This window comes from Ruegeria sp. CJ6 (assembly GCF_056536665.1).
Window position 1 is genome coordinate 57,672 of sequence record NZ_JBQFQB010000005.1, and the last position, 113,117, is coordinate 170,788.

Consider the following 113,117-nt stretch of genomic DNA (forward strand, 5'->3'; position numbering starts at 1 on the left):
TCAGCGCTTGTCGCAATGCAGGGTCATAACGCAGCTGTAGCCCGGTATCGGTTTGAATGTATTGATGTTCTACCTGCAGTTTCCAGACGTCCTGAGCGATGCTCGGGAACTGTGGCGCCATCATCGTTTGCAGGACCTGCGCAGCCTCATCATAGGATTGTGAACTTGGGGGATTGCCGACATAGTCCATAATCTTGGCAATGCCACCGGGTTCGATCACCGGGCCAACGTCGTTCAGGATAACACCTGCCAGCCGGTCAGGATGGCTGGCGGCCAGCGCCATGGCGACCAGCCCCCCGCGTGATGTGCCCAACAGGGTCACTTTCTTCAAGCCCAGTTGATCCAGCAGTTCAACCGCATCCAGCCCCTCGCGCAGGATGTTGTAATTCATGTAGTTCGCATCAAAATCGGACTTGCCGCGCCCGCGATAATCCATCGCAATCATACGAAGATCACGCATATGTGGCGCAAGAAATGAAAAGTCGCGGCAGTTGCGCGTCAAGCCAGCCAAGCAAAGCAGAGGATGGCCCGTGCCAGTATCTTCATAGTACAGGCGTTTGCCGTCCGAGGTGGTGAAATATGCCATCAAAGCCCTGCCAATTGAGGGATCGTCGTCAGGTCTGGCAGCACATGTGCAGGTTTCCACGGCAGACGGTCCATTGGTTCGCCAGCGCGGTTGACCCAAGCTGTGACAAATCCGTAGCCACTGGCCCCGGCAGCGTCCCACCCGTTTGAGCTGACGAACAGCACTTCATCGCGCGCGCAGCCGAAGCGGTTCTGCACCAGATCGTATACGCTGGCATGGGGTTTGAAGACCCCCACGCTTTCGACCGACAGAACATCATCCAGCACATCACCGATCGCGGCAGACTGCACCGCCCCGTTCAGCATCGGGGGTGAACCGTTGGACAGGATGGCGGTCTGCAACCCACCGGCCTTCAGCGCCTTCAGCATATCGGGGACCTCGGGATAGGCCTGCAACTCCCAATACAAATCGAGCAGACGCTGCCGAAGGGTGTTATCCCCCTGAAGGCCTACCGCTTCCAAGGCCCAATCCAGCCCATCTTGCGTGACATCCCAAAAGTCACAATGCGCATCAGCGACAGCACGCAACCAAGTATATTGCAGTTGCTTTAAACGCCAGTGATTGGCCAACTCGGGCCATTTATCAGCCAACGTTTCGAACTCCGGTTCCGCTGCGGCCTGCCTGGCGGCGGCGGCCACGTCAAACAGAGTGCCATAAGCGTCGAATATACACGTGGTGATAGCCATCCGATCCTCCCCTGATCGGGCGCAGGTAATCACAACCGGTTCCGGGGTTAAAGAGGGCAGGGTTTACAATGCTGTGTCAGCCTCTAGGCTGCGCCGTTCATTTCTTTTCAGGCCGGAGGCCATCATGACCGCAATCAAACAAGGCGACACGGTTCGCATCCACTACACCGGAACTCTGCTGGACGGCAAAGTCTTCGACAGTTCCGAGGGGCGCGATCCGTTGGAGTTTGCGGTTGGTTCCGGGCAGATCATACCCGGTCTGGACGCTGCCCTGCCGGGCATGGAGATTGGCGAGAAGAAGCGTGTCGAGATCGATTGCGTTGACGCCTATGGCCCGATCAATCCGGGCATGCGGCAGCAGATCCCGCGTGAAGGCATCCCGGATGACATTCCGCTTGAACCCGGCACGCAGTTACAGATGCAAACTCCTGACGGTCAGGCATTGCCAGTGACTGTCGTCGAGGTAGATGAGGCGACGGTGACCTTGGATGCAAATCATCCATTAGCGGGGCAAGATCTGGTCTTCGATATCGAAATCGTTTCGATCAACTGACGCTGATTGGATCAAAGGCCCGGGATATGTGACAACAACGGCTCAATCGCATCGCGCACGGGCGGTTGGGTCAGAAACACAAAGGCAATCAGCAGCGATGTGAGAATCAGCAGCAAAAGACGCGCACGTCCGCTTCCTGATTTGCGTTTCAAAGCTGGCGAGCGCGTGTTGCTCGCAAGGATCTGTTCAAGTTTGCTCATATCGTAATCCCTGCGGGGCAAAGATGTTCAAATCTTGGCAGCCGCAGGGAAAGATATGGTCACATGGCCTCTGGCTGAGGCATGCCCAGAATATGATACCCGCCATCGACACGGATGATCTCACCCGAAGTATAGCTGCCGGCGTCGGACGCAAGATACACGGCGGTGCCTCCAACGGCCTCCAGCGTGGCATTCGAACGCATCGGTGCGTTCTGGTCGCAGAACTTGTAGGTCTTGCGTGCACCACCAATAGCCGCACCCGCCAATGTTTTCATCGGGCCGGGCGAGATGGCGTTCACGCGAATACCCTCGGGGCCCAGATCGTTCGCCAGATAGCGCGTCGCCGATTCCAGCGCAGCCTTGGCGACGCCCATGACATTGTAGTTTGGCACAACCTTGTTCGACCCCTGATAGGTCAGGGTCAACAACGTGCCGCCATTGTCCTTCATCAGCGGATAGGCGCGACGGGCAACTTCGATGAATGAATAGGCTGACACATCCAGCGAGTGTTTGAAGTTTGCCCGCGTGGTGTTCAAGAATCGACCGGTCAGTTCGGACTTGTCCGAATAAGCGATAGCGTGGACAACAAAATCTATTGTTGGCCAGCGGGCGGACAACTCGCCAAACGCGCGATCCAGTGAATCATCATCGGTCACATCCGCATCGACCATGAAGTCGCTGCCCAAGCTTTGGGCCAGCGGTTCAAGCCGTTTGCCAAACGCCTCGCCCTGATAGGTGAAAGCCAGCTCAGCGCCCGCTTCGTGCATGGCTTTGGCGATGCCCCACGCGATAGAGCGGTCATTAGCCACGCCCATGATCAGGCCGCGTTTACCCTTGAGAATATCCGACATCTTGTTCACCCGTTATACTTCGACAGAACCATGGATCCGTTGGTGCCGCCAAAGCCGAAGCTATTGGTCATCACGCTGTCCAAGCCTGCGTTTTCAACCACTTGAGTTGCAATTTCACCGGGCAGGATGCCGTCGGCAAGTGTGTCGACATTGATCGACGGAGTAATGAAATCATGTTCCAGCATGAGCAGGCAGAAGATCGCCTCAAGCGCCCCCGCTGCGCCTTGCGCGTGACCGGTCATCGATTTTGTCGATGAAATCGGAGGCACACTGCCTTCACCAAAGATACGGCGTACGGCTTCGACTTCTCCGACGTCGCCCACTGGGGTCGAGGTGCCGTGGGCATTGATATAGCCGACCTTGCGGCCTTCGGGCACGGTCGACAGCGCCAGACGCATCGCGCGCTCGCCGCCTTCGCCGGATGGTGCCACCATGTCGTGCCCATCAGATGTCGCGGCATAGCCGGTTACTTCGGCATAGATTTTCGCACCGCGCGCCAGCGCATGCTCGAGGTCTTCCAGAACCACGATGCCGCCACCGCCGGAAATCACAAATCCGTCGCGGTTCTGATCGAATGCGCGCGAGGCTTTATCAGGTGTGTCGTTGTACTTGGACGACATCGCACCCATCGCGTCGAACAGGCAGGACAGGGTCCAGTCCAGCTCTTCTCCGCCGCCCGCGAACATCACATCCTGCTTGCCCAGCATGATCTGTTCAGCCGCATTGCCGATGCAGTGCAGCGAGGTCGAGCAGGCAGAGGTGATCGAGTAGTTGATACCTTTGATTTTGAACGCGGTCGCCAAGTTCGCAGAAATCGTCGAACACATGCACTTTGGCACTGCAAACGGGCCGATCCGTTTGGTTGCGCCGGTTTTCAGCACGGTTTGGTGCGCGGTCAACATCGCGCTGGTCGATGGTCCACCCGAACCTGCCACCAGACCTGTGCGCGGATTGACCACCTGATCTTCGGTCAGCCCGGCGTCCGCGATGGCCTGATTCATCGCGATATGGGCATAGGCAGCACCCGGACCCATGAACCGCAGGGTCCGCTTGTCCACGTAATCGGCCACATCGATTTTCAGCGAACCGGCGATCTGGCTGCGAAAGCCGTGCTCGACCATCTGTTCGCTTGCTACGATGCCGGATTTGCCTGCTTTGAGCGAGGCGAGCACCTCTTCGGCATTGTTCCCGATCGAGGACACAACCCCCAGACCGGTGACGACTACTCGACGCATGTGCGTACTCCTTATTGCGGCCGGTCAGGCTCAGGCGTCTGACAGAACGACCTTCATATCCTTGACGTCGTATATCAATTCGCCATCGGCTTCGACGATGCCATCTGCCACACCCATGGTCAGGCGGCGCGTCTGGATCGCCTTTTTGAAATCAATCTTATAGGTCAGCATCTTCCGGTCCGGGCGCACCATGCCGGTCAACTTGACCTCTCCGACGCCAACGGCCATGCCACGTCCTTGCCAGCCGCGCCAGCCGAGGTTGAAGCCGGTCAGTTGCCACAAACCGTCCAGGCCCAGACAGCCGGGCATGATCGGATTGCCAGGGAAATGGCAGTCAAAGAACCAAAGCTCAGGTGTGATATCGAATTCGGCCAGCACATGACCCTTGCCATGCGCTCCACCGTCGCCGGAAATCTCGGTAATGCGGTCCATCATCAACATCGGCGGAGCCGGCAACTGCGCGTTGCCAGGGCCAAATAGTTCGCCGCGGGCGCATTTCAGCAGATCGTCCTTGTCAAAACTGCTCGGGAATTGGGCCATTCTGCCGCCTCTCCTGCCTGGGTCCGTTTATTACATCTGGCCTCGTCTATCACCCGTATGCAAGGTCCTGCAAGACCAGCACTCCATATCTTGTTGTGACTACAATATTCTTTGCGAATGAATTTCATTTGAAATTGCAGGCAGGGCGCACTTATATTAAGGGCAGCAAAACACAGGTATCGGATTCATGACACCTCAGAGCCGTGAGATCGCTGCAAATTGGTTGGTTGACGCAGGTTTGCGCCCCACGCGCCAAAGGGTTGCTTTGGCCGAATTGCTTGTGGGCGACGGTCTGCATCGTCATGTGACAGCGGAAAGCCTGTTTGAATCCGCAAAAGCCAAAGGTGACGCGGTTTCGCTGGCGACCGTATACAACACATTGCGGGCGTTTTGCGATGCCGGGGTGCTGCAAGAGATCACTGTTGACGGGTCCAAAAGCTATTTCGACACCAACACGCATGACCATCCGCATTTCTATTGGGAAGACGAAAGCCGTCTGAGCGATGCACCATCCGACCAATTGGTGATCCAACAATTGCCGGAAGCTCCTGAAGGCGTCGAAATCGCTTCGGTCGATGTGGTGATCCGCCTGCGGAAGAAGTAACCTCTAATCCTTACATAACAACGTAACCAACGCATGCTCAGCCTGCGTGATCATCGGATCTGTCGGCCCCGTGCCATGCCGTGCCAATACAACAGATTCGGTTGCGTCTGGATCGGTGATCGGCAGGCTTATCACGCGGACCTGATCATAACTGAAGCCGTTTTTAGGGCTGGTATAGCTTATCCCGATGCCTTCCCCATGAGCGGCCAGACTGCGCGAAAGCTCCAATGATTCCGCTCGGTGCGAGATTGTGGGGTTCAAACCTTTGCGTCTGAAAAGCGCGAGTACATGCTGTGCAGACAAACCCTCTTTAGACAGAATCAGTGGATATGACGCAAGCTCGGTCAGGGTGAGCTGATTGGCCGCCGCCAGTGTATGATCAGGTGAAAGCAGTGCGTGTGGGGTGCTGTCGAACAACTTCTTGCAGGAAAAACCGGCATCCATGCCGAGGTCATAGGTGAGTGCAAAATCGTATCTGCCATCGATCAAGCCGGAAATCAGGCCTTCGAACGTCTCAACCCCGTGTGTCAGGGCGACGTCGGGCAAAGCTTCTTGCAGGCGGTGCAGAGATTGGGCCAGAAGAAAGGGTGCCAGATCGACAAAGCATCCCAGGCGCAATCGGCGTTCGCCGGTTATCGGCTGCTTTGACTGTTCCAAAAGCGCAGCTCGCTTCAACAAGGCCTCGGCCTCTTCGATGAATTTGCGGCCCTGCGGGGTCAGCGCCATCGCGGCACCCCGTCTTCGCGCAAACAGTGGATATCCCAAACGTGATTCGACCCGGGTCAGCGCATTGGACAAGGCAGGTTGCGAGACATTTAGGCGTTGTGCCGCAGCAGACAGGCTGCCATGCCGACCGATGGCGCAAACATATTCGTATTGGCGCAGAGTGAGGTATAACATAGAGTTAATACCTAAATTGAAAGATATGATTTGAACAGATGTCTTATTCATGCGCAGATCGGGCGACAAATCTAAGGAGACCGCAATGACTCACCCTCTTGTTTCTCAGGCCATGATCGACAACTTCCAGACGGACGGCGTTGTGTTGGTTAAAGGCCTGTTCGCCGATCATATTGAAACCCTACGGGCCGGGGTTGCCGCGAATATGGCCGAGCCGGGTCCTTATGCTTCGGAGAACAGGAAAGATGGCGAAACCGGCCGTTTTTTTGACGACTATTGCAACTGGTCCCGTATCCCGCAGTTTCGTGAAGTGATCGAAAAATCTCCTGCTGCTGAAGTAGCGGCCGACCTCATGCAGTCGCAATCTGTGCAGATGTTCCATGACCATGTTCTGGTAAAGGAACCCGGAACCTCGATGGCAACGCCGTGGCATCAGGATGGGCCATACTATTTTGTGGATGGTCAACAGAATATCAGCTTCTGGTCACCGTTGGATCCGGTGAAACAAGCGACCTTGCGCTGCGTTGCCGGTTCGCACCGCTGGGAAAAAGAAGTGCTACCTACCCGCTGGGTCACGGAAGAAGGTTTCTTCCCCGACGAGGGGCAGTACATGCCGATTCCGGACCCAGATGCCGAAGGGATGAAGATTGTAGAATTTGAAATGGAGCCCGGTGACGCAGTGGCCTTCAATTATCGCACACTACACGGGGCTCGAGGCAATACTTCCGATAGCCGACGCAGGGCATTTTCGCTGCGATTGGTTGGTGATGATGCACGTTATGTCGAGCGTCCAGGCCGGACTTCGCCGCCATTTCCGGGACATGAAATGGTGCCGGGGCAGCGGCTGCGCGAGGACTGGTTCCCAGTTCTGCTACAGCGTTAGAACCTAGAACCACTGGCCCGATTCGATCAGGCCCAGATCCAGCAATTGGCGCGAGTCCCACTCGAACGGAGTTGAATGGTTCCAGCAGAAGTTGGAGATATCAAACGTCGATCCGGCGTTCGTCTTCAATGCTTTGGCCGCCCGGAACGAACAGATCGCGGCGGTCAAGTTGTTGTGCCACGGGCAGGCGTAGGTGTTGTATTCCGGCTCATTGAAAGTGTGATCAGGCAGAAGTTTCAGATCGGCTTTTGCTTTGAATAGCGAAATCCGATCGATACGGCGTCGTTCATACGGGATATGATCTTCGAACCGCCAACGCAGACCACCGGACATATCCAGTTGCCGCTCTAGCGGCTTGCCAGATGCGTCATGCCGCGTGTGGGCGTAGTATCCGGTCTTGTCCAGCATTGCGTGGTCGGGGGCCACTCCGTTTGGATAGGCCGTCAGATCATTCGCATAAAGATCGATCACATGGGTCAGCATGGCCTGGCGCCGTTCTTCAGAATGGAAGGCCAGCAACTCTCCGACCGAGCGGGTCTCGCAGAAAGGGTAGAACAGATATTCAGAGTTGTAGCAGTAGTATACCCACGTGCCTTGAGCCGCCTGAATGATCCGATTGACGGCCTCAAATATGACGGTTCTGGGCGCGCAGGTCATCGTCACTCGATGAACCCTTTCCCCCAGCGCTTCATCCAGCGTGAATTCCTGGGGCAGGAATGTGATCACGGATTTGAACCCCAGCTTCAAATGATGGTGCAGCGTCCCTTCTAGCTCGACATTATCTTCGGCAAATATCAGTGCCACGGGTCCCTTGCTCAGGATCGACCGATCGGATTTCAGAAGGTGATCAAGGGATTCGTACTGCATCGTTGGTTTCGTTGCCGCCTTGCTGGAAATTCCCGCCAAATTCGGGTAATTGCGCCAGCATTGCAAGCGGCGTTCGATACGTATAGACGACGCCGACCCAGCGACTGCAAAGGCCAACCCATGTCTGAACCGAAAAAGCTGTTTATCAAGACCTATGGCTGTCAGATGAACGTCTATGACAGCGAACGCATGGCCGAAGCGCTGGGCGGACAGGGCTATGTCGAGACCAAATCGCCCGATGATGCGGATATGATCCTGCTCAATACGTGCCACATTCGAGAAAAGGCAGCTGAGAAAGTCTATTCCGAACTGGGCCGTTTCAAGGGCCTCAAGGCGGAAAAGCCGGACCTTAAAATCGGTGTCGCGGGTTGCGTCGCTCAGGCCGAAGGCGAGGAAATCATCCGCCGCCAGCCGCTTGTCGATCTGGTGGTGGGGCCGCAAAGCTATCATCGCCTGCCCGAGATGGAGGCGAAGACGCGCGCGGGTGAAAAGGCGCTTGATACCGAGTTCCCCGAAGAAGACAAATTCGAAAAGCTCAAGAACCGCCCCAAGGCCAAGCGCGGACCGACGGCATTCCTGACCGTGCAGGAGGGGTGTGACAAGTTCTGTGCCTTCTGCGTTGTGCCCTATACACGCGGGGCCGAGGTCAGCCGCCCGGCAGATCGCATCCTGCGTGAGGCCCGCGATCTGGTTGAGCGCGGTGTGCGTGAGATCACGCTGCTGGGGCAGAACGTCAATGCCTATCACGGGGCTGGACCGGACGGAGACATGACCCTTGCCGGTCTGATCTGGGAATTGAACAAGGTCGACGGGCTAGAGCGCATACGCTTTACCACCTCGCACCCGAACGACATGGATGATGCGCTGATCGAAGCGCATGGCACCTGTGAGAAGTTGATGCCATATCTGCATTTGCCGGTGCAGTCGGGGTCGGACAAAATTCTGAAGCGGATGAACCGCAGCCATACGGCTGAAAGCTATCTGCGATTGATCGAGCGTATCCGAGAAGCGCGCCCCGATATTCTGATGTCCGGCGATTTCATCGTGGGCTTCCCGGAAGAGACGGAAGAGGATTTTCAGGCCACTCTGGATTTGGTCGAAGAGGTCAAATACGGCTACGCCTATTCCTTCAAATACTCGACGCGACCCGGCACACCTGCAGCAGAACGGCCACAGGTCGAGGCCGAAGTGGCGGATGCACGCCTGCAGCGCTTGCAAGGGTTGATCACGCGCCACCAGCGCGAGATTCAGGACTCGATGGTCGGAAAGACAGTTAATGTCCTGTTTGAAAAGCCTGGGCGGCAACCGGGCCAGATGGTTGGAAAATCCGAGTATCTGCATGCGGTTCACGTCGCTGACGCTGATATCGCGAGCGGCGACTTACGTAAGGTAAGGATAAAATCGTCTGGCGCGAACTCGCTGGGTGGTGCGTTGGTCTGATCCCTTGTGGCTGGCCCGCAAAGGGTTTTCGCCTTGAAATTTAACCCTTGATTTATGGCTTGGAACTATGTTCCGAGGAAGGCTAGATTTTTCTGGGCCGAATTTTGGGTGTCGACAAACGCACCGACCCCGCCTGACGGCCCGCCTTTGCGGAGGGTACGAGTAGTGAGCTGGATACGTTTTCCGAGTGTAAACCTTTCCCGTGTTTTGTCGGCGACTGTCGTGTTGCTATCTTGCGCTGCCCCGACTTTGGCCGGCGATGTCGTCGGGGAAGTCACTGAGCCCGACGTAATCTCGTCTCAGCGTTTCGCGCGCGACGTCAATGCGTTCTATCTGGGGGTCAGCGCCGGACATGCCTCGGGCGGTTCGGACGAGTTTGGCCTGCGCGTGAACGACGGAGACACGTTTGCTGCGGGCGACCTTAAGCCAAGCGGAAATTTCGCAGGTTTTCGCGGTGGCTGGCGCGGCATTCTGCCAGCCAGAGGTGGGCGCGACTATGTGTATGGGCTGGAAGTCGGTTATGACTTTGGCACGCTCGATGACAGCACGTCCTCCCGGTCCGGTGGGGCAGAGGTCAGCGGCAGATCCGCGATATCGGATGTATTGTCCATCCGCCTGCGGAACGGGCTTACCAACCGCAGTGGCAGTGTCCTATATTTCGTGACTGTGGGTTATGTCCGCGGCGATATCACCACGTCAGGCTCACTAACTGATGCAAGCGGGACAAGCCGATTTGAGAGCGAGGACCGCCGACAAGGTTTCTCGGCCAGCTTGGGCGCTGAACACAAACTGAACGAAAATTGGTCGATCACCGGCGAGATCGAGTATCTGCAGTTCGAATCAAAAACGGTCGAACTGGGTCCGTCATTCTCGACCAAATCGACGCCAAGCTATCGCGGACTGCGGATCGGGTTGAACTATACATTCTGATATCCGCGCGATTGGCGTTTAAAGTTGGCTGTTTCAGCGTTCATCGGCGCATTTGTCATGAGGTGTGCAAATTTTGAAACTGCCGCTTGCGTCTACCTCTTCAGTTTGTCTACGCTCAAGGTGAACCGCCAAGACAGGAGAACGGATTGGCCATCGGTGCCCTGACCCCACCGCAAGATGACATGCCCCAGCGTGAGGCGCTTGTTGAATTTCCAGACAACAGATTATTGATCGATTTGTGCGGAGAGTATGACCGCAACTTGACCGATATCGAACAGAAGCTCTCGGTGCAGATTGTGCGACGCGGCAATCAGCTTGTCGTGCTGGGCGACGAGGATTCGCAAAAGCAGGCGATTGAGGTTCTACAGGCCCTCTATACACGGCTCGAAGGTGGGCGTGATGTGGAAGCCGCAGATGTCGACCGCGAGTTGCGCATGGGCAATTCCGAGGTCGGAACTGGCACGCGCGATGGTGACCAGCTTGAGATGTTCAAGGGTGGCACGGTCGAGATCAAGACACGCAAAAAACTGGTCGAGCCGCGCACCGACGCCCAGAAGGCCTATGTGCAGTCGCTGTTCAACAACGAACTGGCCTTTGGCATTGGTCCCGCTGGCACCGGCAAAACCTATCTGGCCGTTGCGGTCGGGGTGTCCATGTTCATTGGCGGGCACGTTGACCGCATCATTCTCAGCCGTCCGGCGGTCGAGGCCGGTGAAAAGCTCGGTTACCTGCCCGGTGACATGAAGGATAAGGTCGATCCCTACATGCAGCCGCTTTATGACGCGCTGAATGATTTCCTGCCCGGAAAACAACTTGCCAAGCTGATCGAAGAAAAGCGGATCGAGATTGCTCCGCTTGCCTTCATGCGCGGTCGTACGCTGGCAAATGCATTTGTGGTGCTGGACGAGGCGCAGAATGCCACAACGATGCAGATGAAGATGTTCCTGACTCGGCTTGGTGAAGGTAGCCGGATGGTTATCACCGGCGACCGGTCTCAGGTTGATCTGCCGCGCGGTGTGCAGTCGGGTCTCAAGGATGCCGAACGGTTGCTGAAAACGATCCCGAATATCAGCTTCAACTATTTCACCTCGAAAGATGTCGTCCGCCATCCGCTTGTCGCCGCCATTATCGAGGCGTATGAGGCCGATGCGGGGCGCGAAACCGGTTAACTTTCAAGGCGCCGATTGAAGCTGGGCTCGGAGCCAAAGGTATGAATCTGGAAATCACGCTTGAGGATGATCGCTGGCGCGGGCTGGAGCCTTTGGCCACGCGCGCAATTGCTGCTGTTCTGGAGTATTGCGATCTTGAGGCGGATCAATGCGAAATTAGCTTGCTGGGCTGCGATGATGCACGGATCGCTGAATTGAATGCTGAATTTCGTGAAAAATCCACGCCGACCAACGTCCTCAGCTGGCCTGCCGAAGAGCTGGCCCCGGATCGGGCGGGAGACACTCCGCCGGCTCCGCAACCTGACTTTACTGGCGAAATCGTGCTGGGCGACATTGCGATCTCGTATGACACCTGCGCGCGCGAAGCAGCTGAAGCCGGCAAAAGCACCGACGATCACGTGACGCATCTGATCGTTCACGGTACACTACATTTGCTGGGGTATGATCACATTCGTGACCTCGACGCCACTTTGATGGAAAGGGTCGAGGTCGAGATACTTGGCAAACTGGGTATAGATGACCCATATAATGTATGACATGGGCACCTTTGCCCGATCATTTGGAACAGGATAATGGGCGAAACAGACGGCAGTTCTAGGGCGGCGCATGGCGCGCATTCTCAGAACAGCAGCAATGACAGCGACGAGAGAGGCGGGCTTTTTTCTCGACTCATCGACGTATTTTCTTCTCAGGGCGAAGAGACCAGCCAGCTAAACGGGGCAGAGGTCGTCAGCGCTCAGCCAAGGGGCATGATCAACCTGCGCAGAATGCGGGTCGAAGATGTTGCGATCCCAACAGCCGAAATCGTATCGGTCCCCTCGACAACCCCGAAAGACGAACTTGTCCAGATTTTCCGCGACAGCGGCTTGTCACGCATTCCGGTTTACGATGGCACTTTGGATACGCCCTTGGGGTTTGTGCATCTCAGGGACTTTGCGCTGACTCATGGCTTTAACGGCAACTCCTCCGAGTTCGATCTGAGGTCGATGCTGCGGACATTGCTGTTCGTGCCACCATCGATGCCAATTGGCGTTTTGCTGACTAAGATGCAGACAGAACGTCGCCATATGGCTCTGGTGATCGATGAATACGGTGGAGTCGATGGTTTGCTGACTATCGAAGATCTGATTGAACAGGTTGTCGGAGAAATCGCCGACGAACATGATGCCGACGAAGATCAGCTATGGATACAAGAGAAACCCGGCTGCTACGTGGTTCAGGCGCGTGTACCACTTGAAGAGTTCGAGGCCGAGATTGGCCGCTCTCTGACCAGCCACGAAGATGTAGACGAAGAAGAGATCGACACATTGGGCGGTTTGGTCTTCATGCTCTCGGGGCGGGTTCCGGCGCGTGGTGAGGTTGTATGCCACCCCGAAGGTCCCGAGTTCGAGGTCATTGACGCAGACCCGCGCCGCATAAAACGGTTGCGTGTCATGCTGCCGGATATTGTTGCATGAACCCTGCCGAGGGGTGGCCCTTTTGGCTGCGGTTGGTGCTGGCGGCGCTGTTGGGTGTCGCAGCGGCCAGTGGTCAGGCACCATTGGGATATTGGCCAATAAGCTTGCTGTCGCTGGTGCTGATAGCTCCGTTGTATCTGAGCACTGAGACAAATCGCCGAGCGGTTTTGCTGGGTTGGGTCTTCGCAACGGGCTATTTTGCGCACGCATTAAGCTGGATTATCGAGCCGTTTCTGGTTGATGTCCAACGCCATGCGTGGATGGCCCCTTTTGCTCTGATCTTCTTGTCGGGCGGGTTGGCCTTGTTCTGGGCGTTGGCCTTCGGAGTTTCGAAACGCATCGGTGGAGCGCCCGTCTTGCAGGGGGCTTTGCTGTCTGTAACGCTGGCGCTGGTCGAGTTTGCGCGTGGCTACATTCTGACCGGATTTCCTTGGGCAGGCATCGCGCAGATTTGGGTGGATACGTCGTTTGCCCAGACTCTGTCACTTGTCGGCCCTTATGGATTGGGAGCGCTGACACTGCTTGCCACAGTGCCATTGGGCGCAGCCTTGTTCAGTAATCGTACCCGAAGCGGCATCGTTGTACCGATCGCGTTGACCGCAGGCTGTGTGGTATTGGCTTTGATCTATGCAGCGAACCGACCTCCAGTCATGCCCTCTGGTCATATCGTGCGGCTGATTCAACCCAATGCACCCCAGGACCAGAAATGGGATCCTGCATATGCGTCAGTGTTTTTTGCACGCCAACTTGAATTCACAGCGGCCGAGCCCCGCCCGGACCTAATCGTCTGGCCGGAAACCTCGGTCCCGGCATGGTTGGGCAGCGCGCAGCCCTATCTTTCAGCAATTGGCGAAGCGGCACAGGGCGCCCCGGTAGTCCTGGGCATTCAGCGTGCCGATGGGCAGCAGATCTATAACTCGATGATCTATCTAAATGAGGAGGGTCAGCAAGACGGGCTATACGATAAACACCACTTGGTGCCCTTTGGGGAATATGTGCCATTTGGTGAAGTGATGGCACAGTTCGGCATCTACGGGATGGCCGCAACCACAGGGAATGGCTTTAGCGCGGGACCGGGTGCCGCATTGATGGATGCAGGCACGCTTGGCAAGGCGCTGCCGCTGATCTGCTACGAGGCGGTATTCACGCAGGATATTTTATCCGCGCCGGATCGTGCGGATTTTCTTTTGCAGATTACAAACGACGCTTGGTTCGGAACGCGTTCCGGCCCGTATCAGCACCTCGCCCAGGCGCAGATGCGTGCAATCGAACAAGGCCTACCGATGTTGCGCTCGGCCAATACCGGAGTTTCGGCAATGATTGACCCATTGGGGCGGATCACCGAGGCGCTGGCGCTTGGGCAGGCGGGGTTTATCGACGCCGAATTGCCGCGCCCTCAAACCCCGACCGTTTATTCCCGAATTGGTGATAGTCCGGTTTTAGTAGCTCTATTGGTGCTATTCGCGCTGCTATGGCGACACACCCTGCGCGTAAACGACCAAATTCCGATTGACCCTGTCAAACGCTAAGCGTATTCGGTCGCACGCCTGTCACAACGGCTTCCTGACGTGGTGGGGTAAACTTAATGGAGCACATTCATGTCCCGACAGAATTATACATTTACTTCGGAGTCCGTTTCCGAAGGGCACCCGGATAAGGTCTGCGATCGTATTTCTGATGCAGTATTAGACGCATTCCTGCGCGAAGAACCCGAGGCCCGCGTGGCCTGTGAAACATTTGCCACTACCGATCGTGTGGTTATTGGCGGAGAAGTGGGTCTGTCGGATCAGGACAAGTTGCATGATTATATGGCGCATATCGACGATATCGCGCGCGCATGTATCAAAGATATCGGCTACGAGCAGGACAAGTTTCACCACGAAACCGTCGAAGTGACGAACCTGTTGCACGAGCAGTCGGCCCATATCGCGCAAGGCGTGGATGCTGCCGATAACAAAGACGAAGGTGCAGGCGATCAGGGCATCATGTTCGGCTATGCCACGACCGAGACGCCAGCGCTTATGCCTGCGCCGATCCAATACTCGCACGCTATCCTTCGCCGTCTCGCTGAAGTTCGCAAAAATGGCAGTGAACCCGCCCTTGGCCCGGATGCAAAATCACAGTTGTCTGTTATCTATCGCGACGGCACGCCAGTCGGTGTCAGCTCAATCGTGCTATCGACGCAGCACATGGATGAGGCGCTGACCTCTGGTGATATTCGCGCCATTGTCGAGCCCTACATCCGTGAAACCCTCCCCGACGGCTGGCTGACCGCCGAAACCGAATGGCACGTGAATCCCACCGGCAAGTTCGTCATCGGCGGTCCGGATGGTGATGCGGGTCTGACCGGTCGCAAGATCATCGTCGATACGTATGGCGGTGCAGCACCTCACGGTGGTGGCGCATTCTCGGGCAAAGATCCAACCAAGGTGGACCGCTCGGCGGCTTATGCGGCGCGGTATCTGGCTAAAAATGTTGTGGCCGCAGGCATGGCTGAGCGCTGCACCATCCAGCTGAGCTATGCGATTGGTGTGTCCAAACCGTTGTCGATCTACGCCGACACGCACGGAACCGGCCAGATTGCAGATGCAGTGATCGAAAGGGCGGTTGGGCAGGTGATGGACCTGACTCCGCGCGGAATTCGCCAACATCTGCAACTCAACAAGCCGATTTATCAGAGGACCGCTGCTTATGGCCACTTTGGTCGTGAACCCGATGCGGACGGCGGATTTAGCTGGGAGCGCACCGATCTGGTGGACGCGCTGAAACAGGCGGTCTGATCAACAATTAGAAAAACGCGCCGGTTTCGGCGCGTTTTTTGCAAGTCGGCGACCACTTGCAACAATTTCAGCCCCGCAGTAAGGGCTGCGCCATGAGTACAAAGACCCCACAACGCCCGCGCAGAAATTTTTATGGCCGCTTTAAGGGCAAAACCCTGAAGCCCAGTCAAAAGACTTATCTGTCGGAAGACCTTGCTGCCTTGTCCCCCGGTGCGGTGGATTGGGACGGTAATCCTGAACGCGATCCGCTTGATCTCGACGGTCTATTCAGAGGCAAGCCTGTCTGGCTTGAGGTCGGCTTTGGCGGCGGTGAGCATTTGGTGCATCAGGCTCAGCAAAACCCGGATATCGGCATCATCGGAGCCGAACCCTATATCAATGGTGTCGCGATGCTGTTGGGTAAAATCCGTCAGGCCGGTGTTGAAAACCTTGCCGTACATCCCGGGGACGCGCGAGACTTGTTCGACGTTTTGCCAGAAGCCAGCATATCGCGCGCTTTTCTGCTCTATCCCGATCCATGGCCCAAAACACGGCATCACCGCCGTCGGTTTGTCACACCTGAACACCTGGAGCCCTTGGCGCGCGCGTTAAAGCCAGGGTCGATCTTTCGCGTTGCCACAGACATCCCTGACTATGTGCGCCAAACGCTGGAAGAGGTGCCGCGGGCGGGCTTCGAATGGCTGGCCGAGCGCCCCGCCGACTGGCGTGAGCCGTGGGATGACTGGATTTCCACGCGCTACGAACAGAAGGCGCTGCGCGAAGGCCGTACACCCCATTACCTGACCTTCCGCCGCAAAGACTGATTGTCGCTGGACCAACCGGCCCCAATTCGCTAATCGGCCTGAGGACTGATAGCGAAAACAGGAGCCCCCATGTCCGGACACGGCACGCCCATCCCGATGACGTCGCAGCCTTGCGGCCCGCTGACAGGCACCGCAGAGGTGCCCGGGGACAAGTCGATCTCGCACCGGTCCCTGATCCTGGGGGCAATGGCTGTGGGAGAAACCAAGATATCGGGCCTGCTGGAAGGCGAGGACGTATTGGACACCGCTAAGGCCATGCGTACCTTTGGGGCCGAAGTAACGGATCATGGCGGTGGCGAATGGTCGGTGCATGGCGTAGGCGTTGGTGGTTTTTCCGAACCAGATCAGGTAATCGATTGTGGCAATTCGGGCACTGGCGTGCGCCTGATCATGGGGGCGATGGCGACTTCTCCGATCACAGCGACCTTCACCGGAGATGCGAGCCTGAACAAACGTCCGATGGCGCGGGTCACCGATCCGCTGGCGCTGTTCGGAACGCAATCTGTCGGCCGAGACGGTGGACGTCTGCCGATGACCATTGTCGGAGCTGCGGACCCCACCACGGTCCGCTATGAGGTGCCTGTGCCTTCGGCGCAGGTGAAATCCGCCGTTCTGCTGGCAGGGCTTAACGCCCCCGGCAAGACCATCGTGATTGAGAAAGAAGCGACTCGCGATCATTCCGAACGGATGCTTGCGGGCTTCGGCGCAGAAATCACGGTCGAGGACACGGATGAAGGGCGCGTCATTACGCTGACCGGTCGGCCCGAGCTGAAGCCACAAGTCATCGCCGTGCCGCGCGACCCGTCCAGTGCGGCCTTCCCCGTCTGTGCCGCACTGATCACACCGGGCTCGGACGTGTTGGTCCCCGGTATCGGCCTGAACCCGACCCGCGCAGGCCTGTTCACCACGCTGCGCGAAATGGGTGCCGATCTGACCTACGAAAACGAGCGCGAAGAGGGGGGTGAACCGGTTGCCGATCTGCGTGCAAAATACTCGCCCAACATGAAGGGGATCAACGTCCCGCCCGAACGCGCGGCGTCGATGATCGATGAATACCCGGTGCTGTCTGTTGTGGCCGCAAATGCGACCGGCACAACAATGATGGGCGGCGTGAAAGAGCTGCGCGTCAAGGAAAGTGACCGGATCGACGCAATGGCCCGTGGCCTGCGCGCCAACGGTGTGACCGTGAACGAGGGTGACGAATGGTGGTCAGTCGACGGTCTCGGCATCGGCGGTGTGCCCGGTGGTGGGACCTGCGAAAGCTTCTTGGACCACCGCATTGCCATGTCGTTCATGGTCATGGGGATGGGAGCTAAAAAGGCGGTTTCGGTGGATGACGGCGGACCGATCGCAACGTCGTTCCCGATTTTTGAGCCTTTGATGGCCGCGCTCGGTGCCAAGGTCGAGCGTACATGAGATTCACCGTAGCTATCGACGGCCCTGCGGCGGCGGGCAAGGGGACGATTTCCAAGGGCGTTGCCGCGCATTTCGGGTTTGCGCATCTGGATACCGGTCTTCTCTATCGCGCGGTGGGGCGTCGTATGCTGCAAGGTGACGAACCGGTTGCAGCGGCAGGGTCCCTGACAGCAGAAGAATTGCAGCAGGGTGATCTGCGTACGGCTGAGATCGCACAGGCGGCCTCGAAAGTTGCGGTCATTCCTGAAGTCCGAAGCGCACTCGTCGATTTTCAGCGGGGGTTTGCCCGTCGCGCCGGAGGCGCCGTGCTGGACGGGCGCGATATTGGAACCGTGATTTGCCCAGACGCTGAGGTCAAACTGTTTGTCACCGCCAGCCCCGAAGTCCGGGCGGAACGGCGATATCTTGAGCTTTCGGCCAAAGGTTTGGACGTGTCACGCGAACAGGTGCTCGCGGATGTCAAAGAGCGTGACGAACGTGACGCGGATCGCAGCACCGCACCGATGAAACCTGCAGATGACGCCGTGCAGCTTGATACGTCAAACCTGAGCATTGAGGCCGCGCTGGCACGGGCGCTCGAAACAATTGAACAGAACCTGCCCGCAGCCTGAAGTGGATGCGGACAGGTGTCCGTTAACTACAATTCACCAACTGCGATGCTCTTGATATTGGTCCACTGGTCATCTGCGGTTTTAGCGGTGCCGGTGACGTCTTTCAGGAAAGCAGCGCGGGTATCAGCATTCAGGAACAGATACAGCTTGCCGTCTGCGATCAGGTACTGATCCGGGTCGCCGTCGAACTTTTTGCCAACCGACACCCCGAACGAACAATAGCCACCGTGCTGGGGCAAGTAAGCCGCCGGATTGGCCTCGAACGCTTCAAGGTTTTCCGCGCTGGTGAAGTAATAGGATGCGCCGTCATAAGTCGCCGAATGATTGGCGAAGCCTTCGACCGGATTGCCATTGTTGACAAGCGCGACCAGATCGACGCCATGGGCTGCCAGGGGTGCACCAGCCGCCGACAGGCCTTTGGAGACGTTGATTTCGTCTGCGGCAAAAGCCGGAGCTGCCAGGGCCAGAGTTGCGGCTAATGCAGTAAGTGTGAGCGATTTCATAGTAGGGGTCCTTTCCCTTTTTGGTTCAAGGCTCGGGTCCGCCCCAAGCCGATGTAACTAAGTTAGAAAAGGTTATTCGGACGGGTAATCGCAGATAGGTCATGAGATTTTGCAGATCGTCCAAAGATCAGTGCGTTTTGCAAAAACTGTTCACATAGCTTTGTTTGGCCACCTCTCCGATGGCCGCCTAAGCTTGTTGGACAACCGTAGGAGTGGCCCATGATCAGACTAGCCCTGTTTTTGTTCTTTCTTGCAGGTAGCGTAGCTGCGCAGCAATCAGACGCGCCGGTGCCCGAGGCCGAACCTCCGATGACTTACGAGCGTCTGGGAAAAATCATCTTTGCGCTAGATCCCGAGGCGCAACCGATCGGGCCGGGGTTTGAGTTGACGATATCTGATGTGACGGTGCTGGTTGTCACCGATACCAATGCTGACCGCATGCGGGCGATGGTCGCGATCGGCAGTGCTGCGGATTTGTCGCCAGCCGATTTGCAACGGATGATGCAGGCAAATTTCGACAGCACGCTGGATGCGCGCTATGCGATCGCAAATGGCACCTTATGGGCTGCGTTCATTCACCCGCTTTCGCTGTTGCAAAGGGATCAGTTGATCTCGGGGCTGGCCCAGACCGTGAATATCGCCAACACCTATGGCACATTGTACACCGGTGGTGCGGCGGAATTCGGAGGGGGCGACAGCCATGATCTGCAGCGTGAGCTGATCGAAGAACTTCTGAAGAAGGGTGAGGAAATCTGACACTTGTCCAAAGTAGGCGCACAGCCTGAATTCTGATGACGAATGTGCCTGCGACCATGGGTGTCATAGGCTCTAGCTGGATGCTTGAAAGCTGTTATAGTCTTCCCACAGCTAAATAAGGGAAAGCTGCTACGAAATCCCCAACACTCAAAAAAGGGGGAAGCAGCTAATAATTCCCAAGCCAACAGGGACAAAAAATATGAATAATCGTTTGCGTAAGATCACCATCGTGGGTGGTGGTACGGCGGGTTGGATGACTGCGCTGATCCTGGACATGGTGTTCTCCCGCACGTCAGCACCCAAGGATCGCCCACGCATTTGCTTGATCGAAAGCCCCAACATCTCGACTGTGGGTGTCGGTGAAGCGACGGTGCCGCGTATGCCGGTCACGCTCCGTCAGGCGGGCATATCAGAGCGGGATTTCTTCCGCGAAACCAACGCATCGTTCAAGTTGGGAGTTAAGTTCTGCAATTGGAACAACGATGCCAAGGGCAATCGGATCGACTACGTAAACCCGTTTGCCCATGGTCAATTGCTGGAGGGGTTGGAGGCTGCCGAGTATTTTCTGCGTTTTGGTAACGGGGATCGGGATTTCACGCAGTCAATCTCACCGCATGATGATCTGGCCCGGTTGTGCAAGGGTGCGCGTCCTTTGGGTGCACCTGAATTCGAGCAGCGGTTTGGCTATGCTTATCATCTGGATGCCGTGAAGTTTGCGGGCATGCTAACAAAGGTCTGCGCCAAGCGCGGCGTAGAGCATATTCAAGACGAAGTGCAATCGGTCGAATTGGACGAGCAGGGCAATGTCAGTCACCTGATGTTAGAGCGCAAGGGCCGTCACGATATCGAGATGGTCATCGATTGTACCGGCTTCCGGGGGTTGATCATCAATCAAGCGCTGGGCGAGCCGTTCATGGATTACTCGGACTACTTGCCCAACGACCGTGCCATGGCCTTGCAGATCGAGCACCCTAACCCCGAAAAGATCGAAAGCGTTACACGCTCGACCGCGCTTGGTGCGGGTTGGACGTGGCGTGTGCCGCTCTACAATCGCGTAGGTACGGGATATGTGTATTCATCCGCGCATCGGACCGATGATCAGGCGGCGGACGAATATCTTGAGTGGTTGGGCGACAGCGGCAAGGGGCTGACACCGCGCGTGATCCCCATGCGTGTTGGTCGTGTCCGCAATGCCTGGGTTAAGAACTGCTTGGCGATCGGTTTGTCTGGTGGATTTATCGAACCGCTTGAAAGTACCGCGATCCACATGATCGATCACGCGATCCGCTGGTTTGCCGAGCATCTGCCGACCCGCGATATCGAGCCCGCGCTGCGCAACCGATATAACCGGCAGATGAACAAGCTTTATGACGAGGTACTGGATTTTATCTGCCTGCACTACCGGTTGGGTAACCGCACCGATGATCAATATTGGATCGACGCCCGCACCGAGATGAAGATTCCGGATCGGTTGGCCGAGAACCTTGAGCTGTGGCAGCATCGTCTGCCGATGGAACACGATATCGAGTTTGCGACGCTGTTCAATTTCCGCGTCTATCAGACGGTTCTTCTGGGCAAACAGGTGTATGATACGGGGTATGGCGAAGGTATCCGTGATCGTCTGCGACCGCTGAAGAAACCGATTTGGTTCCAGTGGTGGAAGGGGGCAAAAATGGACCTTGCGCAGATCCTCAAGACCATGCCGGATCACAAAACCCTGCTGCGAGATATCCGGGGCGAGTTGGAGAAGCCTGCCTTTGGCAAGGCCGCAATGGGGCAGCCGACTGTCGCAATGCCGGGCGCGAAACCGGCACCCGTGGTGATCGAGAACATGCCAAACCTCGCTGAGATTCAAAGCGGCAAGAAGGATCTGCAACTGTTCTAGCGCCGCATGGTATCATTCGGCAGGACTGACAAAGAAGGCCGGGGATCGGATCGCGTTTGCTTCGATGCCCGGACCTGATGTTCGGATTTTGTGGGATTGGCCAGTGTTTAAGGGCTTTGCTCTTGCACATGACACGGAATCCGCCTATACGCGCGCTGTCTGAACAAGGGCGGTTAACGTCCGGATGACGTATCTGAGCAGGGCCGGGTTACCTCGGCCCTTTGTGTTTGTTAGCTCGGGCGCGTTCTGGATCACGCATTCAGGCATCATGAAACAAGACCGGCGGAGACAACCGCTCGGCCAGCAAAAACGTTATGTAAAGGAAAACAACGCCACATGGCTAACGCATCCATGGAGGAATTCGAAGCCCTCCTGAATGAAAGCTTCGAAATGGACACGCCCGAAGAGGGTTCTGTTGTCAAAGGCAAGGTTCTGGCGATCGAAGCCGGCCAAGCCATCATCGACGTAGGCTACAAAATGGAAGGCCGCGTTGATCTGAAAGAATTTGCAAATCCCGGCGAAGCCCCTGAAATCGCTGTAGGCGACGAGGTCGAAGTGTACCTGCGCGCCGCAGAAAACGCTCGTGGCGAAGCCGTCATCTCGCGCGAGATGGCCCGCCGTGAAGAGGCATGGGACCGTCTGGAAAAAGCATATGCCGACGACCAGCGCGTCGAAGGTGCAATCTTTGGTCGCGTCAAAGGTGGCTTCACCGTCGATCTGGGTGGCGCAGTTGCGTTCCTGCCCGGCTCGCAGGTTGACGTTCGCCCCGTGCGCGACGCTGGCCCGCTGATGGGTCTGAAGCAGCCGTTCCAGATTCTGAAAATGGACCGCCGCCGTGGCAACATCGTTGTTTCGCGTCGCGCTATTCTGGAAGAATCGCGTGCCGAACAGCGTGCCGAAGTCATCGGCAACCTGTCCGAAGGTCAGACCGTCGAGGGTGTTGTCAAAAACATCACCGAATACGGTGCATTTGTTGACCTGGGCGGCGTTGACGGCCTGCTGCACGTCACCGACATGGCATGGCGCCGTGTGAACCACCCGTCTGAGATCCTGACGATCGGCGAAACCATCAAGGTTCAGGTCATCAAGATCAACAAAGAGACCCACCGCATCAGCCTGGGCATGAAGCAGCTGCAGGAAGATCCGTGGGATCTGGTTGCTGCGAAATACCCGCTGGGCTCGGTCCATCAGGGTCGCGTCACCAACATCACCGACTACGGCGCGTTCGTCGAGCTGGAAGCCGGTGTCGAAGGTCTGGTGCACGTGTCCGAGATGTCCTGGACCAAGAAAAACGTCCACCCCGGCAAGATCGTTTCGACCAGCCAGGAAGTCGACGTCATGGTTCTGGAAATCGACGGCGCCAAGCGTCGCGTGTCTCTCGGCCTGAAGCAGACCCAGCGCAACCCATGGGAAGTGTTTGCAGAAACGCACCCCGAGGGCACCGAGGTCGAAGGCGAAGTCAAGAACATCACCGAATTCGGTCTGTTCATTGGCCTCGAAGGCGACATCGACGGCATGGTTCACCTGTCCGACCTGTCCTGGGACGAGCGTGGCGAAGATGCGATCCAGAACTACCGCAAAGGCGACATGGTTTCGGCCGTCGTCTCGGAAGTTGACGTTGAGAAAGAGCGTATCTCGCTGTCGATCAAAGCCCTGGGCGGTGACAAGTTCGCCGAAGCCGTGGGCGGCGTGAAGCGTGGTTCGGTCATCACCGTCGAAGTGACCGCGATCGAAGATGGCGGCATCGAGGTCGAGTACGAAGGCATGAAGTCGTTCATCCGTCGTTCGGACCTGTCGCGTGATCGTGCTGAGCAGCGCCCCGAGCGTTTCTCGGTCGGCGACAAGGTCGACGTCCGCGTCACCAACGTCGACAGCAAGACCCGCCGTCTGGGCCTGTCGATCAAGGCACGTGAGATCGCCGAAGAGAAAGAGGCCGTGGAACAGTACGGTTCTTCCGACTCGGGCGCGTCGCTGGGTGATATCCTGGGTGCAGCACTGAAGTCGGGCGACTAAGTCCGGGGCGTATCCCAAACATGAAATTCGGCCTCGCACCATGGTGCGGGGCCGTTTTTGTTGCGAATCAATATCTTCCAAATAGTCGGCTTAATTTGCCTATCGTTCGCGCATGAAGTGTGGAAATCAGGCCAACGGGCAAAAATTCGCGTGAGATTGTCGCAAAATGCCGCCTTTGCTGGCAGAGTATCCGTTCCCCCGATCCGGGTTTTTTCCTATACTGTCAGAACTATAGGCTTGTCACATCGTCCGCCTGGGAGGGTATTGCGTATGATCCGTTCAGAATTGATTCAGAAAATTGCCGACGAAAACCCGCATCTCTATCAACGCGACGTCGAGCGGATCGTGAATACCGTTTTTGAAGAAGTGACCGACGCCATGGCACGCGGCGACCGTGTAGAGCTGCGCGGTTTCGGCGCGTTTTCGGTGAAAAAGCGTGACGCACGTGTAGGCCGCAATCCTCGCACTGGTGAGACTGTGCAGGTTGAAGAAAAATGTGTTCCATTTTTCAAAACTGGCAAGTTGCTAAGGGACCGTTTGAACGGTAAAGCCTAGCCTCATGATGCGCTACATTCGTTATGCTTTTCTGGCTGCATTGGGGATCGTTCTGGTCTCGGTTTCGCTGGCCAATCGCCAAATTGTTGAACTTAAGCTTATGCCGGATGCTTTGTCCGAGTTGCTGGGGTTCAACCTGTCAACCTCCTTGCCGCTGTTTCTGGTCGTGCTGGGTGGGGTTGTTGCCGGCCTGGTCATCGGCTTCCTGTGGGAATGGCTGCGCGAGCATAAACACCGCAAGGATGTGACCGTGAAGCAAGGCGAAGTGCGCAAGCTTGAGCGTGAAGTTAAGAAGCTCAAGAAAAAGCAGAATGAAGGTCAGGATGATGTGCTGGCCATTCTGGATGAGGCAAGCTGAGGCCCTACGATGCCCGCTGATATCCGAGTTAAAATCTGCGGCCTGACCGCCCCTGACCACGTGCGCGCTGCTGTGGATGCGGGCGCGGGTTATGTTGGTTTTGTGTTTTTCCCCAAATCCCCGCGGCATGTTGAGCCCCAGACAGCTGCGACATTGGCACAGGAGGTGCCTGCGGGCGTCGCCAAGGTGGCGCTGACAGTGAATGCGACGGACGAGGATTTGGATCACATTCTTTCGATCGTGCCTCTGGATATGTTGCAACTGCATGGCAAAGAAAGTCCTGAGCGTGTGCAGCAAGTGCGAGACCACTTCGGCCTGCCAGTAATGAAGGCCATTGGTGTGGCCGAGGCCGAAGACCTCGCGGCCATCGATCTCTATTCAGATGTGGCGGATCAGCTGTTGATCGACGCAAAGCCACCGCGAAACGCGGAGCTGCCTGGTGGTAACGGTTTGTCTTTTGATTGGCGCCTGCTGGCAGGTCGTAAATACTGGCGTAGGCCATGGATGCTGGCCGGAGGTCTGACCCCTGACAATGTCGCAGAAGCGGTGCGAATGACCGGCGCACAGCAGGTGGATGTCTCATCCGGCGTCGAAAGCTCTCCGGGTGTCAAGGATGCCGGGCTGATCCGCGCCTTTATCGACGCGGCAAGTTGATCTGATAAGCACGAAACTGCGTATCTCCTCAAAATGGGGGAGAGCATGCTGGCAGTGATCGGCGGAGTTTCACTTAAACGATGGTATCACGGGCCCGAGTTCTTCTGGCGCGCTCATCAATCCTTGCGGCAGGCACGCGGTGACGCGCTGTGCCTGCATGCCGAGGTATTTGTGCGTCAAGGCTGTTATTTTTCATACACAGTCTGGCATGATGTCGAAGCTATGCTGACATTCGCACATTCCGGCCCTCATCGCCGTGTAGTACGCGCGTCGACCCGTCTGGCAGATATCAATGTGTTCTGTCAATTTCCCTGCATTGCTGTTCCAAGTCGAGTTCAGGCACTTCAGGTATGGGAACAGCGCGCTCAGGCGGCGGAATGATACGTTTTGCGATGGCAAATCACTCCATCACCTCCTATGAACATCGGGTACGACGAGGGAGACTTCCATGGCCAACGATCTTTTTAATTCCTTCATGTCCGGCCCCGATGAACAAGGCCGCTTTGGCATCTTCGGCGGGCGCTTTGTCAGCGAAACGCTGATGCCGCTGATCCTGTCACTGGAAGAGGAATATGACAAAGCCAAGGATGACCCCACATTTTGGGCCGAGATGGACGATCTATGGGCAAACTACGTGGGCCGCCCTTCGCCGCTCTACTACGCGGAACGCCTGACCGAACATCTGGGCGGCGCAAAGATATACTTGAAACGTGACGAACTGAACCACACCGGCGCACACAAGATCAACAATGTGCTGGGCCAGATCATTCTGGCGCGGCGCATGGGAAAGACCCGGATCATCGCCGAGACCGGGGCAGGGCAGCACGGCGTGGCCACAGCCACCGTCTGCGCCAAGTTCGGCCTGAAGTGCATTGTCTACATGGGTGCCCATGACGTTCAGCGCCAGGCCCCGAACGTGTTCCGCATGCGCCTGCTGGGAGCCGAAGTGATCCCGGTGACATCCGGCAGGGGTACGCTGAAAGATGCGATGAACGACGCTCTGCGCGACTGGGTGACCAATGTGCGCGATACCTTTTACTGCATCGGCACCGTTGCTGGCCCGCATCCTTACCCGGCGATGGTACGCGACTTCCAGTCGATCATCGGCAAGGAAGCCAAGGAACAGATGCAAAAGGCCGAGGGCCGTTTGCCCGACACCATCATCGCCGCCATCGGAGGTGGTTCGAATGCGATGGGCCTATTCTACCCGTTCCTCGACGACAAGGATGTGAATATCATCGGTGTTGAAGCGGGCGGCAAGGGCGTGAACGAGAAGATGGAGCATTGCGCCTCATTGACCGGAGGTCGTCCGGGCGTGCTGCACGGCAACCGCACTTATCTGCTGCAGGATGATGATGGGCAGATTCTCGAAGGCTATTCGATCTCGGCCGGTCTGGACTATCCGGGCATTGGCCCCGAGCATTCCTGGCTGCACGACATCGGTCGCGCTAACTATGTCTCGATCACGGATAAAGAAGCGCTTGAAGCGTTCCAGTTGTGCTGCGCCACCGAAGGTATCATCCCTGCGCTGGAGCCCTGCCATGCGCTGGCGCATGTTATGAAAATCGCGCCGGAATTGCCCAAGGACCACCTGATCTGCATGAATATGTGTGGCCGGGGGGATAAAGATGTGCAGACCGTCGCACGGTACCTGAACTTTGATATGTCGGATACCGAAGGTCGCGCAGCGGACTGATTAGGCCTAACAGGCTTTGCGCCTTTGAGGAACTGTGCCAGTTTGCATTGCATGTGCAGTGTTTCCTCAAAGGCCGGACCCGACCGACTTGACCAGAAATACGATCAGGCCGCCCCGAGCTGGGCAGACAAGATGCGTCTGCTGGGGTATTTCGATGCCTATCTGGGTTTTCTGTCCTCGGACCCGCAGGTCGAATTGGGCCGTAACGCACTGGATATCGGGTGCGGTACGGGAGCCTTTGCCGAAGCACGCGCCGTGATCCGGCGCGAAGGGCATGTGACGCTTTTGGAACCTTCGGCCCGAATGCTGCAACTGGCAGGGTCAGCGTTGCAACGGCGCGGTGGAAACGCCGAGACTGTCCAATCGCGCTTGGAAGAGTTCCATCCGGCATCCCGTTTTGACTGCCTGTTGGCTGCGCATGTTCTGGAGCATTGCGTTGATCCGACAGATGCTTTGCGCCGCATGCGCGATCTGGCTGAACCGGGTGCAACGCTTTGGTTGGTTGTCAGCAAGCCACATTGGTGTAATGCGATCATCTGGTTCCAATGGCGGCACCGAACCTATCGACCGGATATTGTGGCGGAGATGCTCGCGCGTTCGGGCTGGGACCTGCAGGCCGAGCATGGCTTTCCAACCGGGCCGCCGTCGCGCACGTCTCGCGGATATCGGGCGATCGCCATCTAGTGCTCGTCTTCAGCGCGCTGCATTTTTAGAATATGGAGAGGTACGATATCCAGCGCCCTCTGGTGCGTGGCTTCAAGGTGCACCTTGGGCGCGCATCCCTCGTCATGGGCTTGCAAAAAGCGCCCCGCACACAAGCACCAGCGATCACCAGGCTTGAGCCCAGGAAAATCGAATTCAGGCCGGGGTGTGCTCAGGTCATTTCCGACATATTTCGAATATGCCAGAAACTCTGCCGTCATCACGGCGCAGACCGTATGGCTTCCCTGATCCTCGGGGCAGGTGTTGCAGGCACCGTCGCGAAAGAAACCGGTTAATGGTTTGCGCGAACAGGGCGCGAGCACGCCGCCCAGAACATTGATGCTGTCTTGCTTCTGCATGATGGTATCTTACAGGCTTCGCGCAATTTTGCGGAACATTTCTATGTTCTGCTCACCGACACCTGGATCGCGGAACTTTCGGTCTGCGCCCGTCGTGACAATCAGAACACCACGTGGCTGGTCGAAGTAAATGTACTGCCCATACACGCCCCGCGCCATGAATTCACCTTCATGGGCACCGATCGGAATCCACCATTGATAGCCATACCCTATCTTGCCCGGTTCGGTCGGTGCGCTTGGCCAAGTAGCGGCGTCGATCCAATCCGCGGGTACAATCTGCCGTCCATCGCGTTCGCCATCCTGCAAAATCAACTGCCCGAACCGGGCAAAATCGCGCGTTGTGAAGTTGAGACCACCCAGAACAAATGCAACGCCTGCTCCATCGGTGATATAGTAACCTTCTCGCTCCAATCCCAGCGGTGCGATCACCTTCTCGGTCAGTAACTCTGCAACGCTGCGTCCTGTTGCCCCCCGTATGACCATTCCGATCACATGAGTATCGATCGACACATATTGCCATGTTTCACCCGGCGCGACGAAACTGTCCTTCAACGAAGCCGCGAAGTCGTCCAGTTCACCTCCCAGCGCCACGACGCGGCCCATGCGATTGATGTCGGAATTATAGTCCAGATAATCCTCGTCAAAGGTCACGCCGCTGGCCATGTTCAACACGTTGCGGATCGTGGCGGTCTCATAGGCGCTGCCCTTGAGGTCAGGTGCGTATTGCACAACCGGATCGTCGAGCGAGTTGATCGCGCCTTCATCCAGCAAAATACCGAACAAGGCAGACAGGTAGCTTTTAGCAATTGACCAGGAGATCCTGCGATCATCCGGCCCGGTGTCCAGATAGTATTCTTCGAAGCGAATTTCTCCGTCCTGCATCACCAACAGGGATGTTACCGAGCGATCTTCTATCCACTGGTCTGTTCCAACGGGAAGATCGAAGCCAGGCCCATACGGCAGCTCCCAGGTCGGGCCATTGCCACGCGGCAGAGTGACCGTCAGAAAGGCTTCGTCCATATGCGAAAAGTTGTGGACGATCTTTTCTTCTGAAAACAGCGAATTCACCGCCATCAGGCGCTGGATTTCCTCGCGTTTCCAAAATCCGACAACCGCCGCTGCCAATGTTAAGGTCAACAGGATACGCAGCAGCCATCTGAGCGCTGTTTTCATTCGACAACTCCCTTTTCCTCTGACATTGGACTTTGGCCTGAGGCTTTGCGCAAGCGCAACGTTGCGGAATGATTATCTGAATTTATCCAGCAGCTTTTGCATGGCCGAACGCTCATCGGGCGCTGAAACGGCTTCGGCGGCAGCTTTGGGGGGCGTATCAGGTTTAGTGGGCTGCTTCGATGATCTAGGCGGAGCAGTGCGCAGGGCAACGGCATTCATGAATTTCCCGCTTTCGTCATCGGCAAGATAGGTGGCACCGTCCGAGACGCCGCGCAGCACGTCATCCAGCCAGTCCGCATCCGCCTTTGCAAAGTCGCTTAGAACATAAGGCGAGACCATTTCTTTGCGGCCCGGATGACCGATACCCAGCCGCACGCGATCATAGGCCGGGCTGATATGGTCGTGGATCGACCGCAACCCGTTATGGCCTGCGTGGCCACCGCCTGCCTTAACGCGCACTTTACCGGGTGCCAAGTCCAGCTCATCATGAAAGACGGTCACGTCCGTCGAGTCGAGCTTGTAGAAGCGCATTGCCTCTCCCACTGACTGGCCAGAGCGGTTCATGAAGGTTTGCGGCTTGACCAGCAGCACTTTCTGGCCGCCTAGACGTCCTTCGGCAATTTCCGCCTGGAACTTGGACTTCCATGGACCAAAGTTGTGATCTTCGGCAATTCGCTCTAACGCCATGAAGCCGATATTGTGCCGGTTGCGAGCGTATTTTGATCCCGGATTTCCCAAACCGACAAACAGTTTCATCGCTTTGTCCCTTACAGTCTCGCGTCGTTATCTCATTGCATGGATCAGGGGATGTTTTCCAGCCCCGTACACGCAAAAGAAAACGGGGCCCCAGATGGCGCCCCGTTTCAAATCTGGATTTGATCCGGATTTATTCTTCTTCCTGGCCGATGACTTCAACTTCATCTGCAGCCACTTCTTCCTCATCACCCTCTTCGTCGTCGCTGGTCGACAGACCGGTGGGTGCCGAGACGTTGGCGATCACGAAGTCACGATCGATGGTGGGCTTGGTGCCTTCGGGCAGCACAACCGAAGAGATGGTGACAACGTCGTTGATTTCCATGCCAGTAAGATCAACAGTGATCTTCTCAGGAATGTCACCGGCGGTGCAGAGCAGTTCAACCTCGGGGCGGACAACGGTCAGAACGCCACCCTTTTTGATACCGGGGGCTTCTTCTTCGTTGATGAATTCAACGGGGATGAACAGCGCGATCTTGGTGGTCCGACGCAGGCGCATCAGGTCCAGGTGGGTCGGCAGGTCTTTGACAACGTCACGCTGGACATCGCGGCAGATGACGCGCACGTCTTCGTGACCTTCGACTTTCAGGTTCCACAGGGTCGACTTGAACCGGCCTGCTTTCAGGCGCTTGAACAGTACGTTGAACGGGATCTGGATCGGCAGCGGCTCTTTATCGCCACCAAAAACAATGCCCGGAACCATGCCATCGCGGCGTGCTTGACGAGCGGCGCCCTTGCCTGTCCCCGTCCGTTCCAGAGCTACGAGATCAGGAATCTCTCCAGCCATGATAATTCTCCAATGTTAGGGCGGGCATCCTCCAAGGCTGTATGCCCGCGTGAAGCCGCGTCCTTAGCTTGATTCAGTTGGTTTGGAAAGGGCTTTTTGTAGCCCGAGGATTTTTGCGAGGCTCTGCCTCGCGCTCAGAGGTATTTACGGCCAGATGAAGGACGGATCCTCTGCTTCATCTGGCTGCAAGTACCTTGAACGAGACGCTCAATGGGCGGCCATGCGGCGTCTCCATCTACGTGGGAGGCGTTGGATCAAGCCTGCCAGCGACCGCCAAAGTCTTCGGGGACTAGAAGATTGTGGCGCCCAAGATCGGCTACGTTACGTTCACCGCAAAGTGCCATCGTTGTATCGAGCTCTTTCTGGATCACTTCCAATGCAGTTGTCACGCCTTTCTGACCCATTGCACCCAGCCCATAGACAAAGGCGCGACCAATAAAGGTGCCCTTGGCCCCAATCGCCAAAGCTTTCAGCACGTCTTGCCCTGAACGGATGCCGCTATCCAGATGCACTTCGACATCACTGCCGACGGCATCCATGATCTCGGGCAGAACCCGGATCGAGCTGAGCGCACCATCCAGCTGCCGTCCACCATGGTTTGAGACAACAATTGCATCTGCGCCAAGCTTGGCAGCCATTTTGGCATCCTCGGCATCGAGTATGCCCTTAAGGATCACCTTGCCGCCCCATTGTTCCATCAGTTTCTCAACTTTGCCCCAGTCGAGGCTGGGATCGAATTGCTCGGCGGTCCATGTGCCCAGCGAGCGCGTATCTGTGATGCTATCGACATGACCGACGATATTCCCGAATTCTCGGCGCTTGGCACCTAGCATCTCGATGCCCCAGGCCCATTTCGTCATCAGGTTGGCGATGGTCTTTGGGGTCAGCTTTGGCGGCGCAGATAGGCCATTCTTCAGGTCCTTGTGTCGTTGGCCAAGGATTTGCAGATCAAGCGTAATGACAAGGGCCGAGCATTTCGCATCCTTCGCGCGCTGGATAAGTCGCCCGACATAGTCCTGATCTTTCATAGTGTAGAGCTGAAACCAGAAAGGGGCCGAAGTGTTTTCAGCGACATCTTCGATCGAATTGATCGACATGGTCGACAGTGTGAAGGGTACACCAAAGGCTTCGGCGGCTTTGGCCGCTTTGATCTCGCCATCCGCGTGTTGCATTCCTGTCAGACCTACCGGAGCCAATGCAACGGGCATGGATACATCCTGCCCGATCATCTGCGATGCGGTCGAGCGCCCTGTCATGTCTACGGCGACCCGTTGGCGCAGGCGGATATCTTCGAAATCCGACGTATTCTCGCGGAAGGTTTGTTCGGTCCAGCTGCCGCTTTCTGCATAGTCAAAAAACATGCGGGGTACGCGACGCTCATAGATCCGTTTGAGGTCTTCGATATTGGTAATGACTGGCATTGATCAGGCTCTCGCAGGATTGGTTAAGTTTCTTTACCAATTATTTTGAAACACTGCAATGCCCGCTTGCTGCGGTTGGTTGCCGCGTGGTCAAAACAAAAAACACCGCAGTAGGCGGCGCGCCTGCTGCGGTGAAGAACCATCTGAAAATGGAAAGAAATTGTTAGGCGGAGTGTGCGCCATCTGACAGTGTTTTGACAAAATCCAGAACCTCGGTCACCGGTTTTCCGGAACCGATCTGGCTGACAATGGCAGATCCAACAACCGCGCCATCGGATACACTCGCGATGTTGCGAGACTTTTCTGGTGTATTGATCCCGAAACCGACGATCACGGGCAAATCAGTTGCAGCTTTGATCCGAGCGACCTCGGGCCCAACATCGGTTGCCTGCGCTTCGGCAGCACCGGTTATGCCGGTAATCGATACATAATACACAAAGCCGGATGTGTTTTGCAGTACGCGAGGCAAGCGTTGGTCATCGGTCGTCGGCGTCGCCAAGCGGATGAAGTTCAGCCCGGCAGCTTGCGCGGGCAGACAAAGCTCTTCGTCCTCTTCGGGGGGCAGGTCGACGACGATCAGCCCGTCGATCCCCGCTGATTTTGCATCTGCCAGGAATTTCTCGACACCTCGGCTGTAGATCGGATTGTAATACCCCATCAGCACGATCGGTGTGGTGTCATCGGATTCACGAAAGGCGCGGGCCAGATCCAGAGTGCGTTGCAATGTCATTCCACCATCCAACGCCCGTTGGCCAGCAGCCTGAATGGTCGGGCCATCGGCCATCGGATCGGTAAAGGGCAGGCCCAACTCGATGACGTCGACACCTGCGCCGGGCAAACCCTTCACGACCTCCAGCGATGTGTCGTAGTCGGGATCCCCGGCCATGACATAAGCTACAAATGCCTTTTTGTCCTGTTCCTTCAGGGCGGCGAATTTGGCGTCGATACGGGTCATCGGAAGTCCTTGCACTCGGGTTTGGACCTGATGTGCAGAAACTTTCGCTGAAAATCAATCCCGCTTGGGGGGCTTCCGATCAGAAGGCGTAATGGTATCTCAGCAAAAGTGCATTTACGCCTGGGTTGTCTTCCTGCGTGCTGGCGTTGGATATATGAGTGATAGCGGCAGACAGTTTGTTGCCGCTTTCCAGCGTATAGCCAAGGCCCAGTAAGCTGCGTATCTGAAAGCTGCCGCCCAGATCATTCCGTTCATTGGATTCACTATAGTATCCCGGCATGACACTGCCCTCGATGAACCAACGGTCCGCAAAAGTGTAAAGCCCGATCAGGCCCGCGCCGACATGCGTGTCACCGTCGGTATCAACAGACAGGGACGCACCCCAGGTGGCGCTGAAACGGGTCGCTTCGTAGAAAGAGCGATGCTGGTATTCCAGCGAAACAATCGCCTGATCTTCGCTCTCAGCGCTGGAATAATCTGCGTAGCCTGCTCCGAAAATGATGGATTGGGCCTGTGCTGCAGTAGCGGCTGTCAGCGCAAAAGCCAGAATAACAAGGGATTTCATTTTTACCTACTATGTCCGTCGTTCGTTGGTATTGGTTTTATTGAGGAATGTAGGTGCATGTTTTCAATGGACGCAAGAACACAAATCGATGTCGATTTTGTGATGTGGCAGAATAGACTCGCGGCAGTGTTCAGGCACTTTGCCTTGCGCATTGCACCGGACCTGCCTAGAAGCGGCGCTCGAATGGTATCAGGAGGCCGTCATGGGCTTTAAAATGGGAATCGTGGGTTTGCCGAATGTTGGCAAGTCGACTCTCTTCAACGCACTGACCAAAACTGCGGCAGCTCAGGCGGCGAATTTCCCGTTCTGCACCATCGAACCCAATGTGGGGGATGTCGCCGTTCCTGATGACCGGCTGGATAAACTGGCGGCGATTGCGTCCTCGAAACAGATTATTCCAACCCGCATGACCTTTGTGGATATCGCGGGGTTGGTGAAAGGGGCCTCGAAAGGCGAGGGGCTGGGCAACCAGTTCCTGGCAAACATCCGCGAGACCGACGCGATTGCCCATGTGCTGCGTTGTTTCGAAGATGGTGACGTGACCCATGTGGATGGCCGCGTTGATCCGGTGGCCGATGCCGATACGATCGAAACCGAGCTGATGCTGGCCGATCTGGAAAGCATCGAAAAGCGTCGCGCCAATCTGGTGCGCAAGCTGAAGGGCAATGACAAAGAGGCACAGCAGCAGGACCGCCTGCTGGCCGAGGCGCAGGAGATGTTGGAAAACGGCAAGCCAGCGCGTCTGGTTGAAGTGTCTGATGAAGACGCCAAAGCATGGAAAATGCTGCAACTTCTGACCACCAAGCCGGTGCTTTATGTCTGCAACGTGTCCGAAGAAGAGGCCGCCGAAGGCAACGAGTACTCTGCCAAAGTCGCTGAGATGGCTGCAGCGCAAGGTAATGCTCATGTCATTATCAGTGCCAAGATCGAGGAAGAGATCAGCCTTCTGGAAGACGACGAGGCACAGATGTTCTTAGAGGAAATGGGCCTGGAAGAGCCCGGCCTCGACCGTCTGATCCGTGCCGGTTACGACCTGCTCAAGCTGGAAACCTATTTCACCGTCGGCCCGAAAGAGGCCCGGGCCTGGACCATCCGCACCGGCACCGCCGCACCACAGGCCGCAGGTGTCATCCACGGAGACTTTGAGAAGGGTTTCATCCGTGCCGAGACTATCGCCTATGACGACTACATCGCTGCCAATGGCGAACAAGGTGCCAAAGAGGCGGGTAAGATGCGGGCCGAAGGGAAAGGCTACATCGTCAAGGATGGCGATGTGATGCACTTTTTGTTCAACACCTGAGAAGCCACCAAAGCAGTCACTGCTCAGCTTATAACCTCGGATTTTCTGCGAAGAACGGGCCGATATCGGGTTGCTCGTGTGTGAATGCCATTGTCCACTTCATGTTGTGGTGGGCTACGTAGATATCCGCGCCAAAAGATGTGAAATCTGGATATGTTTCTGAGACGCAGCGATACGACCATTTGATATCTTCATCAAAGATAACATACGCGGCAGGCCACTGGTTCTTATAGGCATTTAAAGCGTCATCGCCCGCCCGCGCGATTTGAAACCCGTAACTGAAACCATGCCAGCGAAAGCGATTGTGAATCCAGGAACCGGTTGATTTCTTTACGTTCCCGGCGAATGTCTGATGCCAGCATTGAACAACCTCACCACCTTCTTTGGAATTGAGAGGATCAAAATCGACGCATTCACGCACCAAGAAGTCCTCAATTTGGTTTCTCGTAAGGTTCATGGAATAATTCGGTTCTATGTTGTTGTTAAACCGGCATATCGCGCGTTATGGCGAAGTGTCAAAACCGCTCAGGTGGCAAGATGCGATCCTGTTAGTTTCATTTGAGCTGGAACAGCAGTTCGGCAGGCTCAACCACCCGGGTATTGCATGTATCTGAAGCGCCGATCCTGTGGCAGCCAACAAATTGACGATGCTCGCATCTCACACATTTCTCTCGTGCAGAAATGTGGTTAGTTTGGATTTTGACCTGATACTTGAGACAGCTCTAGATGATCGAAATCCGCGACCTGCAATTGCTCAGCGCATTGGCGCGGCATCGTCATTTCGCCAAGGCAGCTGAGGAATGCGGGATTTCACAGCCTGCGTTCTCGATGCGAATCCGAAACCTGGAGGATCGGCTGGGTGTCTCCATCGTTCGCCGCGCAAACCGATTTCAGGGGCTAACCGAAGAGGGCGAGATGATTGTCCAGCGCGCGCGGCGCATTCTCGACGACACCAAGGCTTTGGAACAACAGGTGCTCGCTGCAAAGGGTGAGATCACCGGCACGCTTATTTTGGGTGTGATCCCAACAGCGATTGCCTTCACCGGGCGTCTCACGAAGCGGTTGCGCGATGCGCATCCACGTATCGTGACCCGGATTGAAACAATGTCTGCAACGGCCATTCAGCACCGGTTGGACGAAGGAAGTCTGGATGCAGGCATCACTTATGGCGACAGTATCGGTACCGATCTACGGCAAGTGCAGCGCTTGTACGAAGAAACTTATGTCCTATTGGTCCCCTCGCATATGACCGATGAGACAGGCCCGATCCCATGGGCCCGCGTGGCCGAGTTTCCCCTGAGCCTGCTGGAACCACAGATGCAGAACCGGCGCATTCTGGATCGGATATTCGCCGAACAGGGCTTGCACCCGGATATTGTGGCTGAGACCAGCGGATTCACTGCCTCGATGGTCATGGCACGCGAGGGGCTAGCGGCTACCGTGATTCCACGCGTGCTGGTGCGGGCGCTGGGCGACCTGAAGGACACAAGGGTTCTGTCCCTGATCGAACCCGTGGTGAGCAAGCCAATTTGTCTGGCCACGCTCACTCGTGACCCGGAATTGCCCACGGTCGCGGCCTTACGCACAGTGATGGCGTCTTTGCGGTGATAAACTGTCGTTATCGTGCGATTGAAATATGCGATTTGACGATATGCTAGTCTGATGAGACACGGGGCCTCAATCGGAGGGCATCATGGCACCATTAGACACCAAGCCATCAGGCGCGCCAAAGGGCGTCTGGAAGTCAGGTAAAGGCAAGGGGCGGCACACGCCCAAAGGCCGTCAATTCTCGGACGAGGCACAAGCAGAAATTGCACGTCTGCTGGGCGACCGCCCGCGACGTCGCGATCTGCTGATTGAATTTCTGCATTTGATTCAGGACGCACACGGCCATATCAGCGCCGACCACATCGCCGCTCTGGCGGTTGAGATGCGGATCGGGCAGGCTGAGATTTACGAAACCGCAACCTTCTATGCCCATTTCGATGTAGTGAAAGAGGGTGAAACGCCTCCTCCGGCGTTGACGATCCGTGTGTGCGATTCGCTGTCCTGCGAAATGGCAGGTGCCCAGCAGCTGCAAAAAGCGCTGGAAGACGGTTTGGATGCCTCGCAGGTCCGCGTTGTCCGTGCGCCCTGCATGGGACGCTGCGACACCGCTCCAGTGCTGGAGATCGGTCACAACCACATCGACCACGCGACCCCCGAAAAAGTGCGGGCCGCTATTGTTGCCGATGACACCCATGCGCACCTGCCCGACTACGAAACCTTCGCGGCCTATGAGGCCGAAGGTGGCTACGCCAAATTGAAAGAGCTGCGCGAGGGCGGCGATTGGGAGAAGGTGCAGGAAGACGTACTGTCCTCGGGCCTGCGTGGTCTGGGCGGCGCTGGCTTCCCGTCGGGCAAGAAATGGGGCTTTGTTCGCATGAATGAAGGCCCGCGTTATCTGGCTGTCAACGGCGATGAGGGCGAGCCCGGCACATTCAAGGACCGCTACTATCTTGAGCGCACGCCGCATGTCTTCCTCGAAGGGATGCTGATCGCCGCTTGGGCCGTCGAGGCAGAGACCTGCTTTATCTATATGCGCGACGAATACCCGGCAGTTCTGGAAATCCTGCGTCGTGAGATTACCGCGCTCGAACAAGCCGGGATCGTCGAAGAAGGCTATATCGACCTGCGCCGTGGTGCTGGCGCTTACATCTGCGGTGAAGAATCCGCGATGATCGAGTCGATCGAAGGCAAAAAAGGACTGCCGCGTCACCGTCCTCCATTCGTGGCGCAAGTTGGGGTCTTTAACCGTCCGACCTTGGTGCACAATGTCGAGACGCTCTATTGGGTGACCAAAGTTTGCCGTGAAGGGCCTGAATGCCTTAACAGCACCGAAAAGAACGGTCGCAAGGGTTTGCGTAGCTATTCGGTCTCGGGTCGTGTCGCAAAGCCGGGCGTTTACCTTCTGCCCGCTGGCTCGACCATTCTGGACGTGATCGAGGCTGCCGGCGGCATGGCCGGGGGCCAGACCTTCAAGGCTTATCAGCCGGGTGGTCCATCCTCGGGTCTGTTGCCTGCATCGATGGATGACATCCCGCTGGATTTCGACACGTTGCAACCGCATGGCACCTTCATCGGGTCCGCTGCGGTTGTGGTTCTGTCCGATCAGGACACCGCCCGCGATGCGGCACTGAACATGCTGCGCTTCTTCGAGGATGAAAGCTGCGGCCAGTGTACGCCCTGCCGGGCGGGTTGCGAAAAGGCCGTGAAGCTGATGCAAGCTGATAAGTGGGATCAGGACCTGCTGGAAGACTTGTGTCAGGTCATGGGCGATGCCTCGATCTGCGGTCTGGGGCAGGCGGCCCCGAACCCGATCCGCCTGGTCATGAAACATTTCGCTGACGAAATCTGAGGGAGACAGCCATGCTAGATGCAAGCCCAAACAAGACCGTCACCTTCAACCTGAATGGCGAAGATGTCACCGTGCCCGAGGGCTGGACCATCTGGGAAGCCGCAAAGGGGCAGGGGTTCACTATCCCTCACCTGTGTCACAAGCCGCAACCCGGTTACCAACCCGACGGCAATTGCCGTGCCTGCATGGTCGAGGTAGAAGGCGAGCGCACGCTGGTCGCCTCGTGCATCCGTCCGGCAGCCGACGGCATGGTGGTTAAGACCGACAGCGACCGGGCCGAGAAATCGCGCGCGATGGTCATGGAGCTGTTGGTCGCGGATCAGCCTGAGGAAGCGCACGACGCCTCCAGCCACTTCTGGGATATGGCCAAGCTGAACCATGTCAGCGACAGCCGTTTCCCGGCGAAAGAGGCCGAGAAAATCCCGCTGTTGGATGACAGCCACGTTGCGATGCGCGTCAATCTGGACGCCTGCATCAACTGCAACCTCTGCGTCCGGGCCTGCCGCGACGTGCAGGTCAACGATGTGATTGGTATGGCCGGTCGTGGCCACACAGCGCAGGTGGTGTTCGACCAGAACGACCCGATGGGTGCTTCGACCTGTGTGGCTTGTGGTGAATGCGTGCAGGCCTGCCCGACCGGTGCTTTGATGCCAGCAACCGTACTGGATGACCAGCAGCGAGGCGACAGCAAGGACTACGACTCGGAAACGGAAAGCGTCTGCCCGTTCTGCGGCGTGGGCTGTAAGGTTTCGCTCAAGGTCAAAGACGGTAAGGTGAAGTATGTCGAGGGCATCAACGGCCCCGCAAACGAAGGTCGTCTGTGCGTCAAAGGCCGCTTTGGCTTTGACTACATTCACCATCCGCATCGCCTGACCAAGCCGCTGATCCGTCGCGAGGATGCTCCAGCCAAGGGATTGAACGTCGATCCCGGCAACCTGGATACCCATTTCCGTGAAGCAACGTGGGAAGAGGCGATGGATTTGGCCGCGACCAAGCTGATGGACTTGCGCGACAAAGACCCGCGCAGCGTTGCAGGCTTCGGCTCGGCCAAGTGCACCAACGAAGAAGCCTATCTGTTCCAGAAGTTCATCCGTCAGGGCTTCCGCCACAACAACGTCGACCACTGCACCCGTCTGTGCCACGCGTCATCTGTTGCGGCCCTGATTGAGAATGTGGGCTCGGGCGCTGTGACCGCGACCTTCAACGAGATCGAAAACGCGGATGTGGCGATCATCATCGGGGCCAACCCGATTGAAAACCACCCTGTCGCCGCCACCTATTTCAAGCAGTTCACCAAACGCGGCGGCAAGCTGATTGTGATGGACCCGCGCGGCGTTGGGATGCGCAAGTTCGCTGATGAGATGCTGCAATTCCGTCCCGGCGCGGATGTCTCAATGCTCAACGCGATCATGAATGTGATCGTCGAAGAGGAATTGTATGACAGCCAGTACATCCACCGCTGGACCGAGAACTGGGAAGCCGAGAAAGAACACCTGCGCCAGTTCACGCCTGAGGCTATGTCGCCGATCTGTGGCATCGAACCGGATCAACTGCGCCGAGTGGCGCGCACCTTTGCGCAAGCCAAGGCCGGTCTGATTTTCTGGGGTATGGGTGTCAGCCAGCACATCCATGGCACTGACAACTCGCGCTGCCTGATCTCGTTGGCTCTGATGACCGGCAATGTTGGTAAACCCGGTGCGGGTCTTCACCCGTTGCGCGGTCAGAACAACGTGCAAGGTGCCTCAGACGCGGGCCTGATCCCGATGTTCCTGCCGGACTATCAGTCCGTTACCGACGACGGCATTCGGGCCAAGTTCACCAACGTCTGGAATGACGACCGCGACTTCTCGAACGAGAAGGGGCTGACCGTCACCGAGATCATCGATCAGGCTTATGCGGGCAACATCAAGGGTATGTACATCCAGGGGGAAAACCCCGCCATGTCCGACCCCGATGTGAATCACGCGCGCGACGCACTGGCCAAGCTGGAACTGATGATCGTGCAGGATATCTTCCTGACCGAAACGGCGAACTATGCCGACATCATTCTGCCCGCCTCAGCGCTCTATGAGAAGAACGGCACCGTGTCGAACACCAACCGTCAGGTGCAGCGTGTGCGACCTGCCGTTAACCCTCCGGGCGAAGCGCGCGAGGATTGGAAGATCACCGTTGAGCTGGCGCAGCGGATCGGTTTGAACTGGGATTATTCCGATGTTTCTCAGGTCTTTGCTGAGATGAAGCTGACGATGAATTCGCTCGACAACATCACGTGGGAACGGCTTGAGACTGAGACGATCACTTACCCGTCACTGTCCGAGACAGACCCAGGTCAGGCGATTGTGTTCGGCGATGGTTTCCCACGTGCGGATGGTCGCGCCCGGTTCACGCCAGCCAGCGTCATCCCACCGGATGAGGCCCCGGATGATGAATACCCGATGATCGCCACTACAGGCCGCCAGCTAGAGCATTGGCATACGGGGTCAATGACCCGCCGGTCCAACGTTCTGGATGCCGTGGAACCTGAAGCGAACTGCTCGATGAACCCGCGTACATTGAAACTGATGGGGATTGAGCCGGGCGATATGATTCGTCTGACTACTCGCCGCGGTTCGATTGAAATCATGGTGCGGGCCGACCGGGCGATTGCCGAGGATATGGTGTTCATCCCGTTCGCCTATGTCGAGGCGGCGGCGAATATCCTGACCAACTCGGCCATCGATCCTTATGGCAAGATCCCCGAGTTCAAGTTCTCGGCAATTCGCGTCGAAAAGATCGCAGACGCCGTCGCGGCGGAATAGTCTTCAATCAACTGAAAAAAAGGCGGCCCTTTGGGGTCGCCTTTTTTTTCAGTAGTCGCGTTCGAAAAAGATACCCAAGCCCGTCTCACCCCGGCCATCCACCGTGCCGCGCACCGTGAAGCTGTCGGTGACGTCGAGGTTCAAGTTCACCTCGGTGTCACCTTCGGTATTGACGGTGAAATCGGTGTAGAGATTGTCGCTTAGATATGCGCCCGCACCAAGGCTGCCCCCACCGCCCTCAGTCGCGCCAAGGTCGATAGTGTCCAGGCCCGTGGCCTCGCGCACCCCTTTGGTAGTATCCCCGCCGGCGCCGCTGAGTTGGGCCAATGAGGCCGCCATCTGCGCAATGACAAACGGTGACAGTTCTGAGAACCGGTTGCCGAACAAGAGCATTGCTAGCGCTTCCTCGGTCGGGCGTTCAGGATCTGAGAATACGTCGACCTCGGGTGAGTCCAGCGGCCCGGCGATCTCGATCGTTGCGGTGCCGTCCGAGGTGCTGGAGGACGATTCAAACTCGATATATGGCGTCAGGTCACCCTGCAGGGTGACCACACCCTTAGTCAGCGCAAGGCGGCGACCAAGGATATCGATATTACCGCGGATAAGCTCAATCTGGCCTGACGGCACAACAGAAGTTGTAGTTCCACCAATCTGTATGCGACCGCCCAGTTCCGCGTTCACGCCGCGTCCTCGGACAAAGACTGCCTTGGGTGCAAGCAATCCGATGTCGAGCGACATGCGCGAGTTGCTTTTAGTCTCATCCTCGGTTTCCACCAGATTGGCGCGTTCCCGCGTTACGAAACCGGCACGGCTTTCGTTCAGGTGTTGGATCGTCGGAATTGGTGCTGCGCCGACTGCTCCTGCGGCGGCTGCAAGATTGATGTTGGTTTCGCCAAAGTTGATCTGCCCGGCCAGCGAACTGTTCCCGGCCAATGCCCCGGTCAGGGCGATCTGACCGTTCAATGTGGTTTCATAGAGCAGCTTGTCTGTCAGCACGAGATTGTTGAGCGCTGTGGTTATCTGGGCGTTGAAGGGTGGCGTCAGATCAATCGGGCCGTTGACGGTAAACCCTCCGCCCGCTCGTAACCCACCCTGCAGTGCAATCGTGGCGCGGCTTTGCGCGATGTTTACGGAACCCCCGATGCCAGTGATTGTCTGTCCCACATCGGGCAAGGCCATCGACGCGCCGGATGTTGAAATCGTTCCGCTAAGCGCATCCAGCGCAGGTGCCCCTTTCAGGGCCAGATCGAACCGGGCAGTACCGGCCAGATTGTTGGGAGAGATAAATGCATTGGCGATACCGATGTTGACACCGCCCTGCATCTTCAGGTCCGCTTCGCCGCTGGTTTCGTTAAAGGTCCCGGCAACAGTTGTACTGATATCGGCGGGGCCATTAGCCTTTGCGTCGATGGTCCACATCCCGGCGTCGCGGCGGGCGGCACCACTGGCGGCGACGGTTCCGGGGAAATCGGGCACAAAACGTTCGACCCGATTCAGGCGGGCGTCAAAGTTTAGATCCGCGGTGCCACCGGTTTCTACAGTTCCGGTTAAATTGGCGTACGAGCTATCTGGTCCCTGCAGGCGCGCATTGCCTTCCAAACCGGACCCTGTAGGGGCGACGTTGCCATCCAGCGTGAGCGGCCCGGACAATGTCGAAGATAGACGGCCGATGTCGTCCAGCATGGCCGAGAAATCGAGGCCACCGGCCTCCCGATCCAATCGGCCCGATGCATCTGCGGTCAGCGCGGTTCCGTTCAGACTGAAAGTGCGGATGTTCAGCCCCTGATCATCGTTGGCGGCATCCACGTTCAGCGTGGTTCGTCCCTGTACCAACGCATCTACGGCTTGGATACCCGTGGCAAGGTCGTCTGCGCTCAGGTTGCCTTTGATATCAAAGGCCTTGCTGCTTTGCGCGGCCCGACCGGTGACGTCGGCATCAATCGACCCGGCCAGATCAAGCCCGGCGAGGCCGGAGAACAAAGACAGGTCGGGGGCGTTCAGCTTGGCGCTTCCATCCACCGCGATGTTCCCGGTGGGGTCATCGATGGTTGCGCCCACCTCGGCAGTAAGAGCAGCACTTTTGACCGTGGCGTTTCGAATAACGATTTGGTTGCCCGAATGCGCACCGTCCAGATTGATTGATGTCCGGCCTTTCAACAGCGGGTCGAACTCGCTCATCCCGGTTTCGATATTTGTTCCGATCACGCTGGCTTGGCCGTCGAATTCCAACGTCTGTACGGTGCCTTTGCCATCCAGCCGGGCCTGTAATGCGCCCGCCAGATCACGCTGTGCGATGCCTGAGAACACCGCCAGATTTGGGGCGTTCACGCTGGCCTGACCGTCAATCGTCAGATTGCCATTTGGCGTCGTGACCGTGCCGCTGGCCTGCGCTGTCAGAGCGTCGCCATTCACGGTGAAATAGCGAATTGTTACCCCATCGGTGTCGCGTTTGGCATCCAGAACGATTTCGGTTTCACCCGTGATCATTGGATCAATATCGTCACGCCCGGTCACCAGATCACGCCCATTCACCGTGACCTTGCCGTCAAAGCTGCGTTCCAGTGGCGAGCCCTTTCCAGCCACCTGGACCGAAGCCTCGCCACCAAGCTGAAGCTGTGCCAGGTCCGAGAACCGCGACAGGTCGGTCGCCTGCAGCAGTGCCGTGCCATCAACCTGCAACCCGGTCGCAAGCCCGCTGATCAACGCATCAGCGTCTAGAGTATAGTCGCTGCCGACCAGTTCGACCCCGGACAATTGCAATGTCTGGTCGCTGCCGTACTCGAACTGCCCATCCAGTGTGATCTGATTTCCGACGGCGGCATTCAGTGCGGCATCTGTCAGATCAATGCCAGCCAGCACAGCCTGCAGATCGCCATCGACCGACAGCCCGCTGGATTGATCTAGCGTGCCTTGCCCGCTGATCCGTGCATGATCGAGGTTCAGGTTGGGGGTTTCAATCTTGTTGGTCGTCAGGCTCAGGTCCCAGAGATTGCCATTCTCGGTATTGTACAAGGCCGAAATCTGAGCCGCGCCGATTGACGTATCGCCGCCGCTGACGGGCAGAACGACCTTGTCACCTTCCGGCGGCGTGATACGACCTTGCAGGGCGACCAGTTTCAGAACACCACCCGAAGCAAGGCTGAGTTCGCTTTTGAGGTCCAGCGCTTCCGAGGTAATCTCGATATCCGATATATCCAGCGCCCCGTCAGAATGGGTGCGCCCATCTACAAACAGCCGTGTGTCGGTACCGAAGAACGTGTCCATCTCTTCGGCCAGAAACGGCGTCAGGTCGCCTCCGACATCGGCAGTAAACGCGATTCCATCGGAAGCGTTGCCACTCTCTTCGGCGGTGCGCAGTCGTACCTGACCGGAGACGCGAAGCTGCTGATCGCTGCTTAGACCGATATCAGCATTAAAATCCGTTATCGGCCCCGAGCCTTTTGCAGTCAACTCAAGTGGCGGGGCATCGGGGATGGACAGGGCCGTTGCGATCAGACCGCCTGATGCTTCGGCTACGGTCAAGTCCAGATCGATCTGGCGGCTGTCGTTCTGAAAGCCTGCTTTCAGATCAATCGTGTCCCCGGCGCGGTCCAGTCGGTCGATATCCAGCGTAGTATCCAGTGTTCCATCAGCCAGCGATAGGTTGCCGTTCACGGCAAGCTTGGCAGCGACGCCGATCAGCGGCTCACCTAAAGAAAGGTCATCGACACGCAGCTCTCCGATTTCGATCGAAACCGGAAGCTCAGGTAGTTGGAAGGGTTGGGTTTCGGCTGAAGGGGGCGGTGCGTCCTTTGTTGTTGTACCGGGTGCGCGGGCGATATCGATTTCCTGCGCCGATAGTGTGTTGACCGAGAACCGACCGCGCAGCAGTGCCAATCGGTTCCAGTCCAATTCAGCGTTTTTAATGGTGAGCCAGACGCCGTCGTCATCGGCGACCGTGATTTCCTGAATCGTCGCACGCGAACTTAAGGCACCTTCAAGGCCGACCACCCGCACATTCTGATCATCACCGGACAGGGTATCTTGCAGAAACTGCTCGATCATGCTGCCGCCCTCGTCCTGAGCGGTCGCCGCGATGGGAACGGTGATCGCTGCTGAACTTAGCAACAGGGGATATACAACGCGACGCATCAAAAGGCCTGCCCGATCCCGAGGTAGAATTGCAGCCCGTCACCCGTATCGCCCTGAACCGGCACCGCAAGGTCAAAGCGCAAGGGCCCGAAGCCGCCCAGATCATAACGGATTCCAAGGCCCGCGCCAGAATGCTCTTCCGCGCCGCTGCCGATGAATGAGGACGTGTCGACCACACCGTAGTCATAAAACCCAACCAACGAGATTGCGTCAGTGACTTTGCCTCGGACCTCGGCTGAGAGCCCCAGAAAGGATTTGCCACCGGCGACACCATCTCCGACGGGGATACCTAGGCTTTCAAATGGCTGACCCCGTACTGTACCGGCACCACCCGAGAAGAACAGGAAATCTGGAGTCACACCATCTGCCGGAGGTCCGAGGACCGATCCCAACTGCACCCGGCCTGCCAACACCAGCCGACCGGCGGTGCCCAGATCGTTATAGGCGCGACCGTCAAAGAACATTCTCAGGCCGGTATCCGACCCGGAGAACCCGACAAAGGGCATGACTTGCGAGTCTAGATAATAACCGCGCGTCGCGCTGACCTTGCTGTCGCGTTCATCCCATTCTGACCGGAACGGAAGAATGAAGTATCGAAACTTGCGCCCATCGCCATAGGCGTCATCTGCGTCCGACCATTGGAAACCTGCCGAGGCTTCGGCGTAGAGGCGGTCAGAGAATGTGCGGCGTGCACCATAGGCAAGCGAGGCGACGGTGACGTTGTAGTTTTCGGTATTGCGCCGCTCCAACAGCGCGCTCCAGAATGTATTGTCGTCAGGGCCCAGACGATCAGGTTGATCCAGCCGCAGACCAATGCGTCCATCGATATCCTCGGCACCGCCGATATTGCGGATTGCCGCCTCGAACCGCAGCCTTTCGGCTCGCCGGAAAACGTTTCGATGGGTCCACGTAGCTGTAAGATCAACCCCGTCGCGCGAGGCAATCTCGGCCCCAAAGGTCAGGCGGCGCGGTGGCAGGTCTTCAAACGTCGCGTCGAAATCAAGCGTGCCATCCGGGTTGGGTTCTTCATGTTCCTTGAGCGAAACCGTAGCGAATGTGCCGGTGCGCCGCAGGCGGGTGCCAACCTTTTGGACCTGTTCAGGCGAATAAACCTCACCCGAGGGGAAGCCCGCGATTTTCTCGATCGATCGATGGCGGACATTTGTATCGCCCTGAATGATCATTTTACCGAACCGCAGCCTTGGCCCCAGAGCCAGATCAATTGTCGCGTCCAGCCGTGCCTGCGCATGGCGCGCTATTACTTTCTGATCTTCCACTTCCGCCTTGGCATGGCCTGTATCGCGCCAGCCCTGCACCCCGGCCGAAGCCGCCTGTTGGATCGCTCCGGTGGTCGCGGTCTTACCCGTGGCGAACTCTTCGGGCAGTTCCGTGCCCGGTGCCAGCGGTTGCACGACAGCCGTTCCGAACTTGAACTTCCGTCCCGGTGTGACAAGGATAGTCGCCCGTTTGAATTGGGCTGGAACGTTCAGCGAATTGATTTTGGCGGCTTCCTGCCCGTCAAGCTTGATGCTGACGACGGGGCTGAAATAGCCTTCGTCGTACATGATCTGAACGATGGTGCGGTAGTCGGACAAAGCTGCCGACAGTATTTCCAACGACGTATCAAGACCACGCGACTCCGAGGTGAAGATGGATGAAGTCTCTTCCAAGCGGTCGACCAGATCTTCAGATGCACCAGGGGCGGATAGGGTCGTTTCTAGCGCGGTAGCAAGATTGGGGGACAAGGCCACAAACGCACCAAAAAGCCAGCCTCTCAGATCGCTGCGCGGTCTGCTCCCTGTCATTGTATGGCTCCAACTGCCCCAAGTCGAAATCGCTATGGCCGCGAAACAAAACGAATGCGGCGTGTTGAATTCATTTAGAGCATCTGACGGCGCTTAGGGGAAGAACTAAACAAAGTTCAGGTGTTTTTATTGGCAAACTCGTGTGCCAATCCGCTACAGACCGGCATTTCGGAACCAGCGAACAATCGCATCCCGGTCTTCAGGTTCCATATAGGTCACGTTCGCGGGAGGCATGGCATGTGTGACGCCGGATTGCAGATAAATCTGCTGCGCGTTCTGAGCAATGTCAGCTTTTGTTTCCAGCAGGACACCTTTGGGTGCCCACAGGATGCCTTCCCAGACAGGCTCGCGCGCGTGGCACATAGAACAGCGACCCAGAACTATGTCCTGTGCTTCTTCAAAGCCATCCGCTGATGCGAATTTCTGTTCGTAGGGCGTTAGTTGCCGTGCTTCGGCCTCTTCCAACGGGTCGTTCATCGAAGCAGTCGACAACCACATGATGGTCATGAACAGCAAAGCCGTTACCAACCAGGTCCAGGTTGGGTTTCCAGCGCGCGCATGGCGGGTGTTGAAATAGTGCCGGATCGTGACACCCATCAGGAAGACCAGCGCGGCGATGATCCAATTGTACTCGGTCGCAAAAGCCAGCGGATAGTGGTTCGACAACATCAGAAACACGACCGGCAATGTCAGATAGTTGTTGTGGGTCGAACGCAGCTTGGCGATCTTGCCGAATTTCGGATCAGGTGTGCGCCCGTTCTTTAGATCGTCCACCACAATGCGCTGGTTTGGCATGATGATGAAAAACACATTTGCGGTCATGATTGTGGCCGTGAAGGCCCCCAGATGCAGCATCATCGCGCGACCGGTGAATATCTGGTTATAACCCCAGCCCATAATCACCAGCAGCACGAACAGAAGAACCATCAGCAATGTCGGACGCTCGCCCAATCCCGACTTGCAAAGAAAATCGTAGACCAGCCAACCGACAGTCAGCGAGGCAGCCGAGATCAATATGCCTTGCCATAGCGCCAGATCCGCCTTTTGGGCATCGATCAGATAGAGCTCTCCGCCTACCCAGTAGACGATCATCAGTAGCGCGGCACCGCTGAGCCATGTGGCGTAGCTTTCCCATTTAAACCAGGTCAGGTGGTCGGGCATACGCTCCGGAGCGACGAGATATTTCTGGATGTGATAGAATCCTCCGCCATGGACTTGCCATTCCTCGCCGTCCGCCGGTCCGGGGATATCGCGGTTCAAACCAAGATCCAGCGCGATGAAGTAGAAGGATGATCCGATCCAGGCAATCGCGGTGATAACGTGCAACCAGCGCACGCCAAAACCAATCCAATCCCAGAAAACGGCGAAGTCGTACATGCTTATGTCTCCGATTGCGTTGCGCCACACTAGGCAAACGGGCTTTTCTTCGGTATTCCCGTATATTGTCAAACTGTATCAAAAAAAACGATAAGATGTCCTATCTCGACAACATTCGAACCTTTGTCCGGGTCTATGACTTGGGCAGCATGTCAGCCGCCGGGCGGGATATGAGAATTTCACCTGCGGTGACGTCGGCGCGAATTTCGCAGTTGGAGGATCATCTGGGAGTGCGTCTGTTTCAGCGCACAACTCGGAACCTGACACCAACGGAGCAGGGGCGGGCGTTCTACCCCGGCGCGGTTGCGGTTCTGGATGCAGTTGATGAGGCAGAGGCCCAGGTCACGCATCTGACCGAAGCCCCCCGCGGGTCTCTGTTTGTTGCTGCGCCCTTGGGTGTCGGGCGCCGGTTATTGGCGCCTCATGTGCCTGATTTTCTGTCAGAATACCCTGAGATTGATGTGCGTCTAAGACTGACAGACCGCTCGGTTGATCTGACCACCGAAGGCTTGGATCTGGCTTTTTTCATCGGTCAACCCGAAGACAGCACATTGCGCATTCGCAAGATTGCGGATTGTCAGCGTGTGCTATGCGCGGCCCCTGATTACGTGAGCCGATGTGGGATGCCCGAAGCTGGATCCGATCTGATTTCAGGCAAGCATGAATGCTTGAACCTGCGCTTCCCCGGCGCGGCAGAGTTTCAGTGGATGCTGGAAACACCCGATGGCCCGAAACGATTTGCTGTCTCGGGCAGGTATGAATGTGACGATGGTGATGTTTTGACCGATTGGGCGCTGTCTGGGCAAGGTATTGCCATGAAACCCGTTTTTGAGGTGTCAGAGCATTTGAAGGCGGGGAGGCTGATCCCGGTGGCGATGAAGACGCCTCCGGTTCCCGTGCAAATGGCCTGCCTTTATACGCATCGTCGCCATCAGGACCCGAAGGCGCGGCTGTTTATGGATTTCATGATTGACCGGATCGGCAAAGTGGTTCGAAGCGCCGAAGTCTAGGGCTAGCTGCCCCGGTAAGTCGAATAGCCGTAGGGGGACAACAGCAGCGGAACGTGGTAGTGCGCGTCCGCATCGGACATGCCAAAGCGGATCGGCACCTGATCCAGAAACAGAGGATCATCGCCATCCTGACCCGTCGCGCGCAGGTAATCTCCGGCGAAGAATATCAGCTCATAAGTGCCGGTATTAAAGTCGTCCTGCGGTAAGATCGGGCTATTGGTTCGGCCATCCGCGTTGGTTTCCATCTCGACCAGTTTACGGTGCGAGTTCCCTGACACTTTGTAGAGCGCGATTTTCAACCCCTCAGCGGGGCAGCCGCGCGCCGTGTCGAGAACGTGGGTTGTCAGATAGCCAGCCAAGGGTCTCTCCTATGTGTTTCTTTTGGTGTGCCACAGTCTGGGCCAAACCGCAAAATGGTTGAAATGCCGAAAGAACTGGAAACAGTGTTCGGATTGATTTGATAATCAATGGACCGTTTCTGCGGTAAAGCTGTCAAAACACCTAATCGGACTGGAAGACCCTATGCAGCCGCCTCGTTACCCCCGCGATATGATCGGATACGGAGCCAACCCACCTGACGCCGCATGGCCCGGCGGTGCAAAACTGGCTGTGCAGATTGTGTTGAACTACGAAGAAGGTGGCGAAAACTGTGTTCTGCACGGGGACGCTGCGTCCGAGGCGTTCTTGTCCGAGATCGTTGGGGCGGCGCAGTGGCCGGGCCAGCGTCATTGGAACATGGAATCGATCTATGAATACGGCTCGCGGTCGGGGTTCTGGCGCCTGCATCGCTTGATGAAAGACCTACCGATCACCGTTTATGGTGTGGCTACCGCGTTAGCGCGTTCGCCGGATCAGGTTGCGGCGATGAAATCGGCAGGGTGGGAGATTGCCAGCCATGGCCTGAAATGGGTCGAGCACAAGGATATGCCCGAGGCGGAAGAACGGGCCCAGATCGCCGAAGCGATCCGTCTGCATGCCGAAGTTGTAGGGGATCGCCCGCGCGGCTGGTACACTGGGCGCTGTTCGGACAACACCGTGCGTCTGGTCGCCGAGGAAGGTGGCTTTGCTTATGTTGCCGATACCTATGCAGACGATCTACCCTACTGGATGCAAACCGGTGGTCGGGATCAGTTGATTGTTCCCTACACGCTGGATTGCAACGACATGCGCTTTGCGACGCCACAGGGGTTCAACGCCGGGGATCAGTTCTATTCATATCTGAAAGACAGTTTCGACGTGCTTTATGCGGAAGGCGAAGCTGGCGCTCCCAAGATGCTGTCGATCGGCTTGCACTGTCGCCTGATCGGGAGACCGGGTCGTGTTATGGCACTGAAACGATTTCTGGATTACGCGCGCGGGTTCTCGGACGTGTGGTTCGCGACGCGATTGCAGATTGCCGAGCATTGGGCCGAAAAGCACCCGGCGGCTGAGCGTCCACAACCCTCGCAAATGGGCCGCGAAGAATTCGTCTCTGCGTATGGAGGTATCTTCGAGCATTCCGCTTGGATCGCCGAGCGCGCCTATGATCTGGAATTGGGCGCGGCGCATGACACGGCAGGCGGATTACACAATGCTTTGACCCGCATGTTCCGGTCCGCCTCAACCGAGGAACGGTTGGGCGTTTTGACGGCCCACCCTGATCTGGCAGGCAAACTGGCGCAGGCTAAGCGGCTGACACAGGAAAGCACGTCCGAGCAAGCCTCGGCAGGGCTTGATGCGCTGACGGATGAGGAACGCGCCACCTTCACCGAACTGAACCAGCGCTATACGGAAAAATTCGGCTTTCCGTTCATCGTTGCCGTACGGGACCACAACAAGGCTTCGATCCTAAACGCATTCGAACGGCGCATCGAACAGGATCGCGAAACCGAGTTCGCCGAGGCCTGCCGACAGGTCGAGCGGATTGCCGAGTTCCGTCTTCGCGATGTGCTGCCCTCATGACACGGATTGTCGCTGAACCGATCTCGGCCGAAGCTTTCGCACCGTTTGGTGATCTGATTGATGTGTCAGGTGAGGCCGACAAGATCATCAACCAGGGCCAGTGCGGGCGGTATCATGATCGGGCAAGGCTGGATTTCGGTGATGCCCAAGCGGGCATCAGCCTGTTCAATGCAAACCCACGCGAACTGCCTTATCAGCTAGCGATGGTTGAGCGTCATCCCGACGGCAGCCAGGCGTTCATTCCGATGACTCACCAGCCCTTTCTCGTGATCGTCGCCCCGGATGAGGAGGGGCAACCGGGTCGTCCTCGCTCGTTCATTACACAGCCAGGACAGGCGGTGAACTATCACCGGGGAACATGGCACGGAGTCCTGACACCCTTGCATGGACCCGGTCTGTTCGCAGTCGTTGATCGGATCGGGGAAGGCCCGAACTTGGAGGAATACTGGTTCAGCACACCATACGAGGTGGTCAACCGCTGAAACCAGAACCGAAGCCGCCAGAGAAGCGGTAAGAACCCCATTGGATCTTAGGGAGGACAATGAGATCATGGCTGAAACTTCGATAGGGACGCCCGAACAGCTTCGGGACCCGAACTTCACACCCGCCTTGCACAAGGCGATACCGCTGGGCATTCAGCACGTTTTGGCGATGTTCGTCTCGAACGTGACACCGGCCATCATCGTGGCGGGTGCTGCCGGGTTTGGATTTGGGTCGAACTCCCCGGATTTTCCCGAACTGCTGTACCTGATCCAGATGTCGATGCTGTTTGCAGGGCTGGCGACACTGCTGCAGACTATCACGATTGGCCCGGTTGGAGCGGCTCTGCCGATTGTACAGGGAACGAGCTTTGCGTTTTTGCCCATCATGATCCCTCTGGTCGCCGGAAAAGGCGTGGATGCCTTAGGGGCGCTGTTTTGCGGTGTCCTGGTTGGCGGCTTGTTTCATGCCTTTCTTGGCCTCTTCATAGGCAAGATACGGTTTGCGCTTCCGCCGCTGGTCACCGGACTTGTCGTAACAATGATCGGTTTGGCGCTGGTCAAGGTCGGCATACAATACGCCGCTGGTGGTGTGCCTGCGATTGGAACTCCTGAGTATGGATCGCTGCTCAACTGGTCGGCTGCACTGGTTGTGGTTGTTGTGACGCTTGGCCTCAAGTTCTTTGCGCGCGGCATGCTGTCGGTGTCTGCCGTACTGGTCGGATTGGCGGTTGGTTACGTCTATGCTCTGATGGTCGGGATGGTGACGTTCGAGGCCATTGGCACAAGTTGGTCACGCGCCTCAGCTTTTGCTCTGCCCGTACCATTCAAATATGGGTTTGAGTTCTCTCTAGCCGCCGTGATCGGCTTTTGTCTCATGTCTTTCGTCTCGGCCATCGAGACCGTCGGTGACGTATCGGGAATCACCAAAGGTGGTGCAGGTCGCGAAGCAACCGACAAGGAAATCGCGGGCGCGACTTATGCAGATGGTTTCGGAACAGCGATTGCCGGTATGTTTGGCGGGTTTCCCAATACGTCCTTCAGCCAGAATGTCGGTTTGATTGCGATGACGGGCGTCATGAGCCGCCATGTCGTGACCTGTGGAGCTATCTTCCTGATCCTGTGTGGCCTTGTGCCAAAAGTCGGGGCAATTATCCGCACCGTGCCTATCGAAGTGCTGGGCGGTGGTGTGATCGTCATGTTCGGCATGGTGGTCGCGGCAGGTATCTCGATGCTGTCAGACGTGGATTGGAACCGTCGCAACATGGTGATCTTTGCGATTTCGCTGTCGATCGGTCTTGGGTTGCAGCTGGAACCCGGCGCGGTTCAGCACCTACCTGATACACTTCGTATCCTGATGACCAGCGGCCTGCTGCCCGCAGCGCTGATCGCCATTGTACTGAATTTGGTCCTGCCAGAAGAATTGGCCGAAGAATCGACTGAAGAGGTTTCAGGGGGTATGGCCGGTCACGGGGCGGGTAGCCTACCTCACGATTGAAGTCTTGAAGTAATCCGCAGCGTGCTTCAGCGCTGCGGATTACCCGGCGTTTGCCATCAGGCGCGCGACATCCAGCATGCGGGCTGAAAACCCCCATTCATTGTCGTACCAGCCAAAGACCCTGATCTGCCTCTCTCCAATCATGCGCGTCTCGGGCCCCGCCACTACCAGTGACTCAGGGCGGGACCGCAAATCAGATGACACCAAGGGCAAATCAGTCCAGCCCAGCACGTCAGAAGCTGCGACCGCGTCGCGAAACGCTTGTTCGAATTGATCTGCGCTCATGCCACGTTCTAGCGTGGCGACAAGATCAACGGCAGATACGCTGGCCGTCGGAACACGCACCGCGGCCCCCGACATACGACCGGCCAGGTCTGGCAAGACGATATCAATCAAATGCGTCGCGCTCGAGGTCGTGGGCACCATCGACAATGCCCCGGCGCGCGATCGGGCCAAATCCCCGCGTGGCGCATCGACCATCGGCTGGCTGTTTGTATAGCAGTGGATGGTGGTCATGTGCCCGGACACAAGCCCGCCGATTTCATCAATCAGCTTGACGAGCGGTGCCAGACCATTGGTGGTGCAGGATGCATTTGAAACGATCCGTGCGCTGCCCAATTGATCTTCGTTTGCCCCCAGTACCAGTGTGACTTCGGCAGCGGGTGAAGGGCCGGAAATCAACACTTTATCCGCCCCAGCAGTCAAGCCCCGGCTGGCCACGTCGGATGTTCGCGCGATGCCGGTGCAATCGAGCATGACATCGACGCCGGACAGATCGACCTGTGCCAAATCGGCGCTGTGAGACATCAGAATAACGCGGCCATCGATATTCAGTGCTTCACCTTCGGTCGTGACCGAACCCTGATAGGGGCCAAACGTGCTGTCATATTTGAACAGGTATGCGTATGTTTCCAGCGGTGCGATATCGTTGATCAGCACCAGTTCTACATCCGAATGCTGCGGCAGGCTTAAGACCTGACGCAGAATGGTGCGGCCGATACGACCGAATCCGTTGATCGCGAGTTTCATGCGCAAGCTATGGCAGGCAGATCAGGCGATCTCAATCAAAGTATTGTACCAATTTCAGTTGCAGCTGACCTGCGAAAAGAACTGGCCCGAAATGTTCTGGTACATGCTGGAATAGATCGCCTTGCAGCCGGTCGCCTTCTGTATCGCGGCCATTGCCTGGATGGTGCGAAGACGTGGCGGCGGGCCAAAGGGGTTCAGATTGTTATTATCCCGCGTCGCCCGATAAACCACAGGCGCGTCCGAGACCTGCGTCACCGCCCATGTGCGGCTCATGACGAAAACGGATTTGGTTTCTTCCTTGGCTGCGACCGGGGCGGCGTTGAACGCCGAAAGGCCAAGGGTGGCAACCAGTGCAATCATCGTACCGCGCAGTAACATCGAACAATCTCCAGTGCTGAAAACTCATTTGATTTCATCAGATTCCAGCGATTCTGTGAACCCCTTTACCAGAACTTGATCCGGTAAAGCCCTGATCGTCAGCTACCTAGACGGTACAGACAACGGCATGTGCCTATTCACATCCTTGTACAACAGATAGCGAAACCGTCCCGGTCCGCCTGCGTAACAGGCCTGTGGGCAGAAAGCGCGCAGCCACATGTAGTCACCGGCCTCGACCTCGACCCAATCCTGATTGAGCCGGTAAACAGCCTTGCCTTCAAGCACATAAAGGCCGTGTTCCATCACATGGGTTTCGGCAAAGGGAATCACGCCACCGGGTTCGAAATTGACGATGTTGACATGCATATCGTGACGCAGGTCCTGCGGATCGGTGAAGCGGGTGGTAGACCAGCGGCCTTCGGTGCCAGGCATTTCGTTGGGTACCACGTCGCGTTCATTGGTGATGATCGGGTCAGGGGCGGGCAGGCCGGGCACTGCATCATAAGCCTTGCGCACCCAATGGAACCGGGCAACTGAATCGCCATGGTTGTGCAGCGTCCAGTCGCTGCCCGGGGGGATATAGGCATATCCACCGATCTCAAGAACATGATCCGCTTCGTTCAGGGTCAGCGTGACGCTGCCCTCGACCACGAAGATCACCCCTTGCGCATTTGGATCGGTTTCGGGCGTATCGCTGCCACCGCCGGGCTGCACCTCCATTATGTATTGCGAGAATGTCTCGGCAAAACCACTCAGAGGCCGGGATAAGACCCAAAGACGTGTATTCTCCCAGAAAGGCAGAAAGCTGGTAACGATGTCGCGCATCGTGCCTTTGGGGATTACCGCATAGGCATCGGTGAACATGGCACGGTCGGTCAACAGTTGCTCTTGCCCCGGATGTCCGCCTGTCGGTGCATAATAGTTAGGATGTGTCATCAAATGCCTCTGCTTCGTCTGGGGACAATATGAGGCGATCTCACGGGCGGACCTAGCGCCCGCCTTGCGAAAGGTTTGTTCGGGATAATTTGAAGGTGGCCAAGTGGGGCTTGGCCGCACACGCATAGAGGTATATCTATGGACGTGAAAGTCATTCAAATCGGCGAGGCCCTTTGATGAAAGCCTTTGTTTACACAGCGCTGGTTGCTGCACTTTTTCTGGGGGTGGGTGGAATAGCACAGGCTAAACCACTTTCCCGAATCATCGCGGAAATGGGGTTGAGCCCCGCTGACTTTGAGGTGTTGAACGACACCTCAAACGCGTTGCTGTCGACGGGCACTCCATCCGTGGGGCAGGAGAGGGCTTGGCTCAATCAGGACACCGGCTCGAAGGGGACAATCCGCGTGCAAAGCGTTCAGGGCAATTGTGTGATACTTCAGCACTTTGTGCAGCCTGAAGGTGCTGCACAGGCCCGCGATATCAGAACGCGCCGCTGCAAGACCGCTGATGGGAACTGGATCCTGACACCTTAAAGGTCGGTGCCCTGGCCAGCACCCGAACTAGCACAGCTGCACCCTTGTGATTTGCTCCAGCTAATTTGACCGCAGGCCCCCTGCTGGGCATCGCATTGATGCTGGACCGGGCTCAATTTGCGTGAATGACGTTCCGTCACTTAGCTGGACACGCTCATGGCCACTAAGCCATCCTCGGACCAAAGCCAAAGACCCGCATTGCGCCACAGGGAAGGAATAGACATGACCATGACTTTCGGATTGCGTGAGGAAAACCGCGCCCTGTTACAGCGGGTGAGAGATATGATTCACGACGAGGTCATGCCGCTTGAAGATGAGTATCAGGCAGAAATCAATAAAGGCGATCGTTGGAAATATACCGAGCGACAGGCCGAGATTCTCGAGGGGCTGAAAGCCAAGGCCAAGGCGGCGGGGCTTTGGAACTTCTGGCTGACAGACAGCGACAAAGGTTTTGGCCTCAGTACAGTTGAATACGCCTATTTCGCCGAGGAGATGGGCAAGACGCCCTTGGGGGCCGAAGTTTTCAACTGCTCCGCGCCCGATACAGGGAATATGGAGGTGTTTGAACGCTACGGGTCAGACGCGATGAAAGAGCAGTGGCTGAAGCCTTTGCTCGACGGGCAGATTCGCTCGGCCTATCTGATGACCGAGCCCGATGTGGCCTCATCAGATGCCACCAACATTTCGATGTCCTGCGTGCGGGACGGGGCCGACTATGTTCTGAACGGCGAAAAATGGTGGTCGTCTGGGGCGGGCGATCCGCGTTGCAAGGTCTATATCGTGATGGTCAAAACCGGCGGGGACGATCTGCCAAAGCACCAGCGCCAGTCGATGATCGTGGTCCCAGCAGACGCGCCGGGTATTGAGGTATTGCGCCCGATGGAGGTCTATGGCCACGACGATGCGCCCCATGGTCACATGCACATCCGTTTCACAGAAGTTCGGGTCCCGGCCGAAAACATTCTACTGGGTGAAGGGCGCGGGTTCGAGATCGCGCAGGGGCGCTTGGGGCCGGGCCGTATTCACCATTGCATGCGCGCGATTGGTCAGGCCGAGTCTGCGCTGGAGCAGATGTGCAAGCGTTCACTACAGCGCCAGGCGTTTGGGAAGAAACTGGCGCAGCTGGGGGCAAACTACGACATCATCGCCGAATGTCGGATGGAGATCGAAATGGCCCGTTTGCTGTGCCTCAAGGCCGCCTGGTACATGGATCAGGGCGATGCACGGGCGGCGGCCCCATGGATCAGCCAGATCAAGGTCGTTGCCCCCAAGGTCGCGCTGAAGGTAATCGATGAGGCCGTGCAAATGTTCGGCGCACAGGGGATCAGTCAGGATACGCCCTTGGCAAATGCATGGACCCATGTGCGCACCCTGCGTCTGGCGGATGGGCCGGACGCAGTGCATCGCCGTCAGGTCGCTCGCGTCGAGTTGAAGAAATACACGCAGGAAAAAGTCTGAGGCGACAGAACCACAATGACATCGGATGTGTTGGGGCAGGCGTATTTCCACCAAAATGCGCAGGGTGTGTTTGTCGGAAATGACCCCGCGCGCGGACCTTGGTCGGCCGATCATTGCCATGCTGGGCCAGTCAGCGGATTGATCGTGCGGGCGGCAGAAACCGAAGTCGGCCCTGAGAAGATGTTGACCCGGTTGACCGTCGATCTGCTGCGTCCATTGCCTCTGGCTGGTTTGCGAGTCGCGGCAGAGACGACACGCCATACCAAGACGCTGGCGACCACACGGGTCACCGTACATGATCTGGACGACACGCTTTGCGCCACCGCCACAACCATGCATATGGTGCGCAAAGACCTTGGGGCCGTGCCTAATGTCAAACTGCCCGCGCCCAGGGTCGAAGATATGGTCGATGGCCCGTTCCCGATCGGTGAGATGCGCCATCAGTTGCCCGGTTTTGCCCATCACTCCCAGATCGGCTATCCCGCTGATGGCAACCAAGGGGCAGGTCCGAAAACCGTCTGGATGCGCACACCTGCCTTGCTGGAAGGAGAGGACCCATCGCCGATCCAAGCGCTCTGCCCGCTTGCAGATTGCGGCAATGGCATATCGTGGAACGCGCCCACATCTGAGATGGGTTTCATGAATACCGACCTGACTGTGCAAGTCCACCGCGAGCCTGTCTCGGACTGGCTGGCCTCTGACTCGATCTCGCACTGGCAACCCTCGGGGATCGGTATGTCGCAGTCAGTTCTTTTTGATACACAGGGGCCAGTTGGGACGGCTTTGCAGACATTGGTCTTGTTCCCGCCGGAGTAAATGGCGGGATTCTGCAGCCTGGAGTTTAGTCGGATTGCCGATACCCGCTGCGCATTCTATCTTTGCAACATGCGCTGGCTTGCCTTCTCCTTGACCTGCCTTCTGCCGATACCGGCACTGGCCCATCCCCATGTTTTTATCGACACGGGGCTAGAATTCATGGTCGATGACGCAGGCAACCTGACCCATGTGCGTGTGACCTGGGCCTATGATGAGTTCTATTCATTGCTGGTTCTCGAAGACATGCGACTGGATCAGGATGCTGATGGCGTGCTGACCGAGGCCGAAGAGCAGTTTTTAAGCGGCTTCGACGCGCAGTGGGTCGAAGGTTACAATGGCGATCTGGTCATCCGCATGGGCGAAAATGTGATCCCGCTCTCTGGCCCGCTTGAGCCGCAGGCCACGACCGAGGATGCCCGCATCGTGACCACACATCTGCGCGCGATCGAAGGAGACCCCGTTCCCGCGGATGCGCTGTCGATCAAAGCGTTTGATGAGAGCTTTTATACCGCATACGAAGTGACCCGCCCGGTTCTGGTTTCAGGCCCCACGACTTGTAATATCGAACGCAACGATCCGGATATCGACAACGAACTGGCCCAGATGCAGACTTTTTTGCTGACGCTGGATGCCGAGTATGACCTTGAAGAAAATGATATCCCTCTGGTCGGTGAGAAATTCGCAACCGAGATTCGGCTTTCATGTCCAAATACCTGATCGTTCCCGTTGCCATCGCCTGCGGGGTGCTGCTGTGGTTCTGGGGCAGCGGTGGTTTTGACCATCTGGCCGCTTGGGCTGCCGGAGAGCAGCGCGAATTCCAGAACCAGATCGCCCGCGCCCTGCGCGCAGCACGCGCCGAGCAGCCCGAAGCTGTGGCAACGCTACTGACGGTCTGTTTTGCATATGGGTTTTTTCATGCCATCGGACCGGGCCATGGCAAGGTTCTGATCGGAGGATACGGGCTTGGCCGTCGTGTCGCGTTTTGGCGGTTGTCTGCAATCAGTGTCCTGTCGAGCCTAGGGCAAGCAGTGACGGCGGTTGTGCTGGTTTATGCCGGGGTATTGGTATTCCAGATGTCACGCGAGTCGCTTGTAGGCACGACCGAACAGGTCATGGCACCGATCAGCTACGGCGCAATTGCCGCTATAGGCCTGTGGCTGGTTTTTCGCGCCATCCGCAGTTTTGCGCGGCGTCACAAAAACCAGGCCTCTCAAACGCACGACCACCATCACCATGCGCATGATCACGACCACCATCATCACGACCACGAGGTTTGCGCTGACTGCGGCCACCGCCACGGCCCGACGGCCGAAGAAGTCGCTCAGGTCGGCAGCTTGCGCGAGGCGTTGATCCTGATCGCTGGTATAGCCGCACGCCCCTGTACCGGCGCGTTATTCGTGCTGATCCTGACATGGCAGATGGGTATCGCAATGGTCGGCATCGCGGGCGCATTCGCCATGGCTTTAGGCACCGCAACCGTCACCACTTTGGTCGGTTGGACATCCTTTGGGTTGCGCGGCGGGTTGCTGGCCTCAGCCTCGGCTACGCGCTTTGCATCGGTACTGGCCCCGACCATCGAACTGGTTGCGGGTCTTATCATCGCCGTGATTGCAAGCGGGCTGCTACTGCGGGCCTTGTAGACTTAGCCAAACACCGGTTCGGGATATCCTACCCGTGCCAGATACAATCCTTGCGGCGGGCATACCGGCCCACAGGCCGCTCGGTCAACCGCCTCAAGCGCATCGCGAACGTCCTCAGGCGTCCATGCCCCAGCCCCCACACGCTCCAACGTGCCAACAAAGCTACGTACCTGATTGTGCAGGAACGATCGGGCGCGAACATGGAAGTGGATTTCGGCCCCCGAGAAGCCCTGAACCTGTTCCAGCCGCAACTCATCCAGTGTTTTGACCGGGCTGGCGGCCTGACAGATGGATGAACGGAAGGTGGTGAAGTCATGTCGCCCGATCAGCATATCCGCCCCGGCCTGCATCGCTGCAACGTCCAGAGAATGATTGATCTGCCAGACCTGCCCCTTGTCGTGGGTTGCAGGTGCGCGACGCATCAGGATACGGAACAGATATTGCCGCTCAAGCGCCGAAAACCGCGCGTGCCAATCATCATCCACTCGTGCAGCTTGCACGATCGCGACAGGCTGCGGTTTGAGGTGATAATTCAACGCCTCGGACAGGCGGAATGGGTCCCATTCTTTGACCAGATCGCAATGCGCCACTTGTCCTAGCGCGTGAACCCCCGCGTCGGTACGACCGGCGGCGGCGATTGTGTGGTCTCCGGGTTCGATCCGCGAAAGCGCTAGTTCGATCGCGCCCTGAACCGAAGGCAGCTCCTTTTGCCGCTGCCATCCGGCAAACGGTTCCCCTTGGTATTCGACTTGCAGCGCGTATCTGGGCATGGGGCGCTGGTATCGCGCCTTGGTCGGACGGGCAAGGGGGCGAAAGCTCTGGCAAGTGCCGCAACCGCTACCTATCTTGGGCAAAACGATAATTGCGGGGCGACAGCTTGGTCATCTCATCTTTGGCAGACAGTCTGGTGCGCGGCGTCGAATCCGTGGGTGACCGTGTGTCTGAGACATTCTTCGAACCGGTCATCCGGCTGGGCGTCACGGGATTGGCGCGGTCGGGTAAGACGGTGTTCATCACATCTCTGGTCGCCAACCTGCTGGATCGGGGCCGCATGACCGGTCTTGTGGCGCAGCAAGAGGGGCGTGTCACCGCCAGTTATCTGCAGCCGCAACCCGACGACACCGTGCCCCGGTTCGATTTCGAATCCCATCTGTCCGCGTTGACCGGACCAGCGCCGCACTGGCCGGACAGCACGCGTGCTGTTTCCGAGTTACGCCTGTCCTTCAAAGTCCAGCCCGCAGGTCTGCTTTCGGGATTGCAGGGCCCTCGAACATTGCATCTGGATATTGTGGACTATCCGGGTGAGTGGCTGCTGGATCTGGCCCTACTGGACAAACCCTATGAAGATTGGTCGCGGGACACGCTGGAGCATATTTCGAAACGTCGACAAGCCGAGGCATTTCTGGCAAAGGTTCAGGCGACCGACCCAACCGCGCCACATGATGAGCCGCAGGCGCAGGACCTCGCCCGCAGCTTCACCGATTACCTTAAAGCCGCGCGTGATGCTGGTTTCTATGACTGCACTCCCGGTCGGTTCCTTCTGCCGGGCGATCTGGCTGGGTCTCCTGTGCTGACATTCGCGCCGCTCCCGGTGTCGGGGTCGTCAATTCGGCGTTCACTACACCGCGAGATGGAGCGGCGGTACGAGGCGTACAAATCGCGTGTGGTCAAACCTTTCTTTCGCGACCACTTTGCCCGGATCGACCGGCAGATCGTTCTGGTAGATGCGTTGGGGGCAATCCATAAAGGCCCGCAAGCGGTCGAGGATATGCGCCGCGCGATGGCCGATATCCTGTCGGCCTTCCGCCCCGGTCGCAACGCATGGCTCAACAGGCTGCTGCTTGGCAAGCGGGTCGAGCGTATCCTATTTGCGGCCACCAAAGCGGACCATCTGCACCATCTGCAGCACCCGCGCCTGACCGCGATCATTGAGGCCCTGACCCGTGAGGCCCGCGACCGCGCCAGCTTTGCCGGGGCTGAAACTGCGGCCTTATCGTTGGCTTCACTTCGGACAACGACGGAAGAGATGCGCAGCCATAACGGCGTAGAACTGCCATGTGTGCGCGGCACTCTGCTAGATAGCGGTAAGCAGGCGGCCTTTTACCCCGGTGATTTGCCAGAGGACCCTGCCCATCTGCTGGGCCCCGCGCGCAATGGGGCCGAGCGATGGCTGGGCGAGGACTATGGCAATATGGCCTTTGCACCCGCACATTTGACCCTGAATCCCGGTGACGGTCCGCCACATATTCGGCTGGACCGGGCTGCGCAGTTTCTGATCGGAGACCGGCTGTGAACGTGATCCTTCGCCCCGCTCGCAGTACCGATGCCGGAACCACAGGCGCTATTCTGCACGGGTTCGCCCGCGAAAACGACTGGATGCCTGAGCTGCATTCTGAGGCCGAGACCATTGCGTTTTGCGGCAGGATGATTGATCTCGGCTGGGTCACGGTGGCCGAAAAGCAAGGGCAGGTGGCCGGATTTCTGGCGTTGAATGGGGACGAAGTGCAGTCGCTCTATCTGGCGGCCTCGGCGCGCGGGCAGGGGATCGGGCAGCAATTGCTGGATCGCGCCAAAGCGCAGCGTCCCACGCTCAACTTGTATGCGTTTCAGGCCAATCCTTCCGCATGCCGGTTCTATGAGCGTAACGGCTTTGTTGAGGTTGCACGCGGCGATGGCTCCAAGAACGACGAAAACCTGCCCGACATCAAGTATGTCTGGACACGCGAGGAGAGGGGCGATGGCTAAGGGACCGGTTCTGATTGATCTGGAAGACGACGCCGAGGCAGTTGATGTCTCGACCGCGCCTCCTGTTCCGGACATCGCGCCCCCGCAGGGGCAGGCGATGCAGGCAGCGGTACGATTTGCAGCGCGGAAACCTTCGGTTTTAGCGCGTTGGTTCTGGGGGCTGACATTAGCCGTTGTGGGGGCGGTGGTCTCGGTCGCCGCATGGGATTTCGCCATCTCTCTGCTGGAACGCGCACCAATTCTGGGTTGGATCGTCACCGGTCTGATCGCTGCGCTTTTGCTGGTCGTCCTGATCATTGCACTGCGCGAGTTGGCCGCAATCAGCCGTCTGTCTCGCGTCGATGGGCTGCGGCGCGCGGCGGACACAGCTTTATCAGACGAGGACTTGCCGCAAGCCCGCGCTGTAACCACACGGCTGATTGCGTTCTATAAGGGACGCGATGAAACACGCTGGGGTCGCGACCGTTTGACCGAACGCATGGGAGAGCAATTCGATGCGGCAACCCTGCTGAGCTTGGCCGAAGACGAATTGCTGGCCCCGCTGGACGCTGCTGCCAGCCGCGAGGTCGAGGCCGCAGCCCGGCAGGTTGCCACCGTTACCGCTTTGGTTCCGCTCGCGCTGGCCGATGTCGCGACCGCGCTGGCAAGCTCATTGCGAATGATCCGACGTATTGCCGAAATCTATGGCGGTCGCGCAGGTTTCTTGGGCAGTTGGCGACTGACCCGCGCCGTATTCGTGCATTTGGTGGCAACGGGTGCAGTAGCGGTTGGGGATGATCTGCTGGAACCGATATTGGGCGGCTCAGTCCTCAGCAAACTGTCCCGCCGGTTCGGCGAGGGGCTGGTCAACGGCGCGCTCACCGCCCGTGTTGGTGTTGCCGCGATGGAGGTCTGCCGCCCGCTGCCTTTCTCGAAACGCCACCAGCCCTCGACCCGTGGCATGATCAAACGCGCGCTCAGCGGGTTGTTCTCCAGGACTTGATCTGGCGCAAGGCCGTGCCTGAACCTGTCCTGCATAAACAGGACGGAGCCAGCCATGACCGAACACGGCCACAGCCAGCAAGAGATTTTCGAACGGATCAATGCGCCTCCGGGTCGTGGGGTTCTGCGCGATGTGGTTTATGGCGGCATCGATGGCTCAGTCACGACATTCGCGATCGTTGCCGGGGTGGCCGGGGCAGGGTTGTCGCCTTTTGTCATCGTGGCACTTGGGCTGGCCAACGTGCTGGCGGATGGTTTCTCGATGGCGGCGGGCAACTACTCGGGAACCAAGGCCGAGCTCGATAACATCCACCGTATTCGAGCCATCGAGGAACGGCATATCAAGTTGTATCCGGATGGCGAGCGAAAGGAGGTGCGCGAAATCCTCGCACAAAAAGGCCTTTCAGGCAGCGTTCTGGATGACGCGACGGCTGAAATCACTTCGAACCACGACAATTGGGTCGACCTGATGATCGAGGGCGAATACGGGCTGGGCAGCGTCGACCCGCATCCCCTCAAAGCCGCGATGGCGACGTTCTTTGCCTTTCTGATCGCGGGGATGATTCCGTTGTTGCCGTTCCTCTTATCCGTTGCAGATGCGTTCACGGTATCAGCCTGGATGACTGCGGGCGTATTCTTTGCCATTGGCGCGATGAAAAGCCGGTGGTCGCTTGCCCCCTGGTGGCGATCAGGCGGAGAAACCCTGCTGATCGGGGGTGCGGCGGCAGCTATCGCCTTCTGGGTTGGCTCGTTGTTTCACCCCTGAATGGTGCTGTTGTCGCGGACGGGGTGATCAGGCTGGTCCTCAGAATCTGACCCGCTAGGGTGTTGTAAACCATTGCGAGGCACCTCGTGGCAACGGATCATCCTGAAAAAACTGTTTTGGTGCTAGGCGCTTATGGCTTCATCGGTGCTGCGGTCGTTCGGTCGCTGCATGCGGATGGCGCCTGTGTGAAGGGGCTTGTGCGCAGCCAGAAGACGGCTGAGAGGGTCCTTCCGGATATTGCGCTGATCTCGGGGGATCTACGTGATTTCAAGTCGGCGGCGGATTGACGGGGCTATCGCGGGCAGCCGAGATACTCTCGCGCAATGGTTGGCCCATTGGGATTGCCAACACGAGCGTGGTGTTTTGGTCGATGATCAATATCGCGCTGGGGCTGGCAATCTTGTGGCGTCTGTGGGCCGCACGCGCTTGCCTCGCGCAGGCTGCAATCGCCGCTTTCTATCTGATCGCCGCCACGTTGACGGAGCCAGAACTGTTGCTCGACCCTTTGGGATCGTTGGTCAAGATAGCACCGGCTTTGATGCTATCACTGATCGCGCGATCCATGTTGGAGAGCCGCTGATGGACCCGGACCTGATCCTGCGTTGGCTGCACGTGATCGGAGCGTGCGTTCTTCTGGGTACCGGCGCGGGTATCGCTTTTTTCATGCTTATCGCGCACCGAACGGCGGATGCTCGGGTGATTGCTCATACGGCGGGAATCGCGGTGCTGGCCGACACAGTTTTTACGGCCACCTCAGTCATTTTCCAGCTGATCACCGGCGTGTTGCTGGCCTGGCAACTGGGCTGGCAACTGGGCTGGTTGCTGTCGGAGGGTCGGATCGCGATATCACTGTTGCTTTACGTACTGACCGGCCTGTTCTGGCTGCCGGTGGTTTGGATTTAGGTGCGTCTGAGGGATTATGCGAGGCAGGCTGATCGGGATGGTACCTCCTTGCCAAGCAGTTACTACAAACTGTTCCGCAGATGGTTCGCTTGCGGTATTCCGGCCTTTGCCGCAGTGCTGGCGATCCCTTGGCTGATGCTGGCACGCCCTCACATCCTGCTTTTCTAGGCCGATTACCTGAGCAGCAGGCGGTATCCATGCGGATTTCCAGACTATAAACCAGCCTGTCTGCACGGTACGTTTGGCTCATCGCATCCCGGAGGTCTCGGTTGGAATCCTTGCTTGTCCTCGTTGGTCTGATCGTTCTGGCCATTCCTGTTTCGATCATCGCTTTGCTGATTGGTCAATCGCGGTTGCGTAAGCGCGTCGAACAGCTTGAGCGGCAATTGGCCAGGCAAATACCGGAAAGCGGCGCCGAAACCTCCAAGACATCAAGGCCGGAGCCGACGACGACGCAAACCAAGCCTGATCCTTGGGCAGCGGCAAAAACTTCATCTGCCACTGACGAAAATCAATCGGATATGCCGCAGGCCTCTGAGGCTGACGATCCTCCTGCCACCATCGTTTTTCGTGAGGAAAAGATTGCCGTGCTGGGCGCGTGGATGCGTGAAAACTGGTTCTATGCGGTTTCGGCGTTGTCACTGGCGTTGGCAGGGATTTTTCTGGTTCAGTACGGGGTTGAGAACGGGCTGTTGCCACCCACCGCGCGGGTCGCCGCAGCCCTGATCTTTGGCCTTCTGCTGATTGGGTCAGGTGAAGTGATCCGCCGCCGCTTTGGCGATGACGAGGACGCGTCGACCGCTTATTTACCATCGGTCTTCTCGGGCGCAGGTCTGGTGACCCTGTTCGGAGGGGTTCTGGCCGCGCGCCAGCTTTATGATCTGATCGGCCCCGAGGCCGCTCTGGCCGGTCTCGTTATCATCGCTCTGTTTGCGTTGGTCTTGGGATGGTTCCACGGGCCGCTGCTCGCCGCCGTAGGCCTAATTGGAGCCTTTGCCGCGCCCTTTTTGGTTGGAGGCGCATCGGACGATCCCAATTGGCTTTATGGTTATTTCTTTATCATCGCCATTTTGGGCTTGGGTATCGATACCGTCAGGCGTTGGGTATGGATTTCCATTTTGACGCTAGTAGGTGCATACGGGGCGGCGTTTTTGCTGGTGCTGTCTTCCCCCTCCACGGAACCGGGATATCTGACCTGTGTGACAGCACTGGCGCTTATTGCGATGGCGATACCCGTGCGCAGTATCTGGCCCGACCACACCGGCCCGATGATTGCTGAAGTCATTCGGCGACGGAAAGGGATTCCATGGCCCGTGTTTCCAACCCGAATTGCCTTTGGTGCGGTTCTCACCAGTTCCATCATCCTGTCGCTGCATTGGTCGGATTCAAGCGGTGAGTTTTGGCTGGGCGTTGCTCTGTTAACCGCTTTGATACTGGCGCTGATCCTTTGGACAAAAGCTGCGCGTGCGTTGCAGGATGTGACGGTGCTGCCTGCGTTGGGTCTGATCTGGTTTGTTCTGCTGCACGGGTTGGACGGTGGCTCCGTGTGGCGCGGCTTTGCCGACACATACGTGGAAACGGCCGAGGCCGATTATCCTTGGGTAGTCACGCTATTGGTTGCCCTCGGGGCCTTGATCAGCGTGCTCGCTGCGTGGCGGTCCTTCCACGCCGGGCGCTACGCTGTGGTCTGGGCCGGTGGTGCAGCCCTATATGCCCCGACGCTGGCGATCGCGCTTGAAGTAGGATGGCAGCCTGCAAACGTGATCGGAGCTTATGCGTGGGCCTTACACGCAATCGCATTAGGCGCGATGATGGTGGTTTTGGCCGAACGGTTTGCGCGGGCCGATGGTGAGAAACGGATGCGGCCTGCCCTGGCAACTCTGTCTGCGCTATCGTGCGTTAGCTTTGCCTGCATCATCGTACTCAGCTCTGCCGCTTTGACGGTAGCACTTGTCGCCATGATTGTTGTGGCCGCGGCGCTGGACCGGCGATTTGTTCTGGCTCCGATGAGTTGGTTCATTTGGGCGGGTGTGTTCACGGTGACCGTACGGCTTGTGCTCGACCCGGGGCTCGATTGGGCCGAAACCGCGCCGTTGATCGAAATGACCTTGGTCTATGCAGTGGCGGTTGCCGGGTTCATCATGGGGTGGGCGTTGCTAAGGTCCTTGGACCGCCCGATTGCCTCATTGCTGCTTGAAAGCGCGGCCTGGGCAACGGCGGGAATACTGCTATCGCTCTTGTTGCTGCGCTGGCTGGAAAGCTTCGGAGAAGGCGGCGCGACAGACAGCCATTGGGGGCTGGGGCTGCTGGCGGTGATCTGGCTGCTGCTGGCTTTTGCACAAATACAGCGGTTCGAGCTTGGCGGTAAGTTGAACTACGCGCGTTACGCGCTCGCGGCGTTCTTTGCGGCACACGGCATGATGCGTCTAGTTCAGGCTTTGTCTGAGGCTAACCCGTTGCTCGACCCATTTGCCGATCCCGTGCTCGGCCCGCCGGTGCTGAACACGTTGGCGGTGGCCTATCTGTTGCCTGCGCTGGCCATCGGCTTTTCGGCTTGGCGCGTCGTGACGCAGCCCGTGCTACTGAAGCAGATCAGTTATGGGGTCGCCGGTGCCCTGATCGCTTTTTGGCTGGGGCTTACAATCCGTCATGTCTGGCAGGGGGCGGGTGGCATGTATGAAGGCAACGGCGTCACCCAGCCCGAGCTTTATTCATACACCATCACCTTGTTGGTGGTCGGCGCAGGGTTGTTCTACCAGTCGCTGGCCCGCCGGTCCGATTTGATGCGCAAGGCCGGTTTGGCCGTGATTGGCCTCGCGGTGGCCAAGGTGTTTCTGATCGATATTGCCGGATTGGGCGGGCTGATCCGGGTGTTTTCGCTGTTGGCGCTCGGTCTCGCGCTGGCGGGTCTTGCATGGCTCAATCGCTGGGCCAAGCTGCGCCATTCGTCGCAAGACCCGGAACCTCTGGACCATTGAGAGCAGGCGTCCTATAAGCGCGGCCATGTTTGACCGGCTGGCCATCATTATTCGAATTATATCCCCGGCGCTCTGATATCGCGAGACGCCGGGCAAAGGTGCTTGAGTTATCGCACTGACCGCTTCGATCCATACACGACCAGAACATCCTGAGGACGCCCCAAATGTGCGCCGAAACACCTGACTACAAAGACACGCTGAACCTGCCGAAAACCGAATTCCCCATGCGTGCAGGCCTGCCCAAGCGCGAGCCAGCATGGCTGGACCGCTGGGAAAAGATCGGCGTCTATGACCGCCTTCGCGAGAAAGAGGGTCGCAAACCTTTTACCCTGCATGACGGCCCTCCTTACGCGAACGGCCATCTGCATATCGGCCACGCACTGAACAAGACCATCAAGGACATGATTGTTCGGTCCCATCAGATGATGGGCTACGATTCACGCTATGTACCCGGCTGGGACTGCCATGGCCTGCCCATCGAATGGAAGATCGAGGAACAGTACCGCAAGAAGGGCAAGAACAAAGACGAGGTGAACATCGTCGACTTCCGTCAGGAGTGCCGCAAGTTCGCCGAAGGCTGGATCGACATCCAACGCGAAGAGTTCAAGCGTCTGGGCATCACCGGCAACTGGCCCGATCCTTATATCACCATGGATTACCATGCCGAGGCCGTGATCGCCGACGAGTTCATGAAGTTCCTGATGAATGGCACGCTCTATCAGGGCTCCAAGCCCGTGATGTGGTCCCCCATCGAAAAGACCGCGCTGGCCGAAGCCGAGGTCGAGTATCACGACAAGGAAAGCTTCACCATCTGGGTGAAGTTCAAGGTTGTGAACACCGGCGATGTGACGCTGGACAACGCTTATGTGGTGATCTGGACGACGACCCCATGGACGATGCCCTCGAATAAGGCCGTGGTCTATGGCGAGGATATCTCCTACGGCCTCTACGAAGTCATCGGCCGCCCCGAGGAGTGCTGGGCGCGGATCGGTGAACGCTATCTACTGGCCGATGACCGCGCGGCGGATGTGTTTGCCCGCGCGCGTCTGGACGATACGATGTACCGTCGTCTGTGCGATGTCACGCGGGAGGATTTGGCCAAGATCCAACTGGCACACCCGCTGGCCGGGGCCGAAGGTGGCAATGGCGAATGGGACGACATCCGCGATTTCCGCGCCGCTGAGTTTGTGACCGACACCGAAGGGACCGGTTTCGTCCACTGTGCACCTTCGCACGGGATGGAGGAATTCGAGCTTTATCGCGATCTGGGCATGCTGGAGCAGGTCATCACCTATAACGTGATGGACGATGGCTCGTTCCGCGCTGATCTGCCGTTCTTTGGTGGCAAATACATCCTGTCTCGTAAGGGCGGTGAGGGTGATGCCAACAAGGCCGTCATCGACAAGCTGGTCGAGGTTGGCGGGCTGCTGGCGCGTGGCAAAATCAAGCACAGCTATCCGCATTCGTGGCGCTCGAAGGCGCCGATCATCTACCGCAACACGCCGCAGTGGTTTGCCTCGGTTGACCGCAAGCTGGAGGACGGCATGGGCGAGATGGGCGACTCCATCCGTGAACGTGCCCTGCGCTCGATTGATGAACTGGTGAAATGGACGCCGCAGACCGGCCGCAACCGTCTATATTCCATGATCGAAACACGCCCGGACTGGGTTCTGTCGCGCCAACGCGCCTGGGGCGTGCCGCTGACCTGCTTCACCAAGAAGGGGGCATTGCCGACCGACGCGGACTACCTGCTGCGCAATGACGAACTCAATGCCCGCATCAAAGCCGCGTTTGAGAAGGATGGCGCAGACGTCTGGTACACGGACGGGTTCAAGGAGAAGATCCTCGACGGTATCGCGAACCCCGACGACTACGATCAGGTTTTTGACGTGCTGGATGTGTGGTTCGACTCTGGCTCGACCCATGCCTTTGTGCTGCGTGATCGTGAGGACGGGACCGCGGACGGCATCGCTGACGTCTATATGGAAGGCACCGACCAGCACCGCGGTTGGTTCCATTCGTCGATGCTGCAGGCTTGCGGCACCAAGGGGCGTGCACCATACCGCAACGTAGTGACCCACGGATTTACGCTGGATTCCAAGGGCAACAAGATGTCCAAATCGCTGGGCAACACCATCGTGCCGGAAGAGGTCGTTAAACAATACGGCGCCGATATCCTGCGCTTGTGGGTGGCTCAGACCGATTACACCGCCGACCAGCGGATCGGACCGGAGATCCTGAAAGGGACAGCCGACAGCTATCGCCGCCTGCGCAATACCATGCGGTTCATGCTGGGCTCGCTGGCGGACTTCACCGAAGCGGATCGGGTTGCGCCTGAAGATATGCCGCGCCTGGAGCGCTGGGTGTTAAGCCGACTGTCCGATCTGGATGAGCAGGTGCGCAAAGGTTATGCAGCATTTGACTTCCAGGGTGTATTCAGCGCCGTATTCACATTCGCCACGGTTGATCTGTCATCGTTCTATTTCGATGTCCGTAAAGACGCGCTTTATTGCGACGGTGACAGCCTACGCCGCCGTGCCGCGCGGACTGTGCTGGATATCCTATTCCACCGTCTGACCACATGGCTGGCCCCAGTTCTGGTCTTCACTATGGAAGAGGTCTGGCTGGAACGGTTCCCGGCCGATGATAGTTCGGTCCATTTAATGGATTTCCCTGAAACACCCGCTGATTGGCGCCATGAAGAACTGGAAGCCAGCATGGCCAAAGTCCGCCGCGTTCGCCGCGCCGTAACCGCAGCGCTGGAAATTCAACGTCAGGACAAGGTGATCGGATCCAGCCTTGAGGCCGCACCGATCGTGCATGTCGAAGATCAGGAAACCCGCGATTTGCTTGCGACCTTCGACGTGGATGACATGTGCATCACTTCTGGTCTGGCCGTCACAGGCGATCCGGCCCCGGCCGAGGCGTTCCGAGTGCCGGAAATCGAGGGCGTAGCTGTAGTGTTCGAAAAAGCCCAAGGTGACAAATGCCAGCGCTGCTGGAAAATCCTTCCTGATGTTGGGCTGCACGCCCATCCGGGCGTATGCGGGCGCTGCAACGAGGCGCTGAGCTGACATTCGAACGGAGCGCGAGAGAGAGATCGCTGATGCGAGGCTCTGCCTCGCGCTCCGAGGTATTTTTGGCCAGATGAAGAGGCGGATCGTCAGGATGCGGGTTGCAGGTGTGGTGAAACATCTGCAACCGTTCTCTTATGCCGATGATCGCCGTAGAAACTCAGTTTGGTTGCCTTGGTGTAGAAGAGACCGACGGCGCCATCACGCGTCTTGTCTGGAATGGCCGTGACGAAGGTCTAGCCACCCCGGTTCTGCGAGAAGCGGCGGCGCAGTTGCGTGCCTATGACGAAGGGCGTTTGCAGCAGTTCGAACTGCCCTGCCGGATCAAGGGATCGGAATTTCAACGTCAGGTGTGCGATGCAATGTATGCTATCCCATTTGGTGATACGCGCACCTATGGCGAGTTGGCTAACGACCTTGGCTACTCGGCGCAGGCGGTTGGGCGCGGATGCGGGGGAAATCCCATCCCCATCATTATTCCCTGTCACCGGGTTCTGGGTGCAGATGGGAAGATGGTTGGTTTTTCAGGCCACGGCGGTGTTGAGACCAAAGTGGCTCTGCTGCGTCACGAAGGTGCTGCCAGCCTGTTGATCTGATCGGTACTTATCTGTTGCAATCGGAGCGGCACGGCCCCAACCTATATCGAATAGTGAATTTGAAGGACCGAATTGAATGACCGGCCAGACAGACCCCGCCGCACGCAAGAAAGCCATCATCGATCATCTGATGTCTTTGGAAGAACAGGAACTGGCAACCGCACAGGCACATTATGATGCCTTCCTTAAGGACTCGCAGTTGGATGACCGAGAAGGGCATGACAAGGACGACATCGCTGCCTCGCGCGAGAATGCAGATCTGGCGGCCGCCTTTGATGCGCCTGTTCATGCGCATCACGCCAAGATTGACGTGATCGAGAACACCGATTTTGGCCTCACGGATACGGTGCAGCCCGGCGCCGTAATCAAGTTCAACAATCGCCGCTTCGTCGTATGTGTCTCAACGACTCGGTTTGAGGTGGACGGCAAAACCTACATGGGCATTTCGACCCAAAGCCCAATCTATCTGGCTATGGTTGGCCTGCAAGAGGGTGACGTGTTCACCCATAACGGGACTGAGTTCGAGGTTCAGGAAGTCTTGTAATCCCGGGCCTTGCGCGGCGGAATGATCTGCTGCGCAATACCGGCCGAGACCAAATACAAGCTGGTGATCACCAGCCCCCAATGGGCCCAGCTTTCGGGGTGAAAGTCGACCCAGGCGGCCCAGCCTGCAAAGAATGTCCACGCAAAAGCCATAGGCAATGACAGGGTGCGCCAACGCTCGGTCCGGACTGGGTGAATGAATTTCAGCGGCAGGAACATTGCGACAGACAGCAAGGTGACCAGCAGCAGGATGACCCAGAAGTTGGGCTCCAGGGCGAAGATCACAATGACGAACATGTTCCAGCAGCCTGGAAAGCCAGAGAAGGAATTATCCTTGGTTTTCATGCGGGTATCCGCAAAGTACATCGCGCTTGCAAAGGTGATGACGATGATTGCGAACCAGCCGGTCCAGCCGTCCATCAGACCTGACTTAAACAAGGCGAAAGCGGGAATGAACACGTAGGTCAGATAGTCGATGATCAGATCCAGCAATACCCCGTCAAACTCGGGTGCGTTCTTCTTAACGTGATAGTGCCGCGCCAGCGGGCCATCGATGCCATCGACGATGAACGAGACAACGAGCCAGAGATACATCAGGCTCCATTTCTCTTCGACTGCTGCCAACATGGCGAGCATTGCGAAAACGGCACCTGTGGCGGTGAAGAGATGAACGGAAAGCGCTTTGAATCTGAGTGTCATGGTGGTGTCATGACGGAAGCAAGGCGCAGATGCAAAGCAAAAAGGGTCTTTGCTTCAGGCTTTTGGGTGCGTGCGGTTATAGACTTCCATCAACCGGGCCGTATCGACTGCGGTATAGGTCTGCGTGGTTGAAAGCGAGGCGTGACCCAAAAGCTCTTGGATCGCGCGCAGGTCGCCGCCCGCAGACAACAGATGGGTGGCAAAGCTGTGGCGCATCGCGTGCGGGGTGGCTGTTGCGGGAAGGCCAAGTTGCATCCGTGCCTTGGCGACCACAGCCTGAATGATTCCGGGGTTGAGCGGGCCGCCCCTGACACCTCGGAACAACGCCTTATCAGGGGATTGCGGATGTGGGCAGAGGTGAAGATAGCGATCCACCGAAGCCCGAGCGGCAGGCAAGACCGGTACGATTCTTTCCTTATCGCCCTTACCCGATATGCGCAGCGTTTCTGGCAGAGGAGCGTCCACACCGGTCAAAGACAACGCCTCGGAAATCCGCAACCCGCACCCGTAGAGGAGCGTCACAACCGCAACATCCCGTGCAGCGACCCAGTCCGATGAGGATTGTAGCTCGACCGTGTCGATCATTGCGCGCGCGGCATCTTCGGCCAGAGGTCGGGGCAGTTTCTTGGTAAATTTGGGCGCTCGGGTGGACAGCACCGCAGTAGGTTCGAACCCTTCGCGTTCGGCCAACCAGCGATAGAAGGTTTTGACGGCAGAAAGCTTGCGCGCCAGAGATCGCGCGCCGACATCAGAATTTCGCTGCTCTGCCATCCAGGCCCGCATGTCAGAAACGCTGATGCGTTCCAGCGCGGCCAGCCCTTGGCGCTCGCTGTGATGCAAGGTCATGAAGGACAGGAATTCTGTCACGTCGCCGCGATAGGCGTTGAGCGTATTTTCAGACCGCCCCGCCAGCGCCCCCAGACTGTCCAGCCAATGCTGCAGAGCATCGCGGCAGGCTGGGGAAATCAGGCTCACGACAGCCAGTGGCGCATAGAGCGTTCGAACACGCCGGCAAAGAAGGCAAGAAGATCAGTGCCAAGCTGAGGTGAGAAATGCCTCGGGTCGCGCGCGCCCATGACAATCATGCCGGGTAGGCGGCCAGTGCCAAGATCGAGTTTCAGGCAGGCCTCGGATCGTAGCTGATCGGCTTGTTTACCGTAAACTTGCGGATTGGGATGGCGGATTTCGCGCAAGGTAACCTCGCGCGGCTGACCGTTGCGGTCAGCGGTCAGATAGCTATCGATAAAGCCGGGCTCAGCCACAGTCAGCACGCCGCCGAGCTGGTTCACTACCGGATCATCGCGTACGACGGTTGTTTCGAGGACCAGAGTGATGTGATCGACTCGCAGGATTTCGGCCACGTCATTGCCTAGCGCGCGCAGGAAATCCTCGAACACGGTTGGCTCCAACAGGCGAAGAATGGCGCGATGCACCTGATTTGTGCCCGCCAAGTTCTCATACGCGGCAGCGATCACCGAGCGATGAGTGTCCTCAAGGCGGTCAAGACGCGCCTCAAGCCGCTGCATGGCGATACCGCGCAGGTCGATAACGTTGTCACCACGCGCCTGCTCATTTGCAGCCACCAAGGCCTGCATCAGGTCTTTGTCATCCAGCACGGCGTCAGGCTCAGCCAGAATTGCGGCGCGGAGATTGTCCTTGAGTTTAGGATCGCTGCTCATGTCCCGTCCGGTCGGTTTTTTTGTTTGGCGGGCTTATAACATGGGTTGCTGGATTTGCCTTGGGAAAAATGCACGCGAAAGGCGAATTTCATCGCTGCTGTGGCGGGCGCTCCCGCCTGCCCGGCGCTGATCAAAGATCAGCTTTTGCCGTTGGGCCGGGCGCGGTGCCTGATGGCACCGCGCGGCAATGCTTGGGATCAGAGGATTTTCTGACCTGTCTTGGCCCAGTCGGCCAGGAAAGTTTCAAGGCCTTTGTCGGTCAGCGGGTGGTCGGCCAGTTTTTTGATCACGCCCGGAGGTGCTGTAATCACGTCAGCCCCGATGCGGGCACTATCGGTCACGTGGTTTACGGTGCGGATCGAGGCGGCGAGGATTTCGGTCTCGAACCCGTAATTGTCATAAACTTGGCGAATATCTGCGATCAGGTCCATGCCATCGAGGTTGATATCATCCAGACGTCCGATGAAGGGCGAGATAAAGGTCGCGCCCGCCTTGGCGGCCAGAATGGCCTGATTGGTCGAGAAGCACAGGGTCACGTTGACCATCTGGCCTTCGTCGGTCAGTGTTTTACAGGTTTTCAAACCGGCCCATGTCAGCGGCACTTTGACTGCGATGTTGGGCGCGATCTTGGCCAGCTTACGGCCTTCGGCGATCATGTCGTCGGCCTCGGTGGCGACAACTTCGGCCGAGACGGGGCCGTCGACCAGATCACAGATCTCTTTGGTGACTTCCAGAATGTCGCGGCCCGATTTCAGGATCAGCGAGGGGTTAGTGGTTACGCCGTCCACCATGCCCAGATCGTTCAGTTCGGCGATGGCGTCGATTTCGGCGGTGTCTACGAAGAATTTCATGAGGGCAGTCCTTTGATGGGTTGGCCTTGGTCGCGGATGGCTTTACCTCAAAGAGACCCATGCTGGAACCCCCTGCGAAGGATATGCCGTGAGCGCTAACGGATTTTTCGACGAAGGAGAGCTGGTTGCGGTGCTGACCACGCAGCCGCTGGACCGGACGTTGGATTACAAAGCGCCCGAGGGCGGGTGCTTTCTTGGGGCGTTTGTCGAGGTGCCCTTGGGCCCGCGCAAAGTCTTGGGTGTGGTTTGGGGGCCGGGGCAGGGTGGTTTTGATCTGGCCAAGGCGCGGTCGGTGAACCGGGTGCTTGAGGTCGCGCCGATGCGTGAAGAAATGCGGGTGTTTCTGGGGAAAGTGGCTGACTACACCCTGACGCCGATGCCTGCGATGCTGCGGCTAGCAACGCGCGCGCCGGGGTTGGGCGATCCGCCCTCGATGCGCAAGGTTTATCGTTTGGGCGGTGGTCAACCGGACCGAATGACCGACGCACGAATGCGGGTACTTGAAGTTTTGCGAGACTATGGCGGCTTGGCCTTTACGCTGAAGGAACTGGCCGAGCAAGCGGGGGTCACATCTTCGGTCATTAAGGGGTTGGTCAAACAGAACGCTGTGCGTGAAGAGGACAGCCCGCGTGATCTTCCCTATCCTCATCTTGATCCTGAATTGCCGGGAAAGGACCTGACCGAGGATCAGGCGGAGGCCGTGATGCGGCTTCAGACTGGGCAACGGACGGGAGATTATGGAACGACTCTTCTGAAGGGGGTGACGGGCTCGGGCAAGACCGAGGTTTATCTTGAGGCGGTCGCCGAGGCCCTGCGCGTGGGGCGGCAAGCACTGGTCTTGCTGCCCGAGATCGCGCTTACGGCTGAATTTCTGACCCGTGTCGAGGCGCGATTTGGTGCGCGTCCGGCTGAGTGGCATTCGGGCGCGACCATGACCGAACGTCGCCGGGTTTGGCGGATGGTCGGTCAGGGTGATGCGCAACTGGTCGTTGGGGCCCGGTCAGCACTGTTTCTTCCATTTCGTGATCTTGGTCTCGTAGTTGTCGATGAAGAACACGACACCTCGTACAAACAAGAAGATGGGGTGCATTATAGTGCGCGGGATATGGCCGTTCTGCGTTCGGCCATCTGCGGAGCGCGGGTGATTCTGGCCAGCGCGACGCCTTCACTGGAAAGCTGGGCCAATGCCGAGGCGGGTAAATACGAACGGCTGGACCTGACCTCGCGTTTTGGTGCAGCAGTCCTGCCCGAAATGAAGCCGATCGACATGCGCGCCGAGCAGATGCAGGCCGGGACTTGGATTTCCCCCTCGCTGCGGCAGTCGGTGCAACAGCGTATCGAACGCGAAGAGCAGTCACTGCTGTTCATCAACCGCCGTGGCTATGCGCCCGTGACACTATGCCGGGCGTGCGGGGAGCAGATTGCCTGCGATCATTGCGACGCGCGAATGGTTGAACATCGGTTCCTCAAGCGTCTGATGTGCCATCAATGTGGTGAGACCAAGCCAATGCCAGAGGCCTGCCCATCCTGCGGGGTCGAGGGTAAACTGGCACCGGTCGGACCCGGGATTGAACGGCTGGCAGAAGAAGCCGAGGCGGCGTTCCCTGAAGCCAAAATCGCTATGCTCAGCTCTGATCTGTTTGGTTCGGCTCGTGCCCTGAAGGCCAAGATCGAAGAGATTGCCGAAGGCGATGCGGATATCGTTATCGGGACGCAACTCGTGGCCAAAGGACATAATTTTCCAAAGCTGACGCTGGTTGGGGTGATCGATGCGGACCTTAGCCTGCATGGTGCTGACCTCCGCGCGGCGGAACGAACTTTTCAATTGATGCGGCAGGTAGCGGGCCGGGCAGGTCGTGCGGAAAAACCGGGGCAGGCGTTGTTGCAGACATTCCAGCCGGAACATCCGGTGATCCGGGCGACTCTATCGGGCGATGAAGAAGGGTTCTGGAAGGCTGAAGCCGCCGGGCGTCAGGCCGCCGGGGTGCCGCCTTATGGTCGAATGGCCGGGATTGTCCTGTCTGGCCCCGAGGTCGGGCCGGTCTTCGACATCGGCAACGCCATGGCGCGCAACGATGCGCCGTTGCGCGATGTTGGTGCTCAGGTATTTGGCCCTGCTCCAGCCCCGATCGCGCGCATACGCGGGCGTCACCGCGTCCGGCTGTTAGTCAAAGCCCCGAAAGGTGCGCCTATTCAGGACGCCATAGCCCGCTGGATCGCCCCGTTGAAGTTGAAAGGCGATATCCGCCTGACCGTGGATATCGATCCGCAAAGCTTCTACTGACCCCTGCATCAGTGCAGAGCCGCTGTGCGCCGGCCGCTTTCCCCTCGCCAAAAAGTACAAATGGGCGTAGAGCATCCTCATGCTGAAACCTATGCCCTTGTCTGAGGCGCAGAGTCTTCCGCTCTGGCGCCGCCCTATGACGCTCTTGTTCGTGATGGCGTTGACCATGCCGATCGCGTTTAACGCGTGGAGTGCATTGCTGAACAATTTCGTCATCGAGGCGGCGAACTTCGACGGGGCGGATATCGGGCTTTTGCACACGGTACGCGAGATTCCGGGCTTTCTGGCCGTTGGCGTGATTGCGGTGATCATTTTCATCCGCGAGCAGGTACTGGCCATGATCTCATTGATGATGTTGGGCGTGGCGACGGCGGTGACGGCCTGGTTTCCCAGCCTTGGCGGGCTGCTGTTTGTGACGCTGTTCAGCTCGATCGGGTTTCACTACTATGAGACGGTGAACCAGTCACTGCAGCTGCAATGGCTGCCTAAAGACCGTGCGCCGCAGGTGCTTGGCTGGCTGGTGGCTATGGGCTCGGCTGCGACGGCTGTGGTCTATGGGTTGATCGTTCTGACATGGGACCGCTTCGACCTGTCCTATAACTTCGTGTTCATGGCGGCGGGCGGCGTGACGGCCTTGCTGGCATTGTTTTGCCTGATCGCTTACCCGCAATTCGACGCGCCGACGCCGCAGACCAAGAAGCTGATCCTACGCCGCCGCTACTGGCTGTATTATGCATTACAGTTCATGGCGGGCGCGCGGCGGCAGATTTTTGTCGTGTTCGCCGGTTTCATGATGGTCGAGAAATTCGGCTTTGAAGTGCACGAACTGACCAGCCTGTACTTGATCAATCTGATGATCAACATGATGGCGGCTCCGCTGCTGGGCAAGGCAGTCGCGCGGTTTGGCGAACGCCGCACGCTGATCTTTGAATATGCCGGGCTCGCGATCGTTTTCGCAGCCTATGGCGGCATCTACTGGTTTAGCTGGGGCGTGCTGCTGGCGGCGATTCTCTATGTGATCGACCATGTGCTGTTTGCTCTGGCGTTGGCTTTGAAAACTTATTTCCAGAAGATCGCCGACCCGGCGGATATTGCGCCCACTGCGGCGGTGGCATTTACCATAAATCATATCGCCGCTGTTTTCCTGCCAGCACTTTTAGGTCTGCTATGGGTCGTTTCGCCCGGCGCAGTGTTTGGTTTGGCCGCTGCAATGGCGATCATCTCGCTTCTGCTGTCACTACTGATCCCGCGTCATCCGGAACCGGGCAACGAAACCATCCTGTCGAAATACGCCCCCGCGCCCGCCGAATAAGCGACTCCGCTTGACCTTGGCGGTCGGTGCCCCTAGGCGCTGTTTCGATCGAAACAGGAGGCCCCCATGCCAACATTCACTGCTCTGACCACTTTGACCGGCAAGAAAGCCGCCGAAGGATTGGGCGAGGCGATGGAACGGCTGGACCCGGAACCAACCGGCGTCGGCGTGTTCGAGGTCGAGGATGGCTCGGGCCTGTGGGAAGTCGGCGGCTATTTTACCGAAACCCCGGATGAAACCGCGCTGGCGGTTCTGGCCGCCGCGTTCGAGGCCAAGCCCTTTGTGGTCTCGGAGCTGCCCGAAACGGATTGGGTCGCCCATGTCCGCCGCGAACTAGCCCCGGTCGAGGCCGGCCGGTTTTTTGTCTATGGAAGCCATGACGCCGACAAACTGCCCGAAGGCCGCATTCCGCTGCTGATCGAAGCTGCGATGGCCTTTGGCACGGGGCACCATGGGACAACGCTTGGTTGCCTCAAGGCTTTGGACCATCTTCTGGATCATGGGTTCACGGCCACCAAAGTTGCCGATATCGGCTGCGGTACTGCCGTGCTGGCGATGGCCGCAGCTCGAGTTTGGGATGGCGATATCATCGCCAGCGACATTGATGAGGTTGCCGTCGACGTGGCCGAGGCCAACCTTCGGGCGAACGGTATGGCGGGTGCGGTTAAATGTGTTGAAGCTGCAGGTTTCGATCACCCGGATCTGAAGGCGCATGCGCCTTACGATCTGATATTCGCCAATATCCTAAAAGGTCCGCTCGTGGCCCTTTCGCCTGAAATTTCGGCGAACCTGCGGGGGGGTGGACAAGCGATTCTATCGGGAATCCTCAATGAGCAGGCCGAAAACGTGATCTCGATTTATCTCCAAAACGGCTTCAATCTGGTTCGCCAGGATCGGATTGGTGAGTGGACGACGCTAATCTTAAGCAAACAGGGCTGAATTTAGGCCATTTACGGGAGTTTTGTGGATTTTTGCCACGTTTTTGTCGCATTCTCTAATTACCGTCTTTCAATGCACTCGGGGGGCGGTTTTCGGAGGCTGCCATGACAGGAAAACAACTCGAATTCGATCAACGCATCTCGCGATTGAACAAAAAGCACCAGAAACTCAGCCGCGGCTATCGTGCCACGTTGCGCTCAGACGGGCTGGTGGTGATGAAACCACAGCGTATGCGTTCAGCAGTTCCAGCGAGGGTTTTGTTACTGTGTTTGGTTGGCTTCTTTGCCTTCAAGGCCTTTTTACTGTCTCATCTTGGCCCGACTGCGTACGAAACGCGTGTTGAAAGCCTGAATCAGGGCACGCCGGTTGAGAAAGCTGGCGCCTGGATCATGCAGGCCGATCCGGTGACCGCGTTTTTCTCGAGCCAACTGAACAAGGTTTGGTTCTAACCGGATATCTTGCACCCTCCTAACAAAAACACCGCATGCCTCACGGCGTGCGGTGTTTCTGTTTGCCCCACAGGGAGGAGGAAGGGGCGTATGCGGTAGTCCGTTATCTCAGTAACGGCGGCCTTCGGCGACAACGTCGATGTCGCCGCGGCATAGTCCGATATCGTCCAGTTCGCGGTCAGAAAGACCGTTCAGCGCGTTACGGGTTGCGCGGGCGTCATTCCATTCAACAACGGCGTTTACAACCGATGCAAAAAGTGCGCCGATACGGCCGACGAGGCCGAATGAGCCAGTGGTGGTGCGGGTGGTATCCAGTGCAGCCATATCCTGTTTCCTTCTGGTTTGTGTTAAACTCTGATCTTGCGATCTGAGCGGCATCTAGTGGTGAGTTTCGCCGTGCGCAAGCGCAGAAATTGCATGTGTCCTATGCATTTTTTGCAACGCTCGAAATTGATGAAAACCCCTTAAATCATTGGTTAAAGTTCGATCGGAAAAGCGTCGAAAACGAACCTAACCCGGTCGCAAACAGGCCGCGAGGAACCGGAGGCGACATGAATGTCGGTTTTGGACCCTGAGTTGATTTCCTTGGAAAATGTTCACGCTTCGTGCTAGTCGATGAAAAAAGATCACACAAACCCGAGCAGGCCGAGACAAAACATGCGAATTCTGGGCATTGATCCAGGGCTTAGAACCTTGGGATGGGGCGTCATCGAATCGCATGGCAGCCGCCTGAGCCACATTGCGAATGGATTGTGCAAATCCGATGGTGATGATCTGGGGGAAAGGCTGCTGTCGCTACACAATCAAATCGTCGAAGTCATCGCCGAGCACAATCCAGATCAGGCGGCAATTGAACAGACCTTCGTCAACAAAGATGGGGCCGGTACACTGAAACTGGGTCAGGCGCGTGGTGTTGCGCTTCTGACGCTTGCGCAGGCGGGTTTGCCGGTTGGCGAGTACGCCCCCAACCGCGTCAAGAAAACGGTGGTGGGCGTCGGCCACGCCGAAAAAGAGCAGGTTCTGCATATGGTCAAACTTCAACTGCCCGGTTGTTCCCCCAAAGGGGCGGATGCTGCGGATGCATTGGCGATTGCGATCTGCCATTCCTACTATGGCGCCGCACCGCAGGCACGGATGAAAGAGGTACGCGCATGATCGGCAAGCTCACTGGACGGCTGGACTACCGCGCGGCGGATCACGTTCTGATCGACGTGCGGGGGGTCGGCTATATCGTCTATTGCTCGGACCGGACCATGGCGGCCCTGCCGGGGGTGGGTGAGGCAATGTCAATCTACACCGATATGGTCGTGCGCGAAGACCTGATGCAGCTTTATGGTTTTCTGTCCTTGGTCGAGAAGGAATGGCACCGTCTGCTGTGCTCGGTTCAGGGTGTGGGTGCGAAGGTATCGCTGGCCATTCTTAGTGCGCTGGGGCCCGATGGTGTCAGCCGCGCGATTGCCTTGGGCGACTGGGGGGCCGTGAAGGCCGCAAAGGGTGTCGGCCCCAAGACCGCGCAGCGGATCGTGCTTGACCTCAAGGACAAGGCCCCGGGTGTGATGGCGATGGGCGGCACGGTGACCGAAGCGATGGATGGCCCGGCACTTGAAGTGGTTGAGACGACCGAGCCTGCGCCTGTTCCGAAACGGGTGGCGAAACCGGCCTCGGGCGCTGCCGCTGCTTCTGCGGATGCGCTGTCGGCGTTGGGCAATCTGGGCTATGGACCGTCCGAGGCGGCATCGGCCGTGGCCGAGGCAGCGGCCAATATGCCAGATGCGGGCGAGGCCGATCTGATACGCGCCGCGCTGAAGCTACTGGCCCCCAAGGGCTGAGTGAAAGGGTAACTGAATGGTAGACGCTGATCCCGCCCTGCGAGCCGAACCGATGCCCGAGGACAATGACCGCGCCCTGCGCCCGCAGGGGCTGGATGAATTCATTGGTCAGGCCGAGGCGCGGGCCAACCTACGCATCTTCATCCAGTCGGCCCGCCAACGCGGTGAGGCGATGGATCACACGCTGTTCCATGGTCCACCTGGATTGGGTAAGACCACGCTTGCGCAGATCATGGCGCGCGAGTTGGGAGTGAATTTCCGCATGACCTCGGGGCCGGTTCTGGCCAAGGCGGGGGATTTGGCGGCGATTCTGACCAATCTGGAATCGCGGGATGTCTTGTTCATCGACGAGATTCACCGTCTGAACCCGGCGGTCGAAGAGGTACTGTACCCCGCGATGGAGGATTTCGAGCTGGATCTTGTCATTGGTGAAGGTCCGGCGGCGCGGACTGTACGGATCGAGCTGCAGCCATTTACGCTGGTCGGGGCGACAACGCGGATGGGGTTGCTGACCACGCCGTTGCGCGATCGGTTTGGCATCCCGACCCGGCTGCAGTTCTATACGGTCGACGAGTTGCACGAGATCGTCACCCGCAATGCCCGCAAACTGGGCGCACCTGCGGATGACGAAGGCGCGCGTGAGATCGCGCGCAGGTCTCGTGGAACACCACGGATCGCCGGTCGTCTGCTGAGACGCGTGGTGGATTTTGCCATTGTTGAAGGCGATGGGCGGATTACGCGCGACTTGGCGGATGGGTCACTGACCCGGCTGGGGGTCGATAACCTTGGTCTGGACGGGGCCGACCGCCGGTATTTGAAGCTGATTGCCGAAAACTATGCGGGCGGGCCAGTGGGGATTGAAACACTCTCGGCGGCGTTGTCCGAAAGCCGGGATTCGCTGGAAGAGGTGATCGAGCCTTATCTCCTGCAGCAAGGCCTGATCCAGCGCACTCCGCGCGGACGGATGCTGGCGCAAAAGGCATGGACGCATCTGGGGATGGCTGCACCCAAAGGACAGAGCGATCTGTTTGGTTGAAGTGGGGCGCATTAGATTTTAAGCCTCAGGCAGTCGTATCTAAATCGAGAAGAAGGACTGGGGCGTGATACCCGATGAGATTGAGGCGCTGTTCACACGCGATAGCGGTGAGTTTCTGTTTGCGCGCTGGGGCAGACCCATCGTGCCCATCGTGTTTGGTGTCGAGGATGAAACGCTGTCGACCGTAAAAGGTGCGTTCGAGGCGGTTGTCACTCTGGCAAATCACAAGATGGCCGAGACGGATCCCGAACTGGGTGCCAATTGCATGGTGTTCTTCTTCCGTGAGTGGCAGGAATTGTTGGATGTGCCCGATCTGGATCGCCTGATCCCGGATCTGGCCCCACTGGTTGACCGGCTGGTGGCTGCCGATGCCAATCAGTATCGCATTTTCCGGTTCGAAGAAGACGGCGCCATCCGCGCGGCATTTGTGTTTTTGCGCATGGACAAAGAGCTGTCGAAAGTGCCGGCAGAAACGCTGGCGTTAAGCCAGGTTGTACAAACGATCCTGCTTTGGTCCGACACAGCTTTTCGCAGCGCCTCACCTCTGGCGATAGCTGGTGACGCGACGATCTTGCGGCCTGATATTGCGGCCTTGATCCGCGCCGCCTACGATCCTGTTCTGCCCGGTGCCGCGCAGGATCCCTCTCATGCGCTGCGCTTGTTCGCCAGATTGGAGCCGTCGCAATGAAGCATCACTACCCGGTCCGTGTTTATTACGAAGACACCGACATGGGAGGCGTGGTCTATCACGCAAATTATCTGAGATTCATCGAACGCGCCCGGTCGGACTGGGTGCGTAAACTGGGTAATGATCAGAACGCGATGCGGGACGCAGGCATTGTCTGGGTCGTGCGGCGGATCGAGGCGGATTATCTCGCCGCCGCTAGGTTTGAAGACGAGCTGATGGTCGAGACCGAGATGGTTTCGCTATCGGGCGCTCGGTTGACAATGTCGCAATTGGTCAAGCGTGGCGAGACCGAGATTTTCCGCGCCGAGGTAACGGCTGTCTGCATGAATGCGCAGGGTAAGCCCGTGCGTCTTCCGGCAGAGATTCGCGCATTGATGTAACATTTTCAGCCTCCGGGGTGGTTCTGTTGGCTTTTCATCTCCATCTGCGTTAGCGTTTGGCAAAACAAGGCCAAATGGCCATCAGGCAAAACAAAGAGCAGGTTCATGGAAGCTGAAACGCTGGCGCTGGCGCAGGAGATCGATTTCTCCATGTGGGGGCTGTATGCCCGCGCGACCTTTATCGTCAAACTGGTGATGTTGATGCTGATCGGTGCATCCATCTGGTCCTGGGGCATTATCATTCAGAAACTGATCAACTACCGAGCCGCGCGGCGCGAGGCGCAGGTATTCGATGAAAGCTTCTGGTCTGGCAATCCGCTGGATGAGCTGTTCGAGCAGATCGGAACCCAGCCCGATGGCAGTTCCGAGAAGATTTTCGCGGCGGGGATGATCGAGTGGCGACGCTCGCACCGCACCGATGGCGGCTTGATCGCAGGGGCGACGGCGCGGATCGATCGCTCGATGGACGTGGCGATCGCGAAAGAGGCCGAGAGGCTGCAAAAAGGGTTGCCCATTCTGGCCACTGTTGGATCGACAGCGCCGTTTATCGGCCTGTTTGGCACCGTTTGGGGCATCATGAATGCCTTTATCGAGATTGCCGAGCAGCAGAACACAAACCTCGCCGTTGTGGCCCCGGGTATTGCCGAGGCGTTGCTGGCCACCGGTCTTGGCTTGCTGGCCGCGATCCCGGCGGTGATATTCTATAATAAACTCAGCGCAGACAGTGACCGCATCGTCGGCGGCTACGAGGCCTTTGCCGATGAATTCGCCACTATCCTGTCGCGTCAGTTGGATAGCTGACGATGGGTGCGGCAGTACAGCAAAGCTCGGGCGGGAACGGACGCAGGCGCGGGCGGCGGCGCGGGCGCGCCCAACCGATGGCCGAGATCAACGTGACGCCCTTTGTTGATGTCATGCTGGTGTTGCTGATCATCTTTATGGTGGCGGCCCCATTGTTGACCGTCGGCGTACCTGTCGATCTGCCCAAGACTGCCGCAAGTGCCTTACCCGGTGACAATGAAGAGCCGCTGACTGTGACCCTGACCGCAGATGGGCGCGTGCAGATCCAGACCACGGATGTGCTGCGCGAAGAACTGATCGGTAAGCTGCGCGCGATCGCAGCTGAGCGCAGCAGCGACCGCGTGTTCTTGCGTGCTGACGGCGCGATTCCATATGCGCAAGTGATGCAGGTCATGGGTGCTTTGAACGCGGGCGGGTTTTCCAACGTTGGCCTTGTGACTGATACCGGCGGGCCAACGCTGGACGAAGGGTGAGAGTGAGGCTGCGCGGTGGATACCGGCACCAAGATTTCGGCAATTGCGCATGTCAGCCTGATTGGCTGGGCGCTGATCGGCGGGACCTTCCGGTCCGAGCCGTTGCCGATGGCTGTACAGGATGTCTCGGTGATCTCGGCTGAGCAGTTTGCGGCCATGACCGCGCAACGCGAGGCACCCGAGGTGCCGACTGACCCGGCTGAACTGCAACAGCCTGCAGAACCTGATAAGATCGAAATACTGGACCCGACGCCGGAAGAAACGCCCGAACCTGAGCCAGTTGCCCAGCCCGAGCCGGAACCTGAGCCCGAGCCGGAACCGGAAACGGTGGAAGTCCCGCCCGAGCCCGAACTGATCGAACAACCTCCGACGCTTGAAGAGCCCGAGCCTGAGCTGGCGGCGCTTCCTGCGCCTCCGGGCCCAGAGGCAGAACCAAGCCCTGCGGATAAGATCGCGCCCGAGCAGATTGCTCCTCCTCCGCCCGAGGCCAAGCCGGATGACATTGAAACCCCTCCGGTTTCGCTGGATGAAGGGGCGGAAATCCAACAAGAACAGCAAGATCAAACGGCACCGGAAGAGGCCGCGCCCGAGATTGTGACCGAGGCGGAAGAAGTCGAAGATCCGGCCCCGCGAACCTCTCCTCGTCCGCGCGTGCGCCCGAACCGACCGGCACCCCAGCCAGAGCCTGAGGTTGCAGAAACGCCCGAGCCCGCGCCGACTGAACCTGCGCAAAACGAGCAAGCGATAAATGACGCCTTGGCCGAAGCATTGGGCAATGGCACCGAACCTTCGGGCCCACCACTGACTAGCGGTGAAAAAGACGCGATGCGGGTTGCGGTGTCGCGGTGTTGGAATGTCGGGTCCCTGTCGACGGATGCGCTGGAAACTGTGGTTGTTGTCGGGTTTTCGTTAACCAGAGATGGCAAAGTGGTTGGCGGCAGTTTGCAGCTACTCGACAGTACAGGCGGCTCGGCCGCATCAGCAAAACAAGCCTACGAAGCTGCGCGCCGCGCAATTTTGCGCTGTGGGTCTAAAGGATATGACCTACCTGCTGACAAATACGATCAATGGCAGGATATTGAGATTACATTCAATCCCGAGAGGATGCGGATCAAATGATGAAACTTCTGACCAGCCTCTTAATTGGCCTGACCCTTCTTTCGACCTCGGCCTACGCCCAAAGTGGCCCGCTGCGTCTGGAAATCGATGAAGGGATCATCGAACCTATGCCGTTTGCCGTGCCAAGCTTTGTGCCTGACGGTCCCTCGGCGGCACAATATGCACAAGATATCTCGCGGGTGGTCGTGTCTGACCTGACCGGAACGGGCCTGTTTCGTGAAATCTCGTCGGATGCATATATCAGCCGCGTCAGCAGTTTCGATGCGCCGGTACAGTTCGCTGATTGGAAGGCGATCAACGCTCAAGCACTGGTGACAGGGGCGGTCAACGTGTCGGGCAAGCGCCTGACGGTCCGGTTCCGGGTTTGGGATGTCTTCTCGGGGCAGGAACTCGGCAACGGTTTGCAGTTTGCAGGAACAACCGACGGTTGGAGGCGCATGGCGCATAAGGTCGCGGATCAGGTTTATACCCGGATCACGGGAGAGGGCGCCTATTTCGACAGCCGTGTCGCGTTTGTGTCGGAGAGCGGCCCGAAGGATCAACGGCGCAAACGGTTGGCCATAATGGATTACGACGGCGCTAATGTGCAGTATCTGACCGACAGCGCAGCGATTGTTCTGGCGCCTCGGTTCTCACCGACGGGCGACCAGTTGCTCTATACCAGCTACGAGACCGGTCAGCCGCGTATTTATCTACTGGATGTAGGCCGTGTGAAACGGCAGGAATTGCCGACGCAGGAAGGCACCATGAGCTTTTCGCCACGTTTCTCACCCGATGGCCGTTCGATCGTTTATTCTCTGACCCAGGGCGGAAACACGGATTTGTGGAAAATGGATCTGGCCTCGGGCCAAAGCGTACGACTTACCAATACGCCCGCGATTGAAACTGCACCAAGCTATGCGCCGGATGGCAGTCGGATCGTGTTTGAAAGCGACCGGTCGGGCACCCCGCAGCTTTACATCATGCCCGCTAACGGAGGCGAGGCAACGCGGATCAGTTTTGGGCAAGGCCGCTATGGCACGCCGGTCTGGTCTCCGCGTGGTGACTTGATTGCCTTTACCAAGCAGAACAAAGGTCGCTTCCACATCGGTGTTATGCGCACGGATGGCAGCGAAGAGCGCCTTTTGACCGCCTCGTTCCTGGACGAAGGTCCCACATGGTCGCCAAACGGGCGGGTCATCATGTTCACCCGCGAAACGCAGGGGGCAAGCGGTCGATCGACGCTTTACTCTGTGGATATTTCGGGCCGTAACTTGCGTCCTGTTAGAACGCCGGATGGCGGTAGCGACCCGTCTTGGGGGCCACTGCAGAATTGATCGGAACAGACAGCAGGTAAAGTTCACAACAAACCCGCAATGTGATAGAAGCGCGGCAATAAACAACGAAACACGAGGCACTTGAGATGAAACTGTTGAGCAAAGTCGCGGCAATTGGGGCGCTGACCCTGATTGCGGCCTGTTCCAATAATGATCCGTCGGCTCTGGGTGGCGGCGCTGGTGGCAGCGGCGCGCTGGTTCCGGGCTCACCCAGTGATCCGCGTTCGCCAGCCTATTTCCAGCAGACAGTTGGTGACCGGGTCCTGTTCGCAGTCGATCAGTCCACGCTCAGCCCGCAGGCGCAAACAATTCTGCAAGGGCAGGCCGATTGGCTGCTCGCCAATCCGGATTTTGTCGCCAATATCGAAGGCCATGCGGACGAGCAGGGCACGCGCGAATACAACCTTGCGCTTGGAGCTCGTCGGGCCAATGCGGCGCGGGAGTATCTGATCTCACGCGGGGTGGCAGGCAACCGGTTGACCACCGTCAGCTATGGCAAAGAACGCCCGATCGAAATTTGCAGCACCGAGGATTGCTATTCGAAAAACCGCCGCGCGGTGACGGTGCTGACCGGTTCAACCTTGGGGTAAGATGATGCGAATTGCAGGTTTGGTTCTGGCAGCGGTCGTGACCGTCGCTGGTATGGCACAGGCTCAGGATCAGCAGACTTTGGCGGATATCCGTCAGGAGCTTACGGTGCTTCACGTGGAAATCCAGCGCCTCAAGCGCGAGTTTTCAACCACTGGGTCCCCCGCGCCAAACCTGTCCGGCAGTTCCGTGCTTGAGCGCGTTGATGCGATCGAGGCCGAACTACAGCGCCTGACACGTCAGACCGAGCAGTTGAACCAACGGGTGCAGAATGTCGTGACCGATGGCACCAACCGTATCGGTGATTTGGAGTTTCGTCTGGTTGAACTTGAAGGCGGTGATCTGAGCGCGCTGGGCGAAACCTCAACGCTGGGTGGTGAGACATCGACCGATGTGGCTGTGGCACCCACCCCCAACCCTACGCAACCCACGGTCACTGATCAGGGGGAGCTTGCAGTCGGTGAACAAGCGGATTTTGATGCCGCTTCGCAGGCCCTGGTGGATGGAGATTTCCAGACCGCGGCCGATCTGTTTGCGCAATTCGACCAGTCCTATCCGGGCAGCCCGCTGGCGAGCCAAGCCAACCTGCGGCGCGGGCAGGCGCTGAAAGGGGTAGGCGATACACGCGAAGCGGCGCGCGCCTTTCTGGCCAGCTTCACGGGCGACTCCGAAGGGCCTCTGGCACCCGAGGCGTTGTTTGAGTTGGGCGCAGCGCTTGGACAGCTGGGCCAAACCGATCAGGCTTGCATCACCCTCGGCGAAGTTGGCGTACGGTTCCCGACCTCGGCACCAGCTGCTTCGGCCACACAAGAAATGGCAACACTGGGCTGTTCTTGACCTCTGACACCGATACGCTTCGGGCCAATTTGCGGGCAGGTCTGCCCGATCCACTGCCGCGCCGTCTGGGGGTGGCGGTATCAGGGGGCAGTGATTCGACTGCCCTGTTGCGATTACTTGTTGATATCGCGCGACAAGAGCAGATCGAGCTGTTTGCGGCGACCGTTGATCACGGTCTGCGAGCTGAATCTGCCTCAGAGGCCTTGGCCGTCGCGACACTGGCGCAGCGCTTAGGCATTCCTCATGAAACGCTGAAATGGCAGGGGTGGGATGGATCCGGAAATCTGCAGGATCAGGCGCGGCGTGCGAGATACCGGTTGCTGGTCGCGTGGGCCGAATCGAAGGGCCTAGAGGCAGTTGCGCTGGGCCACACGGAGGATGATCAGGCTGAAACGGTACTGATGCGGCTGGCCCGTGCTTCGGGCGTTTCGGGGCTTTCGGCCATGGCTGTATCGCGAAAAGAAGGTCTGGTCACATTGCTGCGCCCATTGCTGTCCACGACACGCTCCGATCTTCGGGAATATCTGACTGTGCAAGGTATTTCGTGGATTGATGATCCGTCGAATCAGGACCCTCGTTTTGACCGGATCAAAGCCCGCCAGGCACTTTCCGGATTAAATCAAATCGGGATCACGGCAGAGTCATTATCACGGGTCGCTGAAAATATGGCGCAAGCGCGTGAAGCATTGGCGCAATACGCGCAAGAATCCGCTTTACGGTGCATGACGGTGACGGATGGCGATCTTTGCATTGATCGCGAAGGTTTCGAAACTCTGCCCGAAGAAATCCGTCGTCGGCTTGTGACCGCGTCTGTTTCATGGATCGCAGGGGGAGAGTATCCGCCACGACACAAAGCGGTGGATCAAGTGTTGGATGCGATTTCGTCTGCTCAGACGGCCACCCTGGGGGGATGCATTTTAATCCCGGAAGGCAAAAAAACTTGGATTTGCAGAGAGCTAAACGCCGTCAGCAATCAGCACGCGCGCCCCTCAGAACCTTGGGACAGGCGTTGGATTATATCCGGGCCAAAAACTGAAGATGCGGAAATCCGGGCGCTTGGTGAGGATGGTATATTGCAGCTGGAAAACTGGCGCTCTGTGGGCAAACCTCGCGCTGCAGTGTTGTCGACGCCCTCGGTCTGGGCCGAAGGCACTCTATTGGCTGCACCCCTGGTCGGTTTTGCAAACGAATGGCGGGCTGAACTACTTCCAGAAAGGTCCGACTTTGATGCGGTGATTTTATCTCATTGAACCTGCCACAATCCTCTCTATTTTAAGGAACAACCCCGGCAGGTCCCCACCTGCCGAAACCTTTCGGGAGATTTTCCTTGGGCAACGCTCGCAACATCGCCTTCTGGGTCGTTCTGTTTCTGCTGATCCTGGCACTGTTCAACCTGTTCAGTGGACCCAGCGGGTCGCTTCAGAACAATGAACGCACCTATTCCGAATTCGTCAGCGCCGTGGACGCCGGAGACGTCACCAGCGTCACGCTGGATGGCGAACAGATCCGCTATCGCACGAATGAGAATCAGGACTTTGTCACCATCAAACCCACCGATGCCGAGGTGACGAAGCTGCTGATCGACAAGAACATCCCCGTTCGTGCTGAAAAACAGCAGCAATCGGGTTTCCAGTCGTTCCTGATCACGCTGCTGCCCTTCCTGCTGTTGATTGGCGTCTGGGTCTATTTCATGAACCGGATGCAGGGTGGCGGCAAAGGTGGCGCGATGGGTTTTGGCAAGTCCAAGGCCAAGATGCTGACCGAAAAGCACGGCCGGGTGACGTTCGACGACGTTGCGGGCATCGACGAGGCCAAGGAAGAGCTGGAAGAGATCGTGGAATTCCTGCGCAACCCGCAGAAATTTTCGCGTTTGGGCGGTAAGATACCCAAAGGAGCGCTGCTGGTTGGCCCTCCGGGCACTGGTAAGACGCTGCTTGCCCGTGCGATTGCGGGCGAGGCAGGTGTGCCGTTCTTTACGATCTCGGGTTCCGATTTCGTTGAAATGTTCGTTGGTGTTGGTGCATCGCGCGTGCGTGACATGTTCGAGCAAGCCAAGAAGAACGCGCCTTGTATCGTGTTCATCGACGAAATTGACGCCGTGGGGCGCCATCGTGGTGCTGGCTATGGCGGCGGTAACGACGAACGCGAACAGACCCTCAACCAGCTGCTGGTTGAGATGGACGGTTTCGAGGCCAATGAAGGCGTGATCATTCTGGCTGCCACCAACCGGAAGGACGTTCTGGACCCCGCGCTGCTGCGTCCGGGCCGGTTTGACCGTAACGTGACCGTCGGCAACCCCGACATCAAAGGCCGTGAAAAAATTCTGGGCGTTCACGCGCGCAAGACGCCTCTGGGTCCCGATGTCGATCTGCGCATCATCGCGCGCGGCACGCCGGGCTTTTCGGGTGCTGATCTGGCGAACCTCGTGAACGAGGCCGCATTGATGGCCGCCCGCGTCGGTCGTCGCTTTGTCACCATGGAGGACTTTGAGAACGCCAAAGACAAGGTGATGATGGGGGCCGAGCGCCGTTCGATGGTGCTGACGCAGGACCAGAAGGAAAAAACCGCCTATCACGAGGCCGGCCATGCCGTTGTGGGTCTGGAACTGCCGCTGTGCGATCCGGTCTATAAGGCGACCATCATTCCGCGCGGTGGTGCGCTGGGTATGGTTGTGTCACTGCCCGAAATGGATCGTCTGAACTATCACCGCGATGAGTGTGAGCAGAAGCTGGCCATGACTATGGCAGGCAAGGCCGCCGAGGTGATTAAATACGGCGAAGATCACGTGTCGAACGGCCCTGCGGGCGATATCATGCAGGCCAGCCAGTTGGCGCGCGCCATGGTGATGCGCTGGGGCATGTCCGACAAGGTCGGCAACATCGACTATGCCGAGGCGCATGAAGGCTATCAGGGCAACACCGCCGGGTTCTCGGTATCGGCCCATACCAAAGAGCTGATTGAAGAAGAGGTAAAGCGCCTGATCCAGCAAGGCTATGAACGCGCGCACAAGATCCTGACCGACAAGAACGAGGAATGGGAGCGACTGGCGCAAGGCCTGCTTGAGTATGAGACCCTGACCGGCGAGGAGATCAAGCGCGTCATGAATGGCGAACCGCCCACCGAAAGCGATGATGAGGGTGACAGCCCCGATGAGGGCAACGCCCCCAGCGTAACTGCCATCCCGAAGACCAAGTCCAAGAAATCGCCGCCAGATGGCGGGATGGAACCAGAACCCACTGCATAATTGCAAAACCCGGAGCCAGCCTCCGGGTTTTCTCTTTTCATCAGGGCGTTGCTGGGCATTATGCCTGCTAACCTGTCATTGAAGGGGGCGCCTCATGCCATTCTTGCGTGAAACAGAATATTCAGCCGAGGTGGTATGGCTGGGCCATGTTCCAGCAGGCCAGTCTTTGCGGGCCAAGCCTGTCAACGCTTTGGATCTGAATTTTGATGGCGTTCAGGGGGAACGGCATCAGGGGCTCAATCGGGCGTCCTGTGTTCGGGTAGCGAATCTCTATCAAAAGGGCACCGAGATCCGGAATGTGCGACAACTGTCAGTGCTGTCGGCAGAAGAATTGGGTGATATTGCGGCTGAGATGGAGTTGGCAACGCTTGATCCGTCTTACCTTGGGGCTTCGATTGTCCTGAAGGGCATTCCCGATTTCTCTCATATCCCTCCATCTTCGCGGTTGCAGGCCGAGAGCGGTTTAACGATCACTGTGGACATGGAAAATGCCCCCTGCGTTCTTCCGGGCCGTGAGATCGAGGCGGATCACACTGGATACGGGGCGGCATTCAAACCTGCGGCCAAAGGGCGACGCGGGATAACGGCTTGGGTCGAACGCCCGGGGGCTCTGAAACGCGGCGACAAGATGCAATTGTTTGTGCCGGATCAGCCCCTTTGGAACCCATAGGTTCAATCCGTTTCCGATTTGCGCATTACGATTTCTCGCAACGCCGTTTCGCGGCATGAAAATGTCGGAATCCTTAGCCACCAGTGTTGTGTACATCAGTATATGTTGCGCAGCGCCGACGCCCGTGCGTCGGTTTTGCACGGAATTCAATCAGGGACCCTGCCCAATGAGCTACAAATCCGACATTGAGATTGCCCGCGAGGCGAACAAAAAGCCGATTCAGGAAATCGGCGCGAAGCTGGGTATCTCCAGCGATGATCTGCTGCCTTACGGCCATGACAAGGCCAAAGTCAGCCAGGACTTCATCAACTCGGTACAGGACCGCGAAGACGGCAAGCTGATCCTGGTGACCGCGATCAACCCAACCCCCGCAGGTGAAGGCAAGACCACCACCACAGTAGGTCTGGGCGACGGCTTGAACCGCATCGGAAAGAACGCGATGATCTGTATCCGCGAAGCTTCGCTTGGCCCGAACTTCGGCATGAAGGGCGGCGCCGCGGGTGGCGGTTACGCGCAGGTTGTTCCGATGGAAGAGATGAACCTGCACTTCACAGGTGACTTCCACGCCATCACCTCGGCCCACTCGCTGCTGTCGGCGATGATCGATAACCACATCTATTGGGGCAACGAGCAAGAAATCGACACACGCCGCGTTGCATGGCGCCGCGTCGTCGACATGAATGACCGTGCTCTGCGTCAGATCACGGCGTCTCTGGGCGGCGTGTCGAATGGTTTCCCGCGTGAGGCAGGTTTTGACATCACTGTGGCGTCCGAAGTCATGGCAATCCTCTGCTTGGCAAACGACTTGAAAGATCTGGAAAAGCGTCTGGGCGATATCATCGTTGCTTACCGCCGCGACAAGACCCCGGTTTACTGCCGCGACATCAAGGCAGAAGGCGCTATGACCGTTCTGCTGAAAGACGCTATGCAGCCGAACCTGGTGCAGACGCTGGAAAACAACCCGGCCTTCGTCCACGGCGGCCCGTTCGCGAACATCGCGCACGGCTGTAACTCAGTCATCGCAACCAAAACCGCTCTGAAAGTGGCCGACTATGTTGTCACCGAAGCGGGCTTTGGTGCTGACCTCGGTGCCGAGAAGTTCATGAACATTAAGTGCCGCAAGGCGGGTATTGCTCCGTCGGCAGTGGTGCTGGTGGCCACCGTGCGCGCGATGAAAATGAATGGCGGAGTGGCCAAGGCTGACTTGGGTGCGGAAAACGTTGACGCTGTGAAGTCAGGTTGTGCCAACCTGGGTCGCCACATCGAAAACGTCAAATCCTTCGGTGTTCCGGTTGTCGTCGCGATCAACCACTTCGTCACCGACACCGATGACGAAGTTCAGGCGGTCAAGGACTACTGCGGCGAGCATGGTGTTGAGGCAATCCTGTCGCGTCACTGGGAGCTGGGTTCGGATGGCTCTGCGCCTCTGGCCGAAAAAGTTGTCGAAATCGTCGAAAATGGTGCCGCGAACTTCTCACCGATCTACCCAGACGACATGTCGCTGTTCGAGAAGATCGAAACCATCGCCAAGCGTATCTATCGCGCCGACGAAGTTCTGGCCGACAACAAGATCCGCAACCAGCTGCGCGAATGGGAAGAAGCAGGCTATGGCAATCTGCCGGTCTGCATGGCGAAAACCCAGTATTCGTTCTCGACCGACCCAACCCTGCGCGGCGCGCCTACCGGACACTCGGTTCCGGTGCGTGAGGTTCGCCTTTCCGCTGGTGCCGGTTTCATCGTCGTTGTCTGCGGTGAGATCATGACCATGCCCGGTCTGCCGCGCAAACCGGCCGCCGAAACCATCTGCCTTAACGACGCAGGTGAGATCGAGGGCTTGTTCTAAGCGCTCAAATAAGACATCTCGTGGTCCGGGGATATCCCCGGGCCGCAGGAGACCAAAATGCCCACTCTGATACCTCCGCAAGACTGTCATTCGATGCAGGAATTGCGGCCTCAGATCGACAAGCTGGACCGCCAATTGATTGGATTGCTGGTAACGCGCGCAACCTATATCGACCGCGCGTCGCAGCTGAAACCCGGCGAGGGCCTGCCAGCCCGCATCCCGGAACGTGTCGAAGATGTGGTGCAGCGCGTCCGCAAGAGCTCGGATGAGTTGGGTATGGACCCCGATCTTGCCGAAAAGCTCTGGCGTATACTGATTGATTGGTCGATTGCCCGCGAAGAACGCGTGCTCGGCCCAGACTGAAGAAACGGGCGCCTAGTGCGCCCGATCCGTTTTGTGAAAGAAGGGATCAAAGAATGGTAGCGCAGGTTATCGACGGAAAGGCCTTTGCCGCCAAAGTGCGCGCGCAGGTGGCTGACCAGGTTGCAAAGCTGAAAGAAGAGAACGGCATCACCCCGGGTCTGGCGGTGGTTCTGGTGGGCGAAGACCCGGCCAGCCAGGTCTATGTCCGTTCTAAGGGCAAGATGACCGTCGAGGTCGGCATGAACTCGTACGAGCACAAGCTGGATGCAGAGACCTCCGAAGAGGACCTGCTTGCGCTGATTGACAAACTGAACAATGACCCTGCGGTGCACGGCATTCTGGTGCAACTGCCGCTGCCCAAGCATCTGAACGAAGATCTGGTGATCAACTCGATCGATCCGGCAAAGGATGTGGACGGGTTCCACATCTCGAATGTGGGCCTGCTGGGAACAGGTCAGAAGTCAATGGTGCCGTGCACTCCGCTGGGCTGTCTGATGATGTTGCGCGATCACCACGGCTCTTTGTCCGGCATGGATGCTGTAGTGATCGGTCGGTCGAACATCGTGGGTAAGCCGATGGCGCAGTTGCTTCTGGGCGACAGCTGCACCGTGACCATCGCGCATAGCCGCACCAAAGATCTTCCCGATGTTGTACGCCGTGCTGATATTGTGGTCGCCGCAGTTGGTCGCCCCGAGATGGTTCCGGGTGACTGGATCAAGGAAGGCGCAACTGTGATCGATGTCGGCATCAACCGGATCGAACGCGACGGCAAGAACAAGCTGGTTGGCGACGTTGACTACGCCACTGCGGCAGAACGCGCTGGTGCGATTACCCCTGTTCCCGGTGGAGTTGGCCCTATGACGATCGCCTGCCTCCTTGCGAACACGCTCACCGCGGCTTGCCGCGCAAACGGCTTGCCTGAACCCGAAGGTCTGACTGCTTAATAGCAGCCTCGCTGTTCAATCCGGGCGCAACCTCCATGATTGAATTGGCCGGAGAGCGAAAAGCTCTCCGGCCTTTTTCATTAGATTAGGATATTTATATAACTACATCTTGACTTGACCTAGCGTCGGTCGGTGATAATCCTTCTATTCCAGCCGTTTAAGGGGTTATAATCCTGTCTGTTCGTGTTTCATGGTTTTACCTTTGGCGAGGTGCGTTACCTGGTATGATGAAGCTGAGTCCGATCTTCTCGTTAATAAGCCTTCAACGGGTAGTTGCCGGCCTCGTTTTTATTCCTTTATTGGCGTATTCCTTTGCCCCCTTTCGGGATATGACACTGCCATTCAGTCAGCGGATGGTGTTCTGGACAGGTGTTATGCTGCTCGCGCTTGCAGCGACTTGGTCGGCTGGAAAGCTGGTACGCGAACGGCTAAATCGATCCGGATTGCTGGTCCGTGATTTTGCCTTCGTCCTGTTGATCCTGACATTGTTTGCACCATCACTGTGGTTTCTGACCTGGATTCTGTTCACGCTAAATGGATTGATGGCACCGGGCATATTGAAAGTCGCCCCTTATGGTCTTCTCTTCGCCACCGGACTTTTGCTGGTGCGTCAGCGGGAAGAAACCGCAGCACCGGTATTCGAACCCAGACCACGTCTTTTCAATCGTTTGCCCGCCACTTTCGAGGGGCAGGTTTATCGGTTAACCGTGCGCGATCACTATGTCGACGTGGTCACGTCCGATGGTACGTTTACAATCCGCTCGCGCTTTACCGACGCGATTGCCGAGATGGAGCCGGTACAAGGCCATTGTACGCACCGTTCACACTGGGTCGTGGATTCGGCGATTGTTGGGGTCGAAAAAGAAAAGGGAAAATCCTTTTTGCACCTAAGCAACGGCGATCAGGTTCCTGTCAGCAGGAAATACAAGCAACAGCTCGTGGACGACGGGTTGCTCTAGAACCTATCTGGGCATCGGGATGAGTTGAGGCTGCGCACCGGTCAGAATTGCCCGCGCATCCGGCGCCATGATGCCGCTCAGAGCCTCTGCTGAACTGCGCAACCCCCCTGTGTAAGCGCCATAAGCTGGAAGGATCAGACGTGATTGATCCAACAAAAAAGCCGGGCGGGTGATCGAGCGCCCTCGGGCATTCAGGTTAACTTTAGGGTGGTAGTGGCCCGAGATTTCACCTGTACTGTTTTGCTGGGCGATATGGCGAAAAATCAGATCGTGGCAAGCCCACTCGGACAAATGTGTGCCGCCCATTTCTACCGGGCCGGGGTCATGGTTCCCTTCGATCCAGATCCAACGTCGACCAGCCTGCATTGCGGTGATCTGTTGCCTATCCTCAGCAGCCAACGCGCCCGAGGCATCGAGATCGTCAAAACTGTCCCCCAAACAGATGACCGTCGTGGCACCGGTACGGGCAAGATCACTTGCCAATCGGGTCAATGTTTCGCGGCTGTCATACGGCGGCAAGGTCGGGCCGCCCCTGCGGGCGATCCGTTCGGATTTTCCTAAATGCAGATCGGAAACACAGAGCAAGCCCTGTTCCGGCCACCATAGTGCGCCCGACCCAAGCGCAGTCAGGTCTTGGCCAGCAAATGAAAACGCGATCTTGTTCATGATCCGTTCTTCATACGATTTTGCGGATTGCGCAAGTGGTTTATGCCGGTTGCAATCCGGCCGCCTGCAGTAAACGGGCACTTTCTTCCGCAAGCAGGCGTTCCTCGGCTTCACCCTTGACGGGGACTTTGCCAACTTCGAGGAACAGAGGCGCCGCCAGGGGTGAGACGCGGTCTAGCCGCAGCAGGTCAATCCGGTCGCCGATCCGGGCGACCATGGCTTCGATCCGTCCGAAATCGACCAACCCGCGCATGGCCTCTTCGCGGGTGATTTGCATCAGCAGATGTTCAGGATCGTATTTCAGCAAGGTGTCATAGAGGATATCTGACGAAAATGTCGCCTGCCGACCACTCTTGCGCTGCCCACCAGTGTTGCGTTCGATCAAGCCCGCGATTGTGGCCGAAGCACGAAATGTGCGTTTCATCACGGCGTTACCCGCCAGCCAAGTCTCCAATCCTTCTCGTAGCGCGTCCAACTGAAATAGTGGGCGCGGATCGGTCACCGCATCCAGTCCCCAGATTAAGGTGGCATAGTCAGTGGCTACAAATCCCAGCGGCGCAAGGCCGGTTTCCTCCATGCGTTTGGTCAACAGCAAGCCCAGCGTCTGTTGCGCATTGCGGCCGGCAAATCCGTAGACGCATAGATGCTCGCGCCCCCTGTCAGGGAAGCTCTCAATCAACAGGCGGTCACTTTGCGGCAGGCGTGATATCTCGCGCTGAAGACCCAGCCATTCGGCAGTATGTCCGGGCAGTTGAGGCCAATCCGGCTGTGCGAACATCCGTAGGATTCGGTCGCTCAGCTGGGTGGACGTGGCGAACTTAGTACCCGAAAAGGTCGCGATCTTGGGCTTGCGGTCAGCGCGGCGGCTGACCTCGACCACCATCTCTCGCAGACCCTCATAGCGGACGATCTGACCACCGATCAGAAAGGTATCACCAGGGGTTAGCGAGGCCGCGAATCCCTCCTCTACCTCACCCAGAGGCTTGCCCCCGCGATTGCGCTTAAGCCGAACCTTCAGCGTGTCGGTGTCCTGAATCGTGCCAAGGTTCATGCGGATACGCTGTGCCGCCCTCGGGTCGCGCAATTGCCAGGCTCCATCCGGGCGCTGCTGAAGCCTCTGCCACCGATCATAGGCTCGCAGGGCATATCCACCGGTGGCGCAGAATTCCAAACAGGCATCGAATTCAGCACGGGTGATCTGCGCATAAGGCCCGGCAGCCGTCATTTCGGCGTAGAGTGCATCTGCATCAAACGGTCCCGCTGCGGCGGCGATCAGAATATGCTGGCACAAAACGTCCCTGGGTCCTGGCCCGCGGGGGTCGCCATCCAGATCATGTTCTTGCACAGCTTCCAGTGCAGCAACACATTCGACCACTTCGAACCGGTTGGCTGGGACGAGAATAGCTTTGGAAGGGGCATTGTAGCGGTGATTTGCGCGCCCGATCCGCTGCACTAGCCGCTTGACGTTCTTCGGCGCGCCGATCTGGATCACCAGATCCACATCGCCCCAGTCGATCCCCAGATCGAGGCTGCCGGTGCAGACAATTGCCCTCAGATCACCCCTGACCATCGCAGCCTCGACCCGTTCGCGTTGTTGCCGATCCAGGCTGCCGTGGTGAATGCCGATGGGCAGAGCGTCGTCGTTGGCGAGCCAGAGGTTGTGAAAGAAAATCTCGGCCTGCGCCCGAGTATTGTGAAAGATAAGTGTCGTCTTGTGCTTTTTGATCTGCTCCATCACAGCGGGGATGGAATAGGCTGCGCCACCGCCCGACCATGGCGGCATCTCTTGTGTTTGCAGCATCGAGATATCGGGGTCAGGGCCGGGATCAGCCTGAATAACTCGGCAAGGATCGGGATTGCGGGCTAGAAATCGTGCGATGCCTTCGGGGTCTTCAACAGTGGCGGACAAGCCAACGCGGCGCAGATCGGGGCAGAGTGTCTGCAATCGTGCCAGCGCCAGCATCAATTGATCCCCCCGTTTGCTTTCTGCCAGTGCATGTATTTCGTCGACAACAATGCGCTGGACCCCAGCAAACATGCGCGGAGCATCTTCGTATGAAGTAAGTAACGCCAGACTCTCGGGCGTGGTCAGCAGGATATGTGGAGGATCGGCGCGCTGGCGTTTCTTCTGCGTGGCCGATGTGTCGCCGGTGCGATCTTCGATCCGAATTGGTAGGCCGATTTCCTCGACGGGAACGCGCAGATTGCGCCTGATATCCGCTGCCAGCGCCTTGAGAGGAGACACATAAAGCGTGTGCAATCCGTCATGCTGCCCCAGCGCCAACTCGGCCAGGGAAGGCAGAAACCCGGCCATGGTTTTCCCGCCACCAGTTGGAGCGATAAGAAGGGTCGCGGGATCATTCGCCCGCTCAAACATTTCTTGCTGATGTGGATGAATCGACCAGCCTTTGTTCGAAAACCAGTTTTGGATTGCCGGGGGAATCTGCACCATCCGGCAAACCTAGCGCAGCCCTCAGGCCATGGAAACCAGGACAAGGGGATCAGTGAATGATCTTTTCTTCCTTCACGAACATGTTGGCCCAGGCTCGGTCGATCAGGTCCGGACTCATCTGATAAGGGATACCCTCAAACTCGCAGATTGAGATCATCTGGTCGATCAGGAAGATCGGCTGATAGTTTGCGTAGATGTTGTTGATGGTCGGGTATTTGACCTTCAGCAAATGCACCAACGCCGCCTCGTCTAGTGGCATACCGCGCTTGCGGGCGACCATGGCAAAGATCTTCAGGAAGTTCTCTTGGTTCGGGCCGTCGATTTTGATCTTGAAGAAAATCCGGCGCAGGGCCGCTTGGTCGAAAATCTCATTCGGGTGGAAGTTGGTCGAAAATATAACCAGCGTGTCGAATGGTACTTCGAACTTCTCACCCGATTGCAGGCCAAGGATATCCTTGCTTTCTTCAAGCGGAACAATCCAGCGGTTGATCAGGGCCTGAGGGGGCTCTGCCTGACGTCCAAGGTCGTCCACGATGAAGATGCCGCCGGTGGATTTCAGCTGCAAAGGCGCCTGATAGGTACGCGCGGTGGGGTTGTAGACCAAATCCAGCATGCTCAGTGACAGTTCACCACCAGTCACAACGGTGGGACGTTCGCATTGAACATAGCGAGTGTCGAACCGCTTGCGACGGCGCAGACTGTTGGGATCGTCCTCTTCTTGCTCGATCGCGGTGTGCACGATCGGATCGTAGACCGTAATCACCTGACCGGCATATTCGATTGCGCGCGGAACATAGACGTTGTCCCCCAAAGCATCACGAATGCCGTTCGAGATCGAGGATTTACCATTGCCCGGAGGGCCATACATCAGAATTGAGCGACCGGCGCTGACCGCCGGGCCCAGATGATCCAGCAGGCTGTCGGGCAGAACAAGATGGCCCATCGCGCCAGTTAGCTGGTCGCGAGTGACTTGAATGTTGCGGATCGACTGGCGCTTGACCTGCTCGCGGTAAACATCGAGCGGCACGGGCATCGCACCGAAATATTCAGACTGGCTCAACGCGTCCAACGCCCGCGCTTTGCCCGCATCGGTCAGCTGATAGCCCATTTCATTGCCGGAGTTGGCGTTCAGAGTCCCGGTCGCTTCAAGCAGTTTCTGCTCGCGTGCGATATCAACTAGTTCCTGTGTCACGGACCCGGGCAGACAGATGGCACCCGCAATTTCGCTGACCGTATCCACGTTCTTGCGAAAGACGGTCTTCAACAGAATGTCCCGCATCATCACCAGCGGAAGTTGCATTTCTCCCAGGCCTTTAGGGGCAGGGGGGGCAATCACAGAGGAGGTCTGCATATTCATGAGCGGGGCTCGTCCATCCAAAAATCACGCAAAAGGCCCTTGCGGGGCCGCTTTGGAAGAATTTGGCGCGGATTTGTGGCAGGACAAAGGCGCGGGCAAGGCGCGCTGATGATTGTTCACGATCCGTGGATTATGCCCAAAATCAAATAAACAACGAGGCTGCCAGCCAGCGTCAGACCCATAGGGAACTGTTTGCCGCGATCCCAGCTTTCCCAATGTGGTGCGATCTGGCGCAGCCGGGTGTATTTCGCCAACCGGTGTGCAAAGAACGCTCCCAGCAGAGTTGCCGTCAGAATCACCATGACCCACATCAGGTCACCGACCCAGACAAACGCTGCGGCTGCGGCACAGAACTTCGCGTCTCCGGCCCCCATCACACCAGCTGCATTTAGCACGATGCCGATAACAAGAAGGACAACCATGTGAAGCAGCTGCCATCCGTAGACAGGCAGGGTCAGGGTTAACGGCCCGATGTTGCCGGGGATCCACGGACCGGACCACGGTGGCAATGCGATAAGCCCGACGATGAGATAAACAACCGCCAGCGCGACGACAGCGTGGTTCTTGATCCGCATCTCACGCATATCCGTAAAGGCAACGTAGAAACAGATCGGCAGAACAAAAGGTAGAAACCAGGCCGCCGCTGCCGCTGGTATGATCATGGATCAGGCGTCCTCAAGGGCCCGAAGCGAGCGGACCGCCTCGTCATAATGCTGCGGGTGGGTGGAAATCGCCTCGCGATAGAGGTTCTTGGCCAGGTTGATATTCCCCTGTTTCACGGCTGAAATGGCCATGGTGTTCAACAGTTTCGCCCGTTCGGTCTGCGTCATTGGGACAACAGGGACGCTGTAGTTGCCTTGCGCGCTGCGCGCCAGAACAAGGTTGTTCTTGGCGGTGAACATAGAATTGTCCTGCCTAATGGCGTCGGTAAACAGCCGCTCGGCTTCCGCATATTGCCCGCGCGTTAGTTTGGAATAGCCCCAGTTGTTCATGACTCCGGCAGGGCGGGTCGTCAGGCCCACCGCGGTTTCGTAGTAATGGTCGGCGCGATTCCAGTCTTTTTTGGCATCTGCCACCAGCGCTTCAAGCCGATACCGTTTAAAGGTTTCATATGTAGGGGGGATCTTGTCCAATGTCGCCTTTGCGCCATCCCAGTTGCCGCTGCGAATCTGAGCATCAGCGTATTCGACACGGTCGGCGTTGTTGGCCCCTTTCATGCTCAGCACACGTTTCCACGCGGCAGAAGCTTCAGTGCTGCGCTTGGCACGGGTCAGCGTGATTGCTAGTCCTCGTTGCAGGTCGATGCGGTCGGGGTTCTTGGCGGCCGCACTTTGGAAATAGGTCACCGCCTCATTGGGATCGGCCGCATTTAGCATCACGTCATTCAGGTTGGTCTCGTCGATAACGTTCACTTCCTGAAAAGTACGTTCAACCTTTTCCTCTTCGGTTTCCTTTGCGCAGGCGGCCAAAACCAGCCCGCACGCCAGCATCGTCGGAATCAAGAAGGGTTGGCGCATTTTTGTGCGTCCTTTACTGCTCTGCCTCTATTACTGGATTTTACGCAGAACAAATTGCCCGTTGCCGCGCTGCTCCAGTTCAAATTCTTGTTCTTGTGGGGTATTATTAACAGGATTTTCCATTTTTGCGAGTGCTAACCGCAGATTGTCGCGGATTGCGTCACTTTCGCCATTGTCCAGCGCATAGGCCCTGCGGAACATCTGCGCGGCTTCGGCATATTCGCCCGTTTCTACCAAAAAGACACCCAGGTTGTTCCATGCCACAGGCCACTCGGGATCGTCCTCGACAGCACGACGCAATAGCGGTTCTGCTTGGCCAATCCGGCGCAATCCCAAATTAGCTGTCCCAAGCGAAGTCAGGATTTGCGGGGTCATACCCTGTTGCAACGCGGCACGGGTGAAGGATTCAAGTGCAAGCTCATATTCGCCCGCCGCCATCAATCGGTTTCCGACGGTCACCTCATCTACCGCAGGCCCATCTGGGTCGACGCCAGGGGCAAACGGATCGTCTGTCGCGCCTGTTTCAGTGCAAGAGGCCACCATGGTGAAAACCATGGCGGCCTGAATTGTCATACGAAGGTGCCAACAACCTGATTTGGCAACCCAGCGAAGAAGCGGGAAGGCGTTATCGGTTTCCAAACTCCATAATACCTTTTGCCGAAGGTCCAACAAGGATGACCAGCAGAGGAGGGACGGTCAACATCATTGTCGCAAGGGTCATTTTGGTTGGCAACTTATTCGCTGCCTCTTCGGCGCGCATCACGCGTTTGTCACGCATTTCATCGGCATAAACCCGCAACGCTTCGGCAATGGATGTCCCGAATGTCGCTGATTGGATCATCACGGTGACGAACGCACTAACGTCCTGAACGCCGCATCGCGTCGCGAAGTCGCGCAAAACGGTGTCCTTTTCTTTACCGGCTTTCATTTCGTAGGCGACAACCTCGAACTCAAGCGCGATGTCTGGGTAAGATGCTTTCATCTCAGACGCGACCCGTACAATGGCCTGATCCAAGGACTGCCCGGCCTCGACGCATACCAACATCAGATCGAGCGTATCAGGGAAACCATTTACGATCGCTTCCTTGCGTTCCTCTACGCGCCGCGTGATCCAGTATTTGGGCACGAAGTAACCCGCAATACCAGGTCCCAGAACGCGAATGAGGATTTGTGTCGAGTCAAATTCCTGATCGCCCGCAAACACGGTAACCAGCGAGACGCCGATCAGGATCCCGATTATGCCCAATGCGAACTGAGCGAAGTGATAGAAACGAACCGCGTCCTTGGACTGATAGCCGGCTTGCCTCAACTTGAGTTGAACGGCGGTATACTCTTCTTCGTTCTTTGGTTCGAGAAAGTTGGCGAACTTCTCAAGCTGTTCGTTCCGGCTGGCTGTTCTGAGACGCTCTTTCTTTTCTTTCTTGTTGTTTTTTGGCGGTGAATTTGACCGCTGCAACTTCTTTAGTGGGTCTTCCGGCTGGTTCAGCATCAGCGGGATTGTGACCAGGATCATGAACAATCCCAAAACGCCCACGACAATCAGCGGACCGAATTCACCCAAGTTCTGCTTCAACAGCTCATTGATCTGGTTCAAAAATTCCATCTTTGGGCCTCTTAAACCTTAATGTCGGTCAAGATACGCATGACGATCAGGTTCAGGGTCAGCGTGATACCGACAAAGAAACATGCCGGAATGAAAAGCGGATCGTCGATTACGGCGTCGTAGTAGTTCGGGTCCTTAACCATGATGAACAGAAGACAGGCGACCGGGAAACCCGACAGGAATTTGCCCGACCATTTGGCTTCGGCGGTGATAGCGTTCACCCGGCGGAACAGTCGGAAACGTGCGCGGATCACCTTGGCCAATCCGGCCAAAATATCGGCAAGGTTACCCCCCGATTGTTGCTGGATCGAAACGGCGACGGCCAAAAACCGTAAATCCTGCATATCCAGCCGCTCTGCCATATCCTTGAGTGCTTCACCGACATCCCGGCCATAAGCGGATTCATCCGAGATAACACCGAACTCTGTCGCAAGGGGGTCCTCGACCTCGTTAGCAACGATTTGGATCGAGGAAACAAATGGGTTTCCGACGCGAAGTGACCGAACCATCAGTTCCACCGCGTCGGGCAATTGTTCTTCAATCAAGGCCATACGTTTATTGGCTTTGTTATTGACCCAAGCGTACACCGCTCCGACCCCGATCGCGACCGATAGAGCCGCCCGAAGCGTCGGTTCGGTCGCTGTTCCTACGCTCAAACCTACAAAAGCCAGCCCTGAAACCAGTGCCATGATCACAATCAACTGCCGAGGAGAGAAGGCGATCGCCGCCTTCTGCGCCTTGTCTGCCAATAGCGAGTAGAGCGGTATGCTCTGCGATTTCATGTGCTGCTGCATTTCCTTGCGCAGCTGCTCCAGTACTTGCTCGCGCCCGACGCCCTTATCGATCATGTCCAGCCTGCGATTGACGCGGCTGTTCAGGCTTATCGATTTTCCGAATGCGACGAGATATATACCTTCGACCAGGGCAAAGACCCCGACGAAAATCACGATGTAGATGAGCGCCTCGACAGGCAGTTGCATATCTTGGTTCTCCTACATCGTGGTTGGATCGTAGATCGAGGCGGGCAGATCGAAGCCCCACAGACGGAAACGCTCGGAATAGTGGCTGCGCACACCTGTGGCGGTGAAATGACCGATGATCTTGTTGTCGGGGGTCAGGCCAACCCGTTGAAATTTAAATATTTCCTGCATCGAGATGACGTCACCTTCCATGCCGGTAATTTCGGTGATTGATGTCATCCGGCGCGAACCATCCTGCAGACGGCTGGCCTGAACGATCAGATTCACAGCCGACGAGATCTGGCTGCGGACCGCCTTGATAGGCATTTCGATCCCCGCCATGGCGATCATGTTTTCAAGACGCGAGATACCGTCACGGGCCGAGTTGGCGTGGATCGTGGTCATTGATCCGTCGTGGCCGGTATTCATGGCCTGCAGCATATCGATTACTTCGGCGCCACGGGTCTCGCCCACGATGATGCGGTCGGGGCGCATCCGCAGGGCGTTTTTCAAACAATCGCGCGGACTGACCTCGCCTTTGCCTTCAACGTTGGGCGGACGGCTTTCCATCCGACCCACATGGGTCTGCTGCAGCTGAAGTTCCGCCGTATCCTCAATGGTCAGAATGCGCTCGGCGTCGTCGATAAAGCTCGACAGCGCGTTCAGCGTTGTCGTTTTACCGGAACCGGTACCGCCCGAAACAATGATATTTAGACGGGTCGACACAGCGGCTTGCAGATAGGCTGCCATTTCTTCGGTGAACGCACCGAAATTGACCAGATCGTCGATGCCAAGCTTGTCTTTCTTAAACTTACGAATGGAAACAAGCGAACCATCCACCGCGATCGGTGGCACCATCGCATTGAAACGTGAGCCATCAGCCAAGCGGGCGTCAACATACGGGTTGGATTCATCGACACGGCGACCAACGGCAGAAACGATCTTGTCGATGATCCGCATCAGGTGCTTTTCGTCTTTGAACGTGATGTCGCTGATCTCAAGCTTACCGGCCCGTTCGACAAAAATCTGCTGGGGGCCGTTGACCAGAATATCGTTGACCGAGTCGTCTTGTAGCAGCGCTTCCAGCGGCCCGAGGCCAGTGACCTCGTCATAAAGCTCTTTGTTTAGCTGGCTGCGGTCTTCACGGTTCAGAACGATGTTGCGGGCTTCCAGAACTTCGCTGGCAATCGCGCTGATTTCTGTCCGCAGCTCGGATTCTTCAGCTTTTTCAAGGGCTGCAAGGTTCAGGTTTTCAAGAAGCTCGCGGTGCAGCTCAAGCTTGATTTCGCCCAGCCGTTCCTTGCGCTTGCGTTCCTTGTCGTTTCCAACAACTTCTGCTGCCTTTTTCTTGACCGGCTTGCGCGCAATTGCGTTGGCAGCTGGTGCCGCAGCTGCTGCTGCAGGGGCCTCGACTTTCGACGCCTGGGTTTCAACCGGCTGCGCCGAAGGCTGTTTTTTGTATCTTGAAAACACGGCAGCTCCCCTTTGAGTTATGCGGCTTCGGCGTCACTACTGCCAAGGCTATGAAGCGATTGAGCCAATTTGGCGATTTCCCGGCGCAGCGGGTTCTTGGCCGCTGAATTTGCCAGCGGTAAACCGTGGTCGCCGCTTTGCATGACGGGTTTGCCGCCATCGGGCAGAAGCAGATCAATGGAAATACCCAGACTTTCACCCATACGTTTAACCCGGCTTTTACCGTTGAGATCGGTAAATTTAGGAGCCCGGTTCATAGCAAACCGCAGTTTGTTGAAGGGTAATTCTTCGGCCTGCAGTGCCCGTTTCAGACGCAATGCGTTCTGGGCCGAGCGCATATCCAGCTCAAGCAACGCAAAATAGACATGGGCGGCCTGCAGAACCGTTTCTGACCAGTGAACAAGTGTTTTTGGCATGTCTATGACGACATAATCAAAATTCGCGCGTGCGGTGTCGATCACACGCTGAATGTCCTCAGGCGTGATGATGTCCAGCGGCACCATGTCAGATGGTGCCGTTAGAACTTGCAGCTTCTCTTCAAACGTCTGGAGCGCTTGTCCAAAGGAGTCTTCGTCCATCGAATCCGTGTCTGAGAGCATTTCGAACACGGCTTCATGACGAGGCAGATCCAAATAGGTCGAAACAGTGCCGTATTGTAGATCCAGGTCGATCAGGCACACTTTCGGGGCTTCTTTGGCTGAAACCGTTACAAGTTCCCATGCCAGATTGACCGCCATGGTTGTAGAACCGACACCACCTGCCAGACCCTGTACGACAAAAAGCGCCCCTTCTTTCGAGGAGCCGTTCGTCGCAGTAGGCGCTGCTTGTGGTGCCACAACCGGATCGGGTTGTTGCATACGATCGATTGCTTCCTGAAGTTCATTTTCGGGAAGCGGGTAGGGGACAAACTCGTCCGCACCTCTGCGTAGCAGCTGATGCAATGCGGCAGGGGTGACATCCTCGGCGATCAAGACAACCTTGATGCCTTTTTCCTTGGCCTGAGTGATGATCTCACCCATCAGTGTCAGGTTGTCTTCATCATCGCCGTCCAGCGCCAGCGCTACAAATTGAAGCGTCTTGGCTTCGGGTTGGCTAAAGAACGCAAGCGCTTCGGCAAATCCAAGATCACCCCATCGTTCGCCCAGCGCAGCTTCCATATCCTCGATCAAAAGGTCGAAGTTCTGGACATCACGGCTGATGGTGCAGGCCAAAATGGCGTTATTATCGTCTTGCGGCGTCGCGCTCGTCATTAACACAATCCTCATCGAGAGGGCTGAGCAAACCATTTGAACGCGAGAAGATTCAGTTCTGGTATGCTGTCGCCCGATGCGGTCGATTTTGGCCGCAGGTCACCCAATTGTTCACAAAGTGGCTTGGAAGTTAGGCAAGAATTGGGCGCAAAAGAACCAATTGTAGGGAAATGGGCGACAATGCCGCCCATTTCCTATTTATTAGTCGCTGGTACCACCGGCGTCTTCTTGCCGTTGGATATCGCTTATCGGGATCGCGCTTGAGATGTATTCGCGATAGATCACGTCCGCATATTTTCCATCCAGAATATTTGGATGCCGGTCGAAGAAGCCCGATACCTCGGTCACTGTCCGCCGATTGCGTCGATCCCGATCTTGGGTGGCAACCAACGGCCTGGATTTACCAAAGGAAACAACGGCTTCCAACCGTGAGCGCGATATTCCTTGTCGTGTCAGGAATGCAACGGCGGCATTGGCGCGGCGCTGGCCCAATCGCTTGTTATATGCCTCAGAGCCAACGGCATCCGTGTGCCCATAGACACGGAACCGCGCCTCGGGGAACTGTTTGATCCAGGCCGCCTGCTGCAACAGGATTCGTTGCGCCGAAGCGTCCAATTGCGCGCTATCGAAGGCAAAGTTGATCTGTGTAGGCACCTCGGCAGCGAAACGCCGCGCGAGGATTTGGCCATACGTCAACTCACCATTCATGACCTGAATGTTGTTCAGTGTAGCGTTACCAAACGTGCCCTGATCGATTTCGTACCCGGCCTCGCGTGTACAACCGGCGACAGCAACCGAAAGACCCAGTGTGATGATCCACTTTTCCATTGGTTCTATCCTCTCTATCAGTCCAGCACGTAGCCGTAAGAGGTGCCAAAATCCTGATTGGCAACTTCAGAGGCTGCACCATTTCCGGCGCGTTCAGTCCGAGAGATCTTGCCGTTTACGAACAGATCGAACTCGCTGGGCGGTTTCACACGATCGGTCGGCAGGGCAAGCGCCTCGCCACGAGTGGGCGACACCAGATGCGCGGTAATGATGATGATCAATTCACTCTGCTCACGCTGATACTGAGCGCTCCTGAACAACGCGCCCAATACAGGCACATCGCCAAGCCAGGGAACCTGGCTGTTCAGATCCGTGAAATCATCCTGGATTAAGCCTGCAATGGCAAAGCTCTCACCGTCGCGCAACTCGATGGTTGTCCGTGTTTGACGCGTGATGAAGCTAGGAACATTGTCGCCGTTGATCGTGAAGTTCGCACTCTGGTCGATGCTCGATACTGATGCACCCAGTTCCAGGTTGATCAGGTTGCCATCGACGACGCGCGGAACAAACAGCAGCTGAACGCCAAACTGACGATACTCAATCGCAACGACACCGTCGCCTTGGGGTACTGGGATTGGCACCTCACCACCGGCAAGGAACTCCGCCTCTTGGCCAGACAGTGCAGAAAGATTCGGTTCTGCCAAGCTGCGAACCAAACCCTTGGTTTCAAGGGCTTCCAAAAGCAGTCTAACCTGTGTCGACCCCGCGCCGAAACCGAAGAGAATGGCACCGGAATTTGTCTGAACAAACGGGATGTTGTTCGCCAGTGCGTTGTTCAGTGCGCCCTGGTTATTCAAGGAATTGAAGCCCGCAGTGGTGTCGCCACCTCCAAAGCCCAACGATGCCGACAAGTTTTTGGCTACAGAGCGGTTCATTTCCGCAAAGCGCACTTTCAGCATGACCTGCTGCACGCCGCCGACATTCATCAGGTTCGATACACGTTCAGGGGCATACCGTTCTGCCAACTCAAGCGCACGCGCCAGTTTGGCACTGCTGGAAACTGTTCCCGACAATACGATCCCATCATTGGCGGTCCGAACCTCGATTCGCTCACTGGGAAGAATCTGACGCAAGCGTTCTTTGAATTCCGAAACATCAGGGGAAACACGCACACGCACGTTGGTAATCAAATTACCCGCGCCGTCGAACATTGTCAGGGTGGTTGTACCCGGTGCCCGACCGAGAACATAGATAGTGCGGTCCGACAGGGTCGAAATATCCGCTATGCCTGCATTGGCAATGCTGATGTCTGCGAACGGTTGTTCGCTTTCCACCACGATTGCGCGATTTACGGGGACATCCAGCGTTTCCGCCGTACCCTTTTTAACCACGCGAAGATTTTGGGCCCAAGCGGCATCGCCGATTGGGCTCACAACTAGCGACAACCCCAGCAGGGTTGCGCTGATCCAGGAACGTATTGTCATGTGACCTGCCTCTCCGATCACCACTCGATTTTTTTTGGGTCTTATGCCCTATGCTATGAAACCCTGCGACAGAACCAGATTTATTGCAATAATCAATGGTTTCTGGAAAGTTCCTTATGTGGATTATGCGCAACAACACAAAGAAAGAGACCGCGCAAAATGCGCGGTCTTTGTCTCGTAAAGGTCTGAAAATTAGTTAGTTTGTGCAGGGAATTGGGGTCTCTACCGTCTCGCCGCCACGACGGGTGCGGATTGTGCAGACCTTCTCCGGAGCCGCGACGGGGGCCGGGGCCCTCTCTTCAATGCCAAGCAAAGACTGCTGATCGACTTCAACCACCTCTGCCACCTTGTCATCTTGAGCGCCAACCAGTGCCAGCGACATGCGACCCGTGTTCTGAGCCTGTGCCAAAGCGGCGATCTGTTGTGGCGTCGCTGCAACTGTGACCGTGCGAGCAATGGTTGTGCCGGTCACATCCAGACCCGCCGACTGATCAACAGCGACCAATTCGATGTTCGTCAGTACCAAACGAGTAATCTCACCGCGGCCAGAATCGCTGGTGCCACGTAATGAGCCGGTCCAATACACGTCCACCGTATCGCCTGGGCGCAAAAAGCCCGATACGCCAGATGCCACATCAACGCTTATTGCAAATGCGCGCATTCCCTTGGGCAATTGTGATCTGAGGCCAGCAGTCTCGCCTGGATTGGTGACTTTGACTTCCATAATCGCTTCGTCTTTCTCCATCGCGCGGAGAACGAATCGTTCATTGTTTTTGATTTCCGGGAATAGGGTTGTCATGTCCACAAAGGCACCCTCGGGAATCGCATCCTCTGGCCACTGAACGACGCGGATATCTTCCTGGTTCAAACGTTCGCCGTATTTGAAGGAGCGATTCGAAACCAAAACGCCTACTGTCGGGACAATGCCCGCCTGCGCATTGGCAAGCGCCTCTTCGCGCAACTTGCGTTCCTGAGCAAGTTTGGCCTGATTGTCCGTGATGTATTCGCGTGCCATATAGACAGCACCACCGGCCAACGCGACCCCGATGATAAGAACAAGTCCAAAAACAGCTCGCATTTGTCCCTCTTTATTTTCCGTAGACCGCGACTCTTGAAGTCACATCGATTCAGGATCCAAGATATTTTTCAATTGTGTCGAAAAAGCGGACAATCCCGGTAATTTTTGGCAGAAAATACGCTTATTCGCAGGGTTGCCGTCTCGCTAGTAAATGGGAACGGGCCCGCGCTACTCAAAGACCATCTCTTCTACTTCTACATTTGCGATCGGCTGTCCCGCTGTTAGAAGTCCTTGGCTCAGGATGAAGTAGATTATTGCGGCGAGACCTGCGATTGCAGCAGTTAAAACCACCCAGTCTACGGTTATCGCGCCGGTCTCATCGGTTCGGAAACTATGTACTCTTTTTAACATTGGACTATACCGGGTGGCTTTCTTCTGAAAACAAAGGGGCCACGCCTTTGAGTAAAGACATGGCCCCAAGTTGTTATGCTAGACCGATAACAGATTAT

112 protein-coding genes, 1 pseudogene and 1 riboswitch (2 of these 114 cut by a window edge) are annotated in these 113,117 nt (G+C 57.4%); of the genes and pseudogenes, 68 read left to right on the forward strand and 45 right to left on the reverse strand.

The features are described 5' to 3' along the window. Both ACR0BT_RS15035 and ACR0BT_RS15040 read right to left on the reverse strand, forming a co-directional pair. Positions 1 to 586, reverse strand: the 5' portion of a protein-coding gene (locus tag ACR0BT_RS15035; protein WP_480763517.1) for an alpha/beta fold hydrolase. It extends 242 nt beyond the left edge of the window; the window shows 586 of its 828 coding nt (coding positions 1-586); it begins with the start codon at positions 584 to 586; its stop codon lies beyond the left edge, outside the window. Beyond that, positions 586 to 1,272, reverse strand: coding sequence for a haloacid dehalogenase type II (locus ACR0BT_RS15040; protein WP_223117638.1), 687 nt, complete (start codon positions 1,270 to 1,272; stop codon positions 586 to 588). The genes ACR0BT_RS15035 and ACR0BT_RS15040 overlap by 1 nt, the downstream gene beginning before the upstream one ends. A gap of 124 nt (positions 1,273 to 1,396) precedes the next feature. Between ACR0BT_RS15040 and ACR0BT_RS15045 the strand changes: the two genes are divergently transcribed. Continuing rightward, on the forward strand, positions 1,397 to 1,825 hold the full coding sequence (locus ACR0BT_RS15045) for an FKBP-type peptidyl-prolyl cis-trans isomerase (RefSeq protein ID WP_170397592.1): 429 nt from the start codon (positions 1,397 to 1,399) through the stop codon (positions 1,823 to 1,825). Between the two features lie 11 nt (positions 1,826 to 1,836). On the opposite strand, the gene ACR0BT_RS15050 is transcribed toward ACR0BT_RS15045, so the two are convergent. Genes ACR0BT_RS15050 through fabA form a run of 4 tightly spaced genes read right to left on the reverse strand, consistent with a single transcriptional unit; the run spans position 1,837 to position 4,651 of the window. After that, the gene (locus tag ACR0BT_RS15050; protein WP_170397589.1) at positions 1,837 to 2,025 is read right to left on the reverse strand and encodes a hypothetical protein; all 189 of its coding nucleotides are present in this window, start codon (positions 2,023 to 2,025) and stop codon (positions 1,837 to 1,839) included. A gap of 59 nt (positions 2,026 to 2,084) precedes the next feature. Then, positions 2,085 to 2,876 carry an enoyl-ACP reductase FabI gene (locus tag ACR0BT_RS15055; RefSeq protein WP_170397587.1) on the reverse strand — a complete coding sequence of 264 codons (792 nt, stop codon included), beginning with the start codon at positions 2,874 to 2,876 and terminating at the stop codon, positions 2,085 to 2,087. Between the two features lie 5 nt (positions 2,877 to 2,881). Continuing rightward, positions 2,882 to 4,111 carry a beta-ketoacyl-ACP synthase I gene (fabB, locus tag ACR0BT_RS15060; RefSeq protein WP_480763518.1) on the reverse strand — a complete coding sequence of 410 codons (1,230 nt, stop codon included), beginning with the start codon at positions 4,109 to 4,111 and terminating at the stop codon, positions 2,882 to 2,884. A 30-nt stretch (positions 4,112 to 4,141) separates the two neighbouring features. Next, a complete protein-coding gene (gene fabA / locus ACR0BT_RS15065; RefSeq protein WP_170397581.1) occupies positions 4,142 to 4,651 on the reverse strand; it encodes a bifunctional 3-hydroxydecanoyl-ACP dehydratase/trans-2-decenoyl-ACP isomerase in 510 nt (169 codons plus the stop codon). 187 nt (positions 4,652 to 4,838) lie between these two features. Here fabA and irrA point away from each other — a divergent pair, with 187 nt between their 5' ends. Next, entirely contained in the window at positions 4,839 to 5,255 is a 417-nt protein-coding gene (irrA, locus tag ACR0BT_RS15070) for an iron response transcriptional regulator IrrA (RefSeq protein ID WP_170397577.1), read from the forward strand. Between the two features lie 3 nt (positions 5,256 to 5,258). Here the strand turns inward: irrA and ACR0BT_RS15075 are convergent, their stop codons facing one another. Beyond that, entirely contained in the window at positions 5,259 to 6,155 is an 897-nt protein-coding gene (locus tag ACR0BT_RS15075) for a LysR family transcriptional regulator (RefSeq protein WP_480754599.1), read from the reverse strand. 85 nt (positions 6,156 to 6,240) lie between these two features. Between ACR0BT_RS15075 and ACR0BT_RS15080 the strand changes: the two genes are divergently transcribed. After that, a complete protein-coding gene (locus ACR0BT_RS15080) occupies positions 6,241 to 7,038 on the forward strand; it encodes a phytanoyl-CoA dioxygenase family protein (protein WP_170564552.1) in 798 nt (265 codons plus the stop codon). A 3-nt stretch (positions 7,039 to 7,041) separates the two neighbouring features. Here ACR0BT_RS15080 and ACR0BT_RS15085 read toward each other — a convergent pair whose 3' ends face one another. Then, entirely contained in the window at positions 7,042 to 7,905 is an 864-nt protein-coding gene (locus tag ACR0BT_RS15085) for a hypothetical protein (RefSeq protein ID WP_480763519.1), read from the reverse strand. 120 nt (positions 7,906 to 8,025) lie between these two features. On the opposite strand from ACR0BT_RS15085, the gene miaB reads away from it, so the two are divergent. The 10 genes from miaB (at position 8,026) to cmk (ending at position 18,511) form a co-directional block, all read left to right on the forward strand. Then, positions 8,026 to 9,345: a tRNA (N6-isopentenyl adenosine(37)-C2)-methylthiotransferase MiaB gene (gene miaB, locus ACR0BT_RS15090; protein ID WP_170626509.1), complete on the forward strand. Its 1,320-nt coding sequence runs from the start codon at positions 8,026 to 8,028 to the stop codon at positions 9,343 to 9,345. A gap of 165 nt (positions 9,346 to 9,510) precedes the next feature. After that, the gene (locus ACR0BT_RS15095; RefSeq protein WP_170564561.1) at positions 9,511 to 10,275 is read left to right on the forward strand and encodes an outer membrane beta-barrel protein; all 765 of its coding nucleotides are present in this window, start codon (positions 9,511 to 9,513) and stop codon (positions 10,273 to 10,275) included. 146 nt (positions 10,276 to 10,421) lie between these two features. Further along, complete coding sequence (locus ACR0BT_RS15100) at positions 10,422 to 11,444, forward strand: PhoH family protein (protein ID WP_170404555.1); 1,023 nt, start codon at positions 10,422 to 10,424, stop codon at positions 11,442 to 11,444. 41 nt (positions 11,445 to 11,485) lie between these two features. Further along, entirely contained in the window at positions 11,486 to 11,980 is a 495-nt protein-coding gene (gene ybeY, locus ACR0BT_RS15105) for an rRNA maturation RNase YbeY (RefSeq protein ID WP_170404552.1), read from the forward strand. Positions 11,981 to 12,016: 36 nt separating this feature from the next. Beyond that, the gene (locus ACR0BT_RS15110; RefSeq protein ID WP_170397541.1) at positions 12,017 to 12,901 is read left to right on the forward strand and encodes a hemolysin family protein; all 885 of its coding nucleotides are present in this window, start codon (positions 12,017 to 12,019) and stop codon (positions 12,899 to 12,901) included. Continuing rightward, positions 12,898 to 14,430, forward strand: a complete 1,533-nt coding sequence (gene lnt, locus ACR0BT_RS15115; protein WP_480763520.1) for an apolipoprotein N-acyltransferase — start codon at positions 12,898 to 12,900, stop codon at positions 14,428 to 14,430. The genes ACR0BT_RS15110 and lnt overlap by 4 nt, the downstream gene beginning before the upstream one ends. A 15-nt stretch (positions 14,431 to 14,445) precedes the next feature. Beyond that, a riboswitch (SAM-SAH riboswitch) is annotated at positions 14,446 to 14,494 on the forward strand. A gap of 5 nt (positions 14,495 to 14,499) precedes the next feature. Beyond that, positions 14,500 to 15,681 carry a methionine adenosyltransferase gene (gene metK, locus ACR0BT_RS15120; protein ID WP_223117644.1) on the forward strand — a complete coding sequence of 394 codons (1,182 nt, stop codon included), beginning with the start codon at positions 14,500 to 14,502 and terminating at the stop codon, positions 15,679 to 15,681. Positions 15,682 to 15,773: 92 nt separating this feature from the next. Further along, on the forward strand, positions 15,774 to 16,484 hold the full coding sequence (gene trmB / locus ACR0BT_RS15125; RefSeq protein WP_170511477.1) for a tRNA (guanosine(46)-N7)-methyltransferase TrmB: 711 nt from the start codon (positions 15,774 to 15,776) through the stop codon (positions 16,482 to 16,484). Between the two features lie 69 nt (positions 16,485 to 16,553). Continuing rightward, positions 16,554 to 17,900, forward strand: coding sequence for a 3-phosphoshikimate 1-carboxyvinyltransferase (gene aroA, locus ACR0BT_RS15130; RefSeq protein WP_480763521.1), 1,347 nt, complete (start codon positions 16,554 to 16,556; stop codon positions 17,898 to 17,900). Continuing rightward, positions 17,897 to 18,511 carry a (d)CMP kinase gene (gene cmk, locus ACR0BT_RS15135; protein WP_480763523.1) on the forward strand — a complete coding sequence of 205 codons (615 nt, stop codon included), beginning with the start codon at positions 17,897 to 17,899 and terminating at the stop codon, positions 18,509 to 18,511. The genes aroA and cmk overlap by 4 nt, the downstream gene beginning before the upstream one ends. A gap of 26 nt (positions 18,512 to 18,537) precedes the next feature. On the opposite strand, the gene ACR0BT_RS15140 is transcribed toward cmk, so the two are convergent. Further along, positions 18,538 to 19,014: a YHS domain-containing (seleno)protein gene (locus ACR0BT_RS15140; protein WP_480763524.1), complete on the reverse strand. Its 477-nt coding sequence runs from the start codon at positions 19,012 to 19,014 to the stop codon at positions 18,538 to 18,540. A gap of 219 nt (positions 19,015 to 19,233) precedes the next feature. Here ACR0BT_RS15140 and ACR0BT_RS15145 point away from each other — a divergent pair, with 219 nt between their 5' ends. The 9 genes from ACR0BT_RS15145 (at position 19,234) to ACR0BT_RS15185 (ending at position 27,615) form a co-directional block, all read left to right on the forward strand. Further along, on the forward strand, positions 19,234 to 19,770 hold the full coding sequence (locus ACR0BT_RS15145) for a hypothetical protein (RefSeq protein ID WP_170397520.1): 537 nt from the start codon (positions 19,234 to 19,236) through the stop codon (positions 19,768 to 19,770). Positions 19,771 to 19,969: 199 nt separating this feature from the next. Next, positions 19,970 to 21,655, forward strand: a complete 1,686-nt coding sequence (locus tag ACR0BT_RS15150) for a tryptophan halogenase family protein (RefSeq protein ID WP_170404526.1) — start codon at positions 19,970 to 19,972, stop codon at positions 21,653 to 21,655. Positions 21,656 to 21,991: 336 nt separating this feature from the next. After that, the gene (gene rpsA / locus ACR0BT_RS15155) at positions 21,992 to 23,668 is read left to right on the forward strand and encodes a 30S ribosomal protein S1 (protein ID WP_039532111.1); all 1,677 of its coding nucleotides are present in this window, start codon (positions 21,992 to 21,994) and stop codon (positions 23,666 to 23,668) included. A gap of 270 nt (positions 23,669 to 23,938) precedes the next feature. Further along, a complete protein-coding gene (gene ihfB / locus ACR0BT_RS15160; RefSeq protein WP_050603110.1) occupies positions 23,939 to 24,223 on the forward strand; it encodes an integration host factor subunit beta in 285 nt (94 codons plus the stop codon). A gap of 7 nt (positions 24,224 to 24,230) precedes the next feature. Continuing rightward, the gene (locus ACR0BT_RS15165; RefSeq protein ID WP_170397774.1) at positions 24,231 to 24,581 is read left to right on the forward strand and encodes a LapA family protein; all 351 of its coding nucleotides are present in this window, start codon (positions 24,231 to 24,233) and stop codon (positions 24,579 to 24,581) included. Positions 24,582 to 24,590: 9 nt separating this feature from the next. Continuing rightward, positions 24,591 to 25,235, forward strand: coding sequence for a phosphoribosylanthranilate isomerase (locus tag ACR0BT_RS15170; RefSeq protein ID WP_170424387.1), 645 nt, complete (start codon positions 24,591 to 24,593; stop codon positions 25,233 to 25,235). Positions 25,236 to 25,280: 45 nt separating this feature from the next. After that, positions 25,281 to 25,616, forward strand: a complete 336-nt coding sequence (locus ACR0BT_RS15175) for a hypothetical protein (protein ID WP_170397511.1) — start codon at positions 25,281 to 25,283, stop codon at positions 25,614 to 25,616. Positions 25,617 to 25,683: 67 nt separating this feature from the next. Continuing rightward, complete coding sequence (trpB, locus tag ACR0BT_RS15180) at positions 25,684 to 26,931, forward strand: tryptophan synthase subunit beta (protein ID WP_170397508.1); 1,248 nt, start codon at positions 25,684 to 25,686, stop codon at positions 26,929 to 26,931. A 51-nt stretch (positions 26,932 to 26,982) separates the two neighbouring features. Further along, entirely contained in the window at positions 26,983 to 27,615 is a 633-nt protein-coding gene (locus tag ACR0BT_RS15185) for a class I SAM-dependent methyltransferase (RefSeq protein WP_170663901.1), read from the forward strand. Here the strand turns inward: ACR0BT_RS15185 and ACR0BT_RS15190 are convergent. The 7 genes from ACR0BT_RS15190 to ACR0BT_RS15220 form a co-directional block, all read right to left on the reverse strand. Next, positions 27,612 to 27,992, reverse strand: a complete 381-nt coding sequence (locus ACR0BT_RS15190; RefSeq protein WP_170397502.1) for a DUF2237 family protein — start codon at positions 27,990 to 27,992, stop codon at positions 27,612 to 27,614. The two genes, ACR0BT_RS15185 and ACR0BT_RS15190, sit on opposite strands and share 4 nt — an antisense overlap. A 9-nt stretch (positions 27,993 to 28,001) precedes the next feature. Next, the gene (locus ACR0BT_RS15195; protein ID WP_480763525.1) at positions 28,002 to 29,165 is read right to left on the reverse strand and encodes a serine hydrolase domain-containing protein; all 1,164 of its coding nucleotides are present in this window, start codon (positions 29,163 to 29,165) and stop codon (positions 28,002 to 28,004) included. A 72-nt stretch (positions 29,166 to 29,237) separates the two neighbouring features. Beyond that, entirely contained in the window at positions 29,238 to 29,921 is a 684-nt protein-coding gene (gene pth, locus ACR0BT_RS15200; RefSeq protein ID WP_170397497.1) for an aminoacyl-tRNA hydrolase, read from the reverse strand. Positions 29,922 to 30,051: 130 nt separating this feature from the next. Then, positions 30,052 to 30,705, reverse strand: a complete 654-nt coding sequence (locus tag ACR0BT_RS15205) for a 50S ribosomal protein L25/general stress protein Ctc (protein WP_170397494.1) — start codon at positions 30,703 to 30,705, stop codon at positions 30,052 to 30,054. A gap of 254 nt (positions 30,706 to 30,959) precedes the next feature. Beyond that, complete coding sequence (locus ACR0BT_RS15210) at positions 30,960 to 32,126, reverse strand: alpha-hydroxy acid oxidase (RefSeq protein WP_480763526.1); 1,167 nt, start codon at positions 32,124 to 32,126, stop codon at positions 30,960 to 30,962. 163 nt (positions 32,127 to 32,289) lie between these two features. Beyond that, positions 32,290 to 33,081, reverse strand: coding sequence for a tryptophan synthase subunit alpha (gene trpA / locus ACR0BT_RS15215; protein ID WP_170397490.1), 792 nt, complete (start codon positions 33,079 to 33,081; stop codon positions 32,290 to 32,292). Positions 33,082 to 33,160: 79 nt separating this feature from the next. Continuing rightward, positions 33,161 to 33,646: an acyloxyacyl hydrolase gene (locus ACR0BT_RS15220; RefSeq protein ID WP_170397488.1), complete on the reverse strand. Its 486-nt coding sequence runs from the start codon at positions 33,644 to 33,646 to the stop codon at positions 33,161 to 33,163. A 202-nt stretch (positions 33,647 to 33,848) separates the two neighbouring features. Here ACR0BT_RS15220 and ychF point away from each other — a divergent pair, with 202 nt between their 5' ends. Continuing rightward, positions 33,849 to 34,946 carry a redox-regulated ATPase YchF gene (gene ychF / locus ACR0BT_RS15225; RefSeq protein WP_170397486.1) on the forward strand — a complete coding sequence of 366 codons (1,098 nt, stop codon included), beginning with the start codon at positions 33,849 to 33,851 and terminating at the stop codon, positions 34,944 to 34,946. 28 nt (positions 34,947 to 34,974) lie between these two features. Here the strand turns inward: ychF and ACR0BT_RS15230 are convergent, their stop codons facing one another. Further along, the gene (locus ACR0BT_RS15230; RefSeq protein WP_170511458.1) at positions 34,975 to 35,403 is read right to left on the reverse strand and encodes a DUF4275 family protein; all 429 of its coding nucleotides are present in this window, start codon (positions 35,401 to 35,403) and stop codon (positions 34,975 to 34,977) included. A 269-nt stretch (positions 35,404 to 35,672) separates the two neighbouring features. Here ACR0BT_RS15230 and ACR0BT_RS15235 point away from each other — a divergent pair, with 269 nt between their 5' ends. From ACR0BT_RS15235 to fdhF, 3 genes are all read left to right on the forward strand, one after another. Next, positions 35,673 to 36,554 carry a LysR family transcriptional regulator gene (locus ACR0BT_RS15235; RefSeq protein WP_170404498.1) on the forward strand — a complete coding sequence of 294 codons (882 nt, stop codon included), beginning with the start codon at positions 35,673 to 35,675 and terminating at the stop codon, positions 36,552 to 36,554. An 85-nt stretch (positions 36,555 to 36,639) separates the two neighbouring features. Then, on the forward strand, positions 36,640 to 38,343 hold the full coding sequence (locus ACR0BT_RS15240) for an NAD(P)H-dependent oxidoreductase subunit E (RefSeq protein ID WP_480763527.1): 1,704 nt from the start codon (positions 36,640 to 36,642) through the stop codon (positions 38,341 to 38,343). Positions 38,344 to 38,354: 11 nt separating this feature from the next. Further along, the gene (fdhF, locus tag ACR0BT_RS15245; protein WP_480763528.1) at positions 38,355 to 41,141 is read left to right on the forward strand and encodes a formate dehydrogenase subunit alpha; all 2,787 of its coding nucleotides are present in this window, start codon (positions 38,355 to 38,357) and stop codon (positions 41,139 to 41,141) included. 48 nt (positions 41,142 to 41,189) lie between these two features. Here fdhF and ACR0BT_RS15250 read toward each other — a convergent pair whose 3' ends face one another. From ACR0BT_RS15250 to ACR0BT_RS15260, 3 genes are all read right to left on the reverse strand, one after another. Continuing rightward, positions 41,190 to 45,272, reverse strand: a complete 4,083-nt coding sequence (locus tag ACR0BT_RS15250; RefSeq protein WP_480763529.1) for a translocation/assembly module TamB domain-containing protein — start codon at positions 45,270 to 45,272, stop codon at positions 41,190 to 41,192. Further along, the gene (locus tag ACR0BT_RS15255; RefSeq protein WP_480763530.1) at positions 45,272 to 47,077 is read right to left on the reverse strand and encodes an autotransporter assembly complex protein TamA; all 1,806 of its coding nucleotides are present in this window, start codon (positions 47,075 to 47,077) and stop codon (positions 45,272 to 45,274) included. The genes ACR0BT_RS15250 and ACR0BT_RS15255 overlap by 1 nt, the downstream gene beginning before the upstream one ends. Before the next feature lie 153 nt (positions 47,078 to 47,230). Then, positions 47,231 to 48,454 (reverse strand): urate hydroxylase PuuD, encoded by a 1,224-nt coding sequence (locus ACR0BT_RS15260; protein ID WP_170511449.1) that lies wholly within the window; start codon positions 48,452 to 48,454, stop codon positions 47,231 to 47,233. 95 nt (positions 48,455 to 48,549) lie between these two features. On the opposite strand from ACR0BT_RS15260, the gene ACR0BT_RS15265 reads away from it, so the two are divergent. Continuing rightward, positions 48,550 to 49,464: a LysR family transcriptional regulator gene (locus ACR0BT_RS15265; protein WP_170511345.1), complete on the forward strand. Its 915-nt coding sequence runs from the start codon at positions 48,550 to 48,552 to the stop codon at positions 49,462 to 49,464. A gap of 2 nt (positions 49,465 to 49,466) precedes the next feature. Here ACR0BT_RS15265 and uraH read toward each other — a convergent pair whose 3' ends face one another. Then, on the reverse strand, positions 49,467 to 49,823 hold the full coding sequence (uraH, locus tag ACR0BT_RS15270; protein ID WP_170397467.1) for a hydroxyisourate hydrolase: 357 nt from the start codon (positions 49,821 to 49,823) through the stop codon (positions 49,467 to 49,469). A gap of 163 nt (positions 49,824 to 49,986) precedes the next feature. Here uraH and puuE point away from each other — a divergent pair, with 163 nt between their 5' ends. The 3 genes from puuE (at position 49,987) to ACR0BT_RS15285 (ending at position 53,382) form a co-directional block, all read left to right on the forward strand. After that, positions 49,987 to 51,405, forward strand: a complete 1,419-nt coding sequence (gene puuE / locus ACR0BT_RS15275) for an allantoinase PuuE (protein WP_480758393.1) — start codon at positions 49,987 to 49,989, stop codon at positions 51,403 to 51,405. Then, entirely contained in the window at positions 51,402 to 51,887 is a 486-nt protein-coding gene (locus ACR0BT_RS15280; RefSeq protein WP_480763531.1) for an ureidoglycolate lyase, read from the forward strand. Before puuE ends, ACR0BT_RS15280 begins: the two co-directional genes overlap by 4 nt. A gap of 67 nt (positions 51,888 to 51,954) precedes the next feature. Next, positions 51,955 to 53,382 (forward strand): nucleobase:cation symporter-2 family protein, encoded by a 1,428-nt coding sequence (locus tag ACR0BT_RS15285; protein WP_170511354.1) that lies wholly within the window; start codon positions 51,955 to 51,957, stop codon positions 53,380 to 53,382. 39 nt (positions 53,383 to 53,421) lie between these two features. On the opposite strand, the gene ACR0BT_RS15290 is transcribed toward ACR0BT_RS15285, so the two are convergent. From ACR0BT_RS15290 to ACR0BT_RS15300, 3 genes are all read right to left on the reverse strand, one after another. Next, a complete protein-coding gene (locus ACR0BT_RS15290; protein WP_480763532.1) occupies positions 53,422 to 54,411 on the reverse strand; it encodes a type I glyceraldehyde-3-phosphate dehydrogenase in 990 nt (329 codons plus the stop codon). Between the two features lie 54 nt (positions 54,412 to 54,465). Next, positions 54,466 to 54,789, reverse strand: coding sequence for a hypothetical protein (locus ACR0BT_RS15295; RefSeq protein WP_170397457.1), 324 nt, complete (start codon positions 54,787 to 54,789; stop codon positions 54,466 to 54,468). Positions 54,790 to 54,891: 102 nt separating this feature from the next. Next, on the reverse strand, positions 54,892 to 55,725 hold the full coding sequence (locus ACR0BT_RS15300) for a bifunctional allantoicase/(S)-ureidoglycine aminohydrolase (protein WP_170511358.1): 834 nt from the start codon (positions 55,723 to 55,725) through the stop codon (positions 54,892 to 54,894). A 176-nt stretch (positions 55,726 to 55,901) separates the two neighbouring features. Here ACR0BT_RS15300 and ACR0BT_RS15305 point away from each other — a divergent pair, with 176 nt between their 5' ends. From ACR0BT_RS15305 to ACR0BT_RS15325, 5 genes are all read left to right on the forward strand, one after another. Further along, positions 55,902 to 56,258, forward strand: coding sequence for a hypothetical protein (locus ACR0BT_RS15305; protein ID WP_170404458.1), 357 nt, complete (start codon positions 55,902 to 55,904; stop codon positions 56,256 to 56,258). 222 nt (positions 56,259 to 56,480) lie between these two features. Then, positions 56,481 to 57,716, forward strand: coding sequence for an acyl-CoA dehydrogenase family protein (locus tag ACR0BT_RS15310; RefSeq protein ID WP_480763533.1), 1,236 nt, complete (start codon positions 56,481 to 56,483; stop codon positions 57,714 to 57,716). 15 nt (positions 57,717 to 57,731) lie between these two features. Next, positions 57,732 to 58,532, forward strand: a complete 801-nt coding sequence (locus tag ACR0BT_RS15315; RefSeq protein ID WP_170404452.1) for a thioesterase family protein — start codon at positions 57,732 to 57,734, stop codon at positions 58,530 to 58,532. Between the two features lie 69 nt (positions 58,533 to 58,601). Next, positions 58,602 to 59,249, forward strand: a complete 648-nt coding sequence (locus ACR0BT_RS15320) for a DUF1007 family protein (protein WP_480763535.1) — start codon at positions 58,602 to 58,604, stop codon at positions 59,247 to 59,249. Continuing rightward, entirely contained in the window at positions 59,234 to 60,172 is a 939-nt protein-coding gene (locus ACR0BT_RS15325; protein ID WP_480612719.1) for a nickel/cobalt transporter, read from the forward strand. The genes ACR0BT_RS15320 and ACR0BT_RS15325 overlap by 16 nt, the downstream gene beginning before the upstream one ends. A 2-nt stretch (positions 60,173 to 60,174) precedes the next feature. On the opposite strand, the gene truA is transcribed toward ACR0BT_RS15325, so the two are convergent. After that, positions 60,175 to 60,942, reverse strand: coding sequence for a tRNA pseudouridine(38-40) synthase TruA (gene truA / locus ACR0BT_RS15330; RefSeq protein WP_480763536.1), 768 nt, complete (start codon positions 60,940 to 60,942; stop codon positions 60,175 to 60,177). Positions 60,943 to 61,049: 107 nt separating this feature from the next. On the opposite strand from truA, the gene ACR0BT_RS15335 reads away from it, so the two are divergent. The 11 genes and pseudogenes from ACR0BT_RS15335 (at position 61,050) to ACR0BT_RS15385 (ending at position 72,759) form a co-directional block, all read left to right on the forward strand. Further along, positions 61,050 to 62,465, forward strand: coding sequence for a YcjX family GTP-binding protein (locus ACR0BT_RS15335; protein ID WP_480763538.1), 1,416 nt, complete (start codon positions 61,050 to 61,052; stop codon positions 62,463 to 62,465). Continuing rightward, positions 62,462 to 62,917, forward strand: coding sequence for an N-acetyltransferase family protein (locus tag ACR0BT_RS15340; protein WP_480763539.1), 456 nt, complete (start codon positions 62,462 to 62,464; stop codon positions 62,915 to 62,917). The genes ACR0BT_RS15335 and ACR0BT_RS15340 overlap by 4 nt, the downstream gene beginning before the upstream one ends. Then, on the forward strand, positions 62,910 to 63,899 hold the full coding sequence (locus ACR0BT_RS15345) for a YcjF family protein (protein ID WP_480763540.1): 990 nt from the start codon (positions 62,910 to 62,912) through the stop codon (positions 63,897 to 63,899). The genes ACR0BT_RS15340 and ACR0BT_RS15345 overlap by 8 nt, the downstream gene beginning before the upstream one ends. A gap of 54 nt (positions 63,900 to 63,953) precedes the next feature. Beyond that, on the forward strand, positions 63,954 to 64,664 hold the full coding sequence (locus tag ACR0BT_RS15350) for a VIT1/CCC1 transporter family protein (RefSeq protein ID WP_170733278.1): 711 nt from the start codon (positions 63,954 to 63,956) through the stop codon (positions 64,662 to 64,664). 86 nt (positions 64,665 to 64,750) lie between these two features. Further along, positions 64,751 to 64,951 (forward strand): NAD-dependent epimerase/dehydratase family protein, encoded by a 201-nt coding sequence (locus tag ACR0BT_RS15355; protein WP_480592107.1) that lies wholly within the window; start codon positions 64,751 to 64,753, stop codon positions 64,949 to 64,951. Then, a complete protein-coding gene (locus ACR0BT_RS15360) occupies positions 64,948 to 65,244 on the forward strand; it encodes a DoxX-like family protein (protein ID WP_480763541.1) in 297 nt (98 codons plus the stop codon). Before ACR0BT_RS15355 ends, ACR0BT_RS15360 begins: the two co-directional genes overlap by 4 nt. Continuing rightward, a pseudogene (locus tag ACR0BT_RS15365) lies at positions 65,244 to 65,735 on the forward strand (DUF2269 family protein). Before ACR0BT_RS15360 ends, ACR0BT_RS15365 begins: the two are co-directional and overlap by 1 nt. Positions 65,736 to 65,836: 101 nt before the next feature. Further along, positions 65,837 to 68,545: a DUF2339 domain-containing protein gene (locus ACR0BT_RS15370; RefSeq protein WP_480763542.1), complete on the forward strand. Its 2,709-nt coding sequence runs from the start codon at positions 65,837 to 65,839 to the stop codon at positions 68,543 to 68,545. 164 nt (positions 68,546 to 68,709) lie between these two features. Beyond that, a complete protein-coding gene (gene ileS, locus ACR0BT_RS15375) occupies positions 68,710 to 71,619 on the forward strand; it encodes an isoleucine--tRNA ligase (protein WP_480763543.1) in 2,910 nt (969 codons plus the stop codon). A gap of 137 nt (positions 71,620 to 71,756) precedes the next feature. Next, the gene (locus ACR0BT_RS15380; protein ID WP_480763544.1) at positions 71,757 to 72,215 is read left to right on the forward strand and encodes a methylated-DNA--[protein]-cysteine S-methyltransferase; all 459 of its coding nucleotides are present in this window, start codon (positions 71,757 to 71,759) and stop codon (positions 72,213 to 72,215) included. 76 nt (positions 72,216 to 72,291) lie between these two features. Then, positions 72,292 to 72,759 carry a hypothetical protein gene (locus ACR0BT_RS15385; RefSeq protein WP_170397423.1) on the forward strand — a complete coding sequence of 156 codons (468 nt, stop codon included), beginning with the start codon at positions 72,292 to 72,294 and terminating at the stop codon, positions 72,757 to 72,759. Here ACR0BT_RS15385 and ACR0BT_RS15390 read toward each other — a convergent pair. The 4 genes from ACR0BT_RS15390 to fsa form a co-directional block, all read right to left on the reverse strand. Next, positions 72,744 to 73,457, reverse strand: a complete 714-nt coding sequence (locus ACR0BT_RS15390) for a CDP-alcohol phosphatidyltransferase family protein (RefSeq protein WP_170397421.1) — start codon at positions 73,455 to 73,457, stop codon at positions 72,744 to 72,746. The genes ACR0BT_RS15385 and ACR0BT_RS15390 overlap by 16 nt on opposite strands. A 54-nt stretch (positions 73,458 to 73,511) precedes the next feature. Continuing rightward, entirely contained in the window at positions 73,512 to 74,432 is a 921-nt protein-coding gene (locus ACR0BT_RS15395) for a tyrosine recombinase XerC (RefSeq protein WP_170397419.1), read from the reverse strand. Continuing rightward, the gene (locus tag ACR0BT_RS15400) at positions 74,429 to 75,136 is read right to left on the reverse strand and encodes a DUF484 family protein (protein WP_170397417.1); all 708 of its coding nucleotides are present in this window, start codon (positions 75,134 to 75,136) and stop codon (positions 74,429 to 74,431) included. Before ACR0BT_RS15400 ends, ACR0BT_RS15395 begins: the two co-directional genes overlap by 4 nt. Positions 75,137 to 75,333: 197 nt before the next feature. After that, on the reverse strand, positions 75,334 to 75,987 hold the full coding sequence (fsa, locus tag ACR0BT_RS15405; protein WP_170397415.1) for a fructose-6-phosphate aldolase: 654 nt from the start codon (positions 75,985 to 75,987) through the stop codon (positions 75,334 to 75,336). Positions 75,988 to 76,075: 88 nt separating this feature from the next. Here fsa and ACR0BT_RS15410 point away from each other — a divergent pair, with 88 nt between their 5' ends. The 4 genes from ACR0BT_RS15410 (at position 76,076) to ACR0BT_RS15425 (ending at position 80,971) form a co-directional block, all read left to right on the forward strand. Next, entirely contained in the window at positions 76,076 to 78,271 is a 2,196-nt protein-coding gene (locus ACR0BT_RS15410) for a primosomal protein N' (RefSeq protein WP_480737243.1), read from the forward strand. 79 nt (positions 78,272 to 78,350) lie between these two features. Next, a complete protein-coding gene (locus ACR0BT_RS15415) occupies positions 78,351 to 79,583 on the forward strand; it encodes an MFS transporter (protein WP_170511419.1) in 1,233 nt (410 codons plus the stop codon). Between the two features lie 66 nt (positions 79,584 to 79,649). Next, entirely contained in the window at positions 79,650 to 80,522 is an 873-nt protein-coding gene (locus ACR0BT_RS15420; RefSeq protein ID WP_480763545.1) for a 50S ribosomal protein L11 methyltransferase, read from the forward strand. Positions 80,523 to 80,626: 104 nt separating this feature from the next. Then, the gene (locus ACR0BT_RS15425) at positions 80,627 to 80,971 is read left to right on the forward strand and encodes a hypothetical protein (RefSeq protein WP_170397406.1); all 345 of its coding nucleotides are present in this window, start codon (positions 80,627 to 80,629) and stop codon (positions 80,969 to 80,971) included. A 108-nt stretch (positions 80,972 to 81,079) separates the two neighbouring features. Here ACR0BT_RS15425 and ACR0BT_RS15430 read toward each other — a convergent pair whose 3' ends face one another. Next, the gene (locus ACR0BT_RS15430; protein WP_170397404.1) at positions 81,080 to 81,295 is read right to left on the reverse strand and encodes a DUF1127 domain-containing protein; all 216 of its coding nucleotides are present in this window, start codon (positions 81,293 to 81,295) and stop codon (positions 81,080 to 81,082) included. 333 nt (positions 81,296 to 81,628) lie between these two features. Here ACR0BT_RS15430 and ruvC point away from each other — a divergent pair, with 333 nt between their 5' ends. The 18 genes from ruvC to ACR0BT_RS15520 all read left to right on the forward strand — a co-directional run bounded on the left by ruvC (position 81,629) and on the right by ACR0BT_RS15520 (position 98,061). Then, on the forward strand, positions 81,629 to 82,126 hold the full coding sequence (ruvC, locus tag ACR0BT_RS15435) for a crossover junction endodeoxyribonuclease RuvC (protein ID WP_170818083.1): 498 nt from the start codon (positions 81,629 to 81,631) through the stop codon (positions 82,124 to 82,126). Further along, on the forward strand, positions 82,123 to 82,800 hold the full coding sequence (gene ruvA, locus ACR0BT_RS15440) for a Holliday junction branch migration protein RuvA (RefSeq protein WP_170424326.1): 678 nt from the start codon (positions 82,123 to 82,125) through the stop codon (positions 82,798 to 82,800). Before ruvC ends, ruvA begins: the two co-directional genes overlap by 4 nt. Positions 82,801 to 82,816: 16 nt before the next feature. After that, positions 82,817 to 83,836, forward strand: a complete 1,020-nt coding sequence (gene ruvB, locus ACR0BT_RS15445) for a Holliday junction branch migration DNA helicase RuvB (RefSeq protein ID WP_170626478.1) — start codon at positions 82,817 to 82,819, stop codon at positions 83,834 to 83,836. Between the two features lie 64 nt (positions 83,837 to 83,900). Further along, a complete protein-coding gene (locus ACR0BT_RS15450) occupies positions 83,901 to 84,524 on the forward strand; it encodes a hypothetical protein (RefSeq protein WP_480763546.1) in 624 nt (207 codons plus the stop codon). Next, positions 84,521 to 84,904, forward strand: a complete 384-nt coding sequence (ybgC, locus tag ACR0BT_RS15455) for a tol-pal system-associated acyl-CoA thioesterase (RefSeq protein WP_170404386.1) — start codon at positions 84,521 to 84,523, stop codon at positions 84,902 to 84,904. Before ACR0BT_RS15450 ends, ybgC begins: the two co-directional genes overlap by 4 nt. Positions 84,905 to 85,009: 105 nt before the next feature. Next, entirely contained in the window at positions 85,010 to 85,705 is a 696-nt protein-coding gene (gene tolQ, locus ACR0BT_RS15460) for a protein TolQ (RefSeq protein WP_170564682.1), read from the forward strand. A gap of 2 nt (positions 85,706 to 85,707) precedes the next feature. Further along, a complete protein-coding gene (gene tolR / locus ACR0BT_RS15465; protein WP_170424320.1) occupies positions 85,708 to 86,178 on the forward strand; it encodes a protein TolR in 471 nt (156 codons plus the stop codon). 15 nt (positions 86,179 to 86,193) lie between these two features. Beyond that, positions 86,194 to 87,297 carry a ribonuclease E domain-containing protein gene (locus tag ACR0BT_RS15470; RefSeq protein ID WP_170424318.1) on the forward strand — a complete coding sequence of 368 codons (1,104 nt, stop codon included), beginning with the start codon at positions 86,194 to 86,196 and terminating at the stop codon, positions 87,295 to 87,297. Beyond that, positions 87,294 to 88,613, forward strand: coding sequence for a Tol-Pal system beta propeller repeat protein TolB (tolB, locus tag ACR0BT_RS15475; RefSeq protein WP_480763548.1), 1,320 nt, complete (start codon positions 87,294 to 87,296; stop codon positions 88,611 to 88,613). Before ACR0BT_RS15470 ends, tolB begins: the two co-directional genes overlap by 4 nt. A gap of 86 nt (positions 88,614 to 88,699) precedes the next feature. After that, positions 88,700 to 89,203, forward strand: a complete 504-nt coding sequence (pal, locus tag ACR0BT_RS15480) for a peptidoglycan-associated lipoprotein Pal (RefSeq protein WP_170397385.1) — start codon at positions 88,700 to 88,702, stop codon at positions 89,201 to 89,203. A 4-nt stretch (positions 89,204 to 89,207) separates the two neighbouring features. Next, positions 89,208 to 90,038: a tol-pal system protein YbgF gene (gene ybgF, locus ACR0BT_RS15485; RefSeq protein WP_170589417.1), complete on the forward strand. Its 831-nt coding sequence runs from the start codon at positions 89,208 to 89,210 to the stop codon at positions 90,036 to 90,038. Then, positions 90,035 to 91,288 carry a tRNA lysidine(34) synthetase TilS gene (gene tilS / locus ACR0BT_RS15490; protein WP_170511401.1) on the forward strand — a complete coding sequence of 418 codons (1,254 nt, stop codon included), beginning with the start codon at positions 90,035 to 90,037 and terminating at the stop codon, positions 91,286 to 91,288. The genes ybgF and tilS overlap by 4 nt, the downstream gene beginning before the upstream one ends. Positions 91,289 to 91,365: 77 nt before the next feature. Next, positions 91,366 to 93,282: an ATP-dependent zinc metalloprotease FtsH gene (gene ftsH, locus ACR0BT_RS15495; protein WP_170397380.1), complete on the forward strand. Its 1,917-nt coding sequence runs from the start codon at positions 91,366 to 91,368 to the stop codon at positions 93,280 to 93,282. A gap of 94 nt (positions 93,283 to 93,376) precedes the next feature. Continuing rightward, positions 93,377 to 93,952, forward strand: a complete 576-nt coding sequence (locus tag ACR0BT_RS15500; RefSeq protein ID WP_480763549.1) for an MOSC domain-containing protein — start codon at positions 93,377 to 93,379, stop codon at positions 93,950 to 93,952. 166 nt (positions 93,953 to 94,118) lie between these two features. Continuing rightward, positions 94,119 to 95,795 (forward strand): formate--tetrahydrofolate ligase, encoded by a 1,677-nt coding sequence (locus ACR0BT_RS15505; RefSeq protein ID WP_170397376.1) that lies wholly within the window; start codon positions 94,119 to 94,121, stop codon positions 95,793 to 95,795. Positions 95,796 to 95,852: 57 nt separating this feature from the next. Then, entirely contained in the window at positions 95,853 to 96,158 is a 306-nt protein-coding gene (locus ACR0BT_RS15510) for a chorismate mutase (RefSeq protein ID WP_170404363.1), read from the forward strand. A 53-nt stretch (positions 96,159 to 96,211) separates the two neighbouring features. After that, a complete protein-coding gene (gene folD / locus ACR0BT_RS15515; protein ID WP_170511402.1) occupies positions 96,212 to 97,102 on the forward strand; it encodes a bifunctional methylenetetrahydrofolate dehydrogenase/methenyltetrahydrofolate cyclohydrolase FolD in 891 nt (296 codons plus the stop codon). Positions 97,103 to 97,431: 329 nt separating this feature from the next. Then, entirely contained in the window at positions 97,432 to 98,061 is a 630-nt protein-coding gene (locus ACR0BT_RS15520; RefSeq protein ID WP_255612017.1) for a LytTR family DNA-binding domain-containing protein, read from the forward strand. Positions 98,062 to 98,064: 3 nt separating this feature from the next. On the opposite strand, the gene pdeM is transcribed toward ACR0BT_RS15520, so the two are convergent. From pdeM to ACR0BT_RS15595, 15 genes are all read right to left on the reverse strand, one after another. Further along, positions 98,065 to 98,727, reverse strand: coding sequence for a ligase-associated DNA damage response endonuclease PdeM (gene pdeM / locus ACR0BT_RS15525; RefSeq protein WP_480763550.1), 663 nt, complete (start codon positions 98,725 to 98,727; stop codon positions 98,065 to 98,067). A 40-nt stretch (positions 98,728 to 98,767) separates the two neighbouring features. Then, on the reverse strand, positions 98,768 to 101,179 hold the full coding sequence (locus tag ACR0BT_RS15530) for a ligase-associated DNA damage response DEXH box helicase (protein WP_170626469.1): 2,412 nt from the start codon (positions 101,177 to 101,179) through the stop codon (positions 98,768 to 98,770). Positions 101,180 to 101,228: 49 nt separating this feature from the next. Next, entirely contained in the window at positions 101,229 to 102,536 is a 1,308-nt protein-coding gene (locus tag ACR0BT_RS15535) for an ATPase (protein ID WP_170397365.1), read from the reverse strand. A 116-nt stretch (positions 102,537 to 102,652) separates the two neighbouring features. Continuing rightward, complete coding sequence (locus ACR0BT_RS15540; protein ID WP_170397363.1) at positions 102,653 to 103,198, reverse strand: prepilin peptidase; 546 nt, start codon at positions 103,196 to 103,198, stop codon at positions 102,653 to 102,655. Positions 103,199 to 103,201: 3 nt separating this feature from the next. Then, a complete protein-coding gene (locus ACR0BT_RS15545) occupies positions 103,202 to 104,053 on the reverse strand; it encodes a tetratricopeptide repeat protein (protein ID WP_170397362.1) in 852 nt (283 codons plus the stop codon). 30 nt (positions 104,054 to 104,083) lie between these two features. Then, positions 104,084 to 104,626, reverse strand: coding sequence for a tetratricopeptide repeat protein (locus ACR0BT_RS15550; RefSeq protein WP_370644360.1), 543 nt, complete (start codon positions 104,624 to 104,626; stop codon positions 104,084 to 104,086). A gap of 52 nt (positions 104,627 to 104,678) precedes the next feature. Then, the gene (locus tag ACR0BT_RS15555; protein WP_170397360.1) at positions 104,679 to 105,656 is read right to left on the reverse strand and encodes a type II secretion system F family protein; all 978 of its coding nucleotides are present in this window, start codon (positions 105,654 to 105,656) and stop codon (positions 104,679 to 104,681) included. An 11-nt stretch (positions 105,657 to 105,667) separates the two neighbouring features. Beyond that, the gene (locus ACR0BT_RS15560) at positions 105,668 to 106,636 is read right to left on the reverse strand and encodes a type II secretion system F family protein (protein WP_170397358.1); all 969 of its coding nucleotides are present in this window, start codon (positions 106,634 to 106,636) and stop codon (positions 105,668 to 105,670) included. 12 nt (positions 106,637 to 106,648) lie between these two features. After that, positions 106,649 to 108,088 carry a TadA family conjugal transfer-associated ATPase gene (locus ACR0BT_RS15565; RefSeq protein WP_170397349.1) on the reverse strand — a complete coding sequence of 480 codons (1,440 nt, stop codon included), beginning with the start codon at positions 108,086 to 108,088 and terminating at the stop codon, positions 106,649 to 106,651. 17 nt (positions 108,089 to 108,105) lie between these two features. Then, positions 108,106 to 109,338, reverse strand: a complete 1,233-nt coding sequence (locus ACR0BT_RS15570) for an AAA family ATPase (protein ID WP_170397347.1) — start codon at positions 109,336 to 109,338, stop codon at positions 108,106 to 108,108. A gap of 201 nt (positions 109,339 to 109,539) precedes the next feature. Beyond that, the gene (locus tag ACR0BT_RS15575; RefSeq protein WP_170397345.1) at positions 109,540 to 110,166 is read right to left on the reverse strand and encodes an OmpA family protein; all 627 of its coding nucleotides are present in this window, start codon (positions 110,164 to 110,166) and stop codon (positions 109,540 to 109,542) included. Between the two features lie 17 nt (positions 110,167 to 110,183). Beyond that, a complete protein-coding gene (locus ACR0BT_RS15580; protein ID WP_170397343.1) occupies positions 110,184 to 111,590 on the reverse strand; it encodes a type II and III secretion system protein family protein in 1,407 nt (468 codons plus the stop codon). Positions 111,591 to 111,786: 196 nt separating this feature from the next. Beyond that, positions 111,787 to 112,668, reverse strand: a complete 882-nt coding sequence (gene cpaB / locus ACR0BT_RS15585) for a Flp pilus assembly protein CpaB (protein WP_170424295.1) — start codon at positions 112,666 to 112,668, stop codon at positions 111,787 to 111,789. A 168-nt stretch (positions 112,669 to 112,836) separates the two neighbouring features. Continuing rightward, complete coding sequence (locus ACR0BT_RS15590) at positions 112,837 to 113,019, reverse strand: hypothetical protein (RefSeq protein WP_170397339.1); 183 nt, start codon at positions 113,017 to 113,019, stop codon at positions 112,837 to 112,839. Between the two features lie 94 nt (positions 113,020 to 113,113). After that, a protein-coding gene (locus tag ACR0BT_RS15595; protein ID WP_170397337.1) for a hypothetical protein crosses the window boundary here: on the reverse strand, positions 113,114 to 113,117 show its 3' portion. Its footprint extends 191 nt past the window's final position; 4 of the gene's 195 nt are visible here — the last part of the coding sequence; its start codon lies off the right edge, out of view; the stop codon is at positions 113,114 to 113,116.

What these genes read in the sequence shown, in the direction of transcription:
- ACR0BT_RS15040 (WP_223117638.1), bottom strand. Translation starts at nt 1,272, where the DNA reads ATGGCTATCACCACGTGTATATTCGACGCTTATGGCACTCTGTTTGAC.
- ACR0BT_RS15045 (WP_170397592.1), top strand. Translation starts at nt 1,397, where the DNA reads ATGACCGCAATCAAACAAGGCGACACGGTTCGCATCCACTACACCGGA.
- ACR0BT_RS15050 (WP_170397589.1), bottom strand. Translation starts at nt 2,025, where the DNA reads ATGAGCAAACTTGAACAGATCCTTGCGAGCAACACGCGCTCGCCAGCT.
- ACR0BT_RS15055 (WP_170397587.1), bottom strand. Translation starts at nt 2,876, where the DNA reads ATGTCGGATATTCTCAAGGGTAAACGCGGCCTGATCATGGGCGTGGCT.
- fabB (WP_480763518.1), bottom strand. Translation starts at nt 4,111, where the DNA reads ATGCGTCGAGTAGTCGTCACCGGTCTGGGGGTTGTGTCCTCGATCGGG.
- fabA (WP_170397581.1), bottom strand. Translation starts at nt 4,651, where the DNA reads ATGGCCCAATTCCCGAGCAGTTTTGACAAGGACGATCTGCTGAAATGC.
- irrA (WP_170397577.1), top strand. Translation starts at nt 4,839, where the DNA reads ATGACACCTCAGAGCCGTGAGATCGCTGCAAATTGGTTGGTTGACGCA.
- ACR0BT_RS15075 (WP_480754599.1), bottom strand. Translation starts at nt 6,155, where the DNA reads ATGTTATACCTCACTCTGCGCCAATACGAATATGTTTGCGCCATCGGT.
- ACR0BT_RS15080 (WP_170564552.1), top strand. Translation starts at nt 6,241, where the DNA reads ATGACTCACCCTCTTGTTTCTCAGGCCATGATCGACAACTTCCAGACG.
- ACR0BT_RS15085 (WP_480763519.1), bottom strand. Translation starts at nt 7,905, where the DNA reads ATGCAGTACGAATCCCTTGATCACCTTCTGAAATCCGATCGGTCGATC.
- miaB (WP_170626509.1), top strand. Translation starts at nt 8,026, where the DNA reads ATGTCTGAACCGAAAAAGCTGTTTATCAAGACCTATGGCTGTCAGATG.
- ybeY (WP_170404552.1), top strand. Translation starts at nt 11,486, where the DNA reads ATGAATCTGGAAATCACGCTTGAGGATGATCGCTGGCGCGGGCTGGAG.
- ACR0BT_RS15110 (WP_170397541.1), top strand. Translation starts at nt 12,017, where the DNA reads ATGGGCGAAACAGACGGCAGTTCTAGGGCGGCGCATGGCGCGCATTCT.
- lnt (WP_480763520.1), top strand. Translation starts at nt 12,898, where the DNA reads ATGAACCCTGCCGAGGGGTGGCCCTTTTGGCTGCGGTTGGTGCTGGCG.
- metK (WP_223117644.1), top strand. Translation starts at nt 14,500, where the DNA reads ATGTCCCGACAGAATTATACATTTACTTCGGAGTCCGTTTCCGAAGGG.
- trmB (WP_170511477.1), top strand. Translation starts at nt 15,774, where the DNA reads ATGAGTACAAAGACCCCACAACGCCCGCGCAGAAATTTTTATGGCCGC.
- aroA (WP_480763521.1), top strand. Translation starts at nt 16,554, where the DNA reads ATGTCCGGACACGGCACGCCCATCCCGATGACGTCGCAGCCTTGCGGC.
- cmk (WP_480763523.1), top strand. Translation starts at nt 17,897, where the DNA reads ATGAGATTCACCGTAGCTATCGACGGCCCTGCGGCGGCGGGCAAGGGG.
- ACR0BT_RS15140 (WP_480763524.1), bottom strand. Translation starts at nt 19,014, where the DNA reads ATGAAATCGCTCACACTTACTGCATTAGCCGCAACTCTGGCCCTGGCA.
- ACR0BT_RS15145 (WP_170397520.1), top strand. Translation starts at nt 19,234, where the DNA reads ATGATCAGACTAGCCCTGTTTTTGTTCTTTCTTGCAGGTAGCGTAGCT.
- ACR0BT_RS15150 (WP_170404526.1), top strand. Translation starts at nt 19,970, where the DNA reads ATGAATAATCGTTTGCGTAAGATCACCATCGTGGGTGGTGGTACGGCG.
- rpsA (WP_039532111.1), top strand. Translation starts at nt 21,992, where the DNA reads ATGGCTAACGCATCCATGGAGGAATTCGAAGCCCTCCTGAATGAAAGC.
- ihfB (WP_050603110.1), top strand. Translation starts at nt 23,939, where the DNA reads ATGATCCGTTCAGAATTGATTCAGAAAATTGCCGACGAAAACCCGCAT.
- ACR0BT_RS15165 (WP_170397774.1), top strand. Translation starts at nt 24,231, where the DNA reads ATGCGCTACATTCGTTATGCTTTTCTGGCTGCATTGGGGATCGTTCTG.
- ACR0BT_RS15170 (WP_170424387.1), top strand. Translation starts at nt 24,591, where the DNA reads ATGCCCGCTGATATCCGAGTTAAAATCTGCGGCCTGACCGCCCCTGAC.
- ACR0BT_RS15175 (WP_170397511.1), top strand. Translation starts at nt 25,281, where the DNA reads ATGCTGGCAGTGATCGGCGGAGTTTCACTTAAACGATGGTATCACGGG.
- trpB (WP_170397508.1), top strand. Translation starts at nt 25,684, where the DNA reads ATGGCCAACGATCTTTTTAATTCCTTCATGTCCGGCCCCGATGAACAA.
- ACR0BT_RS15185 (WP_170663901.1), top strand. Translation starts at nt 26,983, where the DNA reads ATGTGCAGTGTTTCCTCAAAGGCCGGACCCGACCGACTTGACCAGAAA.
- ACR0BT_RS15190 (WP_170397502.1), bottom strand. Translation starts at nt 27,992, where the DNA reads ATGCAGAAGCAAGACAGCATCAATGTTCTGGGCGGCGTGCTCGCGCCC.
- ACR0BT_RS15195 (WP_480763525.1), bottom strand. Translation starts at nt 29,165, where the DNA reads ATGAAAACAGCGCTCAGATGGCTGCTGCGTATCCTGTTGACCTTAACA.
- pth (WP_170397497.1), bottom strand. Translation starts at nt 29,921, where the DNA reads ATGAAACTGTTTGTCGGTTTGGGAAATCCGGGATCAAAATACGCTCGC.
- ACR0BT_RS15205 (WP_170397494.1), bottom strand. Translation starts at nt 30,705, where the DNA reads ATGGCTGGAGAGATTCCTGATCTCGTAGCTCTGGAACGGACGGGGACA.
- ACR0BT_RS15210 (WP_480763526.1), bottom strand. Translation starts at nt 32,126, where the DNA reads ATGCCAGTCATTACCAATATCGAAGACCTCAAACGGATCTATGAGCGT.
- trpA (WP_170397490.1), bottom strand. Translation starts at nt 33,081, where the DNA reads ATGACCCGTATCGACGCCAAATTCGCCGCCCTGAAGGAACAGGACAAA.
- ACR0BT_RS15220 (WP_170397488.1), bottom strand. Translation starts at nt 33,646, where the DNA reads ATGAAATCCCTTGTTATTCTGGCTTTTGCGCTGACAGCCGCTACTGCA.
- ychF (WP_170397486.1), top strand. Translation starts at nt 33,849, where the DNA reads ATGGGCTTTAAAATGGGAATCGTGGGTTTGCCGAATGTTGGCAAGTCG.
- ACR0BT_RS15230 (WP_170511458.1), bottom strand. Translation starts at nt 35,403, where the DNA reads ATGAACCTTACGAGAAACCAAATTGAGGACTTCTTGGTGCGTGAATGC.
- ACR0BT_RS15235 (WP_170404498.1), top strand. Translation starts at nt 35,673, where the DNA reads ATGATCGAAATCCGCGACCTGCAATTGCTCAGCGCATTGGCGCGGCAT.
- ACR0BT_RS15240 (WP_480763527.1), top strand. Translation starts at nt 36,640, where the DNA reads ATGGCACCATTAGACACCAAGCCATCAGGCGCGCCAAAGGGCGTCTGG.
- fdhF (WP_480763528.1), top strand. Translation starts at nt 38,355, where the DNA reads ATGCTAGATGCAAGCCCAAACAAGACCGTCACCTTCAACCTGAATGGC.
- ACR0BT_RS15250 (WP_480763529.1), bottom strand. Translation starts at nt 45,272, where the DNA reads ATGCGTCGCGTTGTATATCCCCTGTTGCTAAGTTCAGCAGCGATCACC.
- ACR0BT_RS15255 (WP_480763530.1), bottom strand. Translation starts at nt 47,077, where the DNA reads ATGACAGGGAGCAGACCGCGCAGCGATCTGAGAGGCTGGCTTTTTGGT.
- ACR0BT_RS15260 (WP_170511449.1), bottom strand. Translation starts at nt 48,454, where the DNA reads ATGTACGACTTCGCCGTTTTCTGGGATTGGATTGGTTTTGGCGTGCGC.
- ACR0BT_RS15265 (WP_170511345.1), top strand. Translation starts at nt 48,550, where the DNA reads ATGTCCTATCTCGACAACATTCGAACCTTTGTCCGGGTCTATGACTTG.
- puuE (WP_480758393.1), top strand. Translation starts at nt 49,987, where the DNA reads ATGCAGCCGCCTCGTTACCCCCGCGATATGATCGGATACGGAGCCAAC.
- ACR0BT_RS15280 (WP_480763531.1), top strand. Translation starts at nt 51,402, where the DNA reads ATGACACGGATTGTCGCTGAACCGATCTCGGCCGAAGCTTTCGCACCG.
- ACR0BT_RS15285 (WP_170511354.1), top strand. Translation starts at nt 51,955, where the DNA reads ATGGCTGAAACTTCGATAGGGACGCCCGAACAGCTTCGGGACCCGAAC.
- ACR0BT_RS15290 (WP_480763532.1), bottom strand. Translation starts at nt 54,411, where the DNA reads ATGAAACTCGCGATCAACGGATTCGGTCGTATCGGCCGCACCATTCTG.
- ACR0BT_RS15295 (WP_170397457.1), bottom strand. Translation starts at nt 54,789, where the DNA reads ATGTTACTGCGCGGTACGATGATTGCACTGGTTGCCACCCTTGGCCTT.
- ACR0BT_RS15300 (WP_170511358.1), bottom strand. Translation starts at nt 55,725, where the DNA reads ATGACACATCCTAACTATTATGCACCGACAGGCGGACATCCGGGGCAA.
- ACR0BT_RS15305 (WP_170404458.1), top strand. Translation starts at nt 55,902, where the DNA reads ATGAAAGCCTTTGTTTACACAGCGCTGGTTGCTGCACTTTTTCTGGGG.
- ACR0BT_RS15310 (WP_480763533.1), top strand. Translation starts at nt 56,481, where the DNA reads ATGACCATGACTTTCGGATTGCGTGAGGAAAACCGCGCCCTGTTACAG.
- ACR0BT_RS15315 (WP_170404452.1), top strand. Translation starts at nt 57,732, where the DNA reads ATGACATCGGATGTGTTGGGGCAGGCGTATTTCCACCAAAATGCGCAG.
- ACR0BT_RS15320 (WP_480763535.1), top strand. Translation starts at nt 58,602, where the DNA reads ATGCGCTGGCTTGCCTTCTCCTTGACCTGCCTTCTGCCGATACCGGCA.
- ACR0BT_RS15325 (WP_480612719.1), top strand. Translation starts at nt 59,234, where the DNA reads ATGTCCAAATACCTGATCGTTCCCGTTGCCATCGCCTGCGGGGTGCTG.
- truA (WP_480763536.1), bottom strand. Translation starts at nt 60,942, where the DNA reads ATGCCCAGATACGCGCTGCAAGTCGAATACCAAGGGGAACCGTTTGCC.
- ACR0BT_RS15345 (WP_480763540.1), top strand. Translation starts at nt 62,910, where the DNA reads ATGGCTAAGGGACCGGTTCTGATTGATCTGGAAGACGACGCCGAGGCA.
- ACR0BT_RS15350 (WP_170733278.1), top strand. Translation starts at nt 63,954, where the DNA reads ATGACCGAACACGGCCACAGCCAGCAAGAGATTTTCGAACGGATCAAT.
- ileS (WP_480763543.1), top strand. Translation starts at nt 68,710, where the DNA reads ATGTGCGCCGAAACACCTGACTACAAAGACACGCTGAACCTGCCGAAA.
- ACR0BT_RS15380 (WP_480763544.1), top strand. Translation starts at nt 71,757, where the DNA reads ATGCCGATGATCGCCGTAGAAACTCAGTTTGGTTGCCTTGGTGTAGAA.
- ACR0BT_RS15385 (WP_170397423.1), top strand. Translation starts at nt 72,292, where the DNA reads ATGACCGGCCAGACAGACCCCGCCGCACGCAAGAAAGCCATCATCGAT.
- ACR0BT_RS15390 (WP_170397421.1), bottom strand. Translation starts at nt 73,457, where the DNA reads ATGACACTCAGATTCAAAGCGCTTTCCGTTCATCTCTTCACCGCCACA.
- ACR0BT_RS15400 (WP_170397417.1), bottom strand. Translation starts at nt 75,136, where the DNA reads ATGAGCAGCGATCCTAAACTCAAGGACAATCTCCGCGCCGCAATTCTG.
- fsa (WP_170397415.1), bottom strand. Translation starts at nt 75,987, where the DNA reads ATGAAATTCTTCGTAGACACCGCCGAAATCGACGCCATCGCCGAACTG.
- ACR0BT_RS15415 (WP_170511419.1), top strand. Translation starts at nt 78,351, where the DNA reads ATGCTGAAACCTATGCCCTTGTCTGAGGCGCAGAGTCTTCCGCTCTGG.
- ACR0BT_RS15420 (WP_480763545.1), top strand. Translation starts at nt 79,650, where the DNA reads ATGCCAACATTCACTGCTCTGACCACTTTGACCGGCAAGAAAGCCGCC.
- ACR0BT_RS15425 (WP_170397406.1), top strand. Translation starts at nt 80,627, where the DNA reads ATGACAGGAAAACAACTCGAATTCGATCAACGCATCTCGCGATTGAAC.
- ACR0BT_RS15430 (WP_170397404.1), bottom strand. Translation starts at nt 81,295, where the DNA reads ATGGCTGCACTGGATACCACCCGCACCACCACTGGCTCATTCGGCCTC.
- ruvC (WP_170818083.1), top strand. Translation starts at nt 81,629, where the DNA reads ATGCGAATTCTGGGCATTGATCCAGGGCTTAGAACCTTGGGATGGGGC.
- ruvA (WP_170424326.1), top strand. Translation starts at nt 82,123, where the DNA reads ATGATCGGCAAGCTCACTGGACGGCTGGACTACCGCGCGGCGGATCAC.
- ruvB (WP_170626478.1), top strand. Translation starts at nt 82,817, where the DNA reads ATGGTAGACGCTGATCCCGCCCTGCGAGCCGAACCGATGCCCGAGGAC.
- ybgC (WP_170404386.1), top strand. Translation starts at nt 84,521, where the DNA reads ATGAAGCATCACTACCCGGTCCGTGTTTATTACGAAGACACCGACATG.
- tolQ (WP_170564682.1), top strand. Translation starts at nt 85,010, where the DNA reads ATGGAAGCTGAAACGCTGGCGCTGGCGCAGGAGATCGATTTCTCCATG.
- tolR (WP_170424320.1), top strand. Translation starts at nt 85,708, where the DNA reads ATGGGTGCGGCAGTACAGCAAAGCTCGGGCGGGAACGGACGCAGGCGC.
- tolB (WP_480763548.1), top strand. Translation starts at nt 87,294, where the DNA reads ATGATGAAACTTCTGACCAGCCTCTTAATTGGCCTGACCCTTCTTTCG.
- pal (WP_170397385.1), top strand. Translation starts at nt 88,700, where the DNA reads ATGAAACTGTTGAGCAAAGTCGCGGCAATTGGGGCGCTGACCCTGATT.
- ybgF (WP_170589417.1), top strand. Translation starts at nt 89,208, where the DNA reads ATGCGAATTGCAGGTTTGGTTCTGGCAGCGGTCGTGACCGTCGCTGGT.
- ACR0BT_RS15500 (WP_480763549.1), top strand. Translation starts at nt 93,377, where the DNA reads ATGCCATTCTTGCGTGAAACAGAATATTCAGCCGAGGTGGTATGGCTG.
- ACR0BT_RS15505 (WP_170397376.1), top strand. Translation starts at nt 94,119, where the DNA reads ATGAGCTACAAATCCGACATTGAGATTGCCCGCGAGGCGAACAAAAAG.
- ACR0BT_RS15510 (WP_170404363.1), top strand. Translation starts at nt 95,853, where the DNA reads ATGCCCACTCTGATACCTCCGCAAGACTGTCATTCGATGCAGGAATTG.
- folD (WP_170511402.1), top strand. Translation starts at nt 96,212, where the DNA reads ATGGTAGCGCAGGTTATCGACGGAAAGGCCTTTGCCGCCAAAGTGCGC.
- ACR0BT_RS15520 (WP_255612017.1), top strand. Translation starts at nt 97,432, where the DNA reads ATGACACTGCCATTCAGTCAGCGGATGGTGTTCTGGACAGGTGTTATG.
- pdeM (WP_480763550.1), bottom strand. Translation starts at nt 98,727, where the DNA reads ATGAACAAGATCGCGTTTTCATTTGCTGGCCAAGACCTGACTGCGCTT.
- ACR0BT_RS15530 (WP_170626469.1), bottom strand. Translation starts at nt 101,179, where the DNA reads ATGGTGCAGATTCCCCCGGCAATCCAAAACTGGTTTTCGAACAAAGGC.
- ACR0BT_RS15535 (WP_170397365.1), bottom strand. Translation starts at nt 102,536, where the DNA reads ATGAATATGCAGACCTCCTCTGTGATTGCCCCCCCTGCCCCTAAAGGC.
- ACR0BT_RS15540 (WP_170397363.1), bottom strand. Translation starts at nt 103,198, where the DNA reads ATGATCATACCAGCGGCAGCGGCGGCCTGGTTTCTACCTTTTGTTCTG.
- ACR0BT_RS15545 (WP_170397362.1), bottom strand. Translation starts at nt 104,053, where the DNA reads ATGCGCCAACCCTTCTTGATTCCGACGATGCTGGCGTGCGGGCTGGTT.
- ACR0BT_RS15550 (WP_370644360.1), bottom strand. Translation starts at nt 104,626, where the DNA reads ATGACAATTCAGGCCGCCATGGTTTTCACCATGGTGGCCTCTTGCACT.
- ACR0BT_RS15555 (WP_170397360.1), bottom strand. Translation starts at nt 105,656, where the DNA reads ATGGAATTTTTGAACCAGATCAATGAGCTGTTGAAGCAGAACTTGGGT.
- ACR0BT_RS15560 (WP_170397358.1), bottom strand. Translation starts at nt 106,636, where the DNA reads ATGCAACTGCCTGTCGAGGCGCTCATCTACATCGTGATTTTCGTCGGG.
- ACR0BT_RS15570 (WP_170397347.1), bottom strand. Translation starts at nt 109,338, where the DNA reads ATGACGAGCGCGACGCCGCAAGACGATAATAACGCCATTTTGGCCTGC.
- ACR0BT_RS15575 (WP_170397345.1), bottom strand. Translation starts at nt 110,166, where the DNA reads ATGGAAAAGTGGATCATCACACTGGGTCTTTCGGTTGCTGTCGCCGGT.
- ACR0BT_RS15580 (WP_170397343.1), bottom strand. Translation starts at nt 111,590, where the DNA reads ATGACAATACGTTCCTGGATCAGCGCAACCCTGCTGGGGTTGTCGCTA.
- cpaB (WP_170424295.1), bottom strand. Translation starts at nt 112,668, where the DNA reads ATGCGAGCTGTTTTTGGACTTGTTCTTATCATCGGGGTCGCGTTGGCC.
- ACR0BT_RS15590 (WP_170397339.1), bottom strand. Translation starts at nt 113,019, where the DNA reads ATGTTAAAAAGAGTACATAGTTTCCGAACCGATGAGACCGGCGCGATA.